The following is a 115,343-nucleotide window of genomic DNA, read 5'->3' as shown; positions in this document are numbered from 1 at the left end:
GATGCCGAAACCTCGCTGATCATTACAGGTAACGGTGATGTCGTTCAGCCAGAACACGACTTAGTCGCCATTGGTTCAGGCGGCAACTATGCCCAAGCGGCGGCCCTTGCGTTATTGCAAAATACCGAGCTGTCTGCCTTAGAAATCGCTGAAAAATCCCTGACCATTGCCGCGGATATCTGCGTATTCACCAATCAATTCAAAACGATTGAAGAACTCAATTACTAAACAGCCCGTGAGGAATATTATGTCTGAAATGACCCCCCGTGAGATTGTCCACGAGCTGGATGCACACATTATTGGCCAACAAAAGGCCAAACGTTCTGTTGCTGTCGCCCTGCGTAATCGCTGGCGCCGGATGCAACTGGACGTGGATTTCCGTCAAGAAGTCACCCCAAAAAACATCCTGATGATTGGCCCTACTGGCGTAGGTAAAACTGAAATTGCCCGCCGTTTAGCCAAGCTTGCCAACGCGCCTTTTATCAAGGTCGAAGCCACTAAATACACTGAAGTGGGTTATGTCGGTAAAGAAGTCGAGCAAATCATCCGCGACTTGACCGATATCGCCATCAAGCTGACCCGTGAACAGCAAATGGGTAAGTGCCGCCAACGCGCCGAAGAAAATGCCGAAGAGCGCATTCTCGATGCCCTGTTGCCTAAGCCGAAAAACGACTGGGAAAGCACAGAAACCGATTCCAGCTCAAATACCCGCCAAGTGTTCCGCAAGAAGCTGCGCGAAGGCCAATTAGACGATAAAGAAATCGATATCGATGTGGCACAACCACAGGTCGGCGTCGAAATCATGTCGCCTCCTGGCATGGAAGAAATGACCAACCAGCTGCAAAGCCTATTTAAAAACATGGGCCAAGCACCGGCAAAACGTCGCAAGATGAAGATCAAAGAAGCCTTTAAGCTATTGATCGAAGAAGAAGCGGCCAAACTGGTTAATCAAGAAGATTTAAAAGAGCAAGCCATTGAAATGGTTGAGCAACACGGCATAGTTTTCCTCGACGAAATCGATAAAATCTGTAAGCGCGGCGAAACCTCAGGCCCAGACGTTTCCCGTGAAGGCGTGCAACGTGACTTACTGCCGCTGATCGAAGGCTGCACTGTCACCACTAAACACGGCATGGTTAAAACCGACCACATTCTGTTTATTGCCTCGGGCGCATTCCAGATGTCGAAACCGTCGGATTTAATTCCTGAATTACAGGGTCGTTTGCCGATCCGTGTTGAGTTAGATGCACTATCAGCCAATGATTTTAAACGCATTCTGACCGAGCCACACGCCTCGCTGACCGAGCAATATATCGCACTGATGAACACAGAAGGCGTGAAAGTTGAATTCAGCGAATCGGGTATCGACAGCATTGCAAAAGCCGCATGGCAAGTGAACGAACGCACCGAAAACATCGGCGCCCGTCGTTTACACACTGTGATGGAAAAACTGATGGAAGATATCTCCTACGAGGCATCGGAAAAATCGGGCTCCGCCTTTGTTATCGACGCCGACTATGTCAGCGCCCACTTAGACAACTTAGTCCAAGACGAAGATCTCAGCCGCTTTATCCTCTAGTGCAAACCCGCTCACCGCCAAGCCCAAACGACTTGGCGGTGAACGGCGACTCAAATGCAAAAGTGTGACTCAACCGAAAAGTCGACTCCAAACGCTAGGCGACCCTAGCTTACCCTTTGTATCCTTGGCCGCCAGCGGTTACATTAGTCAGGTGTTATTTTAATGAGTCGTTATCCTATCCTTAGCATTTTCTTGGTAGCCAACCTATGACCACAGCAACGCCGAATGTCACCGATATTAAACTGAAACGTAAATCACGCATTCTAGAAGTCAGTTTCGACAATGGTGAGCAATATCAACTCAGCTGCGAGATGCTCAGAGTCTACTCGCCCTCGGCAGAAGTGCATGGTCACGGTAATCCAAAGCTGGTCACCCACAAGAAAAACGTCAACATCAGTGCCATAGAACCCGTCGGTAACTACGCAGTAAAAATCGTCTTCGATGACGGCCACGACACAGGCCTATTTTCGTGGAAAGTACTCTACGATCTCGCCACCCACCAAGTGGATCTATGGGAAAAATACCTCGCCCGCCTACGCGCCGAAAAAGCCTCCCGCGAACCGCTGATCGCAATGAATATAAAGTACAACTAATGCATTAGGTTGGCTGGCGCTATTTCGAATTAAAGTCGTGGGGCTTCACCCCACACCCGACCAAGGAGGACTGCTCGTCCTATCCTCCTTGGATGCTCCAAGACGCCCCCAACGGAGTTGAAAGCCCCTTGGGCATCTAGCGTTCTTATGCTATCGCGTCAGACGCTCGTCCCTGATTCGACTGACGCTATCTCGGCATGGCAAGACTCACGCAATTTATTCCAACGCTCCGCGGCAACTTCGCAGGGGAAGGTGAACTTCTGTAACTTACGTGTTGGCTGCAAATACCAAGAGAGTCATCGGTATTGCAAAATTTAACAATGGGTGTCTAGATAAACTTAGTGGCTAACCCCGAAGTGATCATATAAGTCAAGTTTTGCTGTTACTACACATAACCACAAACTAGAACATCTTATCCTGTACCGTCACGGTTCTTGCTTGATTAGTATAGTGCTCTCTCGTCAATTTTAAAAAATCTTTTGGTGACTTCAGAGCTTCTTCTAAAACACCATTGGCAACCAAGCTTTGATAGAGAGCAACAGAGTGTGCTTGGCAGTTGATGGATTTTTCTGGGTTAAACTCAATATCTGTAAAACCATCAAAACTTCTAACTTGCTCGCTCAGAACTGAATTTTGAACAAGAGCATTTATGTACAACCAATCATAGAAAAAGGTTCTAGGTTCGTTTGGATAGTCAATACCAAAGAATTGGAATTTTACTAAATTTCCAGATTCTTTCAGTCTTATATCTCTCTTTGCTGATAGGGAGTCTTGTAAGAAAAGTTCAACGTACGGCCCACCTCTCTCAAAAACTTTACTCCCTTGAAACGCAGATTCTACTGTGAATGTCCTTTTATGCTTTTTAGTAGTGATCTTCAGATTGAAAGCACTTAACGCCACACCAAGGTCACATTCTGATTTACTAGATATTTCTAAAAGATTCTCGTAACCATGATGCATAGCCTCTCTATGAAGAGATTGAATTGACTTTTGCTTCTGCGAGACAGCAAAGCCTGAGTGCCACTTGAAATCAATAAGACTTTCTCGAACCCCTACTCGATCATGTAAAGCTATGAATACGGGTCTTTTAGCCATTGTAATGTATCCGTTGATAATCTCTTCTAGACAGGTATACCTGGTTTTCAGCATGCACCCTAGTTTGTCTGCTACCAACAACAGTTTGATACTGTGCTTGCGCCGCCTCAGAGGTGAAAACGATTCCAAATATTCTATCAGGGGGAATTGTACCTCTGACAAGTATTTCACCCTGTACGTCTGTAGGATCATTTAAATTTAAGTGTTGGTCTTCCCGAGACGCATGCCCCGGAATCTGTTCAAACATTGCTCTAAAAGATGCTGGTGTGCGGAGCGCATCTTCAGTCATACGCGTTATCACACTAGAAGCTGCGTTCGTCAGGCAAAATAAGGCATCTTGCTCCAACAATACCGTCGCAGTCACAGCCAAAACACACCAGTCTCCTTGAGGATTTTCTCTTCTTAGCTTGTTACGGTATTTAAAGAACATAGCATCATTTGGGTGATGGACAGACATAGACACAGTATCAGTATGTCTATCTAACCTATGTTCATCATTACACCTAGCTGTTTCGTCCAATTCATCTCGTGGCCTTAGTCCATGCATTAAGATACTCTGCAAATTGTCTAATTGGGTAAAATGCAAAAGAATATCAATCCCGCGTTCGGTAAGTATCCTTCGAATCTCTTCTTCTCTATCCATAACAACAAGCTCCAACCATGCATCTTAAGCTAGCAAGATAGTACATCAAACCTTTACAATCAAAAAGTTAAAAGATAATAGTGAAAGATAGGAACGGCATTAACAGCCTATACCGAGACTACAGAAGTTCACCTCCCCTGCGAAGTTGCTGAAGGGCGTTGAAGACTCTTTATTAAAAGGATAGCGCGTGACGCAGACAGGACGTCTGCGTAGCTTTCGGGGGGAAGGGACGCCCCATCGGAAGCGTTAGCGATTTTCGAATAAGCACGAAGCCAGTAACTAATGCATGTAACTTCGCTAGGGGTGTAGTGGCACACTAATATTGGCCACCTAAATAGAGGTGATATTATTACCTCGTAGATGACTTTAGGTGAACACATGAGATCGACAACCAGAAAAACATTTAGTGCTGAATTCAAACTTGAAGCAGCCCAATTAGTCCTCGATAAAAACCATAGTATCATCGAAGCTGCAAAGGCGATGAACGTAGGTAAGTCCACTATGGATAAATGGGTGAGACAGTTAAAACTAGAACGCCAGGGTGGCACACCAAAAGCATCTCCGATTACCCCTGAACAAATTGAAATCCGTGAGCTGAAGAAGCAAATAGCTCGTCTTGAGGAGCACAATCTTATCCTAAAAAAGGCTACCGCTCTCTTGATGTCAGACTCGATGAACAATTTACGCTAATCAGCGCACTCAAGCAGAGCCACTCTATTCTCACAATTTGTAATGCATTCAAAGTGCATCGAAGTAGCTATAAGTATTGGCTAAAAAGAAAAGAACATATTGATGCAGACTTTACTATTTTATGCAGTGAAGTGAAGGCCGCACATCGCATTAGTCATGGCTCTGCCGGTGCGCGAACGATAGCGCAATTAGTGACTAACAAAGGGATTGGTCTCAGTCGTTATCGAGCCCGTAATCTAATGAAAAAGCTTGGGTTATTAAGCTGTCAGCAGCCTAAGCATTCTTATCGGAAAGCGACACAAGAGCATGTTGCAATCCCCAATACGCTTAATCGACAGTTTGCAGTAACTCAACCAGATCAAGTGTGGTGTGGCGACGTGACGTATGTTTGGGTCGGTAATCGCTGGGCCTATCTAGCCGTTGTTTTAGACTTATTTTCCCGCAAACCTGTTGGATGGGCTTTGTCATTATCACCAGATAGTGAGCTGACCTGTAAAGCTTTGAAAATGGCATTTGAGTTAAGGGGTAAGCCTGAGAATGTGATATATCACAGCGATCAAGGTTCACATTACACGAGCTTGAAATTCAGACAATTAATATGGCGTCTTCAGATTGAGCAAAGTATGAGTCGTCGCGGGAATTGTTGGGATAACGCACCAATGGAGCGTTTCTTTAGAAGTTTGAAATCTGAGTGGATACCCGCCAGTGGTTATGGGAATTTTACAGAAGCAGATAAAGAGATCACAAATTACATCACTGGATATTACAGTGAGACCAGACCCCATCAATATAATGGTGGGTTAACGCCAAATGAGTCAGAACGTTTATATTGGAATGACTCTAAAACCGTGGCCAATTTTACTTGACCACTACACTGCGTCATGGAGAATCCAAGGAGGATAGGACGAGCAGTCCTCCTTGGTCGGGTGTGGGGTGAAGCCCCACGACTTTGACTTTGCTTTGAAAGCGATAAAACCAAGTTTAGATAAACCTCCTTGTCGAAATCACGACAAATACCCAGCCTTGTGATCCTCACTGCAACCCAATTCGTAATGTCCAACAATCTCCCATCGCGAAATGCTTAACCGCGAAAGTCATTCAACGAGTTCACTTAATGCAATTACAGCAATTCCAAACAGTCAGGTTAATTTTAGGCGATCAACTCAATGCCCAGCATTCTTGGTTTAACCGTGTTGATGATCAAGTGCTGTATGTGATTGCAGAACTGCACCAAGAAAACACTTATGTAACCCATCATGTGCAAAAGATATGCGCCTTCTTTGCGGCAATGGCGCAATTTGCCCAAGAGCTACGGGCGCAAGGGCATCAAGTGCTCTATCTCACCCTTGATGACACCTTCAATAACACTCAGGGCTATAGCGATCTACTGGGGCTCATTCAACATCAAGTGACACAGGTTGGCGCGATCAAGTTTGAATACCAAAGGCCAGATGAATACCGCCTACTTGAGCAATTGAGTCAGCTTAAGCTCAACACTGCCGTGGTGAACTGTGTCGATACAGAACATTTTATCTTGCCATTTGACGAAATCGATACGCAGTTCCCCGTCGGCAAACACATTATGATGGAGCACTTTTATCGCCGTATGCGTAAACGCTTCAACATCTTGATGCAAGAAGGAAAACCACTCGGCGGACAATGGAACTTTGATGCCAGCAACCGTCAGAAGCTTAAAACTCAGGATATAAAAGTCTTGCCTGAGCCATTAATGTTTAGCCTCGATGTAACTGAAATTCTCGCTAGGCTTGAGCGTCACCAAATCCCGACCATGGGTCGCATTGATGCGCCATTGCTGTGGCCGATAAACCGTGCGCAAAGCCTCGAACTATTGGCGTATTTTTGTCAGGTTTGCTTGCCATCCTTTGGCCGCTTTCAAGATGCCATGACAGCGCAACATCATGCCAAGTGGAGCTTGTACCATAGTCGACTATCATTCAGCCTTAACAGCAAATTAATCAGCCCGTTAGAAGTCATCAATGCGGCCATCGAGAGCTATCAGACCAATGCTGAAATTGATATCGCCCAAGTCGAAGGATTTGTGCGGCAGATATTAGGTTGGCGAGAATACGTTCGCGGCATTTACTGGGCCAATATGCCGCAGTACGCCAGCACTAACGCGCTCAATGCCCATGGGACGCTGCCCGATTATTTTTGGCATGGCGACACTAAGATGAACTGCATGCGACAAGCGTTATTCCAATCATTAGATTTTGCCTACGCCCATCATATCCAGCGCTTAATGGTGATCGGCAATTTCTGTTTATTAACCGAAATCGAGCCAAATCAAGTCGATGAGTGGTATTTAGGCGTGTATGTTGATGCCATCGAATGGGTTGAAATGCCCAACACTCGCGGCATGGCATTGTTTGCCGACGGCGGTATTGTCGGCACTAAACCCTACGCCGCCAGCGGTTCCTACATCAATAAAATGAGTGATTACTGCAGCGGCTGTCATTACAAGATAAAAGAGCGCAGCGGCGCACTTGCCTGCCCGTTCAATAGCTTTTATTGGCGCTTTATGGACAAACACCGCGCGCGATTGTCGCAGAACCCCAGGATCGGCATGCTGTACCAGACTTGGGACAAGATGGACGAGTCCGCAAGGCACGCCATATTAGCCACAGCCGAACACAACCTCGTTCATCTAAACCGTTTGTAGTGGAGAATTTGCTATGAAAGTACTTATCGTCGGTGGGAGTGGGGGTATTGGCCAAGCTATGGTTAAGCAAGTCCAAGAGACATATCCCGACGCCACAGTGCACGCCACCTACAGGCATCATCTTCCACAAGACAGGCAGAATAATATCCAATGGCATGCGTTAGATGTGACCAATGAGGCCGAGATTAAACTGCTGAGTGAACAACTCACTGAATTAGATTGGCTGATTAACTGTGTCGGGATTTTGCACACCCAAGATAAAGGGCCAGAAAAAAGCCTACAGTCACTGGATATCGACTTTTTCCAGCACAATTTAACGCTCAATACCCTGCCCAGTGTCATGCTGGCTAAACACTTCTGCCATGCCTTAAAACAAAGTAGATCGGCAAGGTTTGCCGTGATATCGGCGAAAGTCGGCAGCATTTCCGATAATAGATTAGGTGGTTGGTACAGCTATCGCGCCTCAAAAGCTGCGCTGAATATGTTTCTCAAAACACTGTCGATTGAGTGGCAGCGGAACATGAAACACTGCGTGGTGTTATCCCTGCATCCGGGCACCACTGATACGCCATTGTCTCAGCCCTTTCAACAGAGTGTGCCTCAAGGCAAACTGTTTACACCTGAGTATGTCGCCAACTGCTTACTGCCGATCATTGCCAATACCACTCCCGCACAAACAGGGTGCTTTTTCGCCTACGATGGCACTGAGTTACCTTGGTGAAATAAGCTGAACAGTGAGCCAAGTCGCGCGATGCGAACGGGCTCTTGCAAAATGCATTTTTCAAAATGAATCCGGCAAAGCTATGGATCTTTGCCCTTAAAAAAGGGTTATGCCCAAAAGCACCGCTAATCCTTAAATCTACCCACTTAAAAATCACCCACCTAGAAATTACCCGCTTAACATCACCAACAACTCCAACCTAAACCAATGAAAATTCATCAATAAAGTACTTTTTACAACTCACAAAGCCCGCCATTTGACTAGGCTAAATCGCTATTACCCAAAAGTCCTAATTCAAATTTAAAAGCACCTAAATGAATGCTGAAGATAGTTCCTTTGTACGATTGTTAACACTTTTACATTTAAATAACATCTAAGGTCTTGCGGTTATTCACGCTTTACACAGAATAAAAATCTGAGAATTTCCGCCTGAGCAACAGCTCATTCTATTCGGCCATGGCAGAGGGATGCCGACGACCCTGTAGAAATTACAATAAAAAAACGCTCGCCCGAGCCAGTTAAGCAGTATGGCATTCCAACGTTAATGACAAACGGAAAAAGGATTTTAAGCATGATGCTAAACAAAAAACTGTCGCTACTCTTCATTGCTGTGTCGGCCACGTTAGGCACATCAGCATTTGCTGCTGATGTTATCGATGTCGGCACACTCAGAAGCGCGTCTTCAAGCAATAACTTGGTGTCTCAGTTCAACTTAGACGCAGGTAGCCAACTCAAAGTCGAGAAAAAACTCGACCTAGGTCAAGGCAAGCAGAAACAACGTTTACAACAATATTTCCATGACGTGCCTGTTTATGGTTTCTCTGTTGCAACGTCACAATCGAGCATGGGCTTCTACAGCGACATGTCTGGCCGCGTATTAAAAAATATTGAAAAGTCGGCTGATTTTGTCAAACCCACTTTAACGGCTAACAAAGCGTTAGACATTGCCATTCGTGGCAAGTCTGAGAAAGCTGTTGCCGGCCTAAAAGCTGAAAACAAACAAGCAAAATTATGGCTTTACCTTGATGATGCGGCTAAAACTCGCCTCGTTTATGTGACGTCTTTTGTGGTATATGGCGATGAGCCAAGCCGTCCATTCACTATGATTGACGCACACTCAGGTGAAGTGCTCAAGCGTTGGGAAGGGATTAACCACGCCGCGAGCGGTACAGGTCCAGGCGGTAACATTAAGACTGGCCAATACGAATACGGGACGGATTTTTCTTACTTAGACGTTGAAGTGAGCGGTGACACCTGCACCATGAACTCACCTAACGTGAAAACCGTTAACTTAAACGGTGCCACATCAGGCGCAACAGCCTTCTCTTATACTTGCCCACGCAATACAGTTAAAGAGATCAACGGTGCTTACTCGCCATTAAACGATGCGCACTATTTTGGTAACGTGATCTACAACATGTATAGCGAGTGGTACAACACTGCGCCGTTAACTTTCCAGTTAACTATGCGGGTTCACTACAGCAGCAACTACGAAAACGCCTTCTGGGACGGCAGTGCTATGACCTTCGGTGATGGCGCAACGACCTTCTATCCATTAGTGAGCTTAGATGTCTCGGCACACGAAGTGAGCCATGGTTTCACTGAACAAAACTCAGGTCTGATTTACGATGCTCAATCTGGTGGCATGAACGAAGCTTTCTCAGATATGGCGGGTGAAGCTGCTGAATTTTACATGCACGGCACGAACGACTGGTTAGTCGGCGCAGATATCTTTAAAGGCAATGGCGCACTGCGTTACATGGCAGATCCAACCTTAGACGGTATCTCAATCGGCAATATCGACGATTACTATGATGGCATCGACGTACACCACAGTTCAGGTGTCTTCAACAAAGCCTTCTACACACTCGCAAACTTACCGGGCTGGGATACACGCACTGCATTCCAAACATTTGTGGTCGCTAACCAATTATATTGGACAGCTGACAGCTTGTTCTGGCAAGGCGCTTGTGGCGTTAAATCTGCAGCGACTGACTTAGGCTTAAGTGCTGACGATGTGGTTACTGCGTTTGCCGCTGTGGGTATCACACCTTGTGAAACGCCACCACCACCGCCACCACCAGAAGCCACTGAGCTCGCGAACGGTGTTGCAGTGACAGGTTTAGCGGGTGCATCTGGTAGCAAACAATACTACAAACTCGACGTAGCGAGCGGTGCAACCAACCTGAGCTTTAATATGTCAGGCGGCACGGGTGATGCGGACATGTATGTTAAATTCGGCCAAGCTCCTACCTCTAGTAGCTATGATTGCCGTCCATACAAAGCCGGTAATGCCGAAAGCTGCCCTATCGATCCAGCCCAAACAGGAACTTATTGGGTCATGGTCAGTGGCTATAGCAGCTACACAGGTGTGAGCCTAGTGGGTGCTTATGACGGTGGCGATGAGATACCAAATCAAGATCCAACAGCGGGCTTTACGGCAAGCTTTGCCAACGGTAACGGTAGCTTCACTAGCACCAGTACTGACAGCGATGGTGATGTCGTTGCATGGAGCTGGAGTTTCGGTGATGGCACGACTGCTTCAGGCGCAAGTGTAAATCATCAGTATGCTCAGTCAGGCAACTACACAGTGACACTGACAGTGACTGACAACGATGGCGCAACAGCAAGCACTTCTGAAGAATTTGCAGTTGAAGTACCAGAAGTGGCGTTAGAAATGACAGTGAAAAACGCTAACAAATCTCGTCGCGGTAGCATTCGTGTTGCACTCGCATGGGAAGGCCATAACGCTGATGAGTACACTATCTTCCGTAACGGCGTTGCGGTAGGTACTTCAAGCAATTCATCGTTTATTGACCGTTTCACCGACCTAGCTGGCACTAGCTTCAGCTATAAAGTGTGTGAAACTAACGGCCCTTGCTCAAACGAAGAAACCGTTAACTTTTAATCGCATAAGATAATCGTATCGTGGCGCTAGCGTAAAATCCTAGTGCCAATTTATCGATAAACTTCTCGTTTCTTGTTAATGCCACTCAGCCTTTTTTGAGTGGCATTTTTTATGCGCAAATGCGGTGCACTAAGCCAGCCTCAATCCCGTCAGCATCCTTATGTCATGTGCTTGAGTCAGCTTCACTGGCCAGCATGCGAGAATAAAGCGTTACTTCAAATATCCACTTTCACCCACAGGCTTCTTGAGCAACTTACGTTGTAAGGTGCGGCGATGCATTCCGAGTTGGCGAGCGGTGGCGGACACATTGCCTTGGTTAGCATTGAGTACTTGCTGAATATGTTCCCACTCCAAACGCTTAGGATTAAGGGGCGAGTCATCGATTTCATCTTCTTGAAGTGTATGAGAATGCCCTTCCATTTCCAGCGCGGCGAGTAAGGTTTGGGTATCGACAGGTTTAGCTAAATAATTATCGGCGCCGAGGCGAATCGCTTCCACCGCAGTGGCGATACTGGCATAACCGGTGAGCAACACCATGGTCACCTTAGGCAGCAGGTTACGTAGCGGCACAATTAGCCCTAGGCCGTTAGCTTCGGCCAGCTTCATGTCCAACAAAATGTGGCTAGGGCGAAACTCCCGCGCCACCAGCAGAGCATCACTGGCATCATGGGTTAGGCGGCACTCAAAACCGTGGCGCGTGAGCCGTCGGCCTAAAATACTCGCCAAAGAAAGGTCATCCTCGACGATTAACAAACGTTTCATGATCTGACTCCGTCAGCGGCCTTAGTGCTGGGCGATAACGATGCCGCTTTGTCCTTTAGAATCGTAAAGCGAATTTGTGCCACAGTACCGCCTTGGGGATGATTGGCCAGAATTAATTCTGCGCCCAAACGCTCTAGGCTGGCATGACTGAGTAGCAGCGCAACACCTAACCCCTTGGGACTCTCAATTAATAAGGTGCCCAATTGCGGCAATAAAGAGGGCGCGATACCAGCGCCATAATCGCGGATCTGCAAGTAGATCTGAGCTTCACTTGGCGCGATATCTAAGCTGATATCCACCTGCGGCGCACCTAGAGTTTCGACACTGGCGCGGGCGGCATTTTCAATCAAAGCCATGATGGCAGGTGTTAGACTCATATCGGTCAGAATGCTTTGCTCTGCCAGTTGCTCAGGCGCACAGGTAAACAGCCAGTTCAGTTCGGTCTGCGGCATGAGCAGTAAGGTTTTCTGCTTTAAACCGTCCACCAGCTCAGCGATCTTTTGTGGCCGCTGGCGGCGATCGCGGATCGACTCCGTCGCCAATCGCAGCTCGGTGAGCGTATGTTCACATCGGCCTAACGCAGTCTCCATCTCGATAACCGTTATCGAAGTGCCGCTCATATCTTCTTTGACTTCATCGAGTAACAACCTCAGGCTTGAGAGCGGCGTAGCCAGTTGATGCGCCATCTGCGCCGATGCCGTGCCTAGGGCCAAGAGTTGTTCCTGACGTAATTGTCCTTCGCGCATATAAGCTAACAGTGCGTCTTGGCGGCGCATACGTTTAGTAATCAGCGCCACGCTGGTTGTCATCACCAAAGCTGAAATCACAAAATTAAACCACATGCCTAAATAGTGGGAACTCATGTCCATACCGTGGTGCTGCATGGGAGATTCGGGCACAGTAAAAATCATCAAGCTATAAGCAAGAGTTGAAATAGCCGTCAGCGCCCAAGGCGCCCAGATTGGCAAAGTCACAGCCGCAAGTGCAATCGGCAACAGTAATAACGAGATAAACGCATTAGTCGCGCCGCCGGAAAAGTGCAGCCAAGAGATCCAAAATAGTGTGTCTAAACTGAGCGCGATAAAGAGGCCACGCTCCTTGGCAAACAAAGGTTTACGTAAGGCTAATGTGAGTGACAGGTATAACACCTCCAGCACTAACACATGCACTAACGGCTCCATTTGCAGGCTAAGACCAAAAGTATCGGCGGCAAACATGGTTAAGCCAATTTGCAGCAGCAATCCTAAGGTTCGCAGTAATGCGACTTGGTCGGCGGCCTGTAGACTGGTCCCTAAGATCTTAGCCATAGCCATTCCTACAGAGTGAGTCCGAGTGCGGCCAGTGCACCACTCGATTGTGCTAATGCTTGGCGCACGCCAGTGGCAAAATCAATGTCGGAGCAAATACCGAGCGCCGCGAAACGTGCACAACTCAAGCTACAGTCCCTTGGCCGTTTGGCATTATCCGTCGGTGTCGACTCAGGCGTTAAGTGCGCCGTACTGAGTTGGAGAATATCCCCTAAGGTCAGCAGCATCTGATACTTAGTCATGGTCTCTGCGGCGCTAAAGTGATAAATCCCCTGCACGATAGGCGCTTCAATATGTTGTGCAATCATCTTATCTATGGCTTGGGCAATATCGGCGGTCGAGGTTGGACTACGGACCGCCCAATGATCGACCCCCTGAGCCCGACGATCAATCAATTGGTTAACCAGCACTAACACAGCAGATTCACTCAGTTTCTCGACTTGGCCGTAAAGGATTGGCAAGCGCAGCACAGCAAAATCAGCACGAGTGTTGAGCACGATTTCTTCACCCTTTAGCTTAGATTCACCATAAAAATTAACCGGATGAGTGGCGGCATCTTCGGTGTACTTAGGCTGAGTGCCATCGAACACATAGTCGGTGGAGATATAGATAAGCCAAGCATTATTGGCCTTAGCTGCCATAGCGAGGGCTTGGCTGGCGGTTAAGTTAAGTGCCAGTGCCGCCTGCGGATTTTGCTCCGACACATCGGGGCGACGCTCGGCGGCGCAGTGCACTATGACTTGCGGTTGTTCGCGGGCGATAAATGCCTCGACAGCCAAAGGGGCAGTCAGATCGAGTTTATGCACTCGCTCACTCGCGCGGCTAAAACCTGTAGCCACAACCTCATGCCCCGTTAATTCAAGCTGTTTTACAACAGCTCGGCCGAGTAGCCCAGTCGCGCCTGTTACCATGATCTTAGCCATATTGCCCCATTCAGTTTCAACTCATGTGTATGGCTGACAATTCTAAAAGCTTTTCATATTCAACGCACTTGTTTACTCTTTTAAACCAAACTTACTTAGGGTTAACTCACTTGAGATTAACCTAAGCACCAATAGGCTGAATTTGAGTCCGACACTTCCTCTGATATTGGCAGGCCCTATGTTGCGCCACTGCGATGCCACACACTTTACCCTGTGGTTTGTGAGTCGTGAGCCATTAACTGAGCTTACGTTGCGCCTAGGTGAACAGGAGTTTCCGTTGCAGGATGCCGAAGTGCATTATGTGCCACTCGGGCAGCACGCCCATCAATATCTGATCATGCTGTCGCGACCAGAATTACTCACGCCGAATCGAGTCATGAGCTACCAAGTGTCCGCCGCCCAACATGGGGATATTTTTGCCAGCATCAGTCAGCTGAACTATGGCGATGCCTCAACGCCAAGTGTGCGTTTTACTCCAGAATTAACCCAAGTATTTCATGGTTCTTGCCGCAATCCGCATCACCACAGTGACGATGCGCTCGTCGCCGCCGATACCCATTTAGCCCAAATAATCGACACGGGTGTAGCGGACGATCGCCCCGCACTTATCGTGATGAGTGGCGATCAGGTTTATATCGATGATGTGGCTGGACCCATGTTAAACGCCATAGGACAAGTCATCGACTTGCTTGGCCTTCAGCATGAGCAATTTGAAGGGGCGAACATAGCCAGTAGTGAAGCGCTGCATTATCAGCCCGCTGATTTATATCAGCGCCATAAAAATCTGCTGCCACACACTCAATATCCAGCAAAAACCGCGCTATGGCGTTGGTATCGCAATCACCCGATTTTCACTTCCTCCATAGCCGAAAATCATCTCGTCAGTCTGAATGAAATCATCGCCTTGTATTTACTCACTTGGTCACCTGAACTGTGGGAATTAGTCAATATTCCCAAGGATGTCGATGGCTTAACACCCGCGAATAGCGCCCGCTGGCAAAATGAGTGGCAACACTTGCTCGGCTTTAAAGCTGGGCTGACGCAGGTGAGGCGCTTTATGGCGCACATTCCCGTTTATATGATGTTTGATGATCACGATGTTACCGACGACTGGAACCTGACCGCTAAATGGGAACTCGCAGCCTACGAGCATGCATTTTCAAAACGCATTATTGGTAATGCACTAATTGGCTATACCTTGTTCCAAGGACTTGGCAATGCACCCGATAAATTTACCGATGAAATCCGCCCGCTGCTCGATGCCTTTTTTGCACAGCCACAGAGTGAAAGTCAGGATCTGCTCATCGAAGAATTACTCAAATTTGAGCAATGGCATTACACCTTAGCGACCTCACCCAAACTTGTGGTGCTCGACACCCGCACTCGCCGCTGGCGCAGCGAATCCAATCTCGCAAAACCGTCCGGCTTAATGGATTGGGAGGCGTTAATGGATTTGCAGCAAGAGTTGCTCGGCCAGTCTAAGGTCATTATCGTCTCGCCTGCACCTATGTTTGGGGTAAAATTGATTGAGGCGATACAGCGCACTGCCACGCTGATGGGCGCTTCTTTGTTGGTGGACGCCGAAAACTGGATGGCCCACCCCGGTGCCGCCAACGCACTACTGAGTATTTTTATGCACCGTAAAACCCCTGAAGAATTTGTGATCCTCTCCGGCGATGTGCATTACTCCTTTAGTTACGACATAAGTATTCGCTTTAGGCGCAGCAGCCCTAACATCTACCAAATCACCTGCAGCGGCATTAAAAATCACTTCCCCGAGAAGCTGTTACCGATTTTCGATAAACTCAATGGCTGGCTTTACGGCCACTTTTCACCGCTTAACTTACTGACGAAACGAAAACGCATGTCGCTGCGCGGCAGAAGACCGAATGGTGCACCGAGCAAACGTTTAGTGAATAAAAGCGGTATTGGGATTTTGGAACTTGCGGATGATGGTGCGCCGACAAAAATTGCGGTTTTACATGGCGATATGAGTGAAACCTTGTTCGAACCACCCAAACAGGAATAACAGCTTAAACAGGTTTATGATGTTTAACCGTTTCAGGTTGAGTGGCACCCGAACCCGAATCCAGCGGCGGAAGATTTTTAGATAAAGCCTCATCGGTATCGACATTCTTCGGCTGGGCTTGATTGAAAATCAACGCCTCTGGCTGCGGCTTATTCGCCGGCTTTTCATGCACCATTTGGTCCCAAATCACTTTCGAGTCTTGGTCCACATCATCAGCCTCAATGACCGATGCTGCAGACGAACTCGGTTTCTTTGGTTCAATCACCGCAGCCCCCTTGCGGATCTCTGCGGCAATATCTTTTAAATAAGGTTGTTTCGTCCAGTCGCCATAAAACATGGCCGCCACTAATACCGCAGCGCAAAGTAAGATAGAGATCATCGCAGATTTGGTCATAATGGACTTCCTTCAAACAATCGTAATATGGCTCCCTATGGCAGAGACTCAGATACTGCAGCTTGTATTCATACCATCACAGGGGCAAGCGCACAATTGCACCCGATCATTTCCTTCAAGCAGACTGGAAATAATGCTTTCCGCTGACTAAAACGCAAAACCCTCACATTGCACGTCGTGATGGATCCCACTCACAGGGTCAATGAAACGTAAACGCTGTGCCATCAACTTAAGAGGCGTCGCAAACTTATCCGGCCCTTTGGGTAATAAGCTTGGATAAAATCTGTCGTTTAACAATGGCATACCTAAGCTTTGCATATGCACCCGCAACTGGTGGGTTTTGCCGGTAATCGGGCTCAAGTGGAACAAACCAAGATCGCCTTTTATGGCCACTAGGCTGATTTCGGAATGGGTATTCGCCTCGCCTTCTACGATTTTCATGGTAAAACTCGGGTCGCTCGGCTGCATGCGGTTTCTCACCGTCCAATGCAGGGGTAACGTTAAGCTTCCCTGTTGATATTGCTGAATAATTTCAGGTGTCAGCTTGGCAATCGCTTGATAGTCTTTACGAATAGCATCGTCGATAAATAATTGATGATAAAGGGCGCGGGTTTCGGGAGCGACTGTCATCAAGATCACCCCTGCGGTTTCACGATCAAGCCTATGAGCAGGCGCGATAGTGTCTATGCCGGTGCGTAATCTCAGTCTATGTACCAGACATTCGTTCACATAATTACCGCTTGGAGTCACAGGTAAAAAGTGTGGCTTATAGGCCAAAATGACATTGTCATCTTGGAATAGGATCTGTTCTTCAAAGGGAATTTTCGCTTCGACCGGCACTTCACGGTAGTAATACACCCGTGCTGCAGGACGATATTCGGTGTCCAAGGCGATCAAACTGCCATCGCGCCAATGCACTTTTCCGTCGAGGATTCGCTGACGCCACACATCTTCACCTATGCGGACAAAATGCTGCGTGAGAAAGGCAAACACTGTGGGTATATCTGTGACATTCACAGGAAGCACTATGTAAGAAGGTTGGGCGGCGCGGGCAGATGCAGTCATATCACAAAAAAAGCGGCTATAGAAAGCCGCTATTCTAGCCTTTTTGTGGTTTTTCAGTCCACATGGGACTTGATAAGTTGCAGCACGAAATCCAATGTTTTGTGGCAATCGGGCTGATTAACTAACACTAATTTGTCTTTATTATACATAGGTAAAACCTCGAGCCAGCGCTGGCTTACCCAAGCCGCATCTTCTAAATGCACTTGAGAATAGAGCTCAAACAGATCGGGATTCACCTCATAAAACTGCTCTAATGCAGCGCTTATTAGCTCAAATTCACCTTTAATCGGCTCTTCTTGCCAGTTACGGCAGGGTAAAGTGCGCGCCATCCATAACTTATCTTTGGCCTGCGCCGCCGAGAGGATGCTGACGCGCTGGCGCCCTTCGAGCACTATGCTGAGTGAATCGTCTTCTAGCTGATTAAAATCGATAATGTCGCACTGGGTGGCGGTGGGATAACAGGGCGGACTGCCGCGGGGTCTGATGGTGGCAAAGGCGAGCGCATATTTTCCTTTAAAGACATCGGCCACCATGCGCAGATGACCGGGGTCGACCACACGAACTTCTACCCGTCCCTGTGGCAGCAACAAGGCATCGCGCATGAGTAACGCCATTTCTCGTGTTTGCATAGCAACCTCCTGCCCCTCAAATAGAAGGAAACGAACATCAATGCATTCGTATTCCCTATTACCTTAGAGTGTAGCAGGTGGAATAATTTCCTTCCTGAAGCCCTTGAGTGCAAAATAAATTAGCGACCCAACAATGTTAAATCAGGGCATTTCAAACCCGTCATTTCAAACCAGCCATTTTAAAGCCCGTTTTCTGGATCACCTCACTTAAAACTAAAAGCACTCTAGTCGCTCCAGCACATTTCCCTTAGCAACAACCTCGGCAAACTCCTCGGCCAGACGTTCACTCAAGGCAACCGCTGTTCGCCAATATTGCATCCGCTGCGCCGTATCCAGTTGTTTAAAATCTTCGCGGTCGGGGATTTTGCCAAAGGGCAATGAAGCCACAAATTCGGCCGTTGGCGCCAACACGAGTGCATTGTGATAATTGGCTCGACCTTGGCGCCACTTCAAGGATTTATCGAACCATCCTGGGCTGATCGTCGGATAGAAATGCGGATACAGCGTCAAGCCAGTAGCGTGGGATAAAGGCAAGTCGAAGTGATAGTCGGTAATGCCGCCATCGTAATATTGCCCATCGGCAACGCCCTCAATTTGCGGCACTGGGGCTAGCAATAACGGAATCGACCCCGTTGCTAACATCACTGCATCGACATTGGCCTCGGTTAATTCGGCCTGCTGACTGGGTAAATCATTGAGCTGCAAAAAGGGGGATGCTACAGCTTGTTGACTAAAGACCACACGTTCAAAATGCCAGCCTAAACTTCGGCGGCTCAATAAGTTGGTCGCCGCCGTCATCACCAGTCCGGCAGCGAGAGGTAACTTAGCCGTTAAACGATTTAAATGTTTGCCGCGGCACACTACTAAATGACTGTGAATATGAGCGTTATTGACGATCTCACTACCACCACTGGCGCCTAAAATCCCCTGCACTACGCCTTTAACTTGTGCACTGACTTCCTGCGGGGTTGGCATGCTGTCGTAACGCTGACCAATATAAAAATCCTCTAAGCGGCCATAGGCTGCGAGGGGATCTTGCTGCGCCAAACACGCTAAACGCCACGCCCCTGAAGACGCGCCGAGTGTATAAAGCGGCGTTTGTCTGGCTTTGAAAAACTCAGAAAACAGATACTTATCTAACCCAGCGATACCAAGCCATTTGGGTCCACCAGAGGCGGCAAGTAGCTGGGTAAAATGTTCAGATTTCAGACCTTGTTCTGCCAAGGTATTAAATGCCGTTGCTCCCGCGAGAAATCGTAACGCTGACAAATCTGTGTTCCTTCAAATCAATGCCATCAAAGCGAAATAGCGCATTAAACCACGATGGCGCACGTCAATAAACAATTCATATCATCGACTTAACTCGCCAAAACACCCAAAGCACATCTGCCGATAACAAGGTTTCATCCATATATTCAACTGCATTTTAAACATTAACTAGAACACTCGGCTCTGAGTTAGCACATTTATGTCTAGATGTAACAATTGTTACAGTGATAACCTTCGCCACATTGAATTGTTACGTTATCTTTAATCTGCACTCCTAAGTTCGAGTACCGGGTTACAAACATCATTGAGAGGTTTTTATGCGCCTAGGGATTATCGCATTGGCAGTGTCATCCACACTGGCCATTCCAGCTGTTCAAGCCGAAGAGCAACAGCCTGGCTTCGAGAAAATCGAAATCATAGGTTCACGCATAGCGCTGCGCACGGCAACTGACAGTGTTGCCCCTGTAGACATTATCACCGCCGAGCAGCTCGAATCGACCGGCATGACTGAAACCGCTAAAGCACTGCAATTTGCCGCGCCAAGCTACAGCTTCCCATTTTCCTCAGTGACTGACGGTTCAGATGCGGTGCGCCCCGCGAGTTTGCGCGGCCTGTCACCCGACCACACCTTAGTACTCGTTAACGGCAAACGTCGTCACGGCTCAGCGCTAGTGCATTTAAGTGGCACTGTGGGTAAAGGTTCATCTAACGTCGACTTAAACGCTATCCCTATGACAGCTATTAAGCGTATCGAAATTCTGCGTGATGGTGCCTCGGCGCAATACGGCTCGGATGCAATTGCCGGCGTCATCAACGTGGTGCTAAAGGACAGCGATCAAGGCGGTAGCATCTCGGCTCAAGCAGGACAAACCTACATAGGTGATGGCGAGCAATGGCGTGTGGGTGTAAACCACGGCATCAGTTTAAGTGACGATGGCTTTGTGAATGTCTCCCTAGAGGCCCATCATAAAGACAGCACTAACCGCGCCGGATTGGACCCTCGTCAACAGTATGAAAAATTACCCGATGGCTCAGCCGATCCCCGCGAAGCCACATTCAACCGTAAGAGTCACCAGGTCGGCGATGCCGAATATGACAACTTAGGTCTATTCATCAACGCTGCCCAGCCCCTCACAAAAGATGGCAAACTCTATGCGTTTGGTGGCATCAGCCAACGTGAGACTAAGTCAGGCGCCTTTTACCGCCGTGCACTCGACGCCCGTAACTTAACCGAAATCTATCCAGACGGTTTCTTGCCGAAAATCAATCCTAAAATTATCGATGCTTCCTTAGTGCTGGGGTATGAATTCAGCCTAGGCGAGTGGAATATCGATACTTCGGCTGGTCATGGCGAAAACTCGTTTAACTACAATATTGTTAATACCTTAAACGCCTCTTTAGGCCCAGATAGCCCAAACGAGTTTGACGCGGGCACACTCACGACCCGTGAAACCAATCTTAATATTGATGCTTCGCGCTACTTTGCCTTTGCCAATGACTCTGAAATCCTGTTTGCGACGGGTGTGTCGTGGCGCCAAAACGGCTATCAAATTGAAGCGGGCGAAACGGGTTCATACATCAATGGGGGTTACGACAACCGCGCTGCAGGCAGCCAAGGTTTCACCGGTTTTACCCCTGAGTCGCAAGTGGATGAAACCCGTGATAACACTGGCGTTTATATGGAACTCGAGAACCAGTTAACCAATGAGTTTTACTGGGCGGCGGCGCTGCGTTATGAAAACTATTCTGACTTTGGTGGCAACACCAGTTGGAAATTAGCGGGCCGTTACGACTTCACCGATAACTTGGCCCTGCGCGGTACCATCAACACGGGCTTTAGAGCGCCGAGCGTACAACAACTGTACTTCAGCAATATCTCGACGCTGTTTAATCCCGATCCTGTGACTGGCCAGCTGGTGCCTATTGAGTCAGGCACTTTCAACACCCTATCGCCAGTGACCAAAGCACTGGGTATTAATGAGTTAGATCCCGAACTATCCCAATCATTTAGCTTAGGCTTGGTGTACACCAATGACACGGGCTTAGCACTGACATTAGATGCATATCAAATCTCCATCGATGATCGCATTATTCTGTCGAGCTCAGTGACGCCTAATGATTCGCCCGCCGTAGCGGCCGCGTTAGCGGGCACCAATGCAGAATCGGCGCGCTTCTTTATCAACGCCGTCGATACCCGCACCCGTGGCGTAGACCTTGTAGTGAGCCAAGATTTTGATATCGGCTCTTGGGGTGATTTACGGGCTAACTTAGCCTATGCCTACAATAAGACTGAAATCCAAGATATTCATTTCCCACAAATTTTAGATGGGTTAGGCAAAAAGCTATTCGATAGCATAGAACAAACTCGCATGACCTCGGCGACGCCGCATAACACAGGTAACTTGGGCTTGACCCATGAGCTAGGCGACTTTAAGACCAATATTCGCCTCAGCTACTTTGGTGATTACACTGTTGGCTACGCCACGGGTGATGTGAATTACAGCGATCAATGGGTGATGGATCTGTCGGTGAGATACACGGCAACCGATGCGCTAAGTTTTACCGCTGGAGTACAAAACCTGTTTGATGTGTATCCCGAAAAAACACCCGCGATTAACAGCAACAACGGCATTTTCGTCTACCCATTAACCAACACCCCGTTTGGTTTTAATGGTGGCTATTACTTCTTAGAAGCTAAATACACTTACTAAGCGAGTCTTAGCGAACAAAGTGACAATTGATATAGAAACAGGCCATGCTACGGCCTGTTTTTTTATGTCTAAAGCTTATGTCCTAACGGCGACTATCTGATTATAATCTTTACAATTCACTCATTCACATCCGCCATGTCGAGTAACCGATGATCGTCGATACCTTAGCAAACCGCCATATTTATCAATCCCTAAGCCCTCGGCTTGCCACAGCACTAGAACATCTTGCCACCACAGACTTTAGTCAGCTGCCCGTGGGCAATTATCCCCTCGATGGCGACAACATTTTTGTGATAGTCAACGACTACCACACTAAGCATAAATCGACAGAACCCTTTGAAGTACATCAAAAATATATCGATGTGCAATATGTGTTCAGCGGTGAAGAAGAATTTGGTTACTTGCCACTAGCGGGCCAAACACCCTCAAAACCCTATTTTGACAAACACGATTACGCCGAGTTTGATTACGAGGTAAACAAAGCCAATGCCTCTTTTGTGCAACTCAAAGCGGGTATGTTTGCGCTATTTTTCCCCGGTGACATGCATATGCCTGGCACGGGCGATATCGCCACTGCAGTGCGTAAAGTCGTGATAAAAGTAAAGATCTAACCCTTAAGCAATCTTTGTCGAACCTCAGCTCGGGATTTTTAGCGTTATAGCGTCTTAAGCGCGCAGTGATATGCGCTTTGGCTATTTCCGATCCGAGCCAAATATTGCTAAAATTGCCACAAATTTAAAGGAGAGTCCCTGAAATGCCTATTTACGTTGTCGGTCACAAGATCCCCGATTCTGATTCAATCTGCGGTGCTATCGCGTTAGCCTATTTAAAAAACCAAATCGGTGAAGAAGCCATTGCCGCACGTTTAGGTGAATTGTCACCCGAAACCGCTTTTATTCTGGAACGTTTCGGCTTCGATGCACCGGAATACAAAACCAGCTACGCTGGCGAGCAAGTGTATATCGTTGACCATTCAGAACTGACTCAAGCACCGGATGATATCGCCCAAGCGACCATCGTCGGGATTGTCGATCACCACAAGCTTGGCGATCTGACCACAGATACCCCGTTAGAATGCTGGATCCGCCCAGTGGGGTGCAGCAACACAGTGATCAAGATGATGTTCGACTTTTACCAAGTCGCTATCCCTAAAAATATCGCTGGCATCATGATGTGCGCCATTCTGAGCGATACCGTGATTTTCAAATCACCGACTTGTACCACTGCCGATATTCGTTGCGTTGAAGCCTTAGCTGAAATCGCTGGCGTTGAAGATTTCAAAGAACTGGGCATGGAAATGTTCAAAGTGAAATCAGCAGTACAAGGCACGCCAGCACGCGACCTCGTTATGCGTGACTTTAAAGACTTCAACATGAACGGTAACTTAGTCGGTATCGGCCAGTTAGAAGTCATCGACCTGTCAGTATTTGACGATATCAAGGCCGAGTTAGAAGCCGATATCAAAGCACTGAAAGTGGAAGGCAATCGCCACAGCGTATTGTTACTGCTGACTGACATTATGAAAGAAGGCTCAGAGCTGTTAATCGTGTCTGACGATAGCGACCTGACCCAACGCGCCTACGGTAAAGATACCGTCGATGGCAAAGTCTGGTTAGACGGCGTATTAAGCCGTAAAAAACAAGTCGTTCCACAGCTACAAGCGGCATTCGCATAGTCGTTTTATCGTCGCGACAATACTGACATTAAGGCCGAACTGAGTTCGGCCTTTTTTATATTTCAGGTAAAAGCTAATAACCCCTGCGTTACACTTATTCACCGCCGCTAACTAAAACTGGCATGAAACTTTGCTCATAAATCTATCCAGCCAGATAAATTGGCGAGTATGATGGGCAAATTGTCCCACTGATTCGATCACTTTTATCCATGCCAGAAGCGCTACAACATATCATCACCGAACTCACCCCTTGGCTGCAGCAATACGGCTATATGCTGCTATTTATCGCGATTGCTGTCGAGGGTTTTGGCATTCCAGCGCCGGGGCAATCCTTATTGATTGTCGCCAGTTTATTAGCTGCTGCAGGGCAAATGTCACTGCCATTGGTGTTGATCGTCGCAGCTTGCGCTGCACTCTGCGGTAACAGTTTGGGATATTTTATCGGTTGGCGCTTTGGTGATGTGTTGCTTAAAAAGGGCTGGATAAAGCCACAATTGGAAGACAAAATCCATGGCGTTATTGCCCAATATGGCATTGCCGCTTTAGTGCTGAGTCGTTTTGTTGAGGGATTAAAACAATTTATGTTTATCGGCTGCGGCTTAGCTAAAATGCCGCTAAAGCAATTTGTGATAGGTAATGCCCTAGCCACCAGCATTTGGGTGGCACTTTTTGGGTTAGGCCCAGTGTTAATCCGCGATGAAATTGCTCCTATGCTGGCATTTTACCACCAGCACAAATACCCCACATGGGCCATTGTCAGCCTAATACTCGCCGCGCTAATCACTTTTACTTGGCGCAAGTGGCAAACAAAAAATCCGCAGTAAGCGATTTAGGATCTATTCTTCCGATTCCTTTTGGATTATCTCTATCACCTTATGAGCCTTAACAAAATGATCTAAGCGATGAGTTTGAATCCACCAAGTCGCCGCTTCCATAAGCAACTCTGGATCATCATTTTTGTTCGCAAAGAAGGCGTAAAATGAGACACCGACATTATCGCCTTTAGTCTCAATTTTTTTATGACAAACCGTGATGATTTTTGCTCTTAACTCAGATCTCATATTGACTCATAAAGTTTATTGACCAGCTTATTATTTATTTCCAATGACATACAACACTAGATGTATATACCTATTGCTTTCTAAGCTCAGCCAATTTTGGTTTCAAGAAAATGCCCTGAGGGCTCTGCATAGCAAGTAACATCACTAGCTGAATTCGACATGCTTCTAGCGCTACCGATCACTTTATGCCTTCAGTCTCAACCTTAGGTTGAGGCTCTGCGCCATCATTTGGCTTGGCCTCTGGTTTTAATTCTAGTTCTGGCGCTTTGATTGGAGCGGGCGGTGCCTCAGTAACGGCAGACTTAGCTTGTTCCTGTGATACGTTTGGCTCCTGCAATGGTGCATTGACCTCAGGCGTCGGTGAACCTTGTTCTTCAGGTAAGGGCTCGACAATCATCACCGGCTCTTGTGGCACAGGCGCTTCACCTTGTGTGGATGTTGCAGCTTCTGACTCTGGGGCTAAAGTACCGAGATCTTGGTTGGCGGGACTTTCCACCGCATGTTTAGGTAATTGATTTCGATACAAATCAATCATACTCATCACTTCAGACAAGGCTTTGGCATGATCCGGCGTAAGAATACCATTGTGTCCTGAGACGATTTCATCTGACACCGCCAGCACCCACACGGCCTGCATATTGGCATCGGGACAGGTTTGCACGGTACGACGGGCCTGCAGACGAGCACGAATTTTCCAACCAGAATGGGGCAAGGTCATCATACAGCCAGGGATTTGATCGTGCGCCATCAAAGCCGACGGCATCTTCATTGGCGTAGTGCAATTGCCACCTGAGCATTTGTCGATATCGTGGGTAATAGCCCAAGAATTACCAACGGCGCGCTCGCCATCCTTGATGTAATTGAAGGCTTCTTTCACCGCGAAATCGCCCTTCGACTGCAATACCACCATACTTGGTTTTTGCCTATCTAAGCTCACCAAGGTATCGAGTGGCTGGTACTCCTTCGCGGGCACGGCAGGGTTTAACAGTAAGAATAAATTGGGATTATCCTGCTGATGATCGATAGCAGCCTTGATGCGGTCTTTGCTGGCATGTAAAACAACAGCCCCGCCAAGGCTATGACCAATTACGGTATAACGCAGCAGTTTATGCTCTGTCACTAAGCCATCTAGCTTATCAAGCAGTTGAGATAAACCTAATTGACCTATGCGTTTAGCAACCCGTTTACGCTGTAAAATGGTAGGAAAATCTAAAGGTTCAATCCAGCTTTTCGCATCATCTGAGCCATCGATCCAGAAGGGATCGTATTTATCGCCGCGCCAGCCAATATACAAACCCAATAAGTTGCGCTGCGTATCGGACGCCGCCATCTGCTGATAAAACTGCTCGAAGGCGATAAAGTTTTCATCTTTAGGCTCTGCACTATGGTGCCAGCCGTGGACAAAGATCAATAGTTCAGGGATTTGAGCAGGCTCAGGCTGGGATATGCGCGCCTCTAAACCTTGCCATTGCCTTTCGTCATGGGGCTGACCTTGATCGTTAAACTCAATCACATGGAAGTTTTGCTTCGCGATATCTGGGCCGGGAATGTGGTAAGCCTGATCTGGAATAAAAGGGAGTAAGACACAAAGCGACAACAACATTAAAAACAGTAACTTGTACTGGGTAAACTTTTTCAGGCTCATTTATAACAACATAATTAACGGCCAAGCTAGGCCAAAATAGACGTGCTGAAAGGGGCTAACAGCAAAAGTGCCGAAATTATACGCTAACCCCATTAACCCAGCTAGTGCCTAAATAGCTTTTCACCACAGCTTATGAGCTGATTTAACGCCAAGTATCAGGCAGCGTAACTTGGCTCCACAGCTCTTTACATAGCGGCTGACTATCGTGCCAATCGCCGCCATCAATCCATTTAACCAGCGCATCCCCAACCTGAGGATAGGCAATCGGATTTGGTGATGCGGTTTTCAGCCAGCGCTTAACGACATTCACATCGAGACTCATCATGCTGTCTGCGGCCGCCAAAAGTTGCAGCGCCGCCACATTCGATAATTGCTCAAACTGGCCAATCAGTGGTTTCACTAACAGCTTTTTACCTAAGGTTAATGCTTCGCTGGCAAGCTCAAAGCCCGCATTGCCTATCACACCGCCGCAGCTGGCAAGATGTTGCTTAAAGCCATCACGATTAAAGCCGTGCCACTTAATGTGTTCCGCAACTTGTCCCTTAGGCTGTTGGCTGTGATACACCCAAAACTGATAGTCACTGAAATGCGACAGGAAACGAGCAATCACATCCGCATCCTCAAATGGCAAATACACTAAGATTTGATGCGTGTGTTCGAATGGGCTGGCATCCACTTCGACAAAAGGCGGCAAGATAGGAAAACCAAAGTGGTGCCAATGACAACCCAGCGCCACATCCACAGGGGCAAAGTTATTGAGCAGCATTTCATTAAACCAAGTGCTACCGAGTTTCGGCACTGGGTGAGTCAACGCCGCCTGATGGCTAATGCCAATGGATGGCACGCCTTGGCGCCGCGCCGCCCAAGCCGATACTGGTTCAAAGTCGTTGAGCACGAGATCGTAGCAACTGAGATCTAAGGCTTTAATATCTTTAAATAACGACAATGACAGATTCTGCCGAACCGTTTGCGGCACATTCACACGCCCAGAGTGAGTCGCAAACGTCATGCCCGCTTGTACGCGATAATCGCCAAAACATTCCATATCGAAAAACTGATCAGGCTTACGCCCCGAAAATAAAAAGTCCACTTCAATATCTTGTTTCATCAGTGCTTTAGCCATGACGCGTGCACGACTTAAGTGGCCATTCCCTGTGCCTTGAACTCCGTAGAGTATTCGCATTACGTATCCTTAAACTGATGAGTGAAGGAGAATTCCAACTAATGAGATGAAATGATTAACGTGCGCTTGCTTGAATTAAATCACCGGATGAACCAGTAATACCGCCCCGCTCCCCAATGAGGCTCCCGCCAAAATATCTAAGGGATAATGCACGCCGAGTGCGATACGTGAGCCCCCTATGCTAAAAGCCCATAAAAACGCGATAGGAGCCGCTGCGGGGGAAACTTGCGCCACACTCGTTGCCATCACAAAGGCTGCGGCCGTATGACCCGAAGGTAAACTGAAGCGATCAGATGGCTCAAAACTACTCTCGAATCCCACTAGCGCATGGCAGGGTCGTGTACGGCGAATGCAATTTTTCAACAGTAAATACAGCGGCAACTCCACCAGAAAACTCGCTAACATCAAGTTGAATAAGGCCTGCCCTTGAGCGTGAGTTAGCATCAAGCCCACTGACAAATATAAATACACATGCCCATCGCCACTCGCCGATACCCGCTTTGCATGGGCATATAAACCATGACGTTGGGTGAAACTCACGATATGACAAAACATTCGCTTATCTAAGTCTGCAACGTAACTCAACATAAAACAGGCTCCTTGCTGACATGCCAGCGAGTTTTACTGCGATGTTAATCTGTGCATTCTCTCGACGACGCTTAGAGTGCTTGGTATCACGCAACCGACTCACCAAGGCCCTACTCACGATTGAATTCGTTATTTACCGTTTGCTGGCTAATTTACGGTTTACTAATGGTCAAATCCGAATCGAATTAGCTAAAGCACTATTAGATAACTTGAGACTAAGAAAGACCTGTGACGGCTAAGTGACATCTGTTCGAAGGTTTTATGACAAGAAGCATGGCTTGGGCTTTGATCTAGAAGGATTCTAGGGACGTTATGCTGGGGCTAAAGGATTTTTTCAGGAATAGCGAAGGACTGAGACAGGATATTGTGTTGCTCTAAACGTGAATTCCAAGAGCAACACAATCAAATAAACTTAGGCTGCGGCGGGAGTATTCGCCTTAGCGCGGTAAATTTTCGTCAAATGGTAAATATTAATACAAGCAACAAACGCATTCATGCCAGCCACTGGCCAAGCAGAAATAAACACCCCATAAACAACAAACAGGGTACATCCCACAAAATTCAACCATCGCAACCAAATGATATTCTTCATCATTAGAGAGATCGCCACCATTACAGAGGCAAAATAACCAATAATTTCAATCGTATTTACAGCTTCCATAGGCACCTCTCGAAGGCCCTCTACCGTCCATAAGCGTAACGGGGGGTCCATGCCCCTAAAGCAAATTAAGTTAAGTAAGTTAATTTAAACTTGGGATATAATACCAAAGCACGCAACAGAGTTGTAATAAAAAACCGTTATTTAATGACTAATATCAAGTTTTACCGCATAACTTCTAAAGTGCGACGAAAATTTACTACAGATGCGTTAACAGCCCAATGGCAACAATACCGTGATTGATAACACTTTTCTTTTCAATAATCCCTTTTATACTGGCGTAAACTCGCTAAACTGTACGCAACGCGGATCAATAGGAGTGTAAATATGGAATACAACACCTCAGAATTATGTGACATGTACTTAGATGTCGTAGATGTAGTCGAGCCCATGTTCAGTAACTACGGTGGTTGTAGCTCTTTTGGCGGTTCTATTAGCACCATCAAGTGCTTTGAAGACAACGGCCTAATCACCGAAGTCCTACAAGAGGATGGTCAAGGTAAAGTCTTACTCGTTGATGGCGGTGGCTCATTACGCCGTGCGCTGATCGATGGTGCTATCGCTGAACTTGCGGTTAGCAACAACTGGGAAGGCATTATCGTTTACGGTTCTGTACGCGATGTGGATGCATTGGAAGAGTTGGACATTGGTATTCAAGCCCTTGCCTCTATTCCAGTGGGTGCTGATGGCAATTCAGTGGGCGAAGTGGAAATTCCGGTCAATTTTGGCGGTGTGACTTTCTTACCCGGCGATCACATTTATGCTGATAACACAGGTGTGATTTTATCACCTGAACCACTCGACATTGAGTAATCTCACTGTTCAGCCAAGAAAGCCAGCTAAGCTGGCTTTTTTATTCACTATTTTCAGCGTTTCCCCATTGAATCCTTACGCCACACTGGCCACAATAGCTCGACTCCGGCCGAATAAGAATATCAATCTATGCCTGAATTTATTCCCTTTACCCATACAGATATTGCCTCATTAGTCAGCCCAAGAACCGGCGAAACTAAGTTAGGCCAATGCGTCCATCTGGCTAATCACGAACATACGTTAGAGACCATACTCGCCACTGCCAAAGCCCACGGGGCAAGCTTTGCCATTTTCGGCGTCGGTGAAGATATCGGCCCACGCGCCAACTTAGGCCGCGGCGGCGCGACCGATGCGTTCACTACCAGCATGCGCCAATGGCTCAACCTGCAATCTAATCGCTTTCTTTCTGGTGCCGAATGCCTAGTGTTAGGTCAAGTGAACACCGCCGATCTGCAGCAACAAACCGCGAGTAATACAACAGCTAACACTAACGTCACCTTAGATGAATTACGTGATGCGGTTGAGCAACTCGATGAGCGCGTGATCCGCATCGTTAGTGCAATTTTAAAGGCGGGTTTAGAACCCATACTCATCGGCGGCGGCCACAACAATGCCTATGGTTTATTGATGGCGACCTACGCCCACTATCAGCGACAAGTTGCGGCGGTGAATCTTGACCCTCATTCGGATTTTCGTCTGCTCGAAGGTCGTCACAGCGGCAATGGTTTTAGTTACGCAGCCGATCGCGGCGCCTTAGGTTGCTACCATGTACTGGGTTTACACGAGTTAAAAAACAGCGAAGCCAACCTAAGCCAACTCAGCGAATTTGGTGGTACTTGGCATAGCTTACAACAGATTTGGGTGCGCCGCGAAATCAGCCTCAGCCAAGCCTTGCTTGAGATCGCCGCCAAACTGAATGACACAGGTTTGCCCGTAGGGCTGGAGCTCGACGTCGACGCTATCGCTAAGATGCCCAGTAGCGCCTCAACGGCAGCGGGGGTGCCATTGCTAGATGCGGCGCATTATGTCAGTTATATCGCCCGCCACTGCCCTTGTACTTATTTGCATTTAGCCGAGGCTGCACCAAGTTGCCACGAAGCGGGGATTGAAGCCGGATTTAGGGATGTTGGCCAAAGCCTCAGCGAGCTTATCTACGCTTATGTGCAGGCTCGGATGCAGTTTTTGGCACAATGAGCGCCACCAGTTACCGCCAACTGGACGCTAAGCTATTCACCAAATCCTGATATTGTGGTCTAATGCCAGTCCATTTTACGTGGTCGACAAGCACTTAATCCTACGACTGTTAGGAAGTGCCTCAAGCTAAGGCATTGCAGTTAGTTTACTAGCTCGATCACAGAGTGATAGATCAAAGATTCAGCAAATGCAGGCGATGGCTTACACTCGCAACTAATACATTGCAAAACAATAGGAACACATTGATGTCTGAGGGCGAATCTAAAAGTACCCACTTTGGTTACAAAACCGTAGAGGCCGATAAAAAGGCCGAACTCGTTGCCGGCGTGTTTCATTCTGTTGCCGCTAAGTACGACATAATGAACGATGTGATGTCCTTCGGCATTCACCGTTTTTGGAAGCGTTACACCATTGAAATATCTGGCGCACGCCCTGGCATGAAAGTGCTCGATTTGGCTGGTGGCACCGGTGACTTAACCGCAAAATTCTCTCACTTAGTGGGCGATAAAGGTGAAGTGGTTTTAGCTGACATTAACGATTCCATGTTGAAAGTCGGTCGCACTAAGTTGCGCGACAAGGGCATAGTCAACAATGTCAGTTATGTGCAAGCCAACGCCGAAGCACTGCCGTTTCCCGATAACCACTTCGACATCATTACCATCGCTTTTGGTCTGCGTAACGTGACCGATAAGGATGCAGCGCTGCGTTCGATGAACCGCGTGCTTAAGCCAGGTGGCAAGTTATTAGTGCTTGAGTTTTCTAAGCCTCAGCATGAAATCATGCGCAAAGTGTATGATTTATATAGCTTCAAAGTCTTACCTAAGATGGGCGAACTCATCACTAAAGATGCCGACAGCTATGAATATCTGGCTGAATCGATTCGTATGCATCCAGATCAAGACACATTAAAGCAAATGATGGTAGATGCAGGCTTCGAGCAAGTCGACTACACCAACATGACCGACGGTATTGTCGCATTGCACCGTGGTTATAAATTCTAATGATGACGCAAGAAGTTGTGCTGCTTGTCTGCGCCGCAATTGAAACGGGCCTGAAAAAACTTCAGGCTCAAGCGGGTGACGACTATTCGCGCCAGCGCCAGTTGCATGGCAAAGTGTTCCGCATCCAATTATCGCAGCTCAGCTGGCCACTCTATTTGGTGTTTGCCAAAGAGATCCAAGTACTGAGCCGCTATGAAGGCGATATCGATGTCAGTCTGCATGCCGATGCGACCACGCTTTATCGCGTGTCCGAAGGCGCAAACCTGACTGAACTTATCAAGCAAGATAAGCTCAAGCTTGAGGGTGATCTCAATCTATTACAAAGCTTTAGCCAATATCTACGCGGTATCGAGTTTGACTTTGCCGAGCCAATTTCGCGTTATTTAGGCGATGGTCCCACCCACAAGCTCATCAGCACTGGCCATCAGGCAAAGGGTTTTGCACTCGAAGTGTTGCGTAAAACGCGCTCCCACTTAGGGCAACTCGCAGTTGAAGAGTATCGCCTCGCACCACACCCAATTGAGTTACTTCATTTTCGCGATCAAATGGATGATTTAGTTGCCGATACCCGCGCGATTGAACAACGGATTGCCCAATTAAGAGACCAAATTAAGCCATGACTCTTGCCAGTATCCGCCGTGGTTACCATGTCATCAAGACCTTGCTTCAGTACGGGTTAGATGACGTATTGCCGCCAAAGATGACACCTTGGTACTTTAAACTCGCCCGTAATAGCCTATTCTGGATCCGCAATAAGCATAAAAATAAGCCCGGTGGCGAACGCTTAAAATTGGCGATGCAGGAACTCGGCCCTGTTTATATCAAGCTTGGGCAAATGCTCTCGACCCGCCGCGATTTACTCAGCGATGAATGGGCCAGTGAATTGGCCATGCTACAGGACAAAGTGCCGCCGTTTGATGGTGCGCTCGCCCGCCAAGCGATTGAAGCTGAACTAAAAGTGCCGATTGAATCCCTATTCGATGACTTTAATGAAATACCGCTGGCCTCAGCCTCTATTTCGCAGGTGCATACCGCGACCTTAAAATCTAACGGCAAAGACGTCGTACTTAAGGTGCTACGGCCGAATGTAGAAACCAAGATTCAGGCCGATCTGCAGTTGATGTCGCAAACCGCCAAGTTGATTGAATACCTCCTCGGTGAAGGCAACCGCCTGCGCCCTGCCGAAGTGATCGAAGATTACCGCGTGACCATTTTAGGTGAGTTAAACCTTAAGCTCGAAGCCTTAAACGCAGTCAAGTTACGCAACAACTTCCTCGACTCAGATGCGCTCTATGTGCCTTATGTGTATGAAGAATTTTGCTATCCGCGCTTAATGGTGATGGAACGAATTTACGGTATTTCGGTTTCGGATATTGCCGCCCTTAAAGCGCAAGGCACCAACTTTAAGTTATTAGCTGAGCGCGGAGTAGAGCTGTTTTTCACCCAAGTGTTCCGTGATAACTTTTTCCATGCCGACATGCATCCGGGCAATATCTTTATTTCCCGCGATCACCCAGAGAACCCTTATTACATAGGGCTCGATTGCGGCATCATGGGCACACTCAGCGAAGTCGATAAACGCTATCTCGCCGAGAATTTCCTCGCCTTCTTTAATCGCGATTATCACCGAATTGCCCAGCTCTATATTGAATCAGGCTGGGTGTCGGAAAAAACCGATCTACAGGCCTTTGAACAGGCGATTAAAGTGGTGTGTGAACCTATGTTCAACAAGCCGCTCGATGAGATCTCCTTCGGCCATGTGTTGCTGGAATTATTCCGCACTGCACGCCACTTCGATATCGTGGTGCAACCGCAATTGGTATTGCTGGAAAAGACCTTACTTTATATCGAAGGCTTAGGTCGTCAGCTGTATCCGCAGTTGGATTTATGGCAAACCGCTAAACCGTTTTTAGAGCAGTGGATGGCCGACCAAGTGGGTCCTAAGGCTATGTTTAAAAAGGTATCCACAAAACTGCCATATTGGGCTGATAAACTACCAGAATTCCCTGAACTGATTTACGATAACCTTAAGTTAGGCAGGAAATTGCTGAGTTCTCAGCAACAAATGCTAGATAAGTATTTGAAATACCAGCAGCAGGCTCACAAGAGTAACTACTTGCTTATCACTTCTGCAGTTTTATTGATCTGTGGCACGTTATTGATCAATAGAGACGCTACACTATGGACCCCTTATGTTTGTCTAGTTTCAGGCATTATATTGTGGTTTGTCGGATGGCGATCTAGGCCAAAGAATCGCAAATTTTAGCTAGCACTAATTAATCATAGGTTCATAATAGAACCGATATCAATTAAGAGGATACCTTCATGGGTGGTATTAGTATTTGGCAACTTCTTATCGTTGCATTAATCGTTGTCTTGTTGTTTGGAACTAAAAAATTACGCTCTTTGGGCGGTGATTTAGGTGGTGCGGTGAAAGGCTTCAAAAACGCCATGTCTTCAGAAGAAGATAAAAAGGCATTAGAAGACACCGAAGCGGCTAAAACAGCACAAACGACTCAACAGGCGACTGAAAAGAAACCTGAGTCTAACAAAGAACAGGCGTAACTCTTTATGTTTGACGGTATCGGCTTTATGGAGCTGCTGCTGATCGGTGTTTTGGGGCTAGTGGTTCTTGGCCCCGAACGTCTACCGGTTGCGGTGCGTTCGATAACGAGTTGGATCCGTGCGATGAAACGCATGGCTAACTCGGTAAAAGAAGAACTTGAGCAGGAGCTGAAGATCGAGCAATTACATGCGGATCTTAAAAAAGCCGAGAGCAAAGGTTTATCTAACCTCTCACCTGAACTCAAAGAGTCTATTGAACAACTGAAGCAAGCGGCACAGTCGGTAAACCGTCCTTATCAAGTTCAGGATCCGGTAAAAGACACGCCTGCGCCAGAGAATCAAATACACTCTCCAGTTGCGAGCACAGTTCAAACTAGCCCAGCTCAAGCGAGCCAAGCTAATCCGACTGCCACTGTAGAGGCGAGTCCAACGTCGGCATCTCCCGCTACTCCAAGTGAGCCATCTCAGGGCGCGGATACCCGTTCTAACCCGAAAGCCAACGGATAATTCATGTCGCAACAGCAGCCACTTATCAGCCATTTGCTTGAACTTAGGTCCAAGCTGCTAAAATCCATTGCCAGCGTGTTATTAGTGTTCATTTGCAGCGTGTACTGGGCAAATGATATCTACCATTACATGGCAATACCTTTAATGCAGTCTTTACCTCTTGGTGGCAGCATGATTGCGACCGATGTCGCGGCCCCTTTCTTCGCTCCTTTTAAATTGACCCTAGTATTATCGTTTTTTGTGGCTGTGCCCTATGTGTTGTTCCAAATCTGGTCCTTTGTCGCACCAGGTTTATATAAGCATGAAAAACGTTTAGTGATGCCACTGCTATTTAGCAGTACCTTATTGTTTTATCTTGGTATCGCCTTCGCTTATTACATCGTTTTCCCCGTCGTTTTTGGCTTCTTTGCTAACAATGCGCCAGAGGGCGTTCAAGTTGCGACCGACATTACCAGTTACCTTAACTTCATTCTGAAGCTGTTCTTTGCCTTTGGTCTATCCTTTGAAATCCCTATCGCCGTTGTTTTACTATGCTGGGCGGGTGTGACAACACCTGAAGAACTTAAGCAAAAACGTCCTTATATCGTCGTAGGCGCCTTTGTGGTGGGCATGCTGTTAACTCCACCCGATGTAATTTCCCAGACTATGCTTGCCGTACCAATGCTGTTATTGTTCGAAGGCGGTTTATTAGCGGCTCGTTTCTACAGTAAGCAAGGTGACGACGAGTCAGACGAAGATAGCGAACAAACAAACGACTAACGTCCTCGATGGCGTTAGGGGAATAATATAATAAGGAACATTCTCATGCGCTTAACTCTTATGGCAGCAGCAATTATGCTGATATCAGTCCAAGCAAATGCCAGCATTGAACAGCAGTTAACCCAATGTGCAGCAACAGCCGATAAACTCGACCGCTTGATTTGCTATGACAAGCTAGCAGAAAGCGTCAAAGGCGTAACACCAGCTTTGGCGAGCACTCAAGTTGCGCCTGCGACTGTAGCAACCGTTGCAGCCCCGACTGCTGTAGCAGTAGCGGCCACCGCGCCCCAAGCGCAAGCCGCCAATATTGCCGATGACTTTGGGATGGAAGCTAAGCGCGTTCAAGAAAATACGGTCGATAAGATTTATCTGGAAGTACAGTCTATTACAGAAGATCCCTACGGTGCTATCAAGGTAACATTCACGAATGGTCAGGTATGGAAACAAACCGACGGCCGTAAGTTCAACTTAAAGCAAGGCGAAAAAGTCTACATTGAAAAAGCAGCCCTAGGCTCTTTCTTAATGGGCACTGATGAGCGCAATGCTAAGGCACGGGTAAAACGCCTAAACTAATGCCCTCATACATAGATATCGCTGTCAATTTACTTGGCAGCGCACTCGAGCCAGACACAGCATCGATAATACAAGCGGCGGCGGACCAAGGGGTTTCGCCGTTAATTGTTATTGGCAGCGATTTAACTGAAAGTGCAGCAGCCATCGCGATTTGCCAACAATATCCCAATCAACTTTATTGCACTGCTGGTGTGCATCCTCACCATGCCAGTGGCTGGCAAGCTGACTCAAGCAAGCGACAAGCCGAACTCTGCCAAGCACCGCAAGTGGTTGCCATTGGCGAATGTGGCTTAGACTACAATCGTGATTTCTCTCCTCGTCCCATCCAGCGCCAAGTATTTATTGCCCAACTCGCCTTAGCCGTTGAACTGCAAATGCCCGTGCTGATGCACGAACGCGATGCCCACCAAGACTTTATTGCTATCCTGCGGGAATATCGCCCACAGCTTAGTGGCGCGCTTTTACATTGTTTCACTGGCACTCACGCCCAAATGGAAGCCTATATCGACCTCGATTTGCATTTAGGCATTACAGGCTGGGTTTGCGATGAAAGACGTGGCCAAGAGTTAGCGCAACTCGTGCCATTTATTCCGCAGAACCGCATTTTAATCGAAACCGATAGTCCGTACTTATTACCTCGCAGCATGAGGCCTAAGCCTAAATCGAGTAAGAACAAGCCCGAATATCTCCCCTATATCGCGAGTTATATTGCAAACTTGCGCGGTGAAAATGCTGATGAGTTTGCAGCGCGTTGCTACCAGAATAGCGTTGCTTTTTTTAATTTGGACCGAGTCCATGCTTAAACGAAACTCGTCACTCATACTCTTGCTGTGGCTATGGATGTGTTCAACACCTTCATTCGCAACCCTATTAAGCATTGATGAATCAACGGCGACACCGTTAAACCTTACGCCTTGGTTGATGGTGAGCCACCCCACTTCGGCGAAGGAATTTACCGATATCCAAGCCTTGCCAAAAACGGATTGGCATAACTTCACCAATAAAGACATTCAAAAACTCAGCGGCCATGATTTTTGGCTCAGTTTCAGCTTAACCAGCCCAGACGAAACACTTTCACGGATTTTAGCGTTAGATAACCCATTGTTAGACAAAGTGACTATCTACCATTTAATCAATAATAAGCTCGCTAATACTGTGCTTATGGGCGACACCTTTCCCTATAACGAACGGCCATTTTTGAGCAATATCTTCCTGTATCCTTTTAAGCTCAACATGGATGATACCCATACTTTTTATTTGCATATTCAGACCGAAGGCAGCGCTGCAATACCGTTAAACCTCTGGTCATCTAACGACTTAGCCCAGATTGCCGAATCCACCGCCGTCGAGCATGGTTTCCAACTCGGCGTACTGGCCGCGATTGGTATCTTTAGCCTCTTTATTGCTATTGCATCGGGCTCATTCAGTTACAGCTATTATTCCGGCTATGTGCTGAGCATGACCTTGCTCGTCGCTACCATCAACGGTTTTGCCTTTCGATTCCTCTGGCCAAATTGGCCGATATTACAGCAAGTTATGGTGCCATTTTTACTGCCAATCGTTATGGCATTTGCGCTGATGTTTACCGAAAAAATATTACAGCTCAAATATTTAAACCGCCGCATGCTGCTGACTTGTCGCTATAGCGCTGTGTATATCCTATGTATTGGACTCGCCACGCCTTTTATCCAATATGGAACGGCGCTCTATATCGAGATCATTTCCGTTGCAGTGCTCAGCCTGGTACTTATGGTCTTTGCTATTACTCAAGCCATCAATGGCCATAAACTGGCACGTATGTACACTATTGGCTGGGTGAGTATGCTTACAGGAGCTTGCATCAGTAGCTTGTTGTATCTCAGCGTGATTGACCTCAATTTAAAACCGCAAACGCCTGTCATGCTCGGACTGACGTTTGAAATCATCTTTATGTCTCTGGTGCTAGCCATCCGCTATAACGATGAACGCAAAGCTAAGCTACGTATTCAGCAAGAGGCCTTGAGGCAAGCACAGAAAATTCGCAGCGCGCGGGAAGAAGCCCTAAAAGCGGAAGCCGAGAGCAATGAGAAACTCGAGCAAATGGTGCAAGAGCGCACCTTAGAACTTGAAATCACCCTCAGAGAATTGCATGAGGTAAACCAAAAGCTCACCGAACAAAGCACTATCGACAGTTTAACTGGGGTCAAAAACCGCAGTGCTTTCGATAAACGTTTGATCGCTGAAAGCCGGATCAGCCGCAGGCAAGAAACACCCATAGCCCTGTTGATGCTCGATATCGATCGCTTCAAGCTGATCAACGATAGATTCGGCCATCTTGCAGGCGATGAAGCCTTACGAACCATTGCCCAAACATTACAGCAACATTTAAAGCGGCCAACGGATCTCGTATCACGTTATGGAGGCGAGGAGTTTGCTATCATCCTGCCTAATACAACAGAAGATGGTGCACTCCAAGTCGCTGAAACGATAAGAGACGCAGTTGCCTCAATCAATTTCGAATGGGAAGGTGTAGCGATACCTTTGACTATCAGTATCGGAGTCAGTGCCGATATCGTCACTAACGATCAGCACAGCACCAAATTATTAGAACAAGCGGATAAAGCCCTCTACCAAGCGAAAAATGGTGGACGTAATCAAGTCAGCTTATTTTCATCAGTTCAAGCAGGACCAGTACCTAATTAGGAGTCAAATGTGAATATCATTACCAGTGCCTTCCCTCAGCGTAGAATGCGCCGCATGCGTAAACATGATTTTAGCCGTCGCCTCATGGCCGAAAATCATCTAACGGTCAATGACTTGATTTATCCCATGTTTGTTCTAGAGGGCACTAATCGCAGTGAAAAGATCGCCTCTATGCCAGGTATTGAACGTTACTCAATCGATTTGCTACTAAAAGAAGCTGAAGAGCTGGTTGAGTTAGGCATCCCATTAATTGCGCTCTTCCCTGTGACGCCTGCAGAGAAAAAAACCTTAATGGCAGAAGAAGCTTATAACGCCGATGCCTTAGTGCAACGTGCTGTACGTGAGCTTAAAAAAGCCTTTCCACAGCTTGGCATCATGACAGACGTAGCATTGGACCCCTTCACCACTCATGGTCAAGACGGCATCATAGATGAGACTGGCTACATCCTAAACGACATCACTACCGAGATTTTAGTGAAGCAAGCATTGTCACACGCCGAAGCCGGTGCAGACATAGTTGCACCGTCAGACATGATGGATGGCCGCATAGGCGCTATTCGCCAAGCCTTAGAAGCTGCGGGCCACGTAAACACCCAAATCATGGCTTACTCAGCAAAATACTCTTCAAGCTACTACGGCCCGTTTCGTGACGCAGTAGGCTCAGCAGGCAATCTCAAAGGCGGCAATAAACACAGCTACCAGATGGATCCTGCAAACAGTGACGAAGCTCTGCATGAAGTCGCACTTGATATTCAAGAAGGTGCTGACATGGTCATGGTTAAGCCAGGCATGCCGTATTTAGATATAGTGCACCGCGTTAAAACTGAACTTGCAGTGCCAACATTCGCCTATCAAGTCAGTGGTGAATACGCCATGCACATGGCCGCCATCCAAAATGGTTGGTTAGCCGAAAAAGCCATCGTCATGGAATCTCTACTTTGCTTTAAGCGCGCAGGCGCAGACGGTATTTTAACTTACTTCGCTAAACGTGCCGCACAGTGGCTTAAAGAAGCTTAGACCTCGCGATAGCTGTGTATCAATTGAAGAAAGCAGCCTTATGGCTGCTTTTTTGTATCTGGTCATTGATAGCTATGGGGACTAAATCAGCACATTTGGTGTTATGGAGAGAATAACGGGAGCAAAACTTACTAATGAAATGAAGAACAGGCTGAGTTTTACAAATTGCAGACGCAAAAAAGCCAGCTTATTCAGCTGGCTTCGTTACATCTCTACGAGATAATTAGGCGCTTGGCGATGACCTACTCTCACATGGGGAGACCCCACACTACCATCGGCGCGTTTGCGTTTCACTTCTGAGTTCGGGATGGGATCAGGTGGTTCCACAAGGCTATTGTCACCAAGCAAATTTTGTATTCTAGGAAATGACACTAGATTGTAATGGTGCTGATACCCAGAATCGAACTGGGGACCTCATCCTTACCAAGGATGCGCTCTACCGACTGAGCCATATCAGCAATTCTATACTAATCAATTAAGATTATAATTAAGCGCTTGGCGATGACCTACTCTCACATGGGGAGACCCCACACTACCATCGGCGCGTTTGCGTTTCACTTCTGAGTTCGGGATGGGATCAGGTGGTTCCACAAGGCTATTGTCACCAAGCAAATTCTGTTTATTACCGTGTCCATCTCTGGCTCACGCTAATAATAATTCGGAATGCTGATTTGCTTTGTTTGAGTCTTTAACTTTATCAAGTGTCGATATTCTGTCTAAGGCTTTTCGTACGACCTCCATGGATGGAGGAAGTGCTAGAAAATGTCTGGAACATTTTCAGTAAAACCCATCTGGGTTGTATGGTTAAGCCTCTCGAGTCATTAGTACATGTTAGCTCAACGCCTCACAACGCTTACACACCATGCCTATCAACGTCCTAGTCTCGAACGGCTCTTTAGAGGAATTAAATTCCTAGGGATGACTCATCTTAGGGCTCGCTTCCCGCTTAGATGCTTTCAGCGGTTATCGATTCCGAACGTAGCTACCGGGCAATGCCATTGGCATGACAACCCGAACACCAGCGGTTCGTCCACTCCGGTCCTCTCGTACTAGGAGCAGCTCCCTTCAATCATCCAACGCCCACGGCAGATAGGGACCGAACTGTCTCACGACGTTCTGAACCCAGCTCGCGTACCACTTTAAATGGCGAACAGCCATACCCTTGGGACCGACTTCAGCCCCAGGATGTGATGAGCCGACATCGAGGTGCCAAACACCGCCGTCGATATGAACTCTTGGGCGGTATCAGCCTGTTATCCCCGGAGTACCTTTTATCCGTTGAGCGATGGCCCTTCCATTCAGAACCACCGGATCACTATGACCTACTTTCGTACCTGCTCGACGTGTATGTCTCGCAGTTAAGCTGGCTTATGCCATTGCACTAACCGTACGATGTCCGACCGTACTTAGCCAACCTTCGTGCTCCTCCGTTACTCTTTGGGAGGAGACCGCCCCAGTCAAACTACCCACCAGGCACTGTCCCTAATCCCGATAAGGGACCTAGGTTAGAACATCAAAACTACAAGGGTGGTATTTCAAGGACGACTCCATCATGACTAGCGTCACAACTTCAAAGTCTCCCACCTATCCTACACATGTAGGTTCAATGTTCAGTGCCAAGCTATAGTAAAGGTTCACGGGGTCTTTCCGTCTAGCCGCGGGTATACGGCATCTTCACCGCAATTTCAACTTCACTGAGTCTCGGCTGGAGACAGCGTGGCCATCATTACGCCATTCGTGCAGGTCGGAACTTACCCGACAAGGAATTTCGCTACCTTAGGACCGTTATAGTTACGGCCGCCGTTTACCGGGGCTTCGATCATGAGCTTCTCTTGCGATAACCCAATCAATTAACCTTCCGGCACCGGGCAGGCGTCACACCGTATACTTCCTCTTGCGAGTTTGCACAGTGCTGTGTTTTTGATAAACAGTTGCAGCCACCTGGTATCTGCGACTCCCGTCAGCTTAGAGAGCAAGTCTCATCACCAACAGGAGCGTACCTTCTCCCGAAGTTACGGTACCATTTTGCCTAGTTCCTTCAGCCGAGTTCTCTCAAGCGCCTTGGTATTCTCTACCCGACCACCTGTGTCGGTTTGGGGTACGATTCCCACTAACCTGAAGCTTAGAAGATTTTCCTGGAAGCATGGCATCAACTACTTCAGTCCCTTAGGACCTCGTCATCAGCTCTCAGTCTGCACACTAAAGTGCGATTCCCCGGATTTGCCTAAGAAATCAACCTACCACCTTAAACGCGGACTACCAACGCCGCGCTAGCCTAGCCTTCTCCGTCTCTCCATCGCAGTTAGCGGAAGTACAGAAATATTAATCTGTTTCCCATCGATTACGCCTTTCGGCCTCACCTTAGGGGTCGACTCACCCTGCCCCGATTAACGTTGGACAGGAACCCTTGGTCTTTCGGCGAGGGGGTTTTTCACCCCCTTTATCGTTACTCATGTCAGCATTCGCACTTCTGATACCTCCAGCGTGGGTTACCCCTTCACCTTCAACGGCTTACAGAACGCTCCTCTACCGCGCACAGTAAACTGTGCACCCGTAGCTTCGGTGACTAGCTTAGCCCCGTTACATCTTCCGCGCAGGCCGACTCGACTAGTGAGCTATTACGCTTTCTTTAAATGATGGCTGCTTCTAAGCCAACATCCTAGCTGTCTAAGCCTTCCCACATCGTTTCCCACTTAGCTAGTACTTTGGGACCTTAGCTGACGGTCTGGGTTGTTTCCCTTTTGACGACGGACGTTAGCACCCGCCGCCTGTCTCCCGAGTAGTACTCATTGGTATTCGGAGTTTGCAAAGGGTTGGTAAGTCGGGATGACCCCCTAGCCTTAACAGTGCTCTACCCCCAATGGTATTCGCTCGAGGCGCTACCTAAATAGCTTTCGAGGAGAACCAGATATCTCCCGGTTTGATTGGCCTTTCACCCCCAGCCACAAGTCATCCGCTAATTTTTCAACATTAGTCGGTTCGGTCCTCCAGTTGATGTTACTCAACCTTCAACCTGCCCATGGCTAGATCACCGGGTTTCGGGTCTACACCTTGCAACTAAACGCGCAGTTAACACTCGGTTTCCCTACGGCTCCGCTATTCGCTTAACCTCGCTACAAAATGTAAGTCGCTGACCCATTATACAAAAGGTACGCAGTCACGGTCTCAAGAACCGCTCCCACTGCTTGTACGTATACGGTTTCAGGTTCTATTTCACTCCCCTCACAGGGGTTCTTTTCGCCTTTCCCTCACGGTACTGGTTCACTATCGGTCAGTCAGGAGTATTTAGCCTTGGAGGATGGTCCCCCCATATTCAAACAGGATGTCACGTGTCCCGCCTTACTCGTTTTCATCAATGGTTAGTTTTCATGTACGGGGCTATCACCCTGTGCCGCTGTGCTTTCCAACACATTCCACTAACACCCCACTGACTTAAGGGCTAATCCCCGTTCGCTCGCCGCTACTAGGGGAATCTCGGTTGATTTCTTTTCCTCCGGGTACTTAGATGTTTCAGTTCCCCGGGTTCGCCTCGCAACACTATGTATTCATGTTGCGATAACAGCTTATGCTGCTGGGTTCCCCCATTCGGACATCGTTAGCTCAAATGCTTGTTACTAGCTCGCCAACGCTTTTCGCAAGTTACTACGTCCTTCATCGCCTCTGACTGCCAAGGCATCCACCGTATACGCTTAGTCGCTTAACCATACAACCCAAATGAGTTTCACTCATCTGAGTCGTATTGCGACCAGCTTGGTTTTACTTGTCTCACTTCTGACCAAAGAAGTGGACGCGCCTTAGACGTAAACTATTCAATAAAGAATAATTTACTTTTGAATATTCAAGACACTTAATAAAGTGTTTGAGAACTCATGTTCAATGCTTTCGCATTGAACGTTTTGTAATTAATTACATGACAGACTCATGCAATTAAATACTATCAGCTTTCCAAATTGTTAAAGAGCGGGCTTAAAAAAGCCAAAGATAATTTTTAAGTTTATCTTTGGCATCTCTATCCATAGTGCATATGCCTTATTACTTTGCAATAAAGTCAGAATAAGGTGTAAATGGTGGAGCTATGCGGGATCGAACCGCAGACCTCCTGCGTGCAAGGCAGGCGCTCTCCCAGCTGAGCTATAGCCCCATTTACATGCAGTGCGAGTAAGTAAGATGTTCCAAACCTCTAAAAGGATTGGTTTGCCAAATCAAGTTATCCGCGGTAAATTAACGCGACGTTTAGTTCACTAAACGAGTGTTAATTTAACAAAGGAGAACGAAGATTTGGTGGGTCAGAGTGGACTTGAACCACCGACCTCACCCTTATCAGGGGTGCGCTCTAACCAGCTGAGCTACAGACCCATCTTTGATGAACCTATTTAACTAGGTTTATCTTTTACTCTTTCTTCTATCAAGCAAATCTGTGTGAACACTCAACAAACATTAAGTTAGTCGTATAGGTAAGGAGGTGATCCAGCCCCAGGTTCCCCTAGGGCTACCTTGTTACGACTTCACCCCAGTCATGAACCACAAAGTGGTGAGCGCCCCCCCGAAGGTTAAGCTACCCACTTCTTTTGCAGCCCACTCCCATGGTGTGACGGGCGGTGTGTACAAGGCCCGGGAACGTATTCACCGTGGCATTCTGATCCACGATTACTAGCGATTCCGACTTCATGGAGTCGAGTTGCAGACTCCAATCCGGACTACGACGAGCTTTGTGAGATTAGCTCCACCTCGCGGCTTTGCAACCCTCTGTACTCGCCATTGTAGCACGTGTGTAGCCCTACTCGTAAGGGCCATGATGACTTGACGTCGTCCCCACCTTCCTCCGGTTTATCACCGGCAGTCTCCCTAGAGTTCCCACCATTACGTGCTGGCAAATAAGGATAGGGGTTGCGCTCGTTGCGGGACTTAACCCAACATTTCACAACACGAGCTGACGACAGCCATGCAGCACCTGTCTCACGGTTCCCGAAGGCACTAAGCTATCTCTAGCGAATTCCGTGGATGTCAAGAGTAGGTAAGGTTCTTCGCGTTGCATCGAATTAAACCACATGCTCCACCGCTTGTGCGGGCCCCCGTCAATTCATTTGAGTTTTAACCTTGCGGCCGTACTCCCCAGGCGGTCTACTTAATGCGTTAGCTTGAGAGCCCAGTGTTCAAGACACCAAACTCCGAGTAGACATCGTTTACGGCGTGGACTACCAGGGTATCTAATCCTGTTTGCTCCCCACGCTTTCGTGCCTGAGCGTCAGTCTTTGTCCAGGGGGCCGCCTTCGCCACCGGTATTCCTCCAGATCTCTACGCATTTCACCGCTACACCTGGAATTCTACCCCCCTCTACAAGACTCTAGTTCGCCAGTTCGAAATGCAATTCCCAGGTTGAGCCCGGGGCTTTCACATCTCGCTTAACAAACCGCCTGCGCACGCTTTACGCCCAGTAATTCCGATTAACGCTCGGACCCTCCGTATTACCGCGGCTGCTGGCACGGAGTTAGCCGGTCCTTCTTCTGTAGGTAACGTCACAGTAATAGCGTATTAAAATATTACCTTTCCTCCCTACTGAAAGTGCTTTACAACCCGAAGGCCTTCTTCACACACGCGGCATGGCTGCATCAGGGTTTCCCCCATTGTGCAATATTCCCCACTGCTGCCTCCCGTAGGAGTCTGGGCCGTGTCTCAGTCCCAGTGTGGCTGATCATCCTCTCAGAACAGCTAGGGATCGTCGCCTTGGTGAGCCATTACCTCACCAACTAGCTAATCCCACCTAGGTTCATCCAATCGCGGAAGGCCCGAAGGTCCCCTCCTTTCCCCCGTAGGGCGTATGCGGTATTAGCAGTCGTTTCCAACTGTTATCCCCCTCGACTGGGCAGATCCCTAGGCATTACTCACCCGTCCGCCGCTCGCCGGCAAAGATAGTAAACTATCTTCCCGCTGCCGCTCGACTTGCATGTGTTAGGCCTGCCGCCAGCGTTCAATCTGAGCCATGATCAAACTCTTCAATTAAAGTTTTGTTGTTTGACTTACGTCAAACGGCTCAACGAATTCTGTTCGACTCCTATTTATCCGAAAATAAGTAGTAAGTCTTTGTACATATTGCTATGAACACTCATCACTCTCGTGAAAGAATTGGTTGATTTAAATTTTTGACTGCCAACCCTAAGGTTAAGCAGTTTCGATTAACTCAACACCTGTGAGTGTCCACACAGATTTGCTTGATAAATTGTTAAAGAGCGTTGACCACACACTGAGTTTTCAGCGGGTCAGGGCTGCGTATTCTACGCATTCCCGTTAGTGCGTCAAGTAGTTTTTTCAACTTTCTCAACACTCATCGTTTAGCTTGCTAACCGATGAACTGCTTGGCTTTCTTTACTTAACTTGCGTTACGCTGTCTGCCGTGTCAGTGGATGCGCATTATAGGGAGATTGAGAAAGTCCGCAAGGGCTTTTTTGAGAAAAATGGATCTTTTTTTAATACTTTCAGTTAGTCACATAATACCCCCACTTTATCCTCAGACTTATCCACAAAATGGGTTTTAACGGTTAAATTTTCTACAGCGATGGCTTTGCTTTAATGGCTATCGATGAGAGTGAAATGATGTTCAATGGGGAATAACGACGATTAGCTATATAAAGAAGAAATAAAAAGGCAACTTAGATAAGTTGCCTTTAGTGTGCGTTCTATTCTACTTATTCAGTAGGCTTAATCTGTCAGCAGATTAACTTAACTTGCCGTGACATTGTTTGTACTTGCGACCTGAGCCACAAGGACAAGGATCGTTACGACCCACTTTCTCACCATCACGGATCATCGGTGCTTGCGCAGTGACAGCTTCATGCTCATCACCACCGCCAACAAGCGACTCTGCCGCTGCGTGTTGATAGTCGCGCTGGATCTTGGCATCTTCTTCACGACGACGCGCTTCCATTTCTTCCACATCTGACTGAGCTTGAACTTGTACTTTCGACAGCACACTGATGACGTCGTGTTTCAAGGTATTCAATAGTTGTTGGAATAACTCAAACGACTCACGCTTATATTCTTGCTTTGGATTTTTCTGTGCGTAACCACGTAAGTGGATACCTTGACGCAGATGGTCCATCGCCGCTAAGTGTTCTTTCCACAGACCATCGAGCGTTTGTAGCATAACGGCTTTCTCGAACTGGCGTAGCACTTGCGCGCCAACCATTTCTTCTTTTGCCTTATACGCATCGCCCCAAGCAGTGATAATACGCTCACGTAGACTCTCTTCATGCAGATCGTCTTCTTTATCTAACCATTCCTGGATAGGTAGTTTGAGCATAAACTCTTGGTGTAGACGTTGCTCTAAACCTGGGATATCCCACAGCTCTTCTACTGATTGTGGTGGAATATACTGATCGATGACCGCGCCAATCACATCGTCTTGAATGTTTTGGATAGTATCTTCAATACTTTCCGCATCCATCAACTCGTTGCGCTGAGCGTAAACCACTTGGCGTTGATCGTTAGCTACGTCATCAAATTCGAGTAATTGCTTACGGATATCGAAGTTACGTGCTTCAACTTTACGTTGAGCGTTTTCGATTGCACGAGACACCCATGGATGCTCGATAGCTTCGCCTTCTTCCATACCCAGCTTTTTCATCATGCCAGAGACACGATCTGAGGCGAAGATACGCATTAAGCTATCTTCCATCGACAGGTAGAAGCGTGATGAACCCGCGTCACCTTGACGACCCGCACGACCACGTAACTGGTTATCGATACGGCGTGATTCGTGACGTTCGGTACCTAGGATGTGCAAACCACCCGCGGCGACGACTTCATCATGACGAATTTGCCAATCGGCTTTGATCTTAGCTTTTTGCTCAGCTGTTGGATTATCGAGTTCATCGATTTCCATGTTCCAGTTGCCGCCAAGCACTATATCGGTACCACGACCTGCCATGTTAGTGGCAATGGTCACTGAACCAGTACGGCCAGCTTGCGCGACGATTTCAGCTTCTCGTTCGTGGAATTTAGCATTTAAGACTTCGTGCGGGATCTTTTCCTGCACCATTAAGCGCGCTAACAGTTCAGACTGTTCGATTGAGACTGTACCCACCAATACTGGCTGACCACGTTCGCGGCAATCTTTAATGTCTTTGATGATAGCTTGATATTTTTCATCGGCGGTAAGGTAAACCAAATCCGCCATATCCTTACGCACCATTGGACGGTTAGTCGGCACAACGACTGTGTCTAATCCATAGATGTGTTGGAATTCGAACGCTTCAGTGTCGGCTGTACCTGTCATACCTGCCAGCTTCTCATATTGACGGAAGTAGTTCTGGAAGGTAATTGAAGCCAATGTTTGGTTTTCGTTTTGAATATGCACGCCTTCTTTGGCTTCGACAGCTTGATGTAAGCCTTCTGACCAACGACGACCCGGCATAGTACGACCAGTGTGTTCATCGACTATGATGACTTCGTTGTCTTGTACTATGTAATCCACATCACGCTCAAACAGCGTGTGCGCACGGAGCGCCGCGTTGACGTGGTGTAATAGGGAAATATTTGCAGCAGAATAGAGTGAGTCGCCTTCGGCTAACATGCCGCGCTCGATCAACAGGTTTTCTACTTTTTCTTGACCACGTTCGGTGAAATGCACTTGTTTGGCTTTTTCATCGATGCTGTAGTCACCCTCACCCACATACTCTTCCGTATCTTCTTTATCTTGACGGATAAGATTTGGGATCAAGGTGTTGATCTTGATGTATAGCTCAGAGCTATCTTCAGCGGCGCCAGAGATGATCAGCGGCGTACGCGCTTCGTCGATTAAGATTGAATCCACTTCATCGATTAGGGCGTAGTGCAACGGGCGTTGTACTCGTTCTTGCGGTGAAAACGCCATGTTATCGCGCAGATAATCGAAACCAAACTCGTTGTTGGTACCGTAAGTGATATCGGCGTTGTAAGCAGCTTTCTTTTCATGCTGACCGAGACCTGCCACGTTGATGCCGACGGTTAAACCGAGGAACTCAAACAGTGGGCGGTTATTCTCGGCATCACGACGTGCTAAGTAATCGTTCACGGTAATCACGTGAACGCCTTTGCCCGTCAATGCGTTTAAGTAAGCGGGCAAGGTTGCCGTTAAGGTTTTACCTTCACCCGTACGCATCTCAGCAATACGGTTACTGTCGAGTACCATACCACCGAGTAACTGTACGTCGAAGTGGCGCATGTCAAATACGCGCTTAGACGCTTCACGTACTGTAGCAAACGCTTCAGCCATGATGCTATCTAATGAAGCGCCGGCAGCTAAACGCTCACGGAACTCAGCGGTTTTCGCTTTTAAAGCTTCATCGGTTAATTTTTCATAATCAGCTTCTAGTGCGTTAATGCTAATAACGATCTTTTGAAGCCCTTTAAGGGTGCGGTCGTTGCGACTACCAAATACTTTTGTCAGTAATTTACCAAACATCTGAATCACTTATTCTCTGTAGGCCAAGTCCATGATGGAAACTAGAAGCCAATGTTTCAATTAACTTGCTTTGCGGTAGACAAACTTTTGTGGATCTATCTGCTGTCCGCCGCGCAACACTTCATAATGCACATGAGCCCCAGTTGAGCGCCCAGTGCTTCCCATACTGGCGATTGCATCGCCTTTTGCGACCACATCACCTACAGTCACTGACAAAGCTTTATTATGGCCATAACGCGTATGTAAACCGTTACCATGGTCTATTTCGACCAACTCGCCATAACCGAACATGTTCCCAGCCCAAGTTACTACGCCTGCAGCAGTCGCAACAACTTTGGCCCCTTCTCGGCCGGTAAAATCAATCCCCTTATGCACAGTCCTGCGACCGTTGAAAGGGTCATTACGTAATCCGTAGGGCGACGATAACCAACCTTTATCGAGTGGGATCCCTGATATATAACGTTCATCATCTATATGGTGGTTAGATGACACTGTTTCAAGTAGTGAAAGCTGAACATTATTATTGTCAATTCGTGATGCCAACTTATCCATATCGTCGATAAGCTGTCCGAGCTCGATGTTAGTGCCTAATTCGCTCAAACCACCCACACCAACTTCGGATGAGAAATCAAAATCTTCATCCAATTTGTTCTGCTGGGCGACCTGTTGACCTAAGGCTTCGAGACGGGTGATCTTGGCTTGCATACGTGCAACATGAGTCACTAGCATAGCCAGTTGAGACTCGGTAGCACTTTTTAGCTCTAAGACTTGTTTCTTTTGTTGTTCGCGCACGAGACGATCGTTATCGACACTGGCTTGCTGATCTTGAAATCGAGCTGAGTTGTGTTGATAAATACCGGACCCAGTGGCCAACAATAGTATTGGAAGTAGCAACCAGCGTTTACTGGGCTGCCAGCGTGTGACGCCATTCCGACCTTGAATAAATACTGTTACACTCATAGCCTAATTCAGCCATCTTATTATCATATGAAAAAGCCCCCTCAAGATCTCAGCCAATTACTGCATCAATCGGGCAAATTACCCGACCTTGCTGAGAAAGCGGAACTACTTATGTATCTGAATCATCATGTGAAGCAGATTATCGCAGGTCCTGTTGCGGAGCAGCTAAAAGTCGCTAATTTCCGCCAGGGTGTTCTTGTGGTTGAAACCACTTCGGCGGCCTGGGCTGCACGAATTAATTTCCAAAAGCCGAAGCTACTAGCGCAGCTTCAAGCAGAAACGCTCCCAATCCTTACCGCAATCGAAGTTAAAGTCAACCCGAGATTAGCAATGTATGACGCAAAGCCTAAACAGGGACACAAAGAATTAAGCCCTGCGGCAGCGGAGCATATTGCGGCATTAGCGGAAAATATTGGCGGTTCACTGGGCGAAAAACTAAAACGGCTGGCCTCATTGGCCAGCCGTAATAAATAATCTCACCGCTTTTTAAGCAAATACAGCGCCACCTGGCACGGTAAAGCTAACGGGAACATCGGCTTCTTTTTCAAAGCTGACCAACTCCCACGCATCCTGTTGCGCCAGTAAAGCACGCACCAATTGGTTGTTCAGTGCATGACCGGTTTTATACGCAGTGAACTCACCTAAAATAGCGTGTCCTGCCACATATAAATCACCAAACGCATCTAGAATTTTGTGCTTAACAAATTCGTCCTCATAACGCAGGCCGTCGGGATTAAGGACGCGATATTCATCAAGTACAACTGCGTTTTCCATGCTGCCGCCCAACGCTAGGTTGTTGGCTCGCAGATATTCGATATCACGCATAAACCCAAAAGTACGGGCGCGGCTGATATCTTTCACGAAAGCAGACGTTGAAAAGTCCATCACCACATGCTGTTGGCTACGAGCGATTTCTGGGTGCGCGAAGTCAATTTTAAAATTGACTCTAAAACCTTTAAAGGGTTTCAGCTCGGCCCATTTGTCGCCATCTTCAACACGCACAGGGCGCTTAATCTTTAAGTACTTCTTAGGTGCGGCCTGCTCTTTAATACCCGCAGACTGCAATAAGAAGACAAATGGGCTCGCACTGCCATCCATAATAGGAATTTCAGGCGCGTCCACTTCGATTACGGCGTTATCTATGCCTAAACCCGCAAGTGCTGCAAATAAATGCTCAATGGTCGAGATACGAATACCTTCGTCATTGACAAGTGCCGTACACATAGTGGTTTCACGAACTTGCTCCGCCTTCGCTGGAATGGCGACGGCAGGACTCAAATCAGTGCGCACGAGTACGATCCCTGAATTAACGGGCGCGGGCATTATGCTCAAAGTGACCTTGTTGCCAGAATGCAATCCGACACCAGTAGTTTTCACCATTTTCTGAACAGTTCTTTGAAATATCATTCAGTTACCCGTTTATATGCCAATTATAAAGCCTAATATTTGTACACTCAGCGTCGGCAAATTGGCCGCACTGGTTCAACATAATAACATAACTTTATTATGTCACACAAATGCAGCTATGCTGTGGTATTGCCCAAAACGAACAACACCTCACATATACGCTGGACTCAAACGCTATCGCTAGTCGGCTTGCTTACGCAAAAATGCTGGAATATCAAGATAATCCAACTCATGCTTTGTCGATGGTGCAGGCTGTGGCGCTGGCTGTGGTGCCGCTGGCAATACGTTGCCTTTTGGCGCAGCGTAGTTCACATGTACCGCTTCTTCGACATAGGCTTCGACTTTTGGTTCCACAACCACTGGCTCTGGACGAGGCGCAGGCTTAGACACCAATTGAATATCAGGACGCTTTTCAGCACCAATACCCGTAGCAACAACCGTTACACGCAGCTCATCACTCATTTCTGGGTCAATGACAGCACCAACAACCACAGTCGCGTTGTCAGAGGCATAAGCCTTAACGTGATTACCAACCGTTTCGAATTCTTCGATACTCATGTCCATACCCGCAGTGATGTTAACTAACACACCACGCGCACCGGCTAAGTCGATGTCTTCTAATAATGGGCTGGCAACAGCAGCTTCAGCCGCTTCTTCGGCACGATCTTCACCGCGAGCGACGCCTGTACCCATCATGGCATTACCCATTTCAGACATCACAGTCTTCACGTCGGCGAAGTCGACGTTAATTAGACCTGGACGAGTGATAAGCTCGGCAATACCTTGTACCGCGCCAAGTAACACGTTATTCGCTGCGGCGAACGCATCGAGTAAAGAAGTGCCACGGCCCAATACTTTTAATAATTTTTCATTTGGAATCGTGATTAACGAATCCACGTGCTTAGCCAGCTCAGCAATACCTTGCTCGGCATAAGCCATACGCTTTTTCCCTTCGAATGGGAAAGGCTTAGTCACAACCGCAACGGTCAGAATACCTTCTTCGCGAGCGATTTGAGCAACAACTGGTGCAGCACCAGTACCTGTACCACCGCCCATACCGGCAGCGATAAAGATCATGTCAGAGCCTTTGATCGCCGCGCGAATGTTTTCGCGGTCTTCTTCAGCTGCTGCACGACCCACATCTGGGTTTGCCCCTGCTCCGAGACCTTTAGTGACATCGCGTCCTAATTGAATCGTTGAGCCTGCACCTGATTTTCTCAGGGCCTGAGCGTCTGTATTGGTAACGATAAACTCAACACCTTCAATGTTGTGTTTGACCATATGTTCGACAGCGTTACCGCCGCCGCCGCCAACGCCGATGACTTTAATCACCGCGTCGTCTGAGTGAGTATCCATGATCTCAAACATTGTCTGATCTCCGTGTTGCCTGCGTTATGAAAATTAAAATTCGCCCTTAAACCAGCTTTGGACCCGATTCCAAGCGCTAGTTACCCCTTGGCGCTCAGGACGTTCGAACTGACGTTCGATCACCCGTCGTGCACCGTAATGAAGCAGTCCGACTCCAGTGGAGTAAATAGACTGGTCCACGTATTCATATAAACCTTTGATCGGTAGCGGTGACGCTACACGAACTGGCATGCCGAACGTCGCTTCCGCGATATCGACCACACCTTGAATCGACGCTGTGCCACCTGTGAGCACAATACCTGCGGCGATTTGATCTTCTAATCCACTATCTTTCAACTCTTTAAGTACTAACTCAAACAGCTCTTGGTATCTTGGTTCTACTACTTCGGCGAGCGTGTGACGTGACATGCTACGTGATGGACGTCCACCTACCGATGGCACTTCGATACTGTCTTCGCGGCTCACCATAGAGCTGCGCGCACAGGCGAATTGCACTTTAATTTGTTCAGCATGTGACGACGGCGTGCGAAAAATCTTCGCAATGTCGTTGGTCACTTGGTTGCCCGCAACTGGCACAACCGCACAATGACGCAAGGCGCCGTTGGTATATACAGCAATATCTGTGGTGCCACCGCCGATATCGACGATACACACACCTAAGTCTTTCTCATCGAAGGTCAGCACGGCATCGGCCGAAGCAATCCCCGAGAACACTAAGTCGTCGACCTTAAGGCCACAACGCTCAACGCTCTTAGTGATGTTCTTCGCCATATCATTGGCGCAGGTCACTATGTGTACCTTGGCTTCCATACGCATGCCAGACATACCGATTGGGCTGCGAATGCCGTCTTGCACGTCGATCGCATATTCCTGTGGCAGCACATGCAAGATGCGACGTTCGGTCGGGATCTTCACCGAGCGAGCCGTGTGGATCACGTTATCAACGTCTTCCTGTGTCACTTCTTCATCGTTGATCGAGACCATGCCGTTTTCGTTTTGGCAGGCGATGTGTTTACCAGAGATGCTCAGGTAAACCGATGACACTTGGCAATCCGCCATTAATTCCGCTTGATCGAGCGCACGTTGCACACTGCGAACGATCGAATCTAAATCGTTCACGCCACCTTTATCCATGCCCCTTGAGGGATGGTTACCAAGGCCGACTATGCTGATTTCGCCATCGGGCAGAACTTCGCCTATGATCACTGCGACCTTAGAGGTTCCTATGTCCAATCCGACGATAAGGTTTCTATCTTGGTTTTTGATCATTAATTATCGGCTCTCTTGTTTGTGCATCGCCCCAGCCTACGGCCAACCCTGTGTCGTAGCGCAAATCTACTCTGGCAACGGATTTCTCTTGTTTCGCCAAAACCGGATAAACAGTAATAAATCGCTGTATCCGTGCAATTTTATCTTCTCGACCTAAATCTAAAACGATGCCGTTTCCTAAGGTCGCGTGCCACGCATGTCGTGGCGTCAAATACAAACTGGCTAAGGTAAAGCCATTAATCTTTAACAGGGAGTTGATCTGTGCATAGACAGTCAACACCTCAAGGCCCATATCGTCTGGCCCAGATAACTGCGGTAAATGCTCCAGCTCTGGATGCGATGGCGCTTCAAACACTTCACCATGCACATTCAACCAGGAGTCACCATTCCAATGGGCCGCCGGCTGCTGCTCTTGCAAATACACCCTGAGTTTCGCTGGCCACTCACGTCTTACCGACGCGCGATACACCCAAGGTAAGTCTTCTAACGCCTGTTGCACTAAGGTGATGTCAGCACTAAAAAAACTCCGCTGCATTAAATCCTGAAGTGCCACTTGTATATCTTTATCTGTGGTGTAAGCCCGCTCACCTTTGATGGCAACGGCCTCTATCGGCAAGGTGCTGGCATCATTTAAAAACTTATGTAACTGGTATCCACCAAATACAAAACTGGCCACGATGAAGAATAAAAAGCCAGCCCCGCTCCACAGATACCAATTAACCCGTGACATTCTTGCCCGCCAGTGCCGCCTCTTATCACTCCAAGACACGCTTCATTCCACCTTTAACGACACTCATTAAAAACCACAGAAAACCGGCCATTATATAGACCAAAATCCTTTGGTCAAAATTTCCTTTTCCTCGCAGATCAAGCGCTAAAGATCAGCTTGCTTGCGCAGGTAATTCCGCAACGGCAAAGCCCAATTCTGTCGTCGCTAACAATCGCGACAGGGCGCCAATATTACCTGCACCTTGGGTGAGTAATAAATCCCCTTCTTGCAATACATCGGGCAAGACTTCTGCGAGCTGATCAGGACTGGCGATAAAGATCGGATCTAACTGGCCACGCAGGCGAATTGAGCGACATAAAGCTCGGCCATCGGCACCTGTGATCGGCGCTTCACCCGCACTATAAACATCGAGCAACAGTAAACAATCCACTTGGGATAACACTTCAACAAAGTCTTCATACAAATCACGGGTACGTGTGTATCTGTGTGGCTGATACGCCATAACGAGACGCTTGTCTGGCCAACCTGCACGGGCTGCTTTAATGGTCGCGGCGACTTCACTGGGGTGATGGCCATAATCATCAACTAACATAACTTCGCCCTTGGGCGTAGCAAACTTGCCCAAGTGTTGGAAACGACGGCCTATGCCTTGGAACTCCACTAATGCCTGAGTAATGGCGCTGTCGTCGATTTCATCTTCGGTCGCGACCGCAATCGCAGCCAAGGCATTAAGCACGTTATGTTGACCCGGCAAGTTAAGCACCAGATCGAGATCAGCTTTGCCTTTACGTCTTACAGTGAAACGACACTGATGGCCTTGCTGACTGAAATTCAGCGCTTGCACGTCCGCATCGTCACTAAAACCGTAGGTCACGAGTTGACGACCAATCCGCGGCATGATTTCACGCACTACAGCATCGTCGATACACACAACTGCGACACCGTAGAACGGCAAGTTATGTAGGAAATCCACGAAGGTCGATTTCAATTTTTCGAAATCACCGCCATAGGTATCCATATGATCAGCTTCAATGTTAGTCACCACACTGACCATTGGCTGCAAATGCAGGAAGCTCGCATCGCTCTCATCGGCCTCGGCAATCAAGTAACGGCTGGTGCCTAATCTGGCGTTGGTACCGGCACTATTGAGCAAGCCACCAATCACGAAGGTAGGATCCCGTCCCGCTTGACCGTAAACGCTGGCGATAAGGCTCGTTGTCGTCGTTTTACCATGGGTGCCGGCAATCGCCACACCATGACGGTAACGCATCAACTCGGCTAGCATTTCGGCGCGACGCACGATAGGAATACGTAATTCTTTGGCAGCAAGGATTTCTGGGTTTTCCAGATTAATCGCCGTGGAGACCACGACCACATCCACTTGCTGCACGTTTTCGGCAGCATGACCAATTTGGATCTTGGCACCGAGCAAACACAATCTATCGGTCACGGCATTTTGCGCGATATCCGAACCACTCACCTGATAGCCTTCGTTCACTAACACTTCGGCGATCCCGCCCATGCCCGCGCCGCCAATGCCGACGAAGTGAATACGCTTAATACGGCGCATTTCTGGGATCATGCTTCTCAGTTGTGCATATCTTTCTGTCTTAGTCATGCTTATCCTTTCTCAGCAAGGCTGATGCACACTGCGGCAACTTGTTCAGTCGCATCCAGTACGGCAACGTCTCTCGCTCTTTGGCCCATACGGGCTAATTCTGTTCTGTCATTGGCGAGCAGTTGTAATTTGCCCGCCAGTTTATTCACGTCCAAGATGGCCTGTGGCAATAGGAAAGCTGCGCCAGCCTCAACCAATACTTGACCGTTACGGGTTTGGTGATCATCCACCGCATGGGGATAAGGCACCAGAATACTCGGTAGCCCCACCGCCGCTAACTCAGACACCGTCAGCGCACCGGCGCGGCACAATACCACATCAGCCCAGCGATAAGCGGCTTCCATGTCGTCGATAAACTCGGCGATATTCACGCCGCCATCTTGCCCATGTTGCTGATAAGCCGCCTTCACGCCCGCAAGATTATCTTTACCCACTTGATGCCATACCGTAACGGACTGCTGCTGACTCAGAATCGCAACCGCTTCAGGCATCAGATCGTTAAAGACTTTGGCGCCAAGGCTGCCACCGACAACTAATACTTTTAAGGCTTCATCAGCCTCTGGCTTTGGTTCTGCGCCTAAGGCAATCAATTCTTGGCGAATCGGATTACCAACAACCTTGGCCTTCACTGTGGTAAAGGTATTTTTAAAGGCACATAACACTTGCGTCGCAATCCGCGACAACAACTTGTTCGTCATCCCTGGGATGGCATTTTGCTCATGCAGTACCAATGGAATACCGGCTAATCTTGCCGCCACACCACCTGGGCCACTGGCGAATCCGCCCATGCCAAGCACGACATCGGGTTTAAACTCAGCAATCACGGCCTTAGCCTGCAATATTGAGCGCACCACTTTAAAGGGCGCCGCGAGTTTACGTATCAAACCATTGCCGCGCACACCTTTGATATCAATGAAATCAATATCAAATCCATACTGGGGCACTAAACGCGCCTCCATACGATCGGCCGTGCCTAACCAACGCACTTGCCAACCCTGTTGAGCTAGATACTTAGCCACTGCCAGCGCCGGGAACACATGTCCTCCCGTACCACCCGCCATGACTAAAATACGTTTTCCTGCTGGGGTCATCACTTCAATCTCCCTTGCACGGCCTGAACTAATGTCATGCGCCGTTCGTAATCAATGCGTAGCAACATCATGGCTGCCGCCGTCATGACCCATAAACTACTGCCGCCGTAGCTGATAAAAGGCAATGTCAGTCCTTTGGTCGGTAACATGCCGATACTCGCGCCGACATTAACCACAGTCTGGAAACACACCCAAATACCAATGGCGTAACCTAAATAACCTTCGAAGGGCTTATCCATGGCTAAGCACAAATTGCCCAAACGAATCGATCTCAGCGCCACAAACAGCAGCACAGATAACACGGCAATAATGCCGATAAAACCTAATTCCTCGCCGATCACGGCGAAGATAAAGTCAGTGTGCGCTTCGGGCAGATATTCTAATTTCTGAATACTGTTGCCCAGCCCTTGGCCGAACCAATCGCCACGGCCATAGGCCATCAAAGATTGCGTCAACTGGTAACCGCTACCGAAGGGATCTTGCCAAGGATCCATAAACGATGTCACCCGGCGCATACGGTAAGGTTCTAACAATACCAAAGCCACAAACGCCAACACACCGGCAAAAATCAGGGCGAAGAAGTCGAGTAAACGTGCCCCTGCTAAAAACAGCAGGCCAACGGTACCGACGAACAACACCACAACCGTCCCTAAGTCGGGCTGCATCAAAATCAGCACAGCGTAAATGGCAAATACCGCAATCGGTTTATAGAAACCCTTAGCGTTCTCGCGCACTTCCTGATGACGACGCACTAAATAGCCCGCCATGTAGATGGCAAAGGCAAACTTAGCGACTTCCGCCACTTGGATGCGTATTGGGCCTATCGATAACCAACGCGTCGCGCCGTTTACCGTAGTACCGACCACTAAAACCGCCAGTAACATCAAGCCCACAACCAATAGCAACATGGGGCTCCAGCGCTGCCAAGTTTGCATTTCAACTCTTAATACAAATGCCGCAATGACTAAGCAACCCACTAAATAACCCACATGGCGAGTCATAAAATAAAACGGGTTACCCGTGAGCGTTTGCGCTTCTGGCATTGAGGCCGACATCACCATCACAAAGCCAAAGCCAATCAAAGACAACACAGCCGCGAGCAAGGCGCGGTCGTACAATTGCACGCCCGGCACTTCGGTATCACGTTGCCAATTGGGCATTGCTGAACGCAAACGCCCAAATAGGCTGAGTTGTCTTACATCACTCGCCATTGAGTTGCTCCACAAGGTTTCTAAAATCGTCACCTCGAGCCATAAAGTTACTGTACATATCTAAACTGGCGCAGGCTGGCGACAATAAAACGATATCGCCAGAGGTCGCCAATTCAGCGGCTTTAGCCACCGCAGCCGCCATAGTCTCGACTCTGACCGCGCCGTCTTTTAAAGCGGCAATCTTTTTGCCATCACGACCTAAGGTAATGAGATGTGTCACTTTCGCTAACGCCACGCCTAAAGGTTTAAAATCAGCACCTTTACCGTCACCGCCAGCAATCAAAATAATATCGCCTAAGTGATCACTCAAACCATCGAGCGCGGCAACTGTGGCGCCGACGTTCGTCGCTTTTGAGTCATTGACATAGGTCACGCCATTCTTAATCCCAACCACTTCACAGCGATGGGATAAGCCGGTAAAGCTACGCGCCACTTTCGCCATAACCTGCTTATCAACACCGACAACATCCACAAGCGCCATTGCTGCGAGTAGGTTGGCATGGTTATGACTGCCAATCAGGGAGACTTCTGTGATCGGCATGATTTCGCTGCTGCCGTGAAAAATCTTGCTGTCGCTGATGCCCCATTCGTCCGCTTCTGGCGCAGCTAAACCAAAACTGTTTTGGTTCATTGGCTCTGGCGGTACGGTCAGTTTATCGTCGCGATTAAACAGCACGGCGCGGCTTTGTTTGTATAAACGTAATTTAGCTTCGCGGTAGGCAGCGATATCGCTGTATCTATCCATGTGGTCTTCGCTGATATTCAAACAGGTCGCCACCACACACTTAAGGCTATGGGTGGTTTCCAATTGAAAGCTCGACAACTCAAGCACAAACAAGTCGGCATTTTCATGCAGTAGATCCAGCGCAGGCACACCTATATTGCCACCAACGGCAACGGCAATACCCGCTTCCCTTGCCATTTCGCCCACAAGCGTAGTGACAGTTGATTTACCGTTAGAGCCAGTAATACCGATAACGCAAGGTTTACGGTCAGCAATCTCACGGGCAAATAGCTCCACATCGCCAATCACTTCGATGCCCATATCCACAGCGGCACGCACCTCTGGGGTATAAGTGGCAATGCCGGGACTGATAATGATCTGCGTCGCTTGCACGAGATAACGGCAATCGAATCCGCCAGAAATCAGCTTCACATCAGGAAAAGACGTCGCTAATGTTTCGGCGCCAGGAGGCTGCCGACGACTGTCCATCACCAATGGCGTAATGCCCTTTCCACACAAATAGCGTACGACGGACAAACCCGTTGCCCCTAAACCTAACACTATGTGTGAATACTGATTTTGCATAACCAATTACCTTAACTTCAACGTGGCTAAGCCAAGTAAGACGAGGAATATCGAGATAATCCAAAAACGCACTATCACCCGAGGTTCAGGCCAACCTTTTAACTCATAGTGATGGTGTATCGGCGCCATGCGGAAAATACGCTGGCCACGTAACTTATACGAACCCACCTGCAGAATGACTGACAGGGTTTCCATCACGAACACACCGCCCATGATCACTAACAAAATCTCTTGGCGAACGAGCACTGCGATCGTGCCCAGTGCAGCACCTAATGACAGTGAACCCACATCGCCCATGAAGACTTGCGCAGGGTAAGTGTTGAACCACAAAAAGCCCAGACCCGCACCGACAATGGCGGTACAGACAATCACAAGCTCACCCGAACCGGGTAAATGCGGAATATGTAAGTAGTTCGCAAACTGCGCGTGACCCGATAAATAAGCTATCAAGGCAAACGCCGCCGCGACCATTACCGTCGGCATAATTGCCAAACCGTCTAGGCCGTCGGTTAAGTTCACCGCATTGCTCGAACCCACAATCGTGAAGTACGCCAATACGATAAATACGGCGCCAAGTTGCGGCATCACGTCTTTAAAGAAAGGCACCACTAACTGAGTTTCACCTGGATTTGCCGCTGTGGCATACAGGAAAAAAGCAATGAGCAGCGCAGCTAAAGATTGCAGAATGTACTTCCAGCGCGCGATCAAACCTTTAGTGTCTTTACGCACCACTTTGCGGTAATCGTCGATAAAGCCGATCAAACCGAAACTGCCGAGCACAAACAACATCACCCACACATAGCGGCTACCGAGATCGCCCCACAGCAAAACGCTGATGAAGATAGCAGCTAATATGAGCAAGCCACCCATAGTCGGCGTGCCACGCTTACTAAAATGTGATTCTGGACCATCGTTACGCACGACCTGACCAATTTGCAGTAATTGCAAACGTTCAATCAGTTTAGGGCCAAACCATAAGCTAAAAACCAATGCGGTCAATAAGCCTAAAATGGCTCGAAACGTCACATAGGAAAACACGTTAAACCCGGTATGAAAACGGGTTAAATACTCGGCCAGATATACCAGCATTTACACTAACTCCCCACGCCCGAAGGCTACTGTTAGTCCATCCACGACCCGCTCCATGGCGGCGCTACGTGAACCTTTAACGAGAACCGTTACCTGTCCCGGTAACTGGTTAATATGCTTTATGAGTTCTTCTACTAACGTCGCCACACTGTCATAGTGCTCCGCACCGAAAGCTTGGCTCGTGTGCTGACTTAACGTTCCGGTGCAAAACAAGGCATCTATCCCCTGTTGCTTGGCCAGTTGCCCTAGTTCAGCGTGTAAAAGGGGCGCATTGTCGCCTAATTCTCCTAAATCTCCCAGTACCAGACAGCGATTTTCAGAAATTTCCTTTAACCAAGCGATTGCCGCCCCAACGGACACAGGATTCGCGTTATAGCTATCGTCGATTAGACGTACGCGTCCCAATTGACTCGGCTGCATGCGCCCTTTAACTGGCGTTAATTGGCTTAAGCCTTCGGCGATCTCTGTCAAACTTAATCCCAAGGCAATACAAACACTTGCAGCGGCGAGAGCATTACTCACCTGATGGCGGCCCGCCAGTGGCAAGACTACTTGGCAAGATTCACCTAAATAATTGAGCATAAAACGATAGCAGCCATCGGCATTGGCCTTATGACCTGTAGCGATGACATCGATATGACGTTTAGCGGCGCCATCTTGCTGGGAGAAACTCAGTTGCTTATAAGGTCTTGCCTTAACGCTCATAAAATCGGCGAAGGCATCATCGGCGTTGATGATGGCGGTGCCATCGGCCTGCAGATGATTAAAAATTTCCGACTTAGCCTGCGCGACCCCCGCTTGCGATCCAAATCCTTCTAAATGGGCACTGCCGACGTTATTCACCAGCGCCACGTTCGGACGCACGAGTCCCGAGGTGTAATCAATTTCACCTTTATGGTTAGCCCCGAGCTCGAATATCCCAAACTCATCCGCTGGCGTTAAACGCAGCAAGGTAAGCGGCACACCGATTTCATTATTGAAGTTACCAGCGGTATAGAGGATTTGATGCTTTGCCGACAGAATGGTCGCGATCATTTCCTTCACGCTGGTCTTGCCGTTTGAACCTGTTAACGCCACGCAAATCGGATTGATTTGGTCACGGACATAAGCCCCTATCGCGCCCATGGCTTTTTGGCAATCTGGCACAATCAGCTGCGGAATATCAAAGGCTAATTCGCGCTCGACCATTAACGCCGCGGCGCCATTCTCAATAGCGGTAGCAGCAAAATCATGGCCATCAAAACGCTCACCCTTTAAGGCAACAAACAGGGTTGCAGCGCCGATTTTGCGGCTATCACTGCTTAAATCTTCGATGGTGACGTCGTCACCGACTCGAAACGTACCTAAGTGTTGACTTAGGGTCTCGAGAGAAAGAGGGATCATCTTGATTGCTCCGATAACTGGCGTGCCAGAGCGCGTTCATCATAGTCATGACGCACACCTGCCGCCTCTTGGTAAGTTTCGTGGCCTTTGCCCGCAAGCAAGATCACATCGCCAGGCTTAGCCAATGCCACAACCTCTTTAATTGCTGCGATACGGTCAACCTGAGTCAATGCCTGCTGAGGGTGGGTTAGCCCTTGGATAATATCGGTAATAATTTGCGCGGGGTCTTCACTGCGCGCATTGTCGCTGGTCACCATAATGCGGTCGGCATATTGCTCTGCAGCTTTGCCCATCAAAGGACGCTTGCCCTTATCACGGTCGCCACCACAGCCAAATACGCACCATAAATCACCAGCACAATGGCGACGTAGCGCGTTTAACGCTTGTTCAATCGCATCTGGTGTATGGGCATAATCGACCACTAAGGTGATGTTATTCGCAGTCGTGAAACGCTCCATACGACCTGCGACGGGCGTTAGGTATTGCACTTGCTCGGCTAACGCTTTCATATCAAAACCTTGCAGATACAAGGCTGAGAGCGCCGCGAGTAAATTAGAGAGATTAAAGGCACCAAGTAGTGGTGAGTGAATTTCAGTTTCGTCCTCGGGCCACACTAAGGTTGCACTGACACCTTGATCGTCAAACTTGGCATTTTTAGTATAAAAAGCCGCGGCTTGATGACCTTCAATACTAAAGCCCCACATTTGCGCGGGCACAGATTTAAGTTCAGTCAACCAAGATGCACCAACCGCGTCGTCAAGATTCAATAAACCGTGACCTAAGGTGTTGAAACGAAATAGGCTTTGCTTAGCGGCGGCATAGCTTTCCATGTCGCCGTGGTAATCGAGGTGATCGCGCGTCAGATTGGTAAACACGGCAACATCGAATGGTACTGCATCGACGCGGCCTTGCACTAAGCCGTGGCTCGACACTTCCATGGCGCAGACACTCGCGCCTTGGGCTTCAAAGTCATGCAACTGACGCATTAAGGTGATCGCATCGGCTGTGGTATTGCCGCTATCGACAAGCTCGCCCCAGAGACCATTGCCAAGAGTGCCCATCACAGCGGCTTTGCGGCCGAGCGACGTTATCAGCTGGGCAATCAGTTGGCTTGTCGAGGTCTTACCATTAGTTCCAGTAATACCAATCACCCCAAGGGATGTTGTCGCAGACTGATGCGCTAATGGATAACGCTGGGCGGCGATGGCCGATACTTGGCGACTCAACTGGAAGAAATAAATCTGCACGCCGTGCTCGGCATTATCTCTGTGCAACACTTTGCCATGCTGATCAGCATCATCCGTATGGACTAATACGGCTGCGGCACCTAAATCTAAGGCTTTTTCAATAAACTGTCTGCCATCAACCTTATGTCCTGGCAGCGCCAAAAACACATCGCCGCGACGTATTGCGCGGCTATCTAGGGTCAAATCGTTGAAGGACTGCGCGCCGGCATAATGCAGCCAAGGCGCGAGCAGATCCCGTAATAACATCATTCTGCTCTCCCGGCGGCGATACCCGCCAATTGCACTTGTTCTTTATCGGTAATGGGTTCAACGTTTAACATTTGCAGTGCGCCAGACATGACTTTGGCAAATGCCGGCCCCGCCACTGAACCACCATAATAGAGATCGCCCTTAGGCTCGTTCACGACCACCACTATCGCTAACTTAGGATTATTCGCCGGGGCAACACCCGCAAATAAAGCAACATAATCATCACCATAACCGCCAGCAACCGCCTTACGACTTGTGCCTGACTTACCCGCAACCGGATAACCATCGATATGTGCCAAGGTGCCGGTGCCGCCTTTTTCTGTCACGCCGACCAGCATTTGCATCACATCGTGGGCCACATCTTCAGAAATAACTCGCTCACCGATGGGGGGCTTTTTCAGTTTCATAATTGAAACGGGGAATAAGGTGCCGCCATTGCCTAAAGTGGCATACATGCGCGCAAGTTGCAGTGTGGTTGCCGTTAAACCGTAACCGAAGGACAAGGTGGCGCGCTCAAAGTCAGACCAACGGTGGCGGTCTTGAATAACCCCCGCGCTTTCACCCGTAAGGTTGATCCCTGAGAAACTCCCAAGTCCCATAGATTGATAGGTGCCGAGTAACTGCTGCACCGGAATAGACAAGGCCAATTTACTGATGCCGACGTTACTGGATTTAGCCAGAATACGCGCCAAACTCATGTCGCCGTAGTTGGCAGGGTCGCGCACTTGGCGGCCGCCTAAACGCATCCAACCCGGTGAAGTTGCAATAATGTCGGTCGATTTAACTGTGCCCGCTTCAAGCGCCGCAGCAACTACAAAGGGCTTAATGGTCGAACCTGGCTCGAAGGTATCTGTCATAGCGCGATTACGCATTCTGAAGGTTTGCAGATTGTCGCGCGCATTGGGGTTGTACGATGGCGTATTCACCATCGCCAAGACTTCACCAGTATGAATATCGAGTACGACGATGGAACCTGAGGTCGCTTGGTTCATTTCTGTGGTGCGTTTCAGCTCGCGGTACGCTAACTGCTGAATCCGTTGATCTATGCTGAGCACAAGATCATTCGGGCTTTCGCCTTCTTGGATGATATCCAGCCGCTCAACCACATGACCATCGCGGGATTTACGCACTTTCTGTTTTGAAGGCGTGCCCGTTAGCCAGCTGTTATAAGCATTTTCTACGCCTTCAATCCCAACATCATCAATGTTTGTGATACCGATAAGCTGAGCAGTGATTTCACCACCAGGGTAATAGCGGCGGGATTCAGATTTGAGGAAAACACCGGGTAATTTCAGCTGAGTAATGTAATCCGCAACCGCAGGGGTAATTTGGCGTTTCAAGTAGGTAAAGCGTTTGGTGGGATTACTGCGCACCCGATCTAATATGTCTTCTACGGGTTCATGCAACACATCAGCTAAAGCTTGCCAGCGACGCATATCCGCAAAACCATTGTTATCGTTAACTTGTTTAGGATCGGCCCAAACGGCACGCACTGGCACACTGACGGCCAACATGTCGCCATTGCGATCGGTGATCAAACCACGCTGCACCTCACGGCTCGTGGTCCGTAAGGTACGCATATCGCTTTCATGGCGTAATTTGTCAGGCTCGATAATTTGAATGTAGGCCGCGCGTCCCACTAGGCTGCAAAATAGCGTACACACAAACCCCACCACTACGTATAAACGCCAATGGATTAGTTGTGGTTTCTGCGGTTTGCTTACCCGTTTGATTTTCGCTTGCCTAGTCATATCTTCCCTATACTCACGGCACCTTTACCACAACTTCTTCGCTGGGTAACGGACGACTCATGTTGAGTTCCTTAGAGGCAATGCGCGTAATACGACTGTGTTCAGTCTGCGATTGCTCTTCTAATAATAAATTGCGCCACTCAATATCTAATCTGTCTCGCTCCTGCAGTAACTGGTCCCACTGGGTAGTTAGTTGGCGGCTAATATGGCTGCCATAAACAACCGCGACCGCATTGCAGAGCACGAGCAGAGCTAATAACAAGATCCATTTGTGCAGCCATAAATCGTGTAAGACGATCCGTGGCAGATTGATCGAGGGCTTACTCACAGTGCGCCCCTTAGTAATCTAAACGCTCGGCAATGCGTAACACTGAGCTGCGAGCTCTGGCATTGCGTTCGATTTCTTCGTCGGATGGCATAATCGCCTTGCCCACGGCGCGTAACTTACGCGACTTGTTAATTTGATCTTCAGTGACTGGAAAACCGTGCGGCACACTTTCGCCTTGGCTATGGCGGCGAATAAAGCGCTTCACGATACGATCTTCTAAAGAATGGAAACTGATGACCGACAAGCGCCCTTGGGGAGCTAGTACATTGACCGCACCTTCAAGCGCTTGATCAATTTGATCTAATTCACTGTTGATATAAATCCGGATGGCCTGAAACACCCGAGTCGCTGGGTGCTTATTGCGTTCTTTACTTTTAGTGATACGCGCGATCAAATCGGCTAAATCTTTAGTTCGTAAAAACGGGGTTTTTTCACGATCCGCAGCGATACAACGAGCAATATGGCGGGCGTTTTTCTCTTCGCCATAGGTCTTAAATACCCAAGCCATATCCTCAATTTCTGCGCGGGCTAACCACTGAGCAGCCGTTTGACCTTGACTGTTATCCATGCGCATATCGAGCGGGCCATCACGCATAAAACTAAAACCACGTTCGGCATCGTCGAGCTGAGGTGAAGACACACCTAAATCGAGTAATACGCCATCTATTTTGCCCACAAGCCCAAGCTCTTCGACATAATCGGCTAATTGGCCAAAACCACCATGCACGATTTGAAAGCGTGGATCGTCAGCAAATTGTTTTGCCGCTTCAATCGCTTGAGGGTCACGGTCGATTGCGATCAATCGGCCATTTTCACCGAGTTGCTGCAACACTTGTCTTGAATGACCACCGCGGCCGAACGTGCCATCGATATAGATGCCATCGTCTTTGATGTTTAAACCGCCAACCGTTTCTGCTAGCAGCACGGATAAATGGGCAAATTCCTGACTCATTACTCTCTTCTTATTTAGTTATCGCGACTCGTTAAAGTGAAAAATCCGCGAGACGCTCGTTACTAGCAAGCTCCTCACTTCGAATCGTTTCCTGACACTCATCGATTTGCTGCAGCCAAGATTGCTCATCCCACAGCTCAAATTTGTTCAATTGCCCCACCAGCATGATGCGCTTATCTAAATTGGCATATTGCCTTAGCGGTGGCGGCAGTAATATGCGCCCATTACCGTCGAGCTCCACTTCGTGGGCGTAACCGAGTAACAGACGTTTTAACGATCTCTGGGTTTTATCGGTATCGGAAAGCTTTAACAACTTAGCTTCGATCAATTCCCATTCATGGATTGGATACAAGAGTAAACAAGCGGATTGGATGTCGACGGTAATCACGATGCGGCCTTGGTGCTCAAGCTGCAAAGGTTCGCGGTATCGCACTGGAATAGCGATCCGTCCCTTTGTATCTAAGTTGATAGCACTGGCTCCACGAAACACGCTAATTCATCCTTTCCTGTGATTTTTGATCCACAAATATCCACTATTTCCCACAACTGCTAAGTTTAGGGACAGTCGACAAGCAATGTCAAGGGATGGGATCCTTTTATAAATCCAGTCGGCAAGCGGGTTAGCAGCATGTTGAGCACTTAACCTAGCGACAAACTTTTGACATGAAAGACCACGAGAGATCGACTAAACAGAAGAAACTACAGGAATAAATTGCGCCGAAATATTCAGCAACCTTTTGCTTTCAGGCGCTTGCGATGAAAAAAATGGGGGATTAATTCTGTATTTGTGGGATTTTACGGGTCGAGGAATAACCTTAAACCCAAAAAAGTAACAAAATAAACTTAAATTCAACCTTGTTAGACAGTCAAAAAAGAGTTGGATTTAGCACGAAAATCTAAATAATTATCCGAAATAAAGACGATCATCTTTTTGCTGATGGTTGAATATTAATTTCACGATTGCGAGAAAGCTCAACGTTCCCACTCCAAATCCCGCAAAAGCACCACGCGAATCCAACAAACTCACCTCAATTTTGCACTCGCCACTACACTATTGGTTCCTTCTCAAGCACTGTGGTTGCTTCACAATAAGTGCCGCTTTGGTTAGCATCGATTGCTCATGCTTAGATCTTAACCCCCCCCTCATTCGCCTTAACGACTTAAACCGCGTATAGTCTAAATATTGACCGACTCCTGCCGATAACATGTTAAGAGGTGTAATAACAAGGAGGCGTTATGAGTGGATTGGATAGCATTTATGCCATGCTGGCGCAGCCAGTGAAAGCCGTGTTGCACCCTAAACGGGTCGTCGACCAAGTGAGTAGTGCAACCGCAAATGCCCCCGATAGCCATGAAACACCGCAGTCGCAGTTACCCCCAACGTTAGAAGGGCGCGACACGAAAGTCAGGGAGAGACGCAAAGATGCTGATAACAACAAGAATAAGAAACGCCGTGCATCGGATGAGCCTGAAGAATTAAAAGAAGGTGTCGTGCTTGAAGTGACCGACGATACCGCGGAAATCAAAAAGCCACCGAGCCAACATATTATTGATGTTGAAGTATAAATCCGTACTGATATAAAACGGAAAAGGCGCAATCCTATTGGATTAGCGCCTTTTTATTCACCACAATCGAGTCATATTTCAAACCAACTCAATATCAAACTCAATATCAAATCTAAGCATGCCTCAAGTCCAACGACTTGAGTTGAATAGCTTAAGTCGAATAGCTTAGGCGCGAGTTCTGGCGACGGCATCCTGCCAACCTGCGTATAACCGCACCCGAGTCTCGGCATCAATATTGGGGATGAAATGCTTATCGATACAAGCTTTATGTTCAAGCTCTATGACACTCTCCCAAAAGCCCACCGCCAACCCAGCTAAAAATGCCGCGCCCAAAGCGGTTGTCTCACAAACACTCGGCCTTAATACTTCGACATCGGTGATATCGGCTTGAAACTGCATCAAAAAATCATTGGCGACCGCACCGCCATCCACCTTTAAACGCTTAAGGCTGACGCCACTGTCTTTGGTCATGGCATCGAGTAAATCTTTACTCTGATAAGCAATGGATTCTAACGCCGCCCGAATAATATGATTACGGTTGGCGCCACGGGTTAAACCAAATAGTGCGCCACGGGCATTGGGATCCCAATAGGGCGCCCCGAGTCCAACAAAAGCGGGCACTAAATACACGCCATTGGTATCAGCAACCTTAGAGGCAAAATACTCAGTATCACTGGCGTCACGAATAAGCCCAAGTTCATCCCGCAGCCATTGAATGGTCGCGCCACCCATGAAGACTGAACCTTCGAGGGCATAGTTCACTTCGCCCTTCGGTCCCACGGCAACTGTGGTCAGTAACCCATGGTTAGAGCGCACCGCTTTGGTCCCGGTATTCATCAATAAAAAACAACCAGTGCCATAGGTATTCTTCGCCATGCCGGGCTCGACACACAGCTGGCCAAAAAGCGCCGCTTGTTGGTCGCCCGCCATCCCCGCGACTTGGATTTCACTGCCTTCACCGGCAATCCGCGTAGTGCCATAGACGCTGCAGGAAGGCTTTACTTCGGGCAACAAAGACAAGGGTATGTCTAAAGCTTCAAGTAACTTGTTATCCCAAGTCAGGCTATGGATATTAAACAGCATAGTACGGGCGGCATTGGTAGGATCTGTGACATGCACTTTGCCCTCGGTTAACTTCCACACTAGCCAAGTATCGATAGTGCCGAACAACAACTCACCGCGTTCAGCTTGCGCACGGGCATTGGGCACATTATCTAGAATCCACTTGATCTTAGTGCCTGAAAAATAAGGGTCGAGTAATAGACCTGTGTTTTCACGCACATACTCTTCTAGCCCTTGAGCTTTGAGTTGCTCACAAATTTCAGAGCTACGACGGCACTGCCACACAATCGCGTTATAGATAGGTTTACCTGTGGCTTTCTCCCAAATGACAGTGGTTTCCCGCTGATTGGTAATGCCAATCGCGGCCACTTCATCGCTGTGGATCCCCGCGCGCGCCAGCACTTCAATTAATACTGAACTCTGGCTTGCCCAGATCTCCATGGGATCATGCTCGACCCAACCCGGATTCGGATACAACTGGGTGAATTCCCGCTGGGACACGCTGACAATGTTTGCGTCGTGATCGAACACTATCGCCCTTGAGCTGGTCGTGCCTTGATCTAAGGCCACCACGTATTTTTTCTGCACACTACTATCCTATCTGAACTCTCCGCCGCCTTTTTATGCCGGTGAGAGTTAACATGATCCACTTCTTATGCAATGAATATATTCGGAATTTGCCGCCATGACCAGCAAGCAAGCCGTAAAACAAGATAACGCCACCATGCTATAGCCATAAAAAAGCCCTGAAGATTCAGGGCTTTTTTAAACTACGCAGAACTTACATCTTATAGCTCATCTGGATACCCGCAAGCCACACATCGCCGCTCGCTTCACCGTTAAAGTTAACGGCCGCTAAGCCCAGTAGGTTTTGCTGTTCGTTGATTGGCGCATCGCCTGTTGCTTTGATATACGTCACCGCAAAATCAACATTCAGATTCTTAGTCGCCTGATAACCGGCGCCGACAGAGAACCACAGACGGTCAGAGTCTGGAATTGTAGTTGTGCGCCACTCGTCATTTGCTGCCGTTTTGTCTAAAGCAACACCGGCACGCACTAACCAGTCATTATTCACTTGATAAGTGGTTCCCAGCGCGAAACGCCAGTTATCTTCAAAGTGTTCTTCTTTAACTAAATCAGACTCTAAATCGCCCTTAGGTTTAACGTCACCAGGGAAATAAGCCACCAGCTGATCAAATACACTCCAATTTGTCCAGTTCACGCTCGCGTGCATGGCCCAGTTATCGGTCAATTGATGATGGGAAGCTATCTCTGCAAAGGCGGGCAATTCAAGGGGTAAATAACCTTCGATAGACACATCTTGGCCGCCGGTATACAAGACGCCAGAAGCATGACCATCTAAGTCCAGTTGCACACCACTGTGATACGCAAAACCTAAACGGTGAGCCGGATTAATTTGCCAGCTTGCACCTAACTGCCAGCCGTAACCCACATCATCCCCCTTCATGCTTTTCAGCTCAGTGCCACCAGGAGGTAACACAGCCTGCACAGGAGCCGGCAGAGCAGGTTTGATGCCATCAACCCAACCGGGTAATGACGCACCAATTTCGCCTTCACCATAAACGATACGTACACCAGCACCGACGCTAACAGCATCATTGATGCGATAAGCGATGTTTGGATTAAACTCAACGGTTGTAACCGAAGTCTTGTTACCAAAAATAGCCGCGGCGTGAGTCGCAGGTAATTCAGTGGCTAGACCATAGTTAGAATTTACCGCTAGGCCCCAAGTCCATTGATCATTTAACTGATTTGAGTAATAAAAGTTTGGCACCAGTGCGTCATCGGCCACATCCAGTGCATCGCCACCTTTCATAACAACAGGATCTGGGCCAAGCAACGGCGAGCTAATGCTGACATCGCCAGTCACATCGACGTTTGGCATGACATAAATACCACCCGTCGATAACTGACGACCTTCGAGATAAGTCAACATGGCTGGATTACGTGCTTGAGCCGAAGCGTTATCCGCCATAGCCGCTTCACCGGCAAAGGCGCGGCCTAAGCCTGTGGCAGAATATTCGGCTAATTGAAAACCAGCGGCATGGAGTTGAGTCGTTGAACTTAACAAGGCTGCAGTGACAGCCAAAGTCAGAAGACGTTTTTGCATCGTTATTCTCTAATAATATTATTGTTATCTGTACTACTTAAATTAGTACTGCGGCGTTCAGGCAAAATAGAGCAAACACTCCATATTGAATGCGAAGCAGTTTACTTATGCAGAAGATGTTTGCAACCAAAGGAGATAAAACAGACAAAAACTCTAGCTAACGATGACTTTAAAACAGATTTAGTGACCAATATCACCATTTAAACAAAACTCAGCCTATATTCGCCCAGTTACTATTCGCAACGCTGATTAACTCAACATGGTTAAATAAAAAAATAACCATAATAAACAACAAAATAAAATAAAAAATCTCAGAAACACGTGTAAATCATTCAGATGTAACAAATTCAGCATAAATCACTATCGATACAAAAATTCTATGACACACAAACAGCAATAAAAATTTATCACTTCAAATACAATTAGTTAAACCATGAGCAGATGATGATTTAAAACAAAAGCGCCTAGGTGTTAACCTAGGCGCTTAAATATGGACTCAACACCAGTACAAATGTGCGCTGAAAAACTAACGGCGCCAGCCTTGGATTTGGGTTTCGTACTGACTGATTTGCGCAGCATGGGACAAGGTCAGTCCAATCGCATCTAAACCGTTTAGCAACTTATGCCTTGCCGATTCTGCCAGCGTAAAACTAAACTCGGCGCCCGACGGTGAAATCACTTTGCAGCTTGTAAGATCAACCGTAATTTGTGCACCAGCTTCTGCCGTCACTTCATCCATTAATTGGCGCACCTGCGCGTGGGTTAACGCCACAGGTAATAGGCCGTTATTGATTGAGTTACCGTAAAAAATGTCAGCAAAACTCGGCGCAATAATCGCACGCAGACCAAAGTCTACCAGCGCCCAAGGCGCATGTTCGCGGCTTGAACCACAACCAAAGTTTTCCTGCGCCAATAAAATCGACGCGCCTTTATAACGAGGCTGATTCAATGAAAACTCAGGGTTAGGCAGATCGCCCGCATCATCTAAATAACGCCAGTCGTGAAATAAGTGCACGCCAAAACCATCGCGCGTCACCTTAGACAAAAACTGTTTCGGAATGATCTGATCCGTATCGATATTGGTGCTGTCTATCATGACCGCAAGCCCGGTATGGGTTGTAAAAGGTTGCATTAACTTCTCCTCTTGGGTTTACGGTAATTAGTAAGGTTTACGAATATCGACAAAATGTCCTGCAACTGCAGCGGCTGCGGCCATCGCCGGGCTCACCAAATGAGTACGACTACCGCGACCTTGGCGACCTTCGAAGTTACGATTACTGGTCGACGCGCAGCGATCGCCCGCTTCTAATCTGTCATCGTTCATCGCTAAACACATAGAGCAACCCGGTAAACGCCACTCAAACCCCGCTTCGATAAAGATTTTATCTAAGCCTTCGGCTTCAGCTTGCGCTTTCACTTGGCCAGAACCTGGAACGACAATGGCGGTGACACCACTCGCGACTTTACGGCCTTTGGCATGTACGGCGGCGCTGCGTAAATCTTCAATCCGTGAGTTAGTACAAGAACCGATAAACACCTTGTTGATACTGATGTCTGTCATCGGCGTACCCGCACTCAGGCCAATGTATTCTAAAGCCTTTTCCATACTAGCTCGGGTGCTTGGGTTGGCTTCATTAATGGGATCTGGTACTTTGCCATCGATTGCCACTACTTGGCCTGGGTTAGTACCCCAAGTCAATTGCGGCGCAATATCGGCAGCATCTAACTCAACGACAGCATCAAACACGGCGCCGTCATCGGTTTTAATGGCTTTCCAGTAAGCGACAGCCTCTGCCCAATCTTCGCCCTTTGGCGCAAACTCGCGGCCTGCTAAATAATCGAAAGTGGTTTGATCCGGCGCGACCATGCCCGCCTTCGCGCCCATCTCAATCGCCATGTTGCACACTGTCATGCGGCCTTCCATCGACAGGGCTTCGATCGCCTCACCGCAGAACTCCACCACGTAACCCGTGCCACCATCCATGCCGATTTTGCCAATAATAGCGAGGACGATATCTTTGGCGGTCACGCCATCGGTGACATAACCACGCACTTCAATCTTCATGGTTTTAGCTTTTAACTGACGCAGCGTTTGCGTTGCTAACACGTGCTCAACTTCCGAAGTGCCAATCCCAAACGCCAATGCGCCAAAGGCGCCGTGGGTGGCGGTATGGGAATCGCCACACACAATCACAGTGCCGGGTAAGGTAATGCCTAGCTCAGGGCCCATCACATGCACAATCCCTTGATTAGGATGGTGAATATCATATAAGCGCACGTCAAAGTCTTTACAGTTTTGCGCTAGGGTTTCTACCTGAGTGCGCGCCATAGGGCTTAGGGCATCTAAACTGGCGCTGCGAGTAGAAGTATTATGATCCATAGTCGCAAAGGTTTTTTCCGGCGCACGCAGCTTACGGCCCGCGACCTTCAAACCGCTGAATGCTTGTGGTGACGTCACTTCATGGACTAAATGTCTGTCGACATAAATGACCGGCGCTTCGCCCTCGGGAGAAGCAACGATATGTGCATCCCATACTTTTTGGTACAAGGTCTTTGCGTTCGTCATTACACACCTTCCTTTATAGCATTGGCGATAAAGTCACCCATTTCTGCCGTCGATTTAGCCTCGCTACGCTTGTCGCTGCTCAACAGCTCGCCAGTTAAATAGCCAGAGTTCAAGGCTTTGCTCACGGCGCGCTCAATCGCACTCGCCGCTTCTTCTTGTTTCAAGCTATGACGCAACATTAATGCTGCCGACAGAATTTGCGCGACTGGGTTGGCTATCCCTTTACCTGCGATATCCGGCGCACTGCCACCTGCTGGTTCGAATAAACCAAAACCACTGCTGTTCATGCTCGCCGAGGACAACAAGCCCATAGAGCCCGTTAACATGGCGATTTCGTCGGATAAAATGTCACCGAACAGGTTAGAACATAACATAACATCGAACTCATCGGGGCGACGCAGCAGTTGCATGGTCGCGTTATCGATATAGATATGTTCCAGCTCGACATCGGGAAAATCAACCGCCACTTCTTCAACCACTTGGCGCCACAACACTGAACAAGCCAGTACGTTGGCTTTATCCACTGAGGTGACTTTTTTACGGCGACCACGAGCGGCTTCAAAGGCGATGCGGGCGATACGGCTAATTTCGCGGCGGCTATAACGCATGGTATCGAAGGCTTCTTCATTCTCGCCTTCACCTTGGCGGCCCTTTGGTTTACCAAAATAAATGCCGCCGGTTAACTCACGCACACATAAAACATCAAAGCCACGGGCAGAGATATCGCTACGCAGCGGTGACATATGCTCTAGGCCATCGTGCAGTTTGGCTGGGCGCAGATTGCAAAACAGTTCGAAGTGACCACGCAGAGGCAATAGCGCGCCGCGCTCAGGTTGTTCATTTGGCGGTAACTTTTCCCACTTAGGGCCACCGACTGACCCAAATAGAATCGCATCGGCCGCTTCACAACCTTTTAGCGTGGCATCGGGTAGTGGGCAACCGTGGTTATCGATGGCAATACCGCCGACATCGTATTGCGTATATTCGATATTCAAATCGAATCGCGCTTCCACTTCTCGCAGCACTTTACGCGCCTCTGCCATCACTTCTGGGCCGATCCCGTCCCCTGCTAATACTGCTACTTGATAACTCATACGCCAGCAAACTCCTTTAAATATGAATGCTTTATGCTCGACCTTGCTATTCTTTGGATGCTTTTAGCGACTAAACGCCGCCTAGCTCTCGATTCTTTTGCATGCTTTGTTTGTAATCGGCGACCTTGTCTGCGCGGCACGTTAAGTTCATCACATGCACTAAAGCGCGCGCCGAGGCTTCAACGACATCGGTCGCTAAACCTACACCGTGGAAGTTTTGCTCGTGGTAAACGGCGGTAATGTCCACTTGACCTAAGGCATTTTGGCCTACGCCCTTAGCGCCTAACTTGTAGCTGATGATGTCGATACGACGATCAGTAGCACGGGCAATGGCGTTATAGGCGGCATCAACGGGACCATTACCAGTTGCGGCTTCGGTTTTAATTTCACCGCCCACTTCGATACGAACGGTCGCTGTGGCAACGCCTTCGGTAGAGTCAGACTGCACCACTAATTGCTGCAATTGATAGTGATTATCTTCTTCGGCCTGCGCTTCCATAAAGGCTAAGGCTTCTAAATCATAATCAAATACTTGGCCTTTTTTATCCGCCAATTTTAGGAACTCTTCGTACAGCGCATCCATATTGTAATCGTGCTCGCTATAACCCATTTCTTCCATGCGATGCTTGATCACATGGCGACCAGAGCGCGAAGTCATATTCAAATTGTTGCGATTCAAACCTATGCTTTCTGGCGTCATGATTTCATAGGTATTTTGCGCTTTCAGCATGCCATCCTGATGGATACCCGACGAATGGGTAAAGGCATTGGCACCGACAATCGCTTTGTTAGCCTGCACAGGCATGTTGCATAACTGGCTGACTAAATTAGAAGTACGGTGGATTTCCTTGGCGTTAATGCCTGTTTCCAAACCCAGCATGCCCTTACGCGTCGCTAAAATCATAGCGATCTCTTCCAATGAACAGTTACCCGCACGCTCACCTATACCATTGATCGTACATTCGATTTGACGCGCACCGTGTTGCACTGCGGTTATCGAGTTCGCCACTGACAAACCTAAGTCATCGTGGCAATGCACTGAGATCACCGCTTGGTCGATGTTCGGCACGCGGTTAAACAGGGTTTGGATAATATTGCCAAACTCGCTTGGCACTGTGTAACCGACCGTATCGGGAATGTTAATGGTACGCGCGCCAGCAAGAATGGCGGCCTCCACCATGCGACACAGATTGTCGATTGGCGTGCGTCCCGCATCCTCACAGGAAAACTCCACATCGTCGGTAAAGCGACGGGCGTATTTCACTGCGCCCACCGCCATCTCTAACACTTGATCAAACGAGCGCTTCAGCTTGCTTTCCACATGAATCGTCGATGTCGAGATAAACGTATGGATACGGAATTGCTCTGCAACAGACAAGGCCTGCGCCGCTGCATCGATGTCCTTTTCAAGTGCACGGGATAACGCACAAACGCGGCTATTTTTGATGGTGCGCGCTATGGTTTGCACCGACTCAAAATCACCGGGTGATGAGACTGGAAAACCCACTTCCATCACATCAACACCTAGACGTTCCAGCGCCATGGCGATCTGTAACTTTTCTTTGACCGAAAGGCTTGCGGCTAACGCCTGCTCACCATCACGTAAGGTCGTATCAAATATAATTACTCTGTTAGACATCTCGCTTCTCCATGGAACGTCATCGTTCATTATTTAACTTTTGCCGTATTCAGATACAAAAAACCCCGCAACATTTGTGCGGGGTTTGTGAATGCTTTGCCTATTTATCGAGCGTGCAACACTAAGACCTCCGCGTATAAACCGCGAGGAGAGAGAGTAGGAGGTCGAGTTTGCTGCTAATTCTATTCATTTTATTTAAATATTTATTCTGTTCAAATAATCTAGGACGGTTAATATTTAACTTGCCTAGCCGAGAGTGTCAACCCTAATTTTTTCATGTTCCACTCATTCGACCTGTCTTAAGGCCAATAACTGTGAGTTTTATCCCCAAATAAGTGATCGATTCCACAGAATTAACCCGCTGTTTGGATTCAGAAAGCACTGGGATGTGTTAACTTATTCCCCTTAGAAAATAATAGTTTTTTATGCAAAAAACGATTAAGAAAAGTTATAATCTCGCCTTAGTGATTACGGATATTAGAGCTTACGCATTTTATGGAGCACAAAATGGATTTTCGCGTCTTGGTACTGAGCCTGTTGTTATGGCTGATCCCCTTTGGGGCGAGTGCTATAGACCAGTTGGATGAGCTCACAGAACTCGTCTACCAATATCCCAGTAAAGCCCTGACTCAAATCACTGCCTTAGAAAAACAATTTACAACCAGTGCCACTTCTGACATTAATCGACTCAGATTGAGTGTATTGAAATGCCAAAATCTGCTGCAACTGGGTGAGAACGAAGCTGCGATCAACGTGGCTCAGCTAGGCGAGGCCAATGCTAAGCAGCTTAAGCTCGATCAAGTTCGCCCCTACTTTTTGATTTGCCAAGCCGACGCCAATCTCAACTACAACAATATTCAAAATGCGCTGCCCTTGCTGGATTCAGCCATTACCTTAGCGCGACGCTATCAACAACCCCAAGCCTTAGTCGATGCCTTGCGTTTACGTGGTCAGCTCGATACCGACACAGATAACTTTTCCTCTGCCATCGAAGATTTACGTCTGGCCATCGATATTTATCCAGACATTCATACTCAGACCCAGAATTGGGTTTGGCCACCACAGGCTTATATTTATGCGGCCATGGGTAATTTACTCTACGCAACCCATGATTTCCCTCAGGCCATGTATTACACCAACTTAGGGATACAGAGCTCAGATGCCAAGGGCAAGGTATTACATATCATTCTACGAAATGCGGCCAGAATAGCGCTCGATAATCAAGAATTCGATTACAGTGATAAACTCGAAAAACAAGCAAAGGCACTACTACCTGAACTCGGTTCGCCACTTGAACTTGCCTACAGCTATGCCATTTTAGCTTCAATCGCACTCGATAAAGGCCGCATCGACACAGCCGAAGAATACCTTTCTATCGCCATCAATACCTTCAAGAAGCACAATCAGCAATTGGCTATGATGCGCTCGACCCGTCTGCTGGCACAAATACGCTTTGCCCAACATCAAGACGATGCCGCATTAATCCTAATGAATCACGCCATTGAACAAGCTGAAAGTCTAAAGCAGTATTCTGATCTCAAAGGATTTTACGGGATCATGAGCGATCACTACTTAGTGCAAGGAGATTTTAAGCAGGCCTATTCTTTCTTACTCAAACGCTATCGAGCTGCCGAACTCGCCAATCAAGGGATGAACACTGCACGGATATTGCAATTTAAAGCCCGCCTAAATCAACAAGATCTGCAGCAGGATCAGAATAGTACTGCGCCAGAAAAGGCATCGATCCTCCAAGAGTTAAATCTAGATTGGGCCTATAGCACTTTGTTCTTAATTGCGATGACGTTACTCGGCGGGGCTATTTGGTATTTGATTGATAAGCAAAATAATCGCGCGCCCCGTATCGAAGGCGAGGAGCCTGCGGAAACTCTGCTCCAACAAGCCACATCGTCCTTGAACAGTGCCAAACAAGGTAATTATCCGCTGTCATTATTACTTTTTAATGCGAGTCAAATACGGCAAGTTGACTTGCCGCCCCTGCAGGATGAGCTACAGCACAGATTGCGAGAGCAAGATAAGTTGATCCGATATTCGATGGATGAAATTGTGATTATCCTACCGCACACCTCTGCAGCTGGTGCTAAGAAAGTAGTCAATCAATTAGTGGCCTGTATTCAGCCTTGGCAGGGGTCAAGCAAGGTCAATATTGGTATCGCGGCAATGCAGCAGTTTGATACGTTAGAGTCTTTAATTAAGCGCGCCAGTATCAATCAATTGGGCAAGGTTAAAATCAGTGAGAATAATCCAAACCATTATTCTCCCGCTAAATAAGCCGCGATTTCATCGAGAAAAGCGTCGCCGAAACGACTCAGTTTACGCTCGCCGACCCCGTTAACGGCAAGCATCTCCCCCGCGCTGGTCGGCATCATGGCCGCCATTTCCGCCAGCGTCGCATCGTTAAACACTAAATACGGCGGTACATCCTGCTGCTCAGCTATGGTTCTTCGCAGTAACTTTAATCGCGCGAATAGCTTACGATCGTAGTTCAGCGGCGCCTTAGACTGGCTCACCTTGCGTTTTGTGGTCGTTAACTGAATACGAGGTTCGGCGAGCATTAATGCCACCTCACCTTTGAGTACAGGTCGTGCCGATGGGTTTAAGGTTATAGATGAACCTCGCGTCACATCTTGACTCGCCAGTCCCAAGTGGATCAATTGACGGATCACGCTCAACCAATACTCATGGCTCTTGTCTTTACCAATCCCCCAAGTCGTGAGTTTGTCATGGCCTCGGTCAACAATCGGGGCGCCTTTCGAGCCGCGCAACACTTCAATCAAGTGATTAATACCAAAACGCTGCCCTAACCGGAAAATACATGACAACACCTTTTGTGCATCTTCGGTGCCGTTATAACGCTTAGGCGGATCGAGGCAAATATCGCAGTTGCCACAGGGCTCTAGTGCGCTCTCATCAAAGTAATGCAGCAACACTTGGCGACGGCAGGTTTGCGCCTCGGCAAACGCCGCCATGGTATTGAGTTTATGGAATTCGACTTGCTGCTGCGGCCCGGGCTCAGACTGTTCAATCAAATGTCGCACCCGGCCAATATCGGCAGGGTCAAACAACATAAAGGCCTCGGCATCAAGCCCATCACGGCCCGCTCGGCCCGTTTCCTGATAATAGGCTTCGATACTTTTAGGAATATCGTAATGCACCACAAAGCGCACATTCGATTTATTGATCCCCATACCGAAAGCCACAGTGGCGACAACGATATCGATTTGATCTTTAAGGAAACTGTCCTGCACGGCACCACGATCTTCCTGCGTCATTCCCGCATGATAGGCCTTAGCATTAAAACCTTGCAGACATAAACGATCGGCTACTTCGTCGACACGGCGACGACTACTACAGTAAATAATCCCGTTGGTGCCATTTTGCTGGGTTAAAAAATGCCGTAACTGATTCGCAGCATTGAGCTTTTCCGCCACTGTGTAGCGAATATTAGGCCTATCGAAACTCGAGAGTAAACGGAACGGGTCAATCCCAAGTCGCTCGCAAATACTCTGCCGAGTCGCCTGATCCGCCGTTGCCGTCAGCGCCATCATGGGCACATAGGGAAAGAGTTGTTTTAGCTGACCGAGCGCCGCATATTCAGGGCGAAAATCATGACCCCATTGACTGATACAATGCGCCTCATCGATGGCAAACATCGCCAGCTGGAGCGACTGCATTCGCTCAATAAAATCAGCGGTTAATAAGCGCTCTGGTGACACATAAAGCAGTTTTAACTCACCGTGGCGCAGCTGCCTTAATACTTCGGCGCTCTGCTCTCGCGGCAATGAAGAATTGAGATAAGCCGCCGCAACACCTGTTTGCAACAAGCTATCGACTTGATCTTTCATCAAAGAAATCAATGGAGATACGACAATCGTAATGCCATCCATCAGCAACGCGGGGAGTTGATAGCAAAGACTCTTACCGCCGCCCGTTGGCATGATCACTAAGCAATCTTGCCCGCCGCAGACACGTTCTATCACCTCCCGCTGACCGTCCCTAAAGTCACGGTAACCAAACACCTGTGCGAGGCGTTGCGAGAGCGGATCATCATGCGTGTCGAGTACGAGCTTTTCCATGGATCTTCTATGTCAAAAGTGAGGGGGCCTATTCTAAAGGACTGAACCGCTCCTGTCTTGCGCCATCTTGTCGTAAACCCATTCAGGATTAAATGCCATCGACTAAGATCGCCCTCACTCAACTAACCATAATGCCCATAGCCAATTTATCTTCAATGTGGCTTAAGTTGCATTCTGCGCACGCTTCACTGTAGATTAATTGCTCTAAGCCGCACTTTGTTCATCTCAGTGTTGATAACAAATCCAATTACGCCTAATGCAGTCACTCAGTGACAAGGACCCAATAATGACCAGCCCAATCCAAGCCGAAGCTTTGAGAAGAGTCGCAGCAGTATTTGATCAACATGTCCCTTTCCATAATCTGCTCGGACTCGATATCAAGCGTTATGACATTGATGGCGTCGAAGTCGTGATCAACATGAAGCCTGAGCTGATTGGCAATATCCACCAGCAAATCCTCCACGGCGGTGTGACAGCCACGGTACTCGATGTGGTTGGCGGACTCACCGCCTTTGCAGGACTGGTCGCCAGTCGTGATGATTGGACGGTCGAAGAGCTGCAGCAACGCCTGCAAACCCTAGGCACTATCGATATGCGCGTCGATTATCTACGGCCGGGACGCGGCCTCACCTTTACCGGGACGGGCAGCGTGATCCGCGCGGGCAATAGGGTGTCGGTATGCCGCATGGAATTGCATAATGAGCAAGGCACACATATCGCTTTTGGGACAGGCACTTATATGGTGGGCTAGCCGTTTCACCGTAGATAACTCATTTACCGCATTAAAGCTCAAAGCCAGTAAACATCTTGATTAGCAAGATGTTTACTGGCGTTGATCGGCTATTTAATTTCTTATCGAGATATTCTGTAACCAAAAGAACGCGGCGATGCCCTTGAGTCAGCGGTCAGACACACCTACAATCGCCGTCTTGTTGTCCTTCGAAGATGTCTCATGCAAGATCTTGAATACCGCAAAGGGATCCTACTCGCCGTCAGTGCTTACTGTATGTGGGGTTTTGCGCCTTTATATTTCAAATTACTCAACCATGTCTCTGCCACCGAAATTTTGCTCCATCGGGTGATTTGGTCATTCGTGTTTATGCTGATCATTATGCAGTTTATCGGCGGGTTCTCACGCTTACGCTTACTGTTTAAACAACCTAAACAGCTGATGGTTCTCACCATTACTTCCATACTGATCGCGGGAAACTGGCTGCTATTTATCTGGGCGGTGAATAACGATCACATGCTCGATGCCAGCCTAGGTTACTTTATTAACCCTCTGCTCAACGTCTTGCTTGGTATGTTATTTCTAGGCGAAAGGTTACGTAAGCTGCAATGGTTTGCGGTCGCACTCGCCAGTGCTGGTGTGTTGATCCAATTAATCTCTTTTGGCTCTATTCCCATCGTCTCACTGGCACTCGCTGGCACCTTTGGTTTCTATGCGCTGCTGCGAAAAAAGGTCAATGTGGATGCTAAGGCTGGCTTATTGGTCGAAACCGCAGTGTTATTACCGGTCGCGCTAATTTACCTAGTCGCGACCTTAGACACAGCGACAGCGAGCATGCTGACCAACGATTGGCAACTTAATCTGATGTTAATGGCAGCGGGAATAGTGACCACGATTCCTTTACTCTGTTTTGCAGGGGCGGCGGTACGGATCCCATTATCTATGCTTGGATTTTTCCAATATATCGGCCCAAGTATCATGTTCATCCTAGCAGTGAGTCTGTTTAATGAGCCCTTCGATGCAGAAAAAGGCGTGACCTTCGGTTTTATCTGGAGTGCCCTGTTAGTATTTACCTTAGACATGGCCTATAAACGCAAAGCGGCGTGATTATTATCACGCCGATACACAGTTACAGAAGTGATGATGACTTCTGTAACTGTGCTAAAAATTCACTCCCTTGTGGCACTGTCAGTAATAAACTGTAGCCTTTAGTCGTTGGCACTAACACTAACTGCGATTTATCTGTTATCGCCAGAAATGCTCTACCTTTTCCCTGCAAATTAAACCAGCCTAATTGAAACCCTGGCATGCCTATACCGTTGGTTTTAAAGCTCGGCGTTAAATCAGCCTCTTGCTGCAAATCGACGATGCGCGCCTCGGAAGACAATAAATCCGCGCGGGATAACTGCACTTTATAGAAGGGCACATCCACTGTGAGTTCAGCATCGGTTAACACTAACTCGGCGCTATTGGATTGATAAAAAACCCATGAAAATCCGCCCATCATCACCAGCAATATGCCTAAACTCGCCGACTTCGCTATCTTAGGCATATTTTTTAGCCATAACATCAGCAAGATACCCGCTAAACCGAGCAATAAGACGATAAAACTGAAGATAGAGGTCTGGGTGAAAGGGGCGAGTTCGAAAAATTGAGGACTCATTGGCAGCATCTCCCGTGCAGTGAAGCCTTAATCTGCCAACAAAGACATATTATGTCAACAAAAATGCCAGCGCTAATATGAGTACTAGGCTGGCATTGATTGGATTGATTTAAAACGGCTTAGAGATCGAGCGCGAGAATTTTGGAGCGGCGTTGATAGTTATACAACTGCTTTTTCTTCTGTGGCAGTGCTTCAACATCTTCAATCACAAAACCATGCTCGAGGAACCAGTGAATGCTCCGTGTTGTCAGCGCAAACAAGCGTGAATAACCGCGGTTTCTGGCCTGATTGATAATGTTCTTCAGCAGTAAGCTCCCTCTGTCGGCATCGCGATAATCGGGATGCACCACCAAACAGGCAAACTCGCCCGCATTGTCCTCTTCAAAAGGATAAAGCGCAGCGCAACCAATCACTAAACCATCACGTTCAATCAACATGAACTGTTCAATTTCAATCTCGAGCTGCTCACGGCTACGACGCACCAGAATGCCTTGCTCCTCCAATGGACGAATAAGGTTCAGTACACCGCCAATATCGGCGATCGACGCACAGCGTAAACGCTCGGCACTCTCAGTCACGATTTGCGTGCCTATCCCTTCGCGAGAAAACAGTTCCTGCAGCAAAGCGCCATCTTCGAGGTAGCTAACTAAGTGACAACGCGGCACACCATTGCGGCAAGCATCGATACTGGCTTTCAAGAAAGCCATAGTGCCAATGCAGGCAGAACCTTGCTCGGCCAGCTTGTTCATGATGTTTTGCGCATCGTTCGGCATCAACTCGGCAATGACATCGCCATTGCGATCGAGAATACCGTTCTGTGAGCTAAAACCGATCATCTTATCTGCTTTGAGTTTGATCGCCACCTGGGTCGCGATTTCCTCGGCGGTCAGATTAAAACTTTCACCCGTCACAGAAGCCGCTATCGGCCCCATCAATACGATGCAGTGATTATCTAACTGACGTTTTAAGCCTTGCACATCGATACGACGCACTTTGCCACTCAGGCAAAAATCCACACCATTGTCGACACCAAGAGGTTGAGCAATCACAAAGTTTCCGCTCACTAAGTTAATTTGAGCGCCTTGCATCGGCGTATTGCTTAAGCTCATGGATAAACGCGCTGTGATATCAAATTGCAGTGCACCCGCAACTTGCTTGATCACTTTGAGCGAGTCTTCATCCGTGATACGCACACCTTCGTGGTAGGCAGGTTCAATACCGTTGACGGCTAATGCAGCATCAATCTGCGGCCTAGCGCCATACACCAACACCACTTTAATCCCTAAACTGTGCAGCAGGGCGACATCATTTAAGATGGCGCGGAAGTGACTCTGAGCCAAAGCTTCACCACCCAGCATGACCACAAAAGTTTTACCTCTGTGAGCATTAACATAGGGGGCAGAGTGACGAAATCCATCAACCAGTTCAGTAGTACGCACGCGTTATTTACACCTCATTTTTGAGCTGGCAGCGTCACTATGACATGCCAGGAATGAATCGCTAACTTTCGCGTATGGTATTGCATTTTAATTCACATATAAAGAATTTATTCTCACTAAAGTGCAGTTTTAATGATTTAAAGTGCTTAGAACTGCACTATTTTACATTTTCAGCAAGTGTTCACACTTTTTTAGCTTCACAGGGGATGATTCAGCGGCTTAAGTTTGCGAGGCAATTATCTCAACTTGATGACTAACTACTAAAAAAAGCACAAAAAAAAGCCCCTTAAATAAGGGGCTTTTCTCGAAACACTAACCAAGGATTACTTGATTTTTGCTTCTTTGTAGATAACGTGCTGACGAATAACTGGATCAAATTTTTTGATTTCCATTTTTTCAGGCATGTTACGCTTGTTTTTTTCAGTTGTGTAGAAGTGACCAGTTTTAGCTGTAGAAACTAATTTGATCTTCTCACGATTACCTTTAGCTTTAGCCATGATCTATTATACCTTCTCGCCACGAGCACGAAGTTCAGCAACAACAACTTCGATACCTTTTTTGTCGATCAGACGAATACCTTTAGTAGATACACGTAACTGTACGAAACGCTTTTCTTCTTCTAACCAAAAACGGTGGTTTTGTAGGTTAGGTAAAAAACGACGACGGGTCGCGTTTTTTGCGTGCGAACGGTTGTTACCAACCATCGGCTTCTTGCCAGTAACTTGGCATACTCTTGACATGTCAATCTTCTCCAAAAACAATTTTAACGCTCGAGCATTAATGTGCCTCGTATGGCCGTCGCCCGAGGCACAAAGAGGGCGCATTTTATACACGATCACAGAGTGAAGATCAAGTGTTAGATTAATTAATCCAGCCTCGTTCTGCAAAAGAAACTATCTCTCGATCACCTACAACCATATGGTCCAACAAGGATACGTCTATGGTTGCTAACGCATTTTTTAATCGCTCAGTTATTCGTCGGTCAGCCTGACTGGGCTCGGCAATACCAGACGGATGATTATGACAAACTATAACTGCTGCGGCCTTTTTCTCCAGCACTAAGCTCACCACTTCACGTGGGTACACTGAGGCTGAGTCTATTGTACCGCGGAATAATTCGACAAATTGAATCACTCTATGCTGGCTATCCAGCAGTAAAACTGCGAACACTTCATAGGAGCGATCGGCCAATTGTCGCATTAAATAGTCCCGAGTTAAATCGGGATTTGTTAAAACTTGACCTCTTTGCAGATTTTCCTGCGCTACACGCCTCGCTAATTCGGCCGCAGCTTGAAGCTGGGCGTATTTTACAGGTCCTACGCCCGGAAGTCGACATACCTGATTTCGAGGAGCACAAAGCAGGTTTCTGAGGCCGCCAAACTCGTTAATAAGCGACCTTGCAAGGTCAACCGCGTTTAATCCCGCCAAACCGTTCCGCAGTAATACCGCCAATAACTCCGCATCCGACAGTTGCCCCGCCCCTTTTTCTAACAGTTTATCTCTCGGACCTTCCCCCTCAGGCCAATCTTTAATGCCCATGCGACCTCCCTGTCATCTCACATATTTTCACTTTACTGAGTATGGACGAGATTTTTTGAACTGGGAGAGTCACTAAAATTCACCGCTTTGTGATATTGTTGGCGGCATTATTTCTATCTCGGATGATGTCTGTGAGTCTGACAAATAAAAACGTCCTGCTGGGCATTGGCGGCGGTATTGCGGCCTATAAAAGCGCTGATTTAGTCCGCCGCTTAAAAGAGCGTGGCTGTGATGTGCGTGTGGTGATGAGCCAGAGTGCGATGGAATTTATCACCCCTCTTACGCTGCAAGCGTTATCTGGGCATCCCGTTGCCTCAAGCCTGCTCGATCCTGCGGCAGAAGCAGCCATGGGCCACATAGAACTCGCTCGTTGGGCAGATCTCGTCATCATTGCCCCTGCAACTGCAAACCTATTGGCGCGGATTAATGCCGGTATGGCCGATGAGCTGATCACCACCACGTGTCTTGCCACAGAGGCGCCCATTGCACTGTGTCCAGCAATGAATCAGCAGATGTACCGTAATCTAGCGACGCAGGCGAATTTAACCAGTCTGGCATCCCGCGGCTTTACACTTTGGGGACCCGCCAGTGGCAGTCAAGCCTGTGGTGAAGTCGGCCCGGGTCGTATGTTAGAGCCATTAGACATAGCGGAACTGGCTACACAATTTTTTGCCACGCATGACGCCGTTGAATTTAAGCCGCTCGCAGGACAGTCGGTGCTGATCACCGCAGGACCAACCCGTGAGGCGATTGATCCCGTCAGATACATTTCGAATCACAGTTCTGGAAAAATGGGCTTTGCCTTAGCCAAAGCCGCAGCAGATATGGGCGCAACGGTCACCTTAGTCTCTGGCCCAGTGAATCTAAGCACCCCAGAAGGCGTGACCCGCATTGATGTTGAATCGGCGCAGAATATGCTCGATGCTGTGATGGATAGCGTTGATAAAAAAGATATTTTTATTGGTTGCGCCGCCGTTGCTGACTATCGCATTAGCGACATCGCCACCTGTAAGATCAAAAAATCGGCAGAAGAAATGCAACTTGCGCTGGTGAGGAATCCTGATATCTTAGCCACGGTTGCGAGCTTACCTAACCGTCCTTTTGTGGTGGGATTCGCCGCAGAAACCCATGATGTAGAAGCCTACGCCCGCGATAAACTCAAACGTAAAAACTTGAATATGATCGCCGCAAACGACGTTTCCGTTGCAGGTATTGGCTTTAATGCCGATGCCAATGCCCTGCGAGTGTTCTGGCCGCACGGCAGTCAAGACTTGCCTGCCACTGACAAACTCACGCTGGCACGGCAATTACTTTCGTTGATAGTGAAAGAAAAAACAAATACATGAAAACACCGATTGAATTAAAAATTCTCGACTCCCGTATCGGCTCAGAATTTCCTTTACCTGCCTACGCCACACCGGGCAGTGCAGGCATGGATCTTCGTGCCATGATCGACACGACTTTGACCATAGCACCGGGTGAAACCGTGCTTATTCCAACTGGGATTGCCGTTCATGTTGCCGATCCCGGGCTGGCTGCTGTGATTTTGCCGCGCTCAGGTCTTGGCCATAAACACGGTATCGTACTGGGGAATCTGGTCGGACTCATAGATTCTGATTACCAAGGCCCTCTAATGGTATCTTGCTGGAATCGTAGCGACAGTCCATTCACCTTAGAAATTGGCGATCGTCTCGCACAACTGGTGTTTGTTCCTGTAGTACAAGCACAATTCAAACTCGTTGATGAGTTCGACAGCTCAGATCGTGGTGAAGGCGGATTTGGCCATTCAGGCACTAAATAATCCCCAAAATCGTTATTGAGCCAAGGATACTGCAATGGCTGTAAGCCCAAAAATTAATCGTCGTGAACATATTTTGCAATGCCTAGCGCAAATGCTAGAAACCAACCCAGGACAAAGGATCACCACAGCGAAACTGGCCTCAGAAGTCGGTGTATCGGAAGCCGCCCTGTACCGTCACTTCCCGAGTAAAGCACGGATGTTCGAAGGCTTAATCGAATTTATCGAAGAGTCGTTATTGTCGCGCATCAATTTAATCATGGATGACGAAAAAGACACCATGAAGCGCTGCCAACTGGTGCTGCAACTGTTACTGATCTTTGCCGAGCGTAACCCGGGGATTTCCCGCGTCCTCAATGGTGATGCGCTGCTCGGAGAAAATGAACGCCTGCGCAGCCGCATTAGTAATTTATTTGCCAAAATTGAAACCCAGTTGAAGCAAATACTACGGGAAAAAACCCTGCGGGAAGGCAAAGGCTTCAACTTAGACGAAGCCATATTAGCCAATTTACTGTTAGCCTTTGCCGAAGGGCGAATCGCTCAATTTGTACGAAGTGAATTCAAACTCAAACCTACCACACACTTCGATGAACAGTGGCGTTTTATCCAGCACCAACTTCTACAAAGCTAATGATTTTTCAACATAAAGGACGGTAACTACTGTCCTTTTTTTCTATATTCCTTCCTTGTTTCACTACCTCTTTTGTTTTATCCTCGAAAAACATTTTCAGAACAAAAAACACAATGATTTTACAAGGATGTCAGATGAAACCCTTCCAATTAGCCACTTTGGTTACGCTTTGCTTGCCTATGCTGCCCCTAAACACTTTTGCGGCCGATACCACTGCAAGCAATACCGTGTTGCTAGCACAACAGTTCAGTAAAGGTGATGAATATTCAAATGTTAAAATATCTCCTACTGGCAAATACTTAAGTGCAATCACGAGTGTCGAGGGTAAAAACGTTCTCTTAGTCTTAGACACCCAAACCAAAAAACTCCTCAATGCGATACGTTTTCCCAGTAATGCTCAAGTCGGCGACTATGAATGGGCCAATAGTGAGCGACTGGTACTGGCAAAAGAATACCTAAAAGGCTGGAGAGATGTTCCTCAGTACTACGGAGAATTATTAGCCATAAATGCCGATGGTTCACGAAAGGCTTATCTATTTGGCTTCGAGAGTGGCGAGCAACAAACAGGTTCAAATATTAAGAAAAATACTGCAATAAATGCCACAGCATTTATTCTCGATCCTCTGCCGGATGATGAGCGCTACATGCTAGTTAACGCTATTCCATGGAACGATAGGATCAATCTTGACTTTGAACTATCACAAGATGTATATCGAGTAGACCTATTTACTGGGGTTCGTAAGCGCATCACAGGCTCACCCATCGGCCAAGCCCGCTTTATGACAGACCATCAAGGGGAAGTTCGCTTCGTTGCCGGAGAGGACAATAAAAACATCACTAAAGTGTTCTACCGTAAAGACGGTAACTGGGTAAATACCGATAAACTCAATCTAGGTCTTGCTGATTTTAAACCACTCTCCTTTACCGATGATAAAAATACGATTTATGCCGCAGGTCGCTCCCAAGGTGAAACCTTAGGGGTGTATAAAATTAATCTCGAAACGGGTGATAAAACTGAAATCATTCAGGATGAAAATGTTGACCCTAGCAACTTTTGGATTAACGGCACCAATAAACAACTTTACGCCGTCGAGTTTGAAAATGGCTACCCAAGTTATGCCTTCGTCGATAATGAGGATACACACGCGAAATTGCTAAAAGATCTGCTTGGTGCTCTCCCTGGCCATCAAGTACGAATTGTTAGCGAAACCCGAGATGCAGAAAAACTCGTTGTAGTTGCATTTAATGATCGTAATCCTGGTGATTACTACATATTTGATACGAAAAAACTGAAACTTGAATACTTAGCCGCCGCAAAGAAATGGCTCGACCCAGAACAAATGGCTGAGGTAAAGCCCATCAGTTTCACCAGTCGTGATGGTAAACAACTCCATGGATATCTAACTCTACCCTTTGGTAAAGAAGCTAAAAATCTGCCCTTAGTCGTCAATCCACACGGTGGTCCACACGGTATTCGTGACTGGTGGGGCTTTGACCCGCAAAACCAATATCTAGCGAGCCAAGGTATAGCCGTTCTTCAGGTCAACTTCCGTGGCTCGGGTGGATATGGCGATCAATTTGAGCGCGCTGGTTATCAAAAATGGGGCTCGGATATTCAATACGATATCATCGACGGCACCCAATATGTCATTGACCAAGGTTTCGCCGATAAGGCACGCATCTGTATCGTTGGCGGCAGTTTTGGTGGTTACAGCGCCTTACAGAGCGCCGTACTTGCTCCAGATATGTTTAAATGCGCCATAGGTGTAGCTGGCGTATATGATCTTGAATTGATGTTTGATGAAGGCGATGTAGCCAGTAGCCGTTCTGGCACTAGCTATCTCAAGGATGTGCTTGGCCAAGATAAAGCGGTACTCAAAGCAATGTCTCCTTCTGAAAATGTCGATAAACTCAAAGCAAACATACTATTGGTGCATGGTGGTGAAGATGATCGAGCGCCAATCGAGCAACTCGAATCCCTCGAAAAAGGCCTAAAAGCTCACAATTATCCTTACCAAAAACTGGTAATGGACAATGAAGGGCACGGTTTTTATAACGATGAGCATAGAGCGAAATACTATGAACAAATGCTCAGCTTCCTAAAAACTAATCTAAAACTTTAGGATTGACTCAAACTTGCCGTCACTGCCAGTCTACACTCGATTGGCAGTGGCTGATTTAAAGCCGATATCCGATAAGGACTATCGGCTTTTTCATGTGGCCTATGCGCGTTTTTCGGTATGAATTGTCTGCAATTCGCGTTATCCTCCTCCCCCTATTCTTGCCCTAGCGAGAATAACAATAATTTGTATCTGATGCTGAACAGCCTAAGTACTACTCGATGATCAGCATAGGTTTTCTGTTATAGCCGCTACGACGTAGTGGAGGATAAGATGGCATTAAGTGAAGCAGCAGTAAAAGTACAAGCCGCGTTATTAGAACGTGGACTTGAAACCCCAATGCTCCCAAGCGTTTACAGCAGTGAAGAACGTAAAGACAAGATTGAACATCATATGAAAGAAATCCTGACATTAATGTCATTGGATCTGTCAGACGATAGCCTTGCCGATACGCCGCGCCGCATTGCTAAAATGTACGTCGATGAAATCTTCTCCGGCTTAGATTATGCGAACTTCCCTAAGATCACTGTGATCGACAATAAGATGGGCTTCGATGAAATGGTGCGAGTGCAAGACATTAGCCTCACCAGCACCTGCGAACACCATTTAGTGACGATCGATGGCACTGCGACAATAGCTTATCTACCACGCAAAAAAATCATTGGTTTATCAAAGATTAATCGTATCGTGCGTTTCTTTGCCCAACGTCCACAAGTGCAAGAGCGTTTGACTCAGCAAGTGTTAGTCGCGCTGCAGACTTTGCTCGAAACTAAAGATGTTGCGGTTAAAATGGATGCTGTGCATTACTGCGTAAAATCCCGTGGTGTGATGGACTCCACCAGTTCAACCACTACCACAGCGCTGGGCGGCATTTTCAAGTCTAACCCTGCGACCCGCGCCGAGTTTTTGCACCAGTCGAAATAAGTGTATTGAAGCGTGCCTAAATCAATAGCAATCAATACCACTCAACAAAAAAACGCTGCGATTCCTTCTATAGAATCGCAGCGTTTTTTTGTTTTCATACCAACCCAATCAAACCCTTCTCGGTCTAGATAAGGTCATTACTGGCTGATTAACTGATTTCACAAAGTTAGTGATACCCACTTGATCAATACCAGCGGCCAAACGCTAGACTCAAATACCGTATTGTTCGCGGTACTGGCTCACGGCGGCAAGTTGCGCTTCCATTCCAGGCTTTTCTGATAAATAGCTAATGAGGTCGGCAAGTTTAATGATCGCAACAATGCCGCAGCCAAAATCACGCTCAACCTCTTGAATAGCCGATAACTCGCCCTTGCCTTTTTCTTGTCTATCTAAGGCGATCAACACACCGGCTAATTGTGCCTTATGGGCTTCGATGATTTCCATCGACTCACGAATCGCAGTACCGGCAGTGATCACGTCGTCTACCAACATAACGCGGCCTTTCAGCTCGCTTCCGACTAAGCTGCCACCTTCGCCGTGATCTTTTTTCTCTTTGCGGTTAAAGCAGTAAGGGATATCGATATCGTGGTGTTCACACAGGGCAACCGCCGTAGTGGTCGCAATCGGAATGCCTTTGTAAGCTGGGCCAAACAGCAAATCGTAATCAATGCCAGAATCCACCAACGCAGCGGCATAGAAACGGCCTAAACGCGCTAAGTCACGGCCAGTATTGAACAAACCCGCATTGAAGAAATAAGGACTGATACGACCCGATTTAAGGGTAAATTCGCCAAATCGCAACACCTGACGTTCTAAGGCAAATTCAATAAACTCACGTTGATAGGCTTTCACAATATCTCCTTACGGCTTTGTCTTTTATTGGTTTTTATTAGGTAATGTCTTATTAGGCAACATTTAATTCGGTACATGGCTTGTCTAACACTAGCATCTTGCTGCAGATAAAAAGTTGCAGCTAATAAAAAGCCCCGCACTCTATAACATGACGGGGCTTGTTCATCACCACACTATTAGTTCAGTGCGGCTTTCTGCACATCGACGATTTCACGAATACTGTTCTTCGCCAATGCCAACAGTTCGAGTAATTCTTCGTGGCTGAATGGCTCGCCTTCGGCGGTGCCTTGAATTTCGATGATCTTTCCCGTTTCCGTCATCACCACGTTCATGTCAGTTTCAGCGGCGCTGTCTTCGATATATTCTAGATCGCTGATCGCTTCACCCTTGTAAATACCGACGCTGACTGCAGCGATAAGGAATTTAAGCGGGTTAGATTTAATGATGCCTTTACCACGCGCCCAGTTCAACGCATCCACTAAGGCCACACAGGCGCCAGTGATAGAGGCAGTGCGCGTGCCACCGTCAGCTTGGATCACATCACAATCGATCACGATAGTGTTTTCGCCTAGGGCTTTCATATCCACACAGGCGCGTAGAGCACGGCCGATAAGACGTTGAATTTCTTGCGTACGGCCAGATTGCTTACCGCGAGCGGCTTCACGATCCATACGGCTATGGGTCGAACGTGGCAACATGCCGTATTCCGCCGTCACCCAGCCTTGACCCTGACCTTTAAGGAAACGTGGCACACCTTCAGTAAAACTGGCGGTACAAAGCACTTTCGTTTCGCCAAATTCCACTAACACAGAACCTTCGGCATGGGCCGTAAACTGGCGAGTGATAGTGATGGGACGAGTTTGTGCTGGCGTTCTGTTACTTGGACGCATGCGAGATTCCTGTATTCTGAGTCATTGACCGATTTTGGCTGCATATTATAAGGGCTTGAGCCTTAGGATGCCATGCTTAGGGTGATTCTCTGGCAAACTCATCTAGGCAAAGTACCCATTAACTTGCGGTCTTATACTGTATGCCTTTAATCCTAAAGCCATTGACTCTATAATCGCCTCTCATTATGACGATTAAACCATTAGGACAACCCATGATCCAAAGCATGACAGCCTACGCTCGCATCGAGCACAAAGCACAATGGGGCACTGCCTCCTGGGAAATTCGCTCAGTCAATCAACGTTATCTCGAAACTTACCTACGTTTACCCGAGCAATTCCGCAGTTTCGAACCCGTACTGCGCGACCGCCTACGTAAACGCTTAAGCCGCGGCAAAGTTGAAGTCAATTTGCGCTACGAACTGGCAGACAACAGCAACAACGAGCTGCAATTGAATCAAGCGCTGGCCAAACAGCTATTAGGCGCTGCTAATTGGCTCAAGCAAGAAGCGGGACAAGGCGATGTCAATCTTACCGACATCCTGCGCTGGCCGGGCGTGCTAGCAAGCGGTGAACAAGATATGGATGCCATCGGCGCCGATCTGATGACAGCCTTCGATTCAGCCATAGATCAATTCATCGAAGCCCGTGGCCGTGAAGGCGAAGCCATCAAAGACATGCTACTAAGCCGCTTAGACGGAGTCAGCGAGCAAATCGCCGTTGTACGCGAGCACATGCCTACTGTGATGCTGTATCAACGCGAAAAGCTCACCAACCGCCTTGCGGAAATCAAAGGTGAACTCGACCCAGCCCGCATCGAGCAAGAAATGGTGCTACTGGCACAGAAACAAGATGTGGCCGAAGAAATGGATCGCCTCGAAGCCCATGTGGCCGAAGCCCGCCGTATCCTCAAAAAAGGCGGCAGCGAAGGTCGCCGTTTAGACTTTATGATGCAGGAATTTAACCGCGAATCGAACACGCTCGCCTCTAAATCGATCAGCACTGAAATCACCTCAGCCGCAGTGGAACTTAAAGTTCTTATCGAGCAAATGCGCGAGCAGATCCAAAACGTTGAATGATATCCACAACCATCCATCAAGTATTATTAACCATTGTTTTTAATCAATTTTAATATTCATCCGTCTACTAACATCCATCTATATCCACCAACACCCACCGCCATATGGTGGGTATATTGGTGGGTATGCTACAATAACCCCGATCGTCAGTGGTGGGTATTATTGGCTTTCATAAAAGCAATCTTAAGGTCATGATGGGGAGTAGATTTATGGGAAACCTAACAGTAAAAGAGATTGAGTCCAAGGCTAAAGGAGAACCAGGCCGGTATGCAGATGGAGCCGGTCTGTATTTTGTTGTCCCAAAGCTTGGCGTTCCATATTGGATGCTCCGTTACACGGCGCAATCCAAACGCAAGGAAATGACCTTAGCAAAATACAGTGATATGTCTCTTGCGGATGCGCGTGCGGAAGCTGCTACCAAAATGAAACAGTTTCGCGATGGTCTCGACCCGCTCATAGCCAAAAAACGTGCAGAGCAATCCAAAATCAAAACCGTTGATGATCTCTTTGCCGATTGGCATTTAGGTAACGTTAAAAGTGTAGTGGTCAAGTAAAATTGGCCACGGTTTTAGAGTCATTCCAATATAAACGTTCTGACTCATTTGGCGTTAACCCACCATTATATTGATGGGGTCTGGTCTCACTGTAATATCCAGTGATGTAATTTGTGATCTCTTTATCTGCTTCTGTAAAATTCCCATAACCACTGGCGGGTATCCACTCAGATTTCAAACTTCTAAAGAAACGCTCCATTGGTGCGTTATCCCAACAATTCCCGCGACGACTCATACTTTGCTCAATCTGAAGACGCCATATTAATTGTCTGAATTTCAAGCTCGTGTAATGTGAACCTTGATCGCTGTGATATATCACATTCTCAGGCTTACCCCTTAACTCAAATGCCATTTTCAAAGCTTTACAGGTCAGCTCACTATCTGGTGATAATGACAAAGCCCATCCAACAGGTTTGCGGGAAAATAAGTCTAAAACAACGGCTAGATAGGCCCAGCGATTACCGACCCAAACATACGTCACGTCGCCACACCACACTTGATCTGGTTGAGTTACTGCAAACTGTCGATTAAGCGTATTGGGGATTGCAACATGCTCTTGTGTCGCTTTCCGATAAGAATGCTTAGGCTGCTGACAGCTTAATAACCCAAGCTTTTTCATTAGATTACGGGCTCGATAACGACTGAGACCAATCCCTTTGTTAGTCACTAATTGCGCTATCGTTCGCGCACCGGCAGAGCCATGACTAATGCGATGTGCGGCCTTCACTTCACTGCATAAAATAGTAAAGTCTGCATCAATATGTTCTTTTCTTTTTAGCCAATACTTATAGCTACTTCGATGCACTTTGAATGCATTACAAATTGTGAGAATAGAGTGGCTCTGCTTGAGTGCGCTGATTAGCGTAAATTGTTCATCGAGTCTGACATCAAGAGAGCGGTAGCCTTTTTTAGGATAAGATTGTGCTCCTCAAGACGAGCTATTTGCTTCTTCAGCTCACGGATTTCAATTTGTTCAGGGGTAATCGGAGATGCTTTTGGTGTGCCACCCTGGCGTTCTAGTTTTAACTGTCTCACCCATTTATCCATAGTGGACTTACCTACGTTCATCGCCTTTGCAGCTTCGATGATACTATGGTTTTTATCGAGGACTAATTGGGCTGCTTCAAGTTTGAATTCAGCACTAAATGTTTTTCTGGTTGTCGATCTCATGTGTTCACCTAAAGTCATCTACGAGGTAATAATATCACCTCTATTTAGGTGGCCAATATTAGTGTGCCACTACAAAGACTCAAGCACCACGAAATCCCCGAACGTATCTACCGTAAAGACATTGCTCCCCATATAGGCAGCTTCAACGTCGATAGCGTCACAGCCAGAGACATAAAGGCTGTATTACAAGCCATTGCAGCCACTAACCGCCCAGCAATAGCTAACGATGCTCTAATGTACTGCAAGCAGCTTTTTAATCACGGCATAAAGCTGGATCTGCTTGGCGCAAATCCCGCAAGTGCATTTTCTATATCAGATGCTGGTGGCTTAGAAAAAAGTAAAGACCGCGCTTTAACGCGAGAGGAAGTCACCACGTTTTTTAAAATCGCTAGGGAAAATAGTAACAGCTTTAGCCGTGACAACTATCTAGCCTGTGCACTACTGATTACATTGGGAGTACGTAAGTCTGAGTTGGCTGAAGCGCCTTGGAAGGAGTTTAATCTTGATGAAAAGGTGTGGAATCTGTCCAAAGACAGAAGCAAATCAGGTGTGGGTATTGCGATTCCATTGCCTCCCATAGTGATGGGATGGTTATATGAGTTAAAAATTAGAGCACATGACTCCGAGTATCTCTTCCCAAGCAGACGCTCCAGTAAAAATCCCCATATGGGCCCTGATACGCTAAACCGAGCAATCACTAAACTATTTGGCCACGAAGCTGGTAAGAAAAAACAGCCCCCAAACTTAATGGGTGATATGCCCCACTTCACTGTGCACGATCTACGTCGTACCTGCCGCACCCTGCTTGCAAAACAAGGAACGCCAGGGCACGTTGCAGAGCGTTGCCTTAACCACAAACTAAAGGGTGTTGAAGGGATTTATAACCAGCATGATTATTTCGATGAGCGAAGGGAAGCGTTAGAAAAATTGTCACAGTATTTGAAAGAGATTATCAATTACCAAAAGTGTAAATAATAATTATTTAAGCTAAATTCAACCCGTTTAATAGGTTGCATTAAACGGGTTGATGCTAAAATAACATTCATAAGGCTGTGCGTTACGAAGTATAATCCTCAAGGTTTACACCTACCTTAACGCGCATCATATAGTCTCTCGGCCGTTACCCATAAATCCGATGGATTACAATTTATCGCTTGGGCTAGTTTCCATACTGAAGCTATAGATGCCTTCGCGACACCACGTTCAACACTTGATACAAACGAACGTGCAAGTTCAGCCTTATCAGCAAGCCCCTCTTGGTTATAGCCAAGCTCGACCCCGCGTAACTGTTCTGGTCAACAAAATTTGGCCACAGCTTTAGAATCTTCCCAAAATCTTCGCTCTGATTCATTTGGGCTCAATTCCGCATTGCCGACAAGCAAATCTTAAAGCAAATCCTTGTAAATAGATTATTGAAGCAGCTGTAGGGTGCCTTACAGCTGCTTCAATCTTAAAAATCAACTCACCACTTCATGTTCTTGCATCAAACCCGCAATGCTCCGACCCAACTCGATATCGTCATGGGGGATCAGCAAGTAACGCCATTGCTTGCCAGAATGCTGGCTTGCATGTTCGTTCGCATACTTGCACCAGCGAACAGCAGCCCGAGCTTTAGCTTGCACCTCAGGAGTTGATACATCGGCAGCCTTTTTGGGCTCGATCAGCAAACAGGCATCTTTGGTCTCCACCACGAAATCAGGCTCATAGTTCTGCCCATTGGCATACTCGATCCGGAACTGTCCGTGAGCGGGTTTCATCCACTTGAGCACGCTGGCATCTCCTTCAAGGATCTGCGCTAAACGCCACTCACCATCGACAGAATCAAATTTTTGGTACGGATAACAGCATTTGTTAAAGCCAGTGAACAGCATCTGGCGAACCCTGCTCTTCTCTCCAGCCTGAACAGGTGATCGGAAGTCTCGTGGTTGTTCATTGTGGGCATAGTTGAAGGTGGCAGGGCGTAATACATCAAACCCTTTAGTGACATGACCAACGTAATCCGTTGGTGTTGTCCACATATGCTGTTTCATCTGACCCCAGATAAAGTCTGCCAGTTGTCGACCCTGTATTTTGAGCAGAACCTCCACCTCTTCATCATTCAGGTAAGTTTGCAAATGCACTACCATTTGTCCTGCAAGGCGGTAAAGCAATCCCGCATGCTCGTCATAATCGATTTCGTCATGGTCGAAGAGATAATGAACCAGGTAGTTTTCCAGACGGTCCTCTGACATACCGCTTTGAGCCCAACTAATGGTGCTGGAGCTGTTGTCCTGCAGATTTTGCAGCAGCATCTCCTGACTACCAGGTCGCATTGCAATGCTGCTTAGTCTGCCAAGCTCAAATTCATCAAAGCCATAGTTCACATCACGGGTCGGCAGAATCACGATCTGGGGTATGTCGATAGTGTGTTCTGCCACTTTCTCCGAAATCTGGCCAACCAGCTTCGCAATACTCTTCTCATCCAGCTCACGCGGAGCAATCGGATCAGGGGAAGACTTACCGGTCAGCTCAGGCTGAATGGCTGGGCTGGAGATAGGTGGTGATATCTCCTTCATGACCTGCTGAACCTTACGGGTAACACTTTGTAGCACTTCAGGCGTCAGCAGCTCCTTACTGCTTCCAAGACGTTTGGCTTCATCGCTGATGATTCTGACGGTGATCTCGGCAACTTGCCGCTGAGCCTCAGTTGCGAGAACCGGAGGAGGATTACCCGTGTGTGTACTGTTGCCCTGGTACGGTGGAGCAAAGCCCTCCTTGACTTGATGGCCCTGACCATCAGTAGGAGTTAGTCCCAGTTGCGTATCGGCCTGCGACGGCACGATCACTTGATTGGGCTTATGTTCCGGGATCCCGTCATCGTCATCATCGGCACCGATGAAGAGTGTTTTCTTGATGATAGAGTCTTCCTGGTTGGAACGGTCAATGATCTCTTGAAACCGGTCATGGGCAATGATCGTCAAACGATCCACGGCCTCTATCCCTGTCCGTTTCCCATAGGGCAGGCGCAAGCCCCGGCCAATGGTCTGCTCGGTCAAGATCTCGGAGGCAGACGCACGCAACGGCACTATGGTGTAGAGGTTGGTGACATCCCAGCCTTCTTTAAGCTTGTTAACGTGAATGACTATCTCGGTGCTCTTGTCATGCTCAACCGCTAACAGGCGTTGAGTGTTTTCGTCAGACTCTTGGCCGGTCTGGTTAGAGTGGACGGTAATAACCTTGCCCTTATAGGCACCATGGAAAAATTCACTGTCTTCTATACGGGACTTGATGGCTTCGGCGTGGGCGGTATCTTGCGCCACCACCAGCATAAAAGGCTTAACCAATGGCCTACCGGTATTGTTGGCATAGCTGGCCAACTCGGTTTTGACGTATTCATGATGGTGGATACCATCTTCCAGCTTGATAGTTTCAAGCTGCTGTTCGCTGTAACTACTGGCTTTGAAGTCTTTGCGGGTAGCTACTGCCGGAGTCTTGATGTAACCATCATTGAGGGCTCGGGCAAGCGGATAGTGAAACACAATATTCTTGAAATCTCGTGGCTTGGCCCCAGTGGTTTTCGGCGTTGCCGTCAGCTCGATACCCAACACAGGCTTGAGGTCGTTGATTGCCGTTGCACCAGAGTCGGCGTAGTAACGATGGGCCTCGTCCATCAAGACCACCAGATCAGGCAAGTCGGCCAGGTAGTTGAAGTAGGAGTCCCCGATATACTCTTGAAGGCGACGTATTTTCGCCTGCTTGGACTTCTCGGCCCCTTTCTTGTTATCCAGAGCATTGATCTTGGAAACATTAAAAATGTTGATATGCGGCGCGGTCTCGGCAGCAAACAAATCCCCCGTGGCGCTCATCGTTTGAACCTGATCCAGACGAACGCCACGGCCCTCCTGATAATCATCACCGGTGATCAATACCGGCGGTGTCTGGGCCAATTCGGGAATGCCTTGGAACACATACTTGGGCGAGCCGGGCAGGAAATCCTGCTTCAGCTTTTCATAAATTGTCAGGTTAGGAGCCAAGACAAAGAAATGGTGGCTACGTCCGGTCAAATAGAGCCATGCGATCATGGCTCCCATCAAGCGGGTCTTACCAACACCGGTTGCCAGAGCAAAGCAGAGCGAAGGGAAATCTCGCTCAAAACTCTTGAATGGCAGCTTCTCGGCTTTGAGGAGATCAATCCAGCGCTGTAAATCAGGCTCCTTCTCCAGCTTCAGTTGTTCTAACAAGCGGTAGAGAATTGCGAGCGATTCACTCTGCGGCTTGCGCAGGGAAAGACGCGCCCCGATCTGGTTGGCGATAGTGGTCCCGTTATTCATCTCTTTTCCTTATTCTTCGCTGTCGTCATCAGCCCACTCTTCGTCCTGCTCTTCTGGCAGCACATTGAGGGTGAAACTGTAGTCATCGTGATCCCACTCGCATTTGTTCAGAATAACTTTGGGGATCTTCTTCAGCGTCAAATTTGGGAAGTCGGCACCTTCCGCCATAAATGCCTTGCAGCAGATCAGTAGGGTACGGTCAGTACCTACTTCTTCGCCGATCCGCTTGAGCTGGTCATAGGCCAGCGAACCGGTGGTTACGTAGATATGGTCAGTCTCGGTGCTGTAACCATGATTCCAGAACTGGGTTTGGCTTGGTGCATAGGTAAAGCCCATATGCTTGCACACAGCCTCGGCCAGCATTTCGGCGTTATATTCCTTGTTGATCACCCAGTTGCCCCAGTCATCTCTTTTCAGTAAAGAAGGAGCCAAGCGAAGATAACGGAAACCACCGCCACCGTGCCAGTTAACAGCCTTGGAAATGCCACCTTGATCTTCCCCATCAATCACCTTCTTAAGACGCGGAACGATATGGGTGTGGCAGTGCTCACCCAGCTCAACCATTATCCAACGGCGGCCCATTTTGTGCGCAACTGCGCCAGTAGTGCCCGAACCAGCAAAAGAATCTAAAACTAAATCCCCAGGGTTGGAAGATATATGAATAATTCTTGACAAAAGTTCTTCTGGCTTAGGTGTATCAAACGAAATTTCATGCAATAGTTGGTTTATATGTTTTTTAGCTGAATCTGTTGTTCCTACATCATCAGCCTTCCATATTGTTTCAGGTGTAACACCTTTATCTTCTGACTCAGAAAGATATTTTTTTATTCTCGGCGCATTACCTCCACTTTTCCCAAACCATATCCTTCCAGCCTCAATTTCTTGCTTCATTCTAGACTGAGAATATCTCCAGCAGTTTCCTTTTGGAGGACTTACGACATCTCCTGATGGAAGTGTAAGGTCATAAAACTGACTTGATGTCCCATGCCCAGCTTGAGCTAATGCAGATATAGATTGCCATGGACCTCTTGGATCATTATCAGGGTTTTTATATCTAGCTAAAATATCCTTAGTAATAGGAAGTGGGTTTCTTTGCTTATCGAAAATAAGCTTTGATTTAGCATAAACCAAAATAAAGTCATGATTAAATGAGAATACGCGGCGATTCTCTCTTGTTTTTCTTTTTTCCCAAATCATTGTCCCAACAAAATTCTCTCTCCCAAAAATTTCATCACATAAAACCTTTAAGTAGGCATACTCATTGTCATCTATGCTAATCCATATACTTCCATCTTCACGTAATAGTTTGGACAGAAGCAACAATCTATCTCTGATTAAGCTCAGCCATAGGGAATGCTCAAGGCCATCATCATATTCAGAGAATGCAGCCCCAGTGTTATATGGAGGATCTATATAAATAGCCTTTACTTCTCCTACATATTTCTGCTCTAAACCTTTAAGTACCAACAGATTGTCACCATGGATTAGCAGGTTGTCATTGACGGCACGATTGATATCACTCTCGCCGCTCGTAGCGGTCGATGGAACCTGATAAGAGAGGTCCTTATCTTCCAGAAAAATTCGAGGCTCAAGGCGTGGTCGTTTATCCTTGCCAATCCAGGTAAGTTCAAGTTTTTGTTTGTTCATCGTGATTCTAATTCCAATGGAAATTAACGAGGTAGCGCCAGCAGGCGCTCAATCCAGTTATTAAAGTGGGGGCACTGGGCGCGGATAGCATCCAGGCCGATATCTTCAGCAATCAAGGGACCATGCAGTGTCTTTTTGTAGTTCGGCACAAGTGCAAGGATCCGCTTGGAAGGCGCAGTTTGCGGGCTGTTATTGATATGCTCTGGCGAGTCAAACGCAGCACGAATGGCTTCCAGCTCTGCAACTGGATCACCATCATCCAACCAGTCGGCAAACTTGGCGGGAACAGAAAAGAGCAGCGCTTCGAACTCATGCAGTAGCAGATTAGGAATAAAGTTGGTCTCGTCGATATCCTGTTGTAGCGCCAGCTCTATCTGTAACACGCGTTGATGTGCATCCTGCACTTGGTTGTCTAACGCAGGAAAGTCCGTGGGCAAACCGTAGTAGTAGATCAAGGTAGTGACATAGGCTCCTTGATCTTTTCGACACAAGCGGGTGACTTGAGTCTTTACCTTGCCATAGCTGACAATCCCGCCCTTATGTCCCGGACTGGTCTGTGCCAGGATGGGGGTGAGATAAATGCCCAGTGGAGAAAAATATGGCACCAGCAGATCGCGCACAAATGTTTCTTCGGTCTGCCCTTCTACAAAGACCAAAACTCGACTCATGATTGTGGTCTCCCGCCCAGCAGGTTTTTCTTCCACAAATCACCAAGGCTGTAATCTTCTAACCATTCGCTTAATGACGCAGTCTCCAGGCGTTTGAAGGTTGAGGAGCCGCCTTGTTTATCTACCACGATCAAATCCTCGGCATCGAACTGGTTAACAAGCTCGACAGACTGTGTCGAAATAATCAGCTGATGCTCATGACTGACACTCTTTATCAATTCAGCCAAAACATTGATCGCATAAGGGTGTAACCCCAATTCGGGCTCATCCACGATAATGGCGCTGGGCATAAACTCTTCTGGTTGCAACAACACTGTCGCCAGCAAAATAAAGCGCAGAGTGCCATCCGACAACTCACTGGCTTTGAAGGGGATATCGTGATCTTTCTCAGTCCATTCAAACTGAATGCTGTCTTGATTATCTGGCGTTGCTCGCAGGTAAAAGTCACCAAAATAGGGTGCTACCATGCGGATGGTACGTATTATCCGCTTGTAGTGGCTGGGGTGATTTTTTTGTACCCGGAACAAAAAGGCAGCCAGATTAGCCCCGTCCTCTCGCAGATAATCATTATCGTTGATACGGTGGATCTGCTTGACCTTGGCACTTTCGCTGGTGTCATGGAAGTGGTAGACGCGCCAGCGACGCATAATTGGCAAGGTATATTGTTTAATACCGGTTTTATGCTGGTCGGCTTGTGATTCAAAGTGCCCAGATGTAACGCCTTTATCACCACTCATGCTCCACCATAAAGCCTCACGTTGAAACATCATGCGATTATCGTTGGTAGCCTCCAGTGAAAACTTGTAGCCGTTATTGCCGAAAAATAGTTCACCTTTAAGCATTTCACTTTGCTTGCGACCAAAGTGTAACAAAGCATCGGGGCCACCAGCCTTGCCAACCAATGATTGCAAACGGTGATCAAGCAGGGTAGCAATTAATCTAAAGAATCCGATGAAGTTTGATTTACCGGCACCATTGGCACCGATTAGTACATTCATACTGCCCATTTTAAGGTCACAATGAGCAATCGATTTATAGCCATCAATCACTATGCGGCTCAACTGGTCACTACTGGTCACATCCTTCATGCTGCAGCCTCACATTCATTAGCTACGATCTGCCATATTACTGTAAAGACCTCCGTTACGCGGGTTTCGGTGGCCAGGCGTGCTTCAACCTCTTCCAACAGGCGGTCCTCCTCCTGTTCAATCAGTTTTTTCTCTTCGTAATAATGCAGCATGGCGTTATCTCGTTCTCTCTCTAACTGCTTAAGGGCCCTCTTGGCCTCCATCTTCTCCTGTAAGGAGGTCAGCTGCCGGGATGCCTTGCGTGCTTCCTTGATCTCCTGATCCAACTGTTTGATACGCAGGTCCAGAGCAATGCGTTTGTCTTCTGACCAGCGTTCCAGCTTCTCGACTTCTTCGCCATAGTAGGTTTCGTTATCCCGCTCCACCTCACGCAGGAAATCTCCCAGCCGTGTTTGCTGCAGGTCTAACAGGGCTGATGCATCGGGCTCTGGAATGACGAGTGGAGCCTGTGCTAACGGGAGTTGCAACAGCCGCTCGACCGTCTCGCTATGCAACTGCTCGCTATGATGGTTAGTGGCTAGCAGCAGCAATTGTTCACGTCGCTGCGCCTCTGACTCAATGCTCACCTTGATGACTTTGAGCAAACCGCTATTACCTATCTGCCCCTTCACATCAACCCATTGGCCTTGCTCCGGCGAGCGTTCATAAACAAACTGGAGTGCAACAGGTGGTAATGGCACGGTCTTGGCTTGCTCGATCAATGCGGCTCCAAGTCCATCGTGGGGGCGGAAAAACTCGCCTTCCTCAATTTCTGCATTTTGCCAGTTCAGATTGTACTTGTTCCCCAGCCAGACAAAGCCACCCTTGGACTCACTAAAGTCATCATTCCTCTGTAAGGCCATACGCGCCAGCAACAACATCTTGTGCTGATAAGCAGTCAGTTCCTCTGTTGTCTTGCCGCGACGAAGGTTAAGACGATGGACGACCTCTGTATCGAAGTGTTCGAAGAGTGAACGTCTAGTGTCGCTATTTTTGGCTTCCAGATGCTCCCTGAGTTCTTCTTGCAAAGCATTAAATTCAGACTCAATTTGCTCATCACTGCGACAACGCTGGTAGATATCGTGGATCCGGCGCTCAATATCGACGCCAGATTCGATAGAACCAAGTACTTCATCCGAGACCCCAAAGACGCCCTCGAAGAGTTGGAATTTCTGGCTAAGCAGCTCAAATACGCGCTCATCGGCGCGGTTGCCTTTGTTGATGAAATTGACCACGACCACGTCATTTTTCTGACCATAGCGGTGAATGCGACCAATGCGCTGCTCTACCCTCTGCGGATTCCATGGCAAGTCGTAATTGATCAGCAAGGAGCAGAACTGTAGGTTAATACCTTCCGCACCGGCTTCGGTACAGATCATCAAGGTGGCATCATCGCGGAATTTCTCAACCAGAGCGGCTTTCATGTCTGCTGTTTTGGAGCCAGAGACACGGCTTGAACCTCGATGACGTTCAAGCCAGTCCTGGTAGATCTGTTTCGACACCGGGTCGCTGTTACTACCATTCAGCATCACGATTTGGCCGTCATAGCCTTGGGTGGCTAACATCTCTGCCAACCATGTTTGCGTTCGAACCGATTCGGTAAAAATCACCGCCTTGCGTGATCCACCTAGCTCAGCCGTTTTTTCAAATGCACGCTCGAGAACGCGAACAAGCGCATCAGCTTTGGCATTGTTCGAAATACTACTCGCAATGCCTTGAAAATCCTTAAGTAGATCAATTTCGGCCTGCAGGGCTTGTGGGTCGATCAGCTCCTCGTCACCAATCCCTTCTTCATCCTGAAGGTCAGAGAAATGCTCATAATCTGCCAAGGCATCAAGCAGGGGCAGCTTTTTTTCCAGCCGTGCAATCATGGTCTGTAAAGTACCTTGAATTGCATGCGAAGAGGACGCCAGAATTTTACGAATAACCAGCGTCACCAGATGCCTAGCACCGCTTTTGATTGCCAGCAGATCTTCACGCTGCAGGTACTCGGATACTTGCCGGTACAATTGCTCTTCTTGCGCTGACGGTCGATAGTCCTCAGTCATTGAATAACGGCGAGTAAAGCTGATCCCGCCCTCTTCTTGGACCTGACGTCTAAGAGTGCGATAACAAACCTTGCTCAATCGAGTTCGCAGCATAGCCAGTTCAACTGGCTCCAGTTGCTGCCGACCATACCGAGCCTTAAACGATGGTAAATCGCCAAAAAAGTGCGGGTCTAAGATGGATACAAGTCCATACAACTCCAGCATGCTGTTCTGCAATGGCGTGGCGGAAAGAAGGACCTTCTTGATGCCCATTAAGGCGTTATCAAGCACCTTGGCTGTTTTGGCCCCATCACTTTTATAGATATTGCGCAACTTATGCGCTTCATCCATGACGACGAGATCCCATGGGATGCGCTGTAGTTCGGACTCTTTCCGAGCGGCAAACTCGTAGGAACAGATACAGATTGCTGGCTGACCAAAGGTACATTCCATATCAAACGGATTGGCTATCCCTGTCTTTTTCGCCGCATTGAAGGACTTGGCCTCCATGATGAAAGAAGGGAGCGAAAACTTCTCTTCAAGCTCTTGGCTCCATTGTTTGCGCAAAGTCGCAGGGGCGATCAAAAGCAACTTTCGCCGACGTTCAGCCCATTTTTGCGCCAAAACCAAGCTGGCCTCGATCGTTTTTCCCAATCCAACCTCATCGGCCAGAATAACGCCATTAGACAACGGGGAAGCTAAGGCAAACATCGCCGCCTCAATCTGATGCGGGTTCATGTCCACCTTGGCACCGGCCATCGTTTTAGTTAACGATTCTTCCGCCTTGCCCTCCAGGGTCAGGTTATGGGCAAGCCAAGCCTGTTGATGTGGTGAATAGAATATCATTCCTGATGGCCTTCTTGCTGTGCAGTTTTACGCTTGAGGGGGTGGAAAAGCTCCTCGTTATGAACTGCCAGAAAATCCCCTACAGCTTGGCGAATAAGCCATGAGATAGACACCTGATTGCTTTCAGCTATCCGTTGTAAGGATTCGAGCTGGGAATGAGATAAAGAGACAGTCGTTCTGACGGATTTCATAGCGCCTCTTCCAACAAGTGATACGAGATGCATCACATTACATCACGAAGTTACCCTTATAACACTCAATATTTTGACAATGTGAACTTCTTTGAAAGGATGCCCTTCCATCATTATCTGACTATTGCACAATCTCTTGCTGCTATCCTTTCCAATGTCCACTCCTGTACTTCACTTTCGCCCCATGCTAAAGCTCTATCGCCTAGGGAGATCGACTTAGGGAAAGTGCATTCATCGATGTATTTGTAGATGGTTGAACGAGCAAGGCCGGTGAAGTCGATACCTTCTTTTAGTCTGATTAATCTCGTTTTTTGAATCCTCTAGTTTAGTTTAAACCATGAGGAGTGGCGGTTACCTTTAGCTGTGAAATTTGGCGGTCTCCAACTTTTTACACATCTATATCACCTCTGTGCTGTAGCTGATTAATGGCTCAGCCAAGCAGCTGGTAGCATTGAAGCCACCAGCTGCTTTTGCCGATTAATTTAATAAGGAGGCGTTATGCCTATTGCATTTATTGCTGGCTTTGTCGTCGGCGTGGGTATCTACCGAGTGCTTAAGGAGTCTAATGATGTTTAATTGGGTGATGAACCGGCAAGCATCTGAGTTGTTTTTGTTAGGTGTTGTCGCTGGCTTTAAGTGGGCGCTGGACCATGACCATTAAGGTGAGTGTCTAAACCAATGGGGGTTAACTACCCCCTTTTTTATGCACTGAACGAAACTGCTAACTAAGGTTTAACAGCTGGTGTCATCAAGAAGACCATATTCTTCATCCCGCGCGGCAATGCGTGCCAAAATCCATTGTTGTACTTCGCTTTCAACCCATGCGACGGCTCTGCCGCCTAAGGAAACCGCCTTAGGAAAAATACCTTCGTCGATGTATTTGTAGATAGTGGAACGGGCCAGGCCTGTGCAAGCGATAACGTCTTTTAATCTAATGAGTTTTTGAGGCGATGTCATGGTGAGCTCCTGGTGTTAGTTTCATTCTATTACCAGTGCTGGTATTTTTTTACTGGCGGGTAAAATCCACTGCGTGGATCTCGCTTCCTCCCCTAACAATCCTGCTTAATCCCCCCGTAAAACCTCGATTGGAAACGATTACAGATATATATCACTCCTGTGCATAAGCCCATTAACGCTTTCAAGGAGCCTGATATGTCAACAAAAGCGACGCACATAGAACCAGTTACTAACTCCGTGAGTCACTGGCCACAAACAACAGAAGAGGTCCTCGCCTCTGCCGCCAATATCATTGCCGAGCGTTATGTTAAGAAGGACGCCTATACCAATCCACAGGCAACTAAGGATTTTTTAACTTACAAACTCGGCGGTTATGAGCGGGAGGTGTTTGCGGTGATGCTGCTGGATAACCAGCATCAATTACTTGAATTTAAAGAGTTGTTCTTTGGCACCTTAGATGCCGCCAGCGTCTATCCCCGAGAAGTAGTTAAAGCTGTGTTGGCCGTTAATGCGGCGGCGGTCATCTTTGCCCACAACCATCCATCCGGCGAGTCTGAACCTTCGGCTGCAGATAAAAACATCACTAAACGGTTAACCGACGCACTGGGACTTATTGATGTGCGAGTGCTTGACCATATTGTGGTTGGCCGTACGCCAGTGTCCTTTGCTGAGCGAGGCTTACTCTAGCCCCGCATTCAAGCTGCTTTTTATCACTCCCAATTAAGGAGTCCAACATGATTGAATTTACCGACAGCTTTTCGCAGGCCTGCGTTGCTGAGGCCTGCGCCGCGTTTCCAGAACTGCGTAACCGATTAGTGATTGAGTTGATTTTGCCGATGTTTGTGCGGCCACTTAATGCCATGGGCCAAGTGATTGGCAAGCCAATTGTGGCACCTAATCCAAAGCTGCATAAAACCGTATTGAGTGTGTTTCACCGTGATGTGGTTGAGCACTTGCCCAAGGAGATCAGCTTTTGCCGCTATGTTTGCCCCTGTGACACTTATGGAGTGCCTATGGGTGAATGGCAACGGGTGATCAACGGCGTGTACTTTAACCATGGCAGCAATGAGCAACCCAATTGGAGCGTCCATACCTAATTTTGCAAACCGTTACCTAAACGTCATCTAGTCCACTAATCACTTGTATTTATCACTGCTTTAGCTCACCAGCGAACAAGCAACCCACTCCTAAAGTTTCACCCTTTCAACCATAGAGGTTCCTATGACAACCCTAAAACTTTTCGATATTGAGCACGCCTGGGGTCTGCCCCGTAAAATATCTCCCCGCTTTGGTGCGAGACTGATTTTGCGTGGTCTGCATTTGGATTATCTCAATGACAGAGCAAGTTTTGTCGGTGAGTTTTCCCCTGAAGTACGCAAACGCTTCAATCACGCCTTTCCGAAATTGGTTAAACAACTTGAGCGGTTAGTCGTCACCGGTGAGATAGATGCCACAGAGCAGCACTGCGTCACCATTGAGTACGATGACTTTACCTGTGAGGCCGATACCTTAGGCAGCCATGGTTATTTGTATATTGCTGTCTATCAAACCGCTGACAAACCACTACCCGCATTAACATACAGCCCTTCGATAACATTTTAACACCAAAGCACATTCTAAATACCTCATCACGCTCCATCAGACTCGTTTCACGCAATCGTTACCCCACCAGCAAACACAGCAGAGCCCAGGAGTTTTAGCTCCTAGGCTCTTGCGTGTGCGCATAAATCAAAGAAGGAATATCCCATGAAGTTAATCATTAACCGTAACCAACTGCCATTAATGCCTAATCGTTTTTACCAAGTCATTGAAAAGGAGCTGGCTAACGTCGATCCAAAAGACGCCAACGCCATCACCCTTAATTTTCGAGATCCAGATTACAGCGCCGAAGATGGTGGCTTTCATCCCGTCGAAGTCCGGCTTGAGAAACAGCAAGAACATTGGCGCTTAGTGTACGTCACCGACTTTGCTTTTCGCGGCCATCCCTTCCCTGAGCTCGTTAAAGACATCGATATCTGCTTTAACAGCAAGCAGGTCTATAGCCTGTTTGGTGGCTGGATTGGCGAGCGGGAATGCAGAGCATTAATCGATTTATTTACCCAAAACTTTGCCACATATTTCGATATGGGGGTTTACAAGGTGAAGGTCAGCTTGGACTAAACCACTTAGCCAAATGAAGTTCCCAGAATCCTAAAACGGGAACACTCAAACCATTGCCCCATAAGGCTTTTTGCAACGAAAGTGCCCAAAAACACGCTATAGCAAAAAAGAGGAACATGACCATGCCTGAGGTTCACGCGGTTCAAGATCAAGACACCGTTAAGCTTATCAGCTATCTACTCGAAAGACAGTTTAGTCAGCAACTGGCCGATGTGTGGAATATCGGCCTTAATCTCGCCCTGCGGATCTCTGACTTACTCTCGATTAAGTTCAGTGATATCCACGGCGATAGACTTATCATTAAGGAATCCAAAACTGGCAAAATCGCCAACATCAAGCTCAACTCAAAGACGCTGGAACGGGTACAGCGTATTGCGCGCGAGCATCCTAACCATATCTATCTGTTTCAGTCCTACCGTAATCAACGAGCGAAAAACATCAAACCCGCGCCTTTGTCACGGCGCTATATTTGCCGCGCCCTAGCGATGATTGGGGAAGAGCTCAAAATCGCCTTAGGCACCCACTCAATGCGTAAGACGCGAGGCTATTTGCTTTATCAACAAACCAAAGATATTGGCCGAGTAATGAAGATGCTCAGGCACAGCGCCGAAGAAACTACCCTGCGCTATATCGGTATTGAGCAGGACGATATTGATAAGGACTTTGTCGAGCTAGAAATCTAACCCGCGCTTACCTCTTACAAGATAGCGCCTCCCCTTAAATCCTCACACAGCCAACTGACTATCAATGCGAACACGTACAGCCTTACCAAGGCTGCATAGCGAAATAGCTCGTCGCAACGATGAAACCCTGGCTAAGGAAAATATTCATGCAAGTACTACAACCTGGCGATCACCTCGTCACCAATATCGATTTTCTTGGCTTAACCGAACACCATGGCCTCTATGTTGACCATGGAAATGTTATTCACTTATCTAAACATGGCATTATTGAGGAAATCGACCTGCAGCGATTTGCTGATGACCATAGTGTCAGAGTGAAAAAGTCCACGCTGTTTCCTCATCAAGCCATTGAGTTTGCACGCAGTCAGCTGGGTCACACACGATACGGCGTTGCCACCAACAATTGTGAGCAGTTCGTCAATGAATGCTTAGAAGGGAGCAGCACCTCCAATCAAGTGAGTAATCTCACTCACCTTGCCCTGCAAGGCTCTGCCAGAGCAGGCTTGCTGGGAAGCACTGCTTCAAAGCTGACAACGGGGACAGTCGCAAACCTTGTGTTAGCCTCTACCGCCATCAAAATGACCGGCGAATACCTAGTGCTACCCGACAACGTCAACACGCTACTAGGGACACCAGGAGATCTTGTTGCTAAACCTGCTGAATGCCTACTAAAAGGCACCACGCAAACCCTGGGTGAGAGTTATGATTGCTTAAGCCAAGGTAAGATTACCGATGCAGGGATCAAGCTTGTCACAGGCAGTTTAGAAACTGGCTTAAACACGGTTTTGACAGTAGCTGAGGTAGGGGTTAATGGCGTAAAGGCCGGTGCTGAACTGATATCCGATGCATGGCATTGGCTAAGGTCATAAGTATTAGAGTCATCTCTTTAACAACGAAGCGGCCTTCAAGCCGCTATCGTTGACATACCGAAGGAGCTATAAAGATCGAGTCCCACAGCTAAGCACCTTTCTTTTTTAGCTTAAACCTTAAGACGCTAATCACTCTGTCACCACGTTTAAATACGGCTACAACCGAATGAACGTGTTCTATCACCATAATGCTTGGTCTCTAGCTTTGCAAAATAGCTCAAGCGGAAGAAAGCACTTGCAAAGGTTTGGAGATAATTCGGTGCGTTACGATTGATGTAATAAACTGGCGTATCCTCTGGAAAATGGACTAAATGCCGCGTACTGAAATCATCGAGCCCTAAAGCACTGGCCCAGGCTTCAACAATCTTAGTACTCAGGTTTTGTCCACTTCGATTGTAATTACCGAGATGGTTATAAGCATCGTTATTGAGGAAGATAGCGCTATGGTAATGGTCTGTATCGGCATCAGCTCGCTCCCTTGCCCAAATAGTGCGTTGAGTACAAGGATGCACCCGTTTACCCTCACGGCCCTTGATAAGCCTGTCATGCTGGATTTTAGCATTCAGAGATTTAAAGAATTTGCTGATCACCGTTGAATCATAAACTATAGGTGAGTCGCGAAAATTGAGCTGTGGTAGATGCAAATCAAACCGCACCATAAAGGTACGAGGGTGCTCATTCAGAGCAGCCTGTAAGGTCTGTAGAATGGCGCTTAAGTAATCAGCGCTTAGTGGCCTAGGATAAACATTGAGGCCTTGGTATTGGCCATTATTGATGACAGTAAGGTTAGTGTTTAAGGTGTGACGTGAGTACATATTGATATCCCATATTGGTTAAGTTACATAACGTATGGGGTCTGTGTAATTTATAACTCAAAAGCCCCAAAGGGCTTGATATCACTTGCAAAGGTTAGCTCGCCTTTGATGGCAGCTAACCCTGTATGTTCATGGGTAAGGTAGTGTTAGACATACTAGTTGAGTGAATACTATCGAGTATTAGTCATAACTACAGAGTTATAGTATTAACAAACAGACAATCACAATAACTGAAATCCCCGTCAATCATTGAGTAGTAGATCGGGCGTGCAAGGGCAATTAGAGCGCACCTTACTCGATGATTAAATTATTTCTACATTTTCTATTAAGCCAACGCAGAGCAATATCCCCTATTAAACACACTAGTAACTGGCAATTAGCAAGCATAGTTCCCCATCTAAAATCGGTTCCGACATGCCGTCCATAGCTTTGACCATATTAAGCAATTATTTAAGGTAATAACCTCATAAGAATGCTTGATTATCGTTCTTAGCCTTACTAAACGTAAGTATCTCAATAAATATACCATCAAAAACTCTACATGAATCTACTAAAAATATTTATAAAATAAACTAAAAATACTTGTTAAAAACACCAAAAATACTACCATGTAGTTATAGAAACAAAGTAGAAAATGCTAATGAAAATCAATATTGACAACATATTTCTTACCGCTTCCTCTCAAAGAGAGCTGTGGTATTACTTCATTCAACTAAATTTTAAACTGGGAACCCAATACCAATGTACAGCACCCATCGACTTTGTTCATTTTTATGAATACTTGAGAAGTACACATCAAATTACTCCACAAGAACTGGCAAAGCTTAAGGAGACGTTTGAGAAAGAAGGGCAACTGCAACCAGATGAATTTAAATGGCTTGATAAAAAAGAAGAAAGATTTTGGAACTGGGCATGGAGTTTCCTAAAAGTATACTCTCAACCTAATAGTTATCCCTCAGAACAAGGGCTCCACGCCTTTACAGGCTACCCATATGGATATCACATGGATAATTTTAAATCAAATTATCCCATAATTAGAATCGATTACCGTGCTTTCGATAAAGATGTAACAGACTTAACCAAAAGGATTGAGCAAATTAAACTGGCATTTAAGTCAGGAGAAGCAGACCTACAAAGCCAAAGAGAAATCATCCAACTAATTCACAACCTTTGGAAACCGATTTTTAATAATAAAATAATTACAAAGTGGTTAGAAATAAAGGACCAAATCCAAGTTGATTGGGTGTGGGACTACCTACAAGCCCTCGAAAACCCTCCTCACAAAAATACACTATGGCTCCCTAGTACTGACGCTGAAAAATACTCAGCAATTGTATCATTTTTTGACTTGATTGAAGAAGATGACACTAAACAGCTGATCACTATGAAAATTAAAAAGGCGTGGAGTCAAAAGAAATTCAGGGACAAATCTGAAGGTAAAAAAGCATATAGCATAAGTATGAGTACAAAAACAAAGACTAGACTAAACCAACTTGCAGACCATTATGATCTTAAAATTACTGATATAATTGATAAACTTATTCAGGATGCACATAAGACAATTAACAACTGATAGGCGCCATACTAGTGGTGGGTATATCGGTGGGTATCAATGCGAATTACCACAGGACAAAACATGCTAGTCATTGTTAAATAATGACTTTATTGTAAATAAAAATATTCAGATCCAAAACGTTGAGTAATGATAGTTAACGCGTTTTAGATACCAAAAAGCCCTTAATGTAAGGGCTTTTTGTATTTTATGGCGCAGGAAAAAAACCTTTACAAGCTTGCTTGCGTAGCAGCATAGACAAAGAAATTGGGCGACTACCGGGTATAGCTAGCCATTGCTGGGCATACGCAAACTGATGAGAGCCTGTGGATGATTTGGTCAATTCACGCACAAGGTAGCCATTCATATAAACATCAAGCACTGCCATTACCACTCCTCCTTCCATTCTTGCTCAGGCACTGTGGCGTTATCATGGCGGCGCTCATCCACCAGCTGTGGATTCCGAACCTTTATATCTAGCTCTAGGTTTAATGCAGAAAGGATCTTAAACAGCGTTTCTAATTTGGTCGAATCCGGGTTCAACTCAAAGCTTGAAACGGTATCCTGGCGAATACCTACCTTGCTCGCCACCTTGCTTTGCGAGAGCTGCGCGTTCAGCCGCGCATCTTTTAGATACGTACTCAACTGCTTTGCGTTGGTCACCTTCATGATAGCTTTACCTTTAAACTGTTCTTA

101 protein-coding genes, 3 tRNA genes, 4 rRNA genes and 1 pseudogene (1 of these 109 cut by a window edge) are annotated in these 115,343 nt (G+C 47.6%); 44 read left to right on the top strand and 65 right to left on the bottom strand.

Annotated features, from left to right (window positions below; genetic code table 11):
• The 3 genes from hslV to AC5YB3_RS14285 all read left to right on the top strand — a co-directional run.
• A protein-coding gene (hslV, locus tag AC5YB3_RS14295) for an ATP-dependent protease subunit HslV (protein ID WP_006083300.1) crosses the window boundary here: on the top strand, positions 1 to 228 show its 3' portion. 297 nt of this gene lie to the left of the window's left edge; the window shows 228 of its 525 coding nt (coding positions 298–525); the start codon falls outside the window, past its left edge; the stop codon is at positions 226 to 228.
• Between the two features lie 19 nt (positions 229 to 247).
• Positions 248 to 1,576 (top strand): ATP-dependent protease ATPase subunit HslU, encoded by a 1,329-nt coding sequence (gene hslU / locus AC5YB3_RS14290; RefSeq protein WP_006083301.1) that lies wholly within the window; start codon positions 248 to 250, stop codon positions 1,574 to 1,576.
• A 206-nt stretch (positions 1,577 to 1,782) separates the two neighbouring features.
• Positions 1,783 to 2,169: a gamma-butyrobetaine hydroxylase family protein gene (locus AC5YB3_RS14285; protein WP_071938738.1), complete on the top strand. Its 387-nt coding sequence runs from the start codon at positions 1,783 to 1,785 to the stop codon at positions 2,167 to 2,169.
• A gap of 402 nt (positions 2,170 to 2,571) precedes the next feature.
• Here the strand turns inward: AC5YB3_RS14285 and AC5YB3_RS14280 are convergent, their stop codons facing one another.
• Together AC5YB3_RS14280 and AC5YB3_RS14275 are read right to left on the bottom strand one after the other, a co-directional pair.
• Positions 2,572 to 3,264: a DarT1-associated NADAR antitoxin family protein gene (locus tag AC5YB3_RS14280; protein ID WP_494525565.1), complete on the bottom strand. Its 693-nt coding sequence runs from the start codon at positions 3,262 to 3,264 to the stop codon at positions 2,572 to 2,574.
• Complete coding sequence (locus AC5YB3_RS14275; protein ID WP_494525564.1) at positions 3,257 to 3,907, bottom strand: DarT ssDNA thymidine ADP-ribosyltransferase family protein; 651 nt, start codon at positions 3,905 to 3,907, stop codon at positions 3,257 to 3,259. The genes AC5YB3_RS14280 and AC5YB3_RS14275 overlap by 8 nt, the downstream gene beginning before the upstream one ends.
• A 378-nt stretch (positions 3,908 to 4,285) precedes the next feature.
• On the opposite strand from AC5YB3_RS14275, the gene AC5YB3_RS14270 reads away from it, so the two are divergent.
• From AC5YB3_RS14270 to AC5YB3_RS14255, 4 genes are all read left to right on the top strand, one after another.
• Positions 4,286 to 5,463, top strand: a protein-coding gene (locus tag AC5YB3_RS14270) for an IS3-like element ISSba5 family transposase (protein WP_086010626.1) whose coding sequence is annotated in 2 segments (ribosomal slippage) — positions 4,286 to 4,544 and positions 4,544 to 5,463 — 1,179 coding nt in all. Because the reading frame shifts where the segments join, the coding sequence is not laid out codon by codon here.
• 248 nt (positions 5,464 to 5,711) lie between these two features.
• Entirely contained in the window at positions 5,712 to 7,277 is a 1,566-nt protein-coding gene (locus tag AC5YB3_RS14265; protein WP_494525563.1) for a cryptochrome/photolyase family protein, read from the top strand.
• A 13-nt stretch (positions 7,278 to 7,290) separates the two neighbouring features.
• Positions 7,291 to 7,998, top strand: coding sequence for an SDR family oxidoreductase (locus tag AC5YB3_RS14260; protein ID WP_494525562.1), 708 nt, complete (start codon positions 7,291 to 7,293; stop codon positions 7,996 to 7,998).
• A 571-nt stretch (positions 7,999 to 8,569) separates the two neighbouring features.
• Positions 8,570 to 10,906, top strand: coding sequence for a M4 family metallopeptidase (locus tag AC5YB3_RS14255; protein ID WP_494525561.1), 2,337 nt, complete (start codon positions 8,570 to 8,572; stop codon positions 10,904 to 10,906).
• A gap of 210 nt (positions 10,907 to 11,116) precedes the next feature.
• On the opposite strand, the gene AC5YB3_RS14250 is transcribed toward AC5YB3_RS14255, so the two are convergent.
• From AC5YB3_RS14250 to AC5YB3_RS14240, 3 genes are read right to left on the bottom strand one after another with little or no spacing between them, the layout of a single operon-like run.
• A complete protein-coding gene (locus AC5YB3_RS14250) occupies positions 11,117 to 11,668 on the bottom strand; it encodes a response regulator transcription factor (RefSeq protein WP_494525560.1) in 552 nt (183 codons plus the stop codon).
• Positions 11,665 to 12,975 carry a sensor histidine kinase gene (locus tag AC5YB3_RS14245; protein ID WP_494525559.1) on the bottom strand — a complete coding sequence of 437 codons (1,311 nt, stop codon included), beginning with the start codon at positions 12,973 to 12,975 and terminating at the stop codon, positions 11,665 to 11,667. Before AC5YB3_RS14245 ends, AC5YB3_RS14250 begins: the two co-directional genes overlap by 4 nt.
• A gap of 8 nt (positions 12,976 to 12,983) precedes the next feature.
• Positions 12,984 to 13,898 carry a dTDP-4-dehydrorhamnose reductase family protein gene (locus AC5YB3_RS14240; RefSeq protein ID WP_494525558.1) on the bottom strand — a complete coding sequence of 305 codons (915 nt, stop codon included), beginning with the start codon at positions 13,896 to 13,898 and terminating at the stop codon, positions 12,984 to 12,986.
• 178 nt (positions 13,899 to 14,076) lie between these two features.
• Between AC5YB3_RS14240 and AC5YB3_RS14235 the strand changes: the two genes are divergently transcribed.
• Complete coding sequence (locus tag AC5YB3_RS14235; RefSeq protein WP_494527191.1) at positions 14,077 to 15,927, top strand: alkaline phosphatase D family protein; 1,851 nt, start codon at positions 14,077 to 14,079, stop codon at positions 15,925 to 15,927.
• A gap of 4 nt (positions 15,928 to 15,931) precedes the next feature.
• Here AC5YB3_RS14235 and AC5YB3_RS14230 read toward each other — a convergent pair whose 3' ends face one another.
• The 4 genes from AC5YB3_RS14230 to AC5YB3_RS14215 form a co-directional block, all read right to left on the bottom strand.
• Positions 15,932 to 16,321, bottom strand: a complete 390-nt coding sequence (locus AC5YB3_RS14230; RefSeq protein ID WP_446445007.1) for a hypothetical protein — start codon at positions 16,319 to 16,321, stop codon at positions 15,932 to 15,934.
• Between the two features lie 147 nt (positions 16,322 to 16,468).
• Positions 16,469 to 17,386 (bottom strand): pseudouridine synthase, encoded by a 918-nt coding sequence (locus tag AC5YB3_RS14225; RefSeq protein ID WP_494525557.1) that lies wholly within the window; start codon positions 17,384 to 17,386, stop codon positions 16,469 to 16,471.
• Positions 17,387 to 17,439: 53 nt separating this feature from the next.
• Positions 17,440 to 18,015: an LON peptidase substrate-binding domain-containing protein gene (locus tag AC5YB3_RS14220; RefSeq protein WP_006083313.1), complete on the bottom strand. Its 576-nt coding sequence runs from the start codon at positions 18,013 to 18,015 to the stop codon at positions 17,440 to 17,442.
• A 213-nt stretch (positions 18,016 to 18,228) separates the two neighbouring features.
• Positions 18,229 to 19,284 carry an alpha/beta hydrolase gene (locus tag AC5YB3_RS14215; protein WP_494525556.1) on the bottom strand — a complete coding sequence of 352 codons (1,056 nt, stop codon included), beginning with the start codon at positions 19,282 to 19,284 and terminating at the stop codon, positions 18,229 to 18,231.
• Positions 19,285 to 19,601: 317 nt separating this feature from the next.
• Between AC5YB3_RS14215 and AC5YB3_RS14210 the strand changes: the two genes are divergently transcribed.
• The 4 genes from AC5YB3_RS14210 (at position 19,602) to AC5YB3_RS14195 (ending at position 24,494) form a co-directional block, all read left to right on the top strand.
• Positions 19,602 to 21,995 carry a TonB-dependent receptor plug domain-containing protein gene (locus tag AC5YB3_RS14210; RefSeq protein ID WP_494525555.1) on the top strand — a complete coding sequence of 798 codons (2,394 nt, stop codon included), beginning with the start codon at positions 19,602 to 19,604 and terminating at the stop codon, positions 21,993 to 21,995.
• Between the two features lie 149 nt (positions 21,996 to 22,144).
• Positions 22,145 to 22,606, top strand: a complete 462-nt coding sequence (locus AC5YB3_RS14205) for a NanQ anomerase/TabA/YiaL family protein (protein ID WP_107946404.1) — start codon at positions 22,145 to 22,147, stop codon at positions 22,604 to 22,606.
• 143 nt (positions 22,607 to 22,749) lie between these two features.
• Positions 22,750 to 23,670, top strand: a complete 921-nt coding sequence (locus AC5YB3_RS14200; RefSeq protein ID WP_006087103.1) for a manganese-dependent inorganic pyrophosphatase — start codon at positions 22,750 to 22,752, stop codon at positions 23,668 to 23,670.
• A 209-nt stretch (positions 23,671 to 23,879) separates the two neighbouring features.
• Positions 23,880 to 24,494 carry a DedA family protein gene (locus AC5YB3_RS14195; RefSeq protein ID WP_494525554.1) on the top strand — a complete coding sequence of 205 codons (615 nt, stop codon included), beginning with the start codon at positions 23,880 to 23,882 and terminating at the stop codon, positions 24,492 to 24,494.
• A gap of 12 nt (positions 24,495 to 24,506) precedes the next feature.
• On the opposite strand, the gene AC5YB3_RS14190 is transcribed toward AC5YB3_RS14195, so the two are convergent.
• From AC5YB3_RS14190 to AC5YB3_RS14170, 5 genes are all read right to left on the bottom strand, one after another.
• The gene (locus AC5YB3_RS14190) at positions 24,507 to 24,731 is read right to left on the bottom strand and encodes a DUF6500 family protein (RefSeq protein ID WP_494525553.1); all 225 of its coding nucleotides are present in this window, start codon (positions 24,729 to 24,731) and stop codon (positions 24,507 to 24,509) included.
• 178 nt (positions 24,732 to 24,909) lie between these two features.
• Positions 24,910 to 26,376 carry a thioesterase gene (locus AC5YB3_RS14185; protein ID WP_494525552.1) on the bottom strand — a complete coding sequence of 489 codons (1,467 nt, stop codon included), beginning with the start codon at positions 26,374 to 26,376 and terminating at the stop codon, positions 24,910 to 24,912.
• Between the two features lie 142 nt (positions 26,377 to 26,518).
• The gene (locus tag AC5YB3_RS14180) at positions 26,519 to 27,559 is read right to left on the bottom strand and encodes an MJ1255/VC2487 family glycosyltransferase (RefSeq protein ID WP_494525551.1); all 1,041 of its coding nucleotides are present in this window, start codon (positions 27,557 to 27,559) and stop codon (positions 26,519 to 26,521) included.
• Between the two features lie 75 nt (positions 27,560 to 27,634).
• Positions 27,635 to 28,147 (bottom strand): phosphatase PAP2 family protein, encoded by a 513-nt coding sequence (locus tag AC5YB3_RS14175; RefSeq protein ID WP_494525550.1) that lies wholly within the window; start codon positions 28,145 to 28,147, stop codon positions 27,635 to 27,637.
• Between the two features lie 412 nt (positions 28,148 to 28,559).
• Positions 28,560 to 28,808, bottom strand: a complete 249-nt coding sequence (locus AC5YB3_RS14170) for a YgjV family protein (RefSeq protein WP_006083323.1) — start codon at positions 28,806 to 28,808, stop codon at positions 28,560 to 28,562.
• Between the two features lie 324 nt (positions 28,809 to 29,132).
• On the opposite strand from AC5YB3_RS14170, the gene rraA reads away from it, so the two are divergent.
• The 12 genes from rraA (at position 29,133) to hemB (ending at position 39,916) form a co-directional block, all read left to right on the top strand.
• Complete coding sequence (rraA, locus tag AC5YB3_RS14165) at positions 29,133 to 29,618, top strand: ribonuclease E activity regulator RraA (RefSeq protein WP_006083324.1); 486 nt, start codon at positions 29,133 to 29,135, stop codon at positions 29,616 to 29,618.
• Positions 29,619 to 29,747: 129 nt separating this feature from the next.
• Positions 29,748 to 30,812 (top strand): formimidoylglutamase, encoded by a 1,065-nt coding sequence (locus tag AC5YB3_RS14160; protein WP_494525549.1) that lies wholly within the window; start codon positions 29,748 to 29,750, stop codon positions 30,810 to 30,812.
• A 245-nt stretch (positions 30,813 to 31,057) separates the two neighbouring features.
• Positions 31,058 to 31,813: a bifunctional demethylmenaquinone methyltransferase/2-methoxy-6-polyprenyl-1,4-benzoquinol methylase UbiE gene (ubiE, locus tag AC5YB3_RS14155; RefSeq protein WP_126491038.1), complete on the top strand. Its 756-nt coding sequence runs from the start codon at positions 31,058 to 31,060 to the stop codon at positions 31,811 to 31,813.
• The gene (locus tag AC5YB3_RS14150) at positions 31,813 to 32,433 is read left to right on the top strand and encodes a ubiquinone biosynthesis accessory factor UbiJ (RefSeq protein WP_494525548.1); all 621 of its coding nucleotides are present in this window, start codon (positions 31,813 to 31,815) and stop codon (positions 32,431 to 32,433) included. Before ubiE ends, AC5YB3_RS14150 begins: the two co-directional genes overlap by 1 nt.
• A complete protein-coding gene (ubiB, locus tag AC5YB3_RS14145) occupies positions 32,430 to 34,079 on the top strand; it encodes a ubiquinone biosynthesis regulatory protein kinase UbiB (protein WP_494525547.1) in 1,650 nt (549 codons plus the stop codon). The genes AC5YB3_RS14150 and ubiB overlap by 4 nt, the downstream gene beginning before the upstream one ends.
• Positions 34,080 to 34,138: 59 nt before the next feature.
• Positions 34,139 to 34,378 carry a Sec-independent protein translocase subunit TatA gene (gene tatA, locus AC5YB3_RS14140; RefSeq protein WP_006083329.1) on the top strand — a complete coding sequence of 80 codons (240 nt, stop codon included), beginning with the start codon at positions 34,139 to 34,141 and terminating at the stop codon, positions 34,376 to 34,378.
• A 6-nt stretch (positions 34,379 to 34,384) separates the two neighbouring features.
• Complete coding sequence (gene tatB, locus AC5YB3_RS14135) at positions 34,385 to 34,885, top strand: Sec-independent protein translocase protein TatB (RefSeq protein ID WP_012586614.1); 501 nt, start codon at positions 34,385 to 34,387, stop codon at positions 34,883 to 34,885.
• 3 nt (positions 34,886 to 34,888) lie between these two features.
• Entirely contained in the window at positions 34,889 to 35,644 is a 756-nt protein-coding gene (gene tatC / locus AC5YB3_RS14130) for a twin-arginine translocase subunit TatC (RefSeq protein ID WP_006083331.1), read from the top strand.
• 45 nt (positions 35,645 to 35,689) lie between these two features.
• On the top strand, positions 35,690 to 36,217 hold the full coding sequence (locus AC5YB3_RS14125) for a hypothetical protein (protein WP_413488459.1): 528 nt from the start codon (positions 35,690 to 35,692) through the stop codon (positions 36,215 to 36,217).
• A complete protein-coding gene (locus AC5YB3_RS14120; RefSeq protein WP_494525546.1) occupies positions 36,217 to 37,020 on the top strand; it encodes a TatD family hydrolase in 804 nt (267 codons plus the stop codon). Before AC5YB3_RS14125 ends, AC5YB3_RS14120 begins: the two co-directional genes overlap by 1 nt.
• Positions 37,013 to 38,899, top strand: a complete 1,887-nt coding sequence (locus tag AC5YB3_RS14115) for a sensor domain-containing diguanylate cyclase (protein ID WP_494525545.1) — start codon at positions 37,013 to 37,015, stop codon at positions 38,897 to 38,899. Before AC5YB3_RS14120 ends, AC5YB3_RS14115 begins: the two co-directional genes overlap by 8 nt.
• A 9-nt stretch (positions 38,900 to 38,908) precedes the next feature.
• The gene (gene hemB / locus AC5YB3_RS14110; RefSeq protein WP_494525544.1) at positions 38,909 to 39,916 is read left to right on the top strand and encodes a porphobilinogen synthase; all 1,008 of its coding nucleotides are present in this window, start codon (positions 38,909 to 38,911) and stop codon (positions 39,914 to 39,916) included.
• A 229-nt stretch (positions 39,917 to 40,145) separates the two neighbouring features.
• Here the strand turns inward: hemB and rrf (AC5YB3_RS14105) are convergent.
• The 9 genes from rrf (AC5YB3_RS14105) to AC5YB3_RS14065 form a co-directional block, all read right to left on the bottom strand.
• A 5S ribosomal RNA gene (rrf, locus tag AC5YB3_RS14105) occupies positions 40,146 to 40,261 on the bottom strand.
• Positions 40,262 to 40,298: 37 nt separating this feature from the next.
• A tRNA-Thr gene (locus AC5YB3_RS14100) sits at positions 40,299 to 40,374 on the bottom strand.
• A gap of 35 nt (positions 40,375 to 40,409) precedes the next feature.
• Positions 40,410 to 40,525 (bottom strand): 5S ribosomal RNA (rrf, locus tag AC5YB3_RS14095).
• A 191-nt stretch (positions 40,526 to 40,716) separates the two neighbouring features.
• Positions 40,717 to 43,619 (bottom strand): 23S ribosomal RNA (locus tag AC5YB3_RS14090).
• 362 nt (positions 43,620 to 43,981) lie between these two features.
• A tRNA-Ala gene (locus AC5YB3_RS14085) sits at positions 43,982 to 44,057 on the bottom strand.
• 138 nt (positions 44,058 to 44,195) lie between these two features.
• Positions 44,196 to 44,272 (bottom strand) — tRNA-Ile (locus AC5YB3_RS14080).
• Positions 44,273 to 44,371: 99 nt separating this feature from the next.
• Positions 44,372 to 45,916 (bottom strand): 16S ribosomal RNA (locus AC5YB3_RS14075).
• The 16S, 23S and 5S rRNA genes sit together here with 3 tRNA genes alongside, the layout of an rRNA operon.
• Before the next feature lie 712 nt (positions 45,917 to 46,628).
• Positions 46,629 to 49,355, bottom strand: a complete 2,727-nt coding sequence (secA, locus tag AC5YB3_RS14070) for a preprotein translocase subunit SecA (RefSeq protein ID WP_011982229.1) — start codon at positions 49,353 to 49,355, stop codon at positions 46,629 to 46,631.
• A gap of 60 nt (positions 49,356 to 49,415) precedes the next feature.
• Complete coding sequence (locus tag AC5YB3_RS14065; RefSeq protein ID WP_006079901.1) at positions 49,416 to 50,315, bottom strand: M23 family metallopeptidase; 900 nt, start codon at positions 50,313 to 50,315, stop codon at positions 49,416 to 49,418.
• A 27-nt stretch (positions 50,316 to 50,342) separates the two neighbouring features.
• Between AC5YB3_RS14065 and AC5YB3_RS14060 the strand changes: the two genes are divergently transcribed.
• Complete coding sequence (locus tag AC5YB3_RS14060; RefSeq protein ID WP_006086703.1) at positions 50,343 to 50,789, top strand: DUF721 domain-containing protein; 447 nt, start codon at positions 50,343 to 50,345, stop codon at positions 50,787 to 50,789.
• 12 nt (positions 50,790 to 50,801) lie between these two features.
• On the opposite strand, the gene lpxC is transcribed toward AC5YB3_RS14060, so the two are convergent.
• The 15 genes from lpxC to mraZ form a co-directional block, all read right to left on the bottom strand.
• Entirely contained in the window at positions 50,802 to 51,722 is a 921-nt protein-coding gene (gene lpxC, locus AC5YB3_RS14055) for a UDP-3-O-acyl-N-acetylglucosamine deacetylase (protein WP_011845621.1), read from the bottom strand.
• A 180-nt stretch (positions 51,723 to 51,902) separates the two neighbouring features.
• A complete protein-coding gene (gene ftsZ / locus AC5YB3_RS14050) occupies positions 51,903 to 53,090 on the bottom strand; it encodes a cell division protein FtsZ (RefSeq protein ID WP_006079898.1) in 1,188 nt (395 codons plus the stop codon).
• Between the two features lie 33 nt (positions 53,091 to 53,123).
• A complete protein-coding gene (gene ftsA, locus AC5YB3_RS14045; RefSeq protein WP_006079897.1) occupies positions 53,124 to 54,359 on the bottom strand; it encodes a cell division protein FtsA in 1,236 nt (411 codons plus the stop codon).
• Positions 54,340 to 55,089: a cell division protein FtsQ/DivIB gene (locus tag AC5YB3_RS14040; protein WP_012586608.1), complete on the bottom strand. Its 750-nt coding sequence runs from the start codon at positions 55,087 to 55,089 to the stop codon at positions 54,340 to 54,342. The genes ftsA and AC5YB3_RS14040 overlap by 20 nt, the downstream gene beginning before the upstream one ends.
• 151 nt (positions 55,090 to 55,240) lie before the next feature.
• A complete protein-coding gene (gene murC / locus AC5YB3_RS14035; RefSeq protein WP_006079895.1) occupies positions 55,241 to 56,707 on the bottom strand; it encodes a UDP-N-acetylmuramate--L-alanine ligase in 1,467 nt (488 codons plus the stop codon).
• A 2-nt stretch (positions 56,708 to 56,709) separates the two neighbouring features.
• The gene (murG, locus tag AC5YB3_RS14030; RefSeq protein WP_006079894.1) at positions 56,710 to 57,798 is read right to left on the bottom strand and encodes an undecaprenyldiphospho-muramoylpentapeptide beta-N-acetylglucosaminyltransferase; all 1,089 of its coding nucleotides are present in this window, start codon (positions 57,796 to 57,798) and stop codon (positions 56,710 to 56,712) included.
• The gene (gene ftsW / locus AC5YB3_RS14025; RefSeq protein ID WP_012586607.1) at positions 57,798 to 59,009 is read right to left on the bottom strand and encodes a cell division protein FtsW; all 1,212 of its coding nucleotides are present in this window, start codon (positions 59,007 to 59,009) and stop codon (positions 57,798 to 57,800) included. Before ftsW ends, murG begins: the two co-directional genes overlap by 1 nt.
• The gene (gene murD / locus AC5YB3_RS14020) at positions 58,999 to 60,318 is read right to left on the bottom strand and encodes a UDP-N-acetylmuramoyl-L-alanine--D-glutamate ligase (protein ID WP_494525543.1); all 1,320 of its coding nucleotides are present in this window, start codon (positions 60,316 to 60,318) and stop codon (positions 58,999 to 59,001) included. Before murD ends, ftsW begins: the two co-directional genes overlap by 11 nt.
• 6 nt (positions 60,319 to 60,324) lie before the next feature.
• A complete protein-coding gene (gene mraY / locus AC5YB3_RS14015) occupies positions 60,325 to 61,407 on the bottom strand; it encodes a phospho-N-acetylmuramoyl-pentapeptide-transferase (protein ID WP_006079891.1) in 1,083 nt (360 codons plus the stop codon).
• Positions 61,408 to 62,790 (bottom strand): UDP-N-acetylmuramoyl-tripeptide--D-alanyl-D-alanine ligase, encoded by a 1,383-nt coding sequence (locus tag AC5YB3_RS14010; RefSeq protein ID WP_259521572.1) that lies wholly within the window; start codon positions 62,788 to 62,790, stop codon positions 61,408 to 61,410.
• The gene (gene murE / locus AC5YB3_RS14005; protein WP_494525542.1) at positions 62,787 to 64,286 is read right to left on the bottom strand and encodes a UDP-N-acetylmuramoyl-L-alanyl-D-glutamate--2,6-diaminopimelate ligase; all 1,500 of its coding nucleotides are present in this window, start codon (positions 64,284 to 64,286) and stop codon (positions 62,787 to 62,789) included. The genes AC5YB3_RS14010 and murE overlap by 4 nt, the downstream gene beginning before the upstream one ends.
• The gene (locus tag AC5YB3_RS14000) at positions 64,283 to 66,037 is read right to left on the bottom strand and encodes a peptidoglycan glycosyltransferase FtsI (RefSeq protein WP_011982223.1); all 1,755 of its coding nucleotides are present in this window, start codon (positions 66,035 to 66,037) and stop codon (positions 64,283 to 64,285) included. The genes murE and AC5YB3_RS14000 overlap by 4 nt, the downstream gene beginning before the upstream one ends.
• A gap of 13 nt (positions 66,038 to 66,050) precedes the next feature.
• Positions 66,051 to 66,365, bottom strand: a complete 315-nt coding sequence (gene ftsL, locus AC5YB3_RS13995; RefSeq protein WP_006079887.1) for a cell division protein FtsL — start codon at positions 66,363 to 66,365, stop codon at positions 66,051 to 66,053.
• A gap of 10 nt (positions 66,366 to 66,375) precedes the next feature.
• Positions 66,376 to 67,317, bottom strand: coding sequence for a 16S rRNA (cytosine(1402)-N(4))-methyltransferase RsmH (rsmH, locus tag AC5YB3_RS13990; RefSeq protein ID WP_226059360.1), 942 nt, complete (start codon positions 67,315 to 67,317; stop codon positions 66,376 to 66,378).
• A gap of 31 nt (positions 67,318 to 67,348) precedes the next feature.
• Positions 67,349 to 67,807, bottom strand: a complete 459-nt coding sequence (gene mraZ, locus AC5YB3_RS13985; protein ID WP_011982222.1) for a division/cell wall cluster transcriptional repressor MraZ — start codon at positions 67,805 to 67,807, stop codon at positions 67,349 to 67,351.
• 746 nt (positions 67,808 to 68,553) lie between these two features.
• Here mraZ and AC5YB3_RS13980 point away from each other — a divergent pair.
• Complete coding sequence (locus AC5YB3_RS13980; protein ID WP_107403412.1) at positions 68,554 to 68,883, top strand: hypothetical protein; 330 nt, start codon at positions 68,554 to 68,556, stop codon at positions 68,881 to 68,883.
• Between the two features lie 165 nt (positions 68,884 to 69,048).
• Here AC5YB3_RS13980 and glpK read toward each other — a convergent pair whose 3' ends face one another.
• The 6 genes from glpK to leuA form a co-directional block, all read right to left on the bottom strand.
• Positions 69,049 to 70,533 (bottom strand): glycerol kinase GlpK, encoded by a 1,485-nt coding sequence (gene glpK / locus AC5YB3_RS13975; protein ID WP_006079883.1) that lies wholly within the window; start codon positions 70,531 to 70,533, stop codon positions 69,049 to 69,051.
• Positions 70,534 to 70,726: 193 nt separating this feature from the next.
• Positions 70,727 to 72,076: an outer membrane protein transport protein gene (locus AC5YB3_RS13970; RefSeq protein WP_494525541.1), complete on the bottom strand. Its 1,350-nt coding sequence runs from the start codon at positions 72,074 to 72,076 to the stop codon at positions 70,727 to 70,729.
• 526 nt (positions 72,077 to 72,602) lie between these two features.
• The gene (gene leuD, locus AC5YB3_RS13965; RefSeq protein ID WP_494525540.1) at positions 72,603 to 73,208 is read right to left on the bottom strand and encodes a 3-isopropylmalate dehydratase small subunit; all 606 of its coding nucleotides are present in this window, start codon (positions 73,206 to 73,208) and stop codon (positions 72,603 to 72,605) included.
• 27 nt (positions 73,209 to 73,235) lie between these two features.
• Positions 73,236 to 74,642 carry a 3-isopropylmalate dehydratase large subunit gene (gene leuC, locus AC5YB3_RS13960; RefSeq protein WP_494525539.1) on the bottom strand — a complete coding sequence of 469 codons (1,407 nt, stop codon included), beginning with the start codon at positions 74,640 to 74,642 and terminating at the stop codon, positions 73,236 to 73,238.
• A complete protein-coding gene (gene leuB / locus AC5YB3_RS13955) occupies positions 74,642 to 75,736 on the bottom strand; it encodes a 3-isopropylmalate dehydrogenase (protein ID WP_006079879.1) in 1,095 nt (364 codons plus the stop codon). Before leuB ends, leuC begins: the two co-directional genes overlap by 1 nt.
• 70 nt (positions 75,737 to 75,806) lie before the next feature.
• On the bottom strand, positions 75,807 to 77,375 hold the full coding sequence (gene leuA / locus AC5YB3_RS13950) for a 2-isopropylmalate synthase (RefSeq protein WP_011982220.1): 1,569 nt from the start codon (positions 77,373 to 77,375) through the stop codon (positions 75,807 to 75,809).
• A gap of 507 nt (positions 77,376 to 77,882) precedes the next feature.
• Between leuA and AC5YB3_RS13945 the strand changes: the two genes are divergently transcribed.
• Positions 77,883 to 79,664, top strand: coding sequence for a diguanylate cyclase domain-containing protein (locus tag AC5YB3_RS13945; protein WP_432371329.1), 1,782 nt, complete (start codon positions 77,883 to 77,885; stop codon positions 79,662 to 79,664).
• Here the strand turns inward: AC5YB3_RS13945 and recQ are convergent.
• A complete protein-coding gene (recQ, locus tag AC5YB3_RS13940) occupies positions 79,646 to 81,469 on the bottom strand; it encodes a DNA helicase RecQ (RefSeq protein WP_432371331.1) in 1,824 nt (607 codons plus the stop codon). The genes AC5YB3_RS13945 and recQ overlap by 19 nt on opposite strands.
• A gap of 286 nt (positions 81,470 to 81,755) precedes the next feature.
• On the opposite strand from recQ, the gene AC5YB3_RS13935 reads away from it, so the two are divergent.
• Together AC5YB3_RS13935 and rarD are read left to right on the top strand one after the other, a co-directional pair.
• Positions 81,756 to 82,220 carry a thioesterase family protein gene (locus AC5YB3_RS13935; RefSeq protein ID WP_006079875.1) on the top strand — a complete coding sequence of 155 codons (465 nt, stop codon included), beginning with the start codon at positions 81,756 to 81,758 and terminating at the stop codon, positions 82,218 to 82,220.
• Between the two features lie 201 nt (positions 82,221 to 82,421).
• Positions 82,422 to 83,306, top strand: coding sequence for an EamA family transporter RarD (gene rarD / locus AC5YB3_RS13930; protein WP_006079874.1), 885 nt, complete (start codon positions 82,422 to 82,424; stop codon positions 83,304 to 83,306).
• Between the two features lie 22 nt (positions 83,307 to 83,328).
• Here the strand turns inward: rarD and AC5YB3_RS13925 are convergent, their stop codons facing one another.
• The 5 genes from AC5YB3_RS13925 to radC (AC5YB3_RS13905) all read right to left on the bottom strand — a co-directional run bounded on the left by AC5YB3_RS13925 (position 83,329) and on the right by radC (AC5YB3_RS13905) (position 86,840).
• Positions 83,329 to 83,862, bottom strand: coding sequence for a PH domain-containing protein (locus AC5YB3_RS13925; protein WP_432371333.1), 534 nt, complete (start codon positions 83,860 to 83,862; stop codon positions 83,329 to 83,331).
• Positions 83,863 to 83,981: 119 nt separating this feature from the next.
• Positions 83,982 to 85,301 carry an amino-acid N-acetyltransferase gene (argA, locus tag AC5YB3_RS13920; RefSeq protein WP_311999408.1) on the bottom strand — a complete coding sequence of 440 codons (1,320 nt, stop codon included), beginning with the start codon at positions 85,299 to 85,301 and terminating at the stop codon, positions 83,982 to 83,984.
• Positions 85,302 to 85,624: 323 nt separating this feature from the next.
• On the bottom strand, positions 85,625 to 85,798 hold the full coding sequence (rpmG, locus tag AC5YB3_RS13915; RefSeq protein WP_006079871.1) for a 50S ribosomal protein L33: 174 nt from the start codon (positions 85,796 to 85,798) through the stop codon (positions 85,625 to 85,627).
• A gap of 6 nt (positions 85,799 to 85,804) precedes the next feature.
• Entirely contained in the window at positions 85,805 to 86,041 is a 237-nt protein-coding gene (rpmB, locus tag AC5YB3_RS13910) for a 50S ribosomal protein L28 (protein WP_006079870.1), read from the bottom strand.
• Between the two features lie 121 nt (positions 86,042 to 86,162).
• Entirely contained in the window at positions 86,163 to 86,840 is a 678-nt protein-coding gene (gene radC / locus AC5YB3_RS13905; protein WP_494525538.1) for a RadC family protein, read from the bottom strand.
• A gap of 122 nt (positions 86,841 to 86,962) precedes the next feature.
• Here radC (AC5YB3_RS13905) and coaBC point away from each other — a divergent pair, with 122 nt between their 5' ends.
• From coaBC to folE, 5 genes are all read left to right on the top strand, one after another.
• Positions 86,963 to 88,186, top strand: a complete 1,224-nt coding sequence (coaBC, locus tag AC5YB3_RS13900) for a bifunctional phosphopantothenoylcysteine decarboxylase/phosphopantothenate--cysteine ligase CoaBC (RefSeq protein WP_494527190.1) — start codon at positions 86,963 to 86,965, stop codon at positions 88,184 to 88,186.
• On the top strand, positions 88,183 to 88,641 hold the full coding sequence (dut, locus tag AC5YB3_RS13895; RefSeq protein ID WP_311990582.1) for a dUTP diphosphatase: 459 nt from the start codon (positions 88,183 to 88,185) through the stop codon (positions 88,639 to 88,641). The genes coaBC and dut overlap by 4 nt, the downstream gene beginning before the upstream one ends.
• 34 nt (positions 88,642 to 88,675) lie before the next feature.
• Positions 88,676 to 89,269, top strand: coding sequence for a nucleoid occlusion factor SlmA (gene slmA / locus AC5YB3_RS13890; RefSeq protein WP_006079866.1), 594 nt, complete (start codon positions 88,676 to 88,678; stop codon positions 89,267 to 89,269).
• Positions 89,270 to 89,403: 134 nt separating this feature from the next.
• Complete coding sequence (locus AC5YB3_RS13885) at positions 89,404 to 91,392, top strand: alpha/beta hydrolase family protein (RefSeq protein ID WP_494525537.1); 1,989 nt, start codon at positions 89,404 to 89,406, stop codon at positions 91,390 to 91,392.
• Between the two features lie 270 nt (positions 91,393 to 91,662).
• Positions 91,663 to 92,313: a GTP cyclohydrolase I FolE gene (gene folE, locus AC5YB3_RS13880; RefSeq protein WP_006079864.1), complete on the top strand. Its 651-nt coding sequence runs from the start codon at positions 91,663 to 91,665 to the stop codon at positions 92,311 to 92,313.
• Between the two features lie 210 nt (positions 92,314 to 92,523).
• Here the strand turns inward: folE and pyrE are convergent, their stop codons facing one another.
• On the bottom strand, positions 92,524 to 93,165 hold the full coding sequence (gene pyrE, locus AC5YB3_RS13875) for an orotate phosphoribosyltransferase (RefSeq protein ID WP_259511916.1): 642 nt from the start codon (positions 93,163 to 93,165) through the stop codon (positions 92,524 to 92,526).
• 176 nt (positions 93,166 to 93,341) lie between these two features.
• A complete protein-coding gene (gene rph / locus AC5YB3_RS13870; protein WP_006079862.1) occupies positions 93,342 to 94,055 on the bottom strand; it encodes a ribonuclease PH in 714 nt (237 codons plus the stop codon).
• Positions 94,056 to 94,267: 212 nt separating this feature from the next.
• Here rph and AC5YB3_RS13865 point away from each other — a divergent pair, with 212 nt between their 5' ends.
• A complete protein-coding gene (locus AC5YB3_RS13865; RefSeq protein ID WP_006079861.1) occupies positions 94,268 to 95,131 on the top strand; it encodes a YicC/YloC family endoribonuclease in 864 nt (287 codons plus the stop codon).
• Positions 95,132 to 95,340: 209 nt separating this feature from the next.
• Entirely contained in the window at positions 95,341 to 95,685 is a 345-nt protein-coding gene (locus AC5YB3_RS13860) for an Arm DNA-binding domain-containing protein (RefSeq protein WP_494525536.1), read from the top strand.
• Here the strand turns inward: AC5YB3_RS13860 and AC5YB3_RS13855 are convergent.
• Positions 95,678 to 96,855, bottom strand: a protein-coding gene (locus AC5YB3_RS13855) for an IS3-like element ISSba5 family transposase (RefSeq protein WP_086010626.1) whose coding sequence is annotated in 2 segments (ribosomal slippage) — positions 95,678 to 96,597 and positions 96,597 to 96,855 — 1,179 coding nt in all. Because the reading frame shifts where the segments join, the coding sequence is not laid out codon by codon here. The two genes, AC5YB3_RS13860 and AC5YB3_RS13855, sit on opposite strands and share 8 nt — an antisense overlap.
• 63 nt (positions 96,856 to 96,918) lie before the next feature.
• Here AC5YB3_RS13855 and AC5YB3_RS13850 point away from each other — a divergent pair.
• Positions 96,919 to 97,830 (top strand): tyrosine-type recombinase/integrase, encoded by a 912-nt coding sequence (locus AC5YB3_RS13850; RefSeq protein ID WP_494525535.1) that lies wholly within the window; start codon positions 96,919 to 96,921, stop codon positions 97,828 to 97,830.
• Between the two features lie 116 nt (positions 97,831 to 97,946).
• On the opposite strand, the pseudogene AC5YB3_RS13845 reads toward AC5YB3_RS13850, so the two are convergent.
• The 9 genes and pseudogenes from AC5YB3_RS13845 to AC5YB3_RS13805 form a co-directional block, all read right to left on the bottom strand.
• Positions 97,947 to 98,132 (bottom strand): annotated as a pseudogene (locus tag AC5YB3_RS13845) (helix-turn-helix domain-containing protein); the annotation flags it as partial.
• 180 nt (positions 98,133 to 98,312) lie between these two features.
• Positions 98,313 to 101,165 carry a DEAD/DEAH box helicase gene (locus AC5YB3_RS13840; RefSeq protein WP_494525534.1) on the bottom strand — a complete coding sequence of 951 codons (2,853 nt, stop codon included), beginning with the start codon at positions 101,163 to 101,165 and terminating at the stop codon, positions 98,313 to 98,315.
• A 9-nt stretch (positions 101,166 to 101,174) separates the two neighbouring features.
• Entirely contained in the window at positions 101,175 to 102,812 is a 1,638-nt protein-coding gene (locus AC5YB3_RS13835) for a site-specific DNA-methyltransferase (protein WP_494525533.1), read from the bottom strand.
• Between the two features lie 23 nt (positions 102,813 to 102,835).
• The gene (locus tag AC5YB3_RS13830; protein WP_494525532.1) at positions 102,836 to 103,480 is read right to left on the bottom strand and encodes a DUF4276 family protein; all 645 of its coding nucleotides are present in this window, start codon (positions 103,478 to 103,480) and stop codon (positions 102,836 to 102,838) included.
• Positions 103,477 to 104,568 (bottom strand): AAA family ATPase, encoded by a 1,092-nt coding sequence (locus AC5YB3_RS13825; RefSeq protein ID WP_494525531.1) that lies wholly within the window; start codon positions 104,566 to 104,568, stop codon positions 103,477 to 103,479. Before AC5YB3_RS13825 ends, AC5YB3_RS13830 begins: the two co-directional genes overlap by 4 nt.
• A complete protein-coding gene (locus tag AC5YB3_RS13820; RefSeq protein WP_494525530.1) occupies positions 104,565 to 107,420 on the bottom strand; it encodes an SNF2-related protein in 2,856 nt (951 codons plus the stop codon). Before AC5YB3_RS13820 ends, AC5YB3_RS13825 begins: the two co-directional genes overlap by 4 nt.
• On the bottom strand, positions 107,417 to 107,611 hold the full coding sequence (locus AC5YB3_RS13815; protein ID WP_494525529.1) for a ribbon-helix-helix domain-containing protein: 195 nt from the start codon (positions 107,609 to 107,611) through the stop codon (positions 107,417 to 107,419). The genes AC5YB3_RS13820 and AC5YB3_RS13815 overlap by 4 nt, the downstream gene beginning before the upstream one ends.
• A gap of 113 nt (positions 107,612 to 107,724) precedes the next feature.
• Positions 107,725 to 107,910: a helix-turn-helix transcriptional regulator gene (locus tag AC5YB3_RS13810; protein WP_494527189.1), complete on the bottom strand. Its 186-nt coding sequence runs from the start codon at positions 107,908 to 107,910 to the stop codon at positions 107,725 to 107,727.
• Positions 107,911 to 108,343: 433 nt separating this feature from the next.
• Positions 108,344 to 108,568, bottom strand: coding sequence for a helix-turn-helix transcriptional regulator (locus AC5YB3_RS13805; RefSeq protein WP_438678178.1), 225 nt, complete (start codon positions 108,566 to 108,568; stop codon positions 108,344 to 108,346).
• A 195-nt stretch (positions 108,569 to 108,763) separates the two neighbouring features.
• On the opposite strand from AC5YB3_RS13805, the gene radC (AC5YB3_RS13800) reads away from it, so the two are divergent.
• The 6 genes from radC (AC5YB3_RS13800) to AC5YB3_RS13775 all read left to right on the top strand — a co-directional run bounded on the left by radC (AC5YB3_RS13800) (position 108,764) and on the right by AC5YB3_RS13775 (position 112,280).
• Positions 108,764 to 109,255 (top strand): RadC family protein, encoded by a 492-nt coding sequence (gene radC, locus AC5YB3_RS13800; RefSeq protein ID WP_494525528.1) that lies wholly within the window; start codon positions 108,764 to 108,766, stop codon positions 109,253 to 109,255.
• A gap of 47 nt (positions 109,256 to 109,302) precedes the next feature.
• Complete coding sequence (locus tag AC5YB3_RS13795; protein WP_494525527.1) at positions 109,303 to 109,665, top strand: hypothetical protein; 363 nt, start codon at positions 109,303 to 109,305, stop codon at positions 109,663 to 109,665.
• Positions 109,666 to 109,789: 124 nt separating this feature from the next.
• The gene (locus AC5YB3_RS13790) at positions 109,790 to 110,170 is read left to right on the top strand and encodes a type IV toxin-antitoxin system YeeU family antitoxin (RefSeq protein ID WP_494525526.1); all 381 of its coding nucleotides are present in this window, start codon (positions 109,790 to 109,792) and stop codon (positions 110,168 to 110,170) included.
• Between the two features lie 144 nt (positions 110,171 to 110,314).
• Entirely contained in the window at positions 110,315 to 110,728 is a 414-nt protein-coding gene (locus tag AC5YB3_RS13785) for a DUF2787 domain-containing protein (RefSeq protein WP_494525525.1), read from the top strand.
• A gap of 122 nt (positions 110,729 to 110,850) precedes the next feature.
• Positions 110,851 to 111,411, top strand: coding sequence for a tyrosine-type recombinase/integrase (locus AC5YB3_RS13780; protein WP_494525524.1), 561 nt, complete (start codon positions 110,851 to 110,853; stop codon positions 111,409 to 111,411).
• A 146-nt stretch (positions 111,412 to 111,557) separates the two neighbouring features.
• Complete coding sequence (locus AC5YB3_RS13775) at positions 111,558 to 112,280, top strand: lecithin retinol acyltransferase family protein (RefSeq protein WP_494525523.1); 723 nt, start codon at positions 111,558 to 111,560, stop codon at positions 112,278 to 112,280.
• 146 nt (positions 112,281 to 112,426) lie between these two features.
• Here the strand turns inward: AC5YB3_RS13775 and AC5YB3_RS13770 are convergent, their stop codons facing one another.
• Positions 112,427 to 113,095 (bottom strand): inovirus Gp2 family protein, encoded by a 669-nt coding sequence (locus AC5YB3_RS13770; RefSeq protein ID WP_494525522.1) that lies wholly within the window; start codon positions 113,093 to 113,095, stop codon positions 112,427 to 112,429.
• A 640-nt stretch (positions 113,096 to 113,735) separates the two neighbouring features.
• On the opposite strand from AC5YB3_RS13770, the gene AC5YB3_RS13765 reads away from it, so the two are divergent.
• A complete protein-coding gene (locus tag AC5YB3_RS13765; protein WP_263182067.1) occupies positions 113,736 to 114,668 on the top strand; it encodes a hypothetical protein in 933 nt (310 codons plus the stop codon).
• Positions 114,669 to 114,855: 187 nt separating this feature from the next.
• Here AC5YB3_RS13765 and AC5YB3_RS13760 read toward each other — a convergent pair whose 3' ends face one another.
• Together AC5YB3_RS13760 and AC5YB3_RS13755 are read right to left on the bottom strand one after the other, a co-directional pair.
• The gene (locus AC5YB3_RS13760) at positions 114,856 to 115,035 is read right to left on the bottom strand and encodes a HipA N-terminal domain-containing protein (RefSeq protein ID WP_011982214.1); all 180 of its coding nucleotides are present in this window, start codon (positions 115,033 to 115,035) and stop codon (positions 114,856 to 114,858) included.
• Entirely contained in the window at positions 115,035 to 115,316 is a 282-nt protein-coding gene (locus AC5YB3_RS13755; RefSeq protein WP_006079858.1) for a helix-turn-helix domain-containing protein, read from the bottom strand. Before AC5YB3_RS13755 ends, AC5YB3_RS13760 begins: the two co-directional genes overlap by 1 nt.
• Positions 115,317 to 115,343: the final 27 nt, after the last annotated feature.

The sequence above is a fragment of the Shewanella sp. 1311 genome (assembly GCF_059338235.1).
The sequence above is the reverse complement of the archived record's forward strand: the minus strand, read 5'-3'. Positions and strand labels throughout refer to the sequence as shown.

What these genes read in the sequence shown, in the direction of transcription:
- AC5YB3_RS13925 (WP_432371333.1), bottom strand. Translation starts at nt 83,862, where the DNA reads ATGAGTCCTCAATTTTTCGAACTCGCCCCTTTCACCCAGACCTCTATC.
- AC5YB3_RS14265 (WP_494525563.1), top strand. Translation starts at nt 5,712, where the DNA reads ATGCAATTACAGCAATTCCAAACAGTCAGGTTAATTTTAGGCGATCAA.
- AC5YB3_RS14210 (WP_494525555.1), top strand. Translation starts at nt 19,602, where the DNA reads ATGCGCCTAGGGATTATCGCATTGGCAGTGTCATCCACACTGGCCATT.
- tatA (WP_006083329.1), top strand. Translation starts at nt 34,139, where the DNA reads ATGGGTGGTATTAGTATTTGGCAACTTCTTATCGTTGCATTAATCGTT.
- AC5YB3_RS14170 (WP_006083323.1), bottom strand. Translation starts at nt 28,808, where the DNA reads ATGGAAGCTGTAAATACGATTGAAATTATTGGTTATTTTGCCTCTGTA.
- tatC (WP_006083331.1), top strand. Translation starts at nt 34,889, where the DNA reads ATGTCGCAACAGCAGCCACTTATCAGCCATTTGCTTGAACTTAGGTCC.
- AC5YB3_RS13885 (WP_494525537.1), top strand. Translation starts at nt 89,404, where the DNA reads ATGAAACCCTTCCAATTAGCCACTTTGGTTACGCTTTGCTTGCCTATG.
- AC5YB3_RS13770 (WP_494525522.1), bottom strand. Translation starts at nt 113,095, where the DNA reads ATGTACTCACGTCACACCTTAAACACTAACCTTACTGTCATCAATAAT.
- AC5YB3_RS13775 (WP_494525523.1), top strand. Translation starts at nt 111,558, where the DNA reads ATGCAAGTACTACAACCTGGCGATCACCTCGTCACCAATATCGATTTT.
- radC (WP_494525538.1), bottom strand. Translation starts at nt 86,840, where the DNA reads ATGGGCATTAAAGATTGGCCTGAGGGGGAAGGTCCGAGAGATAAACTG.
- AC5YB3_RS14260 (WP_494525562.1), top strand. Translation starts at nt 7,291, where the DNA reads ATGAAAGTACTTATCGTCGGTGGGAGTGGGGGTATTGGCCAAGCTATG.
- AC5YB3_RS13785 (WP_494525525.1), top strand. Translation starts at nt 110,315, where the DNA reads ATGAAGTTAATCATTAACCGTAACCAACTGCCATTAATGCCTAATCGT.
- AC5YB3_RS14225 (WP_494525557.1), bottom strand. Translation starts at nt 17,386, where the DNA reads ATGACTGCATCTGCCCGCGCCGCCCAACCTTCTTACATAGTGCTTCCT.
- AC5YB3_RS13830 (WP_494525532.1), bottom strand. Translation starts at nt 103,480, where the DNA reads ATGAGTCGAGTTTTGGTCTTTGTAGAAGGGCAGACCGAAGAAACATTT.
- AC5YB3_RS13980 (WP_107403412.1), top strand. Translation starts at nt 68,554, where the DNA reads ATGAGTGGATTGGATAGCATTTATGCCATGCTGGCGCAGCCAGTGAAA.
- AC5YB3_RS14010 (WP_259521572.1), bottom strand. Translation starts at nt 62,790, where the DNA reads ATGATCCCTCTTTCTCTCGAGACCCTAAGTCAACACTTAGGTACGTTT.
- rraA (WP_006083324.1), top strand. Translation starts at nt 29,133, where the DNA reads ATGGAATACAACACCTCAGAATTATGTGACATGTACTTAGATGTCGTA.
- leuC (WP_494525539.1), bottom strand. Translation starts at nt 74,642, where the DNA reads ATGACGAACGCAAAGACCTTGTACCAAAAAGTATGGGATGCACATATC.
- lpxC (WP_011845621.1), bottom strand. Translation starts at nt 51,722, where the DNA reads ATGATATTTCAAAGAACTGTTCAGAAAATGGTGAAAACTACTGGTGTC.
- AC5YB3_RS13820 (WP_494525530.1), bottom strand. Translation starts at nt 107,420, where the DNA reads ATGATATTCTATTCACCACATCAACAGGCTTGGCTTGCCCATAACCTG.
- tatB (WP_012586614.1), top strand. Translation starts at nt 34,385, where the DNA reads ATGTTTGACGGTATCGGCTTTATGGAGCTGCTGCTGATCGGTGTTTTG.
- AC5YB3_RS13970 (WP_494525541.1), bottom strand. Translation starts at nt 72,076, where the DNA reads ATGCAAAAACGTCTTCTGACTTTGGCTGTCACTGCAGCCTTGTTAAGT.
- rarD (WP_006079874.1), top strand. Translation starts at nt 82,422, where the DNA reads ATGCAAGATCTTGAATACCGCAAAGGGATCCTACTCGCCGTCAGTGCT.
- AC5YB3_RS13760 (WP_011982214.1), bottom strand. Translation starts at nt 115,035, where the DNA reads ATGGCAGTGCTTGATGTTTATATGAATGGCTACCTTGTGCGTGAATTG.
- AC5YB3_RS14250 (WP_494525560.1), bottom strand. Translation starts at nt 11,668, where the DNA reads ATGAAACGTTTGTTAATCGTCGAGGATGACCTTTCTTTGGCGAGTATT.
- rpmG (WP_006079871.1), bottom strand. Translation starts at nt 85,798, where the DNA reads ATGGCTAAAGCTAAAGGTAATCGTGAGAAGATCAAATTAGTTTCTACA.
- AC5YB3_RS14275 (WP_494525564.1), bottom strand. Translation starts at nt 3,907, where the DNA reads ATGGATAGAGAAGAAGAGATTCGAAGGATACTTACCGAACGCGGGATT.
- murD (WP_494525543.1), bottom strand. Translation starts at nt 60,318, where the DNA reads ATGCAAAATCAGTATTCACACATAGTGTTAGGTTTAGGGGCAACGGGT.
- rpmB (WP_006079870.1), bottom strand. Translation starts at nt 86,041, where the DNA reads ATGTCAAGAGTATGCCAAGTTACTGGCAAGAAGCCGATGGTTGGTAAC.
- AC5YB3_RS14150 (WP_494525548.1), top strand. Translation starts at nt 31,813, where the DNA reads ATGATGACGCAAGAAGTTGTGCTGCTTGTCTGCGCCGCAATTGAAACG.
- AC5YB3_RS14190 (WP_494525553.1), bottom strand. Translation starts at nt 24,731, where the DNA reads ATGAGATCTGAGTTAAGAGCAAAAATCATCACGGTTTGTCATAAAAAA.
- AC5YB3_RS14245 (WP_494525559.1), bottom strand. Translation starts at nt 12,975, where the DNA reads ATGGCTAAGATCTTAGGGACCAGTCTACAGGCCGCCGACCAAGTCGCA.
- AC5YB3_RS14285 (WP_071938738.1), top strand. Translation starts at nt 1,783, where the DNA reads ATGACCACAGCAACGCCGAATGTCACCGATATTAAACTGAAACGTAAA.
- ubiE (WP_126491038.1), top strand. Translation starts at nt 31,058, where the DNA reads ATGTCTGAGGGCGAATCTAAAAGTACCCACTTTGGTTACAAAACCGTA.
- secA (WP_011982229.1), bottom strand. Translation starts at nt 49,355, where the DNA reads ATGTTTGGTAAATTACTGACAAAAGTATTTGGTAGTCGCAACGACCGC.
- AC5YB3_RS14180 (WP_494525551.1), bottom strand. Translation starts at nt 27,559, where the DNA reads ATGCGAATACTCTACGGAGTTCAAGGCACAGGGAATGGCCACTTAAGT.
- AC5YB3_RS14195 (WP_494525554.1), top strand. Translation starts at nt 23,880, where the DNA reads ATGCCAGAAGCGCTACAACATATCATCACCGAACTCACCCCTTGGCTG.
- AC5YB3_RS13825 (WP_494525531.1), bottom strand. Translation starts at nt 104,568, where the DNA reads ATGAAGGATGTGACCAGTAGTGACCAGTTGAGCCGCATAGTGATTGAT.
- ftsW (WP_012586607.1), bottom strand. Translation starts at nt 59,009, where the DNA reads ATGGCGAGTGATGTAAGACAACTCAGCCTATTTGGGCGTTTGCGTTCA.
- AC5YB3_RS13790 (WP_494525526.1), top strand. Translation starts at nt 109,790, where the DNA reads ATGACAACCCTAAAACTTTTCGATATTGAGCACGCCTGGGGTCTGCCC.
- AC5YB3_RS14120 (WP_494525546.1), top strand. Translation starts at nt 36,217, where the DNA reads ATGCCCTCATACATAGATATCGCTGTCAATTTACTTGGCAGCGCACTC.
- AC5YB3_RS14205 (WP_107946404.1), top strand. Translation starts at nt 22,145, where the DNA reads ATGATCGTCGATACCTTAGCAAACCGCCATATTTATCAATCCCTAAGC.
- AC5YB3_RS13765 (WP_263182067.1), top strand. Translation starts at nt 113,736, where the DNA reads ATGAAAATCAATATTGACAACATATTTCTTACCGCTTCCTCTCAAAGA.
- AC5YB3_RS13865 (WP_006079861.1), top strand. Translation starts at nt 94,268, where the DNA reads ATGATCCAAAGCATGACAGCCTACGCTCGCATCGAGCACAAAGCACAA.
- AC5YB3_RS13755 (WP_006079858.1), bottom strand. Translation starts at nt 115,316, where the DNA reads ATGAAGGTGACCAACGCAAAGCAGTTGAGTACGTATCTAAAAGATGCG.
- murE (WP_494525542.1), bottom strand. Translation starts at nt 64,286, where the DNA reads ATGATGTTATTACGGGATCTGCTCGCGCCTTGGCTGCATTATGCCGGC.
- AC5YB3_RS14000 (WP_011982223.1), bottom strand. Translation starts at nt 66,037, where the DNA reads ATGACTAGGCAAGCGAAAATCAAACGGGTAAGCAAACCGCAGAAACCA.
- ubiB (WP_494525547.1), top strand. Translation starts at nt 32,430, where the DNA reads ATGACTCTTGCCAGTATCCGCCGTGGTTACCATGTCATCAAGACCTTG.
- AC5YB3_RS13780 (WP_494525524.1), top strand. Translation starts at nt 110,851, where the DNA reads ATGCCTGAGGTTCACGCGGTTCAAGATCAAGACACCGTTAAGCTTATC.
- slmA (WP_006079866.1), top strand. Translation starts at nt 88,676, where the DNA reads ATGGCTGTAAGCCCAAAAATTAATCGTCGTGAACATATTTTGCAATGC.
- leuD (WP_494525540.1), bottom strand. Translation starts at nt 73,208, where the DNA reads ATGCAACCTTTTACAACCCATACCGGGCTTGCGGTCATGATAGACAGC.
- radC (WP_494525528.1), top strand. Translation starts at nt 108,764, where the DNA reads ATGTCAACAAAAGCGACGCACATAGAACCAGTTACTAACTCCGTGAGT.
- AC5YB3_RS13815 (WP_494525529.1), bottom strand. Translation starts at nt 107,611, where the DNA reads ATGAAATCCGTCAGAACGACTGTCTCTTTATCTCATTCCCAGCTCGAA.
- murC (WP_006079895.1), bottom strand. Translation starts at nt 56,707, where the DNA reads ATGACTAAGACAGAAAGATATGCACAACTGAGAAGCATGATCCCAGAA.
- ftsZ (WP_006079898.1), bottom strand. Translation starts at nt 53,090, where the DNA reads ATGTTTGAGATCATGGATACTCACTCAGACGACGCGGTGATTAAAGTC.
- AC5YB3_RS14185 (WP_494525552.1), bottom strand. Translation starts at nt 26,376, where the DNA reads ATGAGCCTGAAAAAGTTTACCCAGTACAAGTTACTGTTTTTAATGTTG.
- rsmH (WP_226059360.1), bottom strand. Translation starts at nt 67,317, where the DNA reads ATGAGTCAGGAATTTGCCCATTTATCCGTGCTGCTAGCAGAAACGGTT.
- coaBC (WP_494527190.1), top strand. Translation starts at nt 86,963, where the DNA reads ATGATGTCTGTGAGTCTGACAAATAAAAACGTCCTGCTGGGCATTGGC.
- mraY (WP_006079891.1), bottom strand. Translation starts at nt 61,407, where the DNA reads ATGCTGGTATATCTGGCCGAGTATTTAACCCGTTTTCATACCGGGTTT.
- rph (WP_006079862.1), bottom strand. Translation starts at nt 94,055, where the DNA reads ATGCGTCCAAGTAACAGAACGCCAGCACAAACTCGTCCCATCACTATC.
- AC5YB3_RS14280 (WP_494525565.1), bottom strand. Translation starts at nt 3,264, where the DNA reads ATGGCTAAAAGACCCGTATTCATAGCTTTACATGATCGAGTAGGGGTT.
- recQ (WP_432371331.1), bottom strand. Translation starts at nt 81,469, where the DNA reads ATGGAAAAGCTCGTACTCGACACGCATGATGATCCGCTCTCGCAACGC.
- ftsA (WP_006079897.1), bottom strand. Translation starts at nt 54,359, where the DNA reads ATGATCAAAAACCAAGATAGAAACCTTATCGTCGGATTGGACATAGGA.
- leuB (WP_006079879.1), bottom strand. Translation starts at nt 75,736, where the DNA reads ATGAGTTATCAAGTAGCAGTATTAGCAGGGGACGGGATCGGCCCAGAA.
- AC5YB3_RS14125 (WP_413488459.1), top strand. Translation starts at nt 35,690, where the DNA reads ATGCGCTTAACTCTTATGGCAGCAGCAATTATGCTGATATCAGTCCAA.
- AC5YB3_RS14230 (WP_446445007.1), bottom strand. Translation starts at nt 16,321, where the DNA reads ATGACCAAATCTGCGATGATCTCTATCTTACTTTGCGCTGCGGTATTA.
- AC5YB3_RS14255 (WP_494525561.1), top strand. Translation starts at nt 8,570, where the DNA reads ATGATGCTAAACAAAAAACTGTCGCTACTCTTCATTGCTGTGTCGGCC.
- folE (WP_006079864.1), top strand. Translation starts at nt 91,663, where the DNA reads ATGGCATTAAGTGAAGCAGCAGTAAAAGTACAAGCCGCGTTATTAGAA.
- AC5YB3_RS14060 (WP_006086703.1), top strand. Translation starts at nt 50,343, where the DNA reads ATGAAAAAGCCCCCTCAAGATCTCAGCCAATTACTGCATCAATCGGGC.
- AC5YB3_RS14200 (WP_006087103.1), top strand. Translation starts at nt 22,750, where the DNA reads ATGCCTATTTACGTTGTCGGTCACAAGATCCCCGATTCTGATTCAATC.
- AC5YB3_RS13805 (WP_438678178.1), bottom strand. Translation starts at nt 108,568, where the DNA reads ATGACATCGCCTCAAAAACTCATTAGATTAAAAGACGTTATCGCTTGC.
- AC5YB3_RS14115 (WP_494525545.1), top strand. Translation starts at nt 37,013, where the DNA reads ATGCTTAAACGAAACTCGTCACTCATACTCTTGCTGTGGCTATGGATG.
- AC5YB3_RS14235 (WP_494527191.1), top strand. Translation starts at nt 14,077, where the DNA reads ATGTTGCGCCACTGCGATGCCACACACTTTACCCTGTGGTTTGTGAGT.
- leuA (WP_011982220.1), bottom strand. Translation starts at nt 77,375, where the DNA reads ATGTCTAACAGAGTAATTATATTTGATACGACCTTACGTGATGGTGAG.
- AC5YB3_RS14175 (WP_494525550.1), bottom strand. Translation starts at nt 28,147, where the DNA reads ATGTTGAGTTACGTTGCAGACTTAGATAAGCGAATGTTTTGTCATATC.
- AC5YB3_RS13945 (WP_432371329.1), top strand. Translation starts at nt 77,883, where the DNA reads ATGGATTTTCGCGTCTTGGTACTGAGCCTGTTGTTATGGCTGATCCCC.
- AC5YB3_RS13840 (WP_494525534.1), bottom strand. Translation starts at nt 101,165, where the DNA reads ATGAATAACGGGACCACTATCGCCAACCAGATCGGGGCGCGTCTTTCC.
- AC5YB3_RS14065 (WP_006079901.1), bottom strand. Translation starts at nt 50,315, where the DNA reads ATGAGTGTAACAGTATTTATTCAAGGTCGGAATGGCGTCACACGCTGG.
- AC5YB3_RS14240 (WP_494525558.1), bottom strand. Translation starts at nt 13,898, where the DNA reads ATGGCTAAGATCATGGTAACAGGCGCGACTGGGCTACTCGGCCGAGCT.
- AC5YB3_RS14220 (WP_006083313.1), bottom strand. Translation starts at nt 18,015, where the DNA reads ATGCAAACACGAGAAATGGCGTTACTCATGCGCGATGCCTTGTTGCTG.
- AC5YB3_RS14040 (WP_012586608.1), bottom strand. Translation starts at nt 55,089, where the DNA reads ATGTCACGGGTTAATTGGTATCTGTGGAGCGGGGCTGGCTTTTTATTC.
- AC5YB3_RS14160 (WP_494525549.1), top strand. Translation starts at nt 29,748, where the DNA reads ATGCCTGAATTTATTCCCTTTACCCATACAGATATTGCCTCATTAGTC.
- AC5YB3_RS13860 (WP_494525536.1), top strand. Translation starts at nt 95,341, where the DNA reads ATGGGAAACCTAACAGTAAAAGAGATTGAGTCCAAGGCTAAAGGAGAA.
- AC5YB3_RS13835 (WP_494525533.1), bottom strand. Translation starts at nt 102,812, where the DNA reads ATGAACAAACAAAAACTTGAACTTACCTGGATTGGCAAGGATAAACGA.
- AC5YB3_RS13935 (WP_006079875.1), top strand. Translation starts at nt 81,756, where the DNA reads ATGACCAGCCCAATCCAAGCCGAAGCTTTGAGAAGAGTCGCAGCAGTA.
- murG (WP_006079894.1), bottom strand. Translation starts at nt 57,798, where the DNA reads ATGACCCCAGCAGGAAAACGTATTTTAGTCATGGCGGGTGGTACGGGA.
- hslU (WP_006083301.1), top strand. Translation starts at nt 248, where the DNA reads ATGTCTGAAATGACCCCCCGTGAGATTGTCCACGAGCTGGATGCACAC.
- dut (WP_311990582.1), top strand. Translation starts at nt 88,183, where the DNA reads ATGAAAACACCGATTGAATTAAAAATTCTCGACTCCCGTATCGGCTCA.
- AC5YB3_RS13795 (WP_494525527.1), top strand. Translation starts at nt 109,303, where the DNA reads ATGATTGAATTTACCGACAGCTTTTCGCAGGCCTGCGTTGCTGAGGCC.